This is a genomic window from Pseudomonas sp. NY15364 (genome assembly GCF_048068235.1).
GTDB lineage: Bacteria > Pseudomonadota > Gammaproteobacteria > Pseudomonadales > Pseudomonadaceae > Aquipseudomonas > Aquipseudomonas mendocina_D.
Genome location: NZ_JBLUPX010000004.1, coordinates 1 through 115,343, shown reverse-complemented (window position 1 = coordinate 115,343; position 115,343 = coordinate 1). Strand labels below are relative to the sequence as shown.

At 62.3% G+C, this 115,343-nt stretch carries 90 protein-coding genes, 2 pseudogenes and 1 riboswitch (1 of these 93 running past the window's edge); of the genes and pseudogenes, 38 read left to right on the top strand and 54 right to left on the bottom strand.

What is annotated here, in order from left to right:
• The 8 genes from hflK to ACNFCJ_RS05235 all read right to left on the bottom strand — a co-directional run.
• Nucleotides 1-679, bottom strand: the 5' portion of a protein-coding gene (gene hflK, locus ACNFCJ_RS05270) for an FtsH protease activity modulator HflK (RefSeq protein WP_106732514.1). The gene continues 491 nt to the left of window position 1, outside the view; 679 of the gene's 1,170 nt are visible here — the first part of the coding sequence; the start codon lies at nt 677-679; its stop codon lies beyond the left edge, outside the window.
• A 97-nt stretch (nt 680-776) separates the two neighbouring features.
• Entirely contained in the window at nt 777-2,078 is a 1,302-nt protein-coding gene (gene hflX, locus ACNFCJ_RS05265; RefSeq protein ID WP_416770197.1) for a ribosome rescue GTPase HflX, read from the bottom strand.
• Between the two features lie 12 nt (nt 2,079-2,090).
• Nucleotides 2,091-2,351, bottom strand: coding sequence for an RNA chaperone Hfq (hfq, locus tag ACNFCJ_RS05260; RefSeq protein ID WP_147810276.1), 261 nt, complete (start codon nt 2,349-2,351; stop codon nt 2,091-2,093).
• A 100-nt stretch (nt 2,352-2,451) separates the two neighbouring features.
• Nucleotides 2,452-3,423, bottom strand: a complete 972-nt coding sequence (gene miaA / locus ACNFCJ_RS05255; RefSeq protein WP_416770348.1) for a tRNA (adenosine(37)-N6)-dimethylallyltransferase MiaA — start codon at nt 3,421-3,423, stop codon at nt 2,452-2,454.
• 53 nt (nt 3,424-3,476) lie between these two features.
• Complete coding sequence (mutL, locus tag ACNFCJ_RS05250) at nt 3,477-5,357, bottom strand: DNA mismatch repair endonuclease MutL (protein WP_416770195.1); 1,881 nt, start codon at nt 5,355-5,357, stop codon at nt 3,477-3,479.
• Nucleotides 5,357-6,772, bottom strand: a complete 1,416-nt coding sequence (locus tag ACNFCJ_RS05245; protein ID WP_416770193.1) for an N-acetylmuramoyl-L-alanine amidase — start codon at nt 6,770-6,772, stop codon at nt 5,357-5,359. The genes mutL and ACNFCJ_RS05245 overlap by 1 nt, the downstream gene beginning before the upstream one ends.
• Nucleotides 6,773-6,794: 22 nt before the next feature.
• On the bottom strand, nt 6,795-7,262 hold the full coding sequence (tsaE, locus tag ACNFCJ_RS05240) for a tRNA (adenosine(37)-N6)-threonylcarbamoyltransferase complex ATPase subunit type 1 TsaE (RefSeq protein WP_416770191.1): 468 nt from the start codon (nt 7,260-7,262) through the stop codon (nt 6,795-6,797).
• Entirely contained in the window at nt 7,250-8,746 is a 1,497-nt protein-coding gene (locus ACNFCJ_RS05235; RefSeq protein WP_416770346.1) for an NAD(P)H-hydrate dehydratase, read from the bottom strand. The genes tsaE and ACNFCJ_RS05235 overlap by 13 nt, the downstream gene beginning before the upstream one ends.
• A 61-nt stretch (nt 8,747-8,807) precedes the next feature.
• On the opposite strand from ACNFCJ_RS05235, the gene queG reads away from it, so the two are divergent.
• A complete protein-coding gene (queG, locus tag ACNFCJ_RS05230) occupies nt 8,808-9,872 on the top strand; it encodes a tRNA epoxyqueuosine(34) reductase QueG (RefSeq protein ID WP_296235784.1) in 1,065 nt (354 codons plus the stop codon).
• A gap of 100 nt (nt 9,873-9,972) precedes the next feature.
• On the opposite strand, the gene orn is transcribed toward queG, so the two are convergent.
• Nucleotides 9,973-10,515, bottom strand: coding sequence for an oligoribonuclease (gene orn, locus ACNFCJ_RS05225; RefSeq protein ID WP_099522717.1), 543 nt, complete (start codon nt 10,513-10,515; stop codon nt 9,973-9,975).
• Between the two features lie 29 nt (nt 10,516-10,544).
• The gene (locus ACNFCJ_RS05220) at nt 10,545-11,339 is read right to left on the bottom strand and encodes a class I SAM-dependent methyltransferase (RefSeq protein ID WP_416770190.1); all 795 of its coding nucleotides are present in this window, start codon (nt 11,337-11,339) and stop codon (nt 10,545-10,547) included.
• Nucleotides 11,340-11,426: 87 nt separating this feature from the next.
• Between ACNFCJ_RS05220 and rsgA the strand changes: the two genes are divergently transcribed.
• A complete protein-coding gene (gene rsgA, locus ACNFCJ_RS05215) occupies nt 11,427-12,458 on the top strand; it encodes a small ribosomal subunit biogenesis GTPase RsgA (RefSeq protein ID WP_106732507.1) in 1,032 nt (343 codons plus the stop codon).
• Here the strand turns inward: rsgA and motB are convergent.
• Nucleotides 12,452-13,456 carry a flagellar motor protein MotB gene (motB, locus tag ACNFCJ_RS05210; protein WP_416770189.1) on the bottom strand — a complete coding sequence of 335 codons (1,005 nt, stop codon included), beginning with the start codon at nt 13,454-13,456 and terminating at the stop codon, nt 12,452-12,454. The two genes, rsgA and motB, sit on opposite strands and share 7 nt — an antisense overlap.
• A gap of 3 nt (nt 13,457-13,459) precedes the next feature.
• The gene (motA, locus tag ACNFCJ_RS05205; protein WP_416770187.1) at nt 13,460-14,311 is read right to left on the bottom strand and encodes a flagellar motor stator protein MotA; all 852 of its coding nucleotides are present in this window, start codon (nt 14,309-14,311) and stop codon (nt 13,460-13,462) included.
• Between the two features lie 120 nt (nt 14,312-14,431).
• Between motA and ACNFCJ_RS05200 the strand changes: the two genes are divergently transcribed.
• The 6 genes and pseudogenes from ACNFCJ_RS05200 to ACNFCJ_RS05175 all read left to right on the top strand — a co-directional run.
• Complete coding sequence (locus tag ACNFCJ_RS05200; protein ID WP_416770185.1) at nt 14,432-15,955, top strand: HDOD domain-containing protein; 1,524 nt, start codon at nt 14,432-14,434, stop codon at nt 15,953-15,955.
• Between the two features lie 50 nt (nt 15,956-16,005).
• Nucleotides 16,006-16,821, top strand: coding sequence for a rhodanese-like domain-containing protein (locus ACNFCJ_RS05195; RefSeq protein WP_416770183.1), 816 nt, complete (start codon nt 16,006-16,008; stop codon nt 16,819-16,821).
• Nucleotides 16,822-16,890: 69 nt separating this feature from the next.
• A complete protein-coding gene (asd, locus tag ACNFCJ_RS05190) occupies nt 16,891-17,751 on the top strand; it encodes an archaetidylserine decarboxylase (RefSeq protein WP_143505567.1) in 861 nt (286 codons plus the stop codon).
• Between the two features lie 167 nt (nt 17,752-17,918).
• Nucleotides 17,919-19,721 (top strand): molecular chaperone, encoded by a 1,803-nt coding sequence (locus tag ACNFCJ_RS05185; protein ID WP_416770182.1) that lies wholly within the window; start codon nt 17,919-17,921, stop codon nt 19,719-19,721.
• Between the two features lie 62 nt (nt 19,722-19,783).
• Nucleotides 19,784-21,853, top strand: coding sequence for an EAL domain-containing protein (locus ACNFCJ_RS05180; protein ID WP_416770180.1), 2,070 nt, complete (start codon nt 19,784-19,786; stop codon nt 21,851-21,853).
• Nucleotides 21,854-21,916: 63 nt separating this feature from the next.
• Nucleotides 21,917-22,066 (top strand): annotated as a pseudogene (locus tag ACNFCJ_RS05175) (IS5/IS1182 family transposase); the annotation flags it as partial.
• A gap of 135 nt (nt 22,067-22,201) precedes the next feature.
• On the opposite strand, the gene serB reads toward ACNFCJ_RS05175, so the two are convergent.
• Nucleotides 22,202-23,416 (bottom strand): phosphoserine phosphatase SerB, encoded by a 1,215-nt coding sequence (gene serB, locus ACNFCJ_RS05170; protein WP_013713838.1) that lies wholly within the window; start codon nt 23,414-23,416, stop codon nt 22,202-22,204.
• Between the two features lie 174 nt (nt 23,417-23,590).
• On the opposite strand from serB, the gene ACNFCJ_RS05165 reads away from it, so the two are divergent.
• Complete coding sequence (locus ACNFCJ_RS05165; RefSeq protein WP_416770179.1) at nt 23,591-25,126, top strand: AhpA/YtjB family protein; 1,536 nt, start codon at nt 23,591-23,593, stop codon at nt 25,124-25,126.
• Between the two features lie 13 nt (nt 25,127-25,139).
• On the opposite strand, the gene ACNFCJ_RS05160 is transcribed toward ACNFCJ_RS05165, so the two are convergent.
• The 4 genes from ACNFCJ_RS05160 to ACNFCJ_RS05145 form a co-directional block, all read right to left on the bottom strand.
• Nucleotides 25,140-26,048: a metal ABC transporter ATPase gene (locus ACNFCJ_RS05160; protein WP_416770178.1), complete on the bottom strand. Its 909-nt coding sequence runs from the start codon at nt 26,046-26,048 to the stop codon at nt 25,140-25,142.
• A 333-nt stretch (nt 26,049-26,381) separates the two neighbouring features.
• On the bottom strand, nt 26,382-27,191 hold the full coding sequence (locus ACNFCJ_RS05155; protein ID WP_416770176.1) for an aldo/keto reductase: 810 nt from the start codon (nt 27,189-27,191) through the stop codon (nt 26,382-26,384).
• Nucleotides 27,188-28,363 carry an NAD(P)/FAD-dependent oxidoreductase gene (locus ACNFCJ_RS05150; RefSeq protein WP_416770174.1) on the bottom strand — a complete coding sequence of 392 codons (1,176 nt, stop codon included), beginning with the start codon at nt 28,361-28,363 and terminating at the stop codon, nt 27,188-27,190. Before ACNFCJ_RS05150 ends, ACNFCJ_RS05155 begins: the two co-directional genes overlap by 4 nt.
• Before the next feature lie 63 nt (nt 28,364-28,426).
• A complete protein-coding gene (locus tag ACNFCJ_RS05145) occupies nt 28,427-28,759 on the bottom strand; it encodes a DMT family transporter (protein WP_013713833.1) in 333 nt (110 codons plus the stop codon).
• An 89-nt stretch (nt 28,760-28,848) separates the two neighbouring features.
• On the opposite strand from ACNFCJ_RS05145, the gene ACNFCJ_RS05140 reads away from it, so the two are divergent.
• Together ACNFCJ_RS05140 and waaA are read left to right on the top strand one after the other, a co-directional pair.
• On the top strand, nt 28,849-29,736 hold the full coding sequence (locus ACNFCJ_RS05140; protein ID WP_416770172.1) for a LysR family transcriptional regulator: 888 nt from the start codon (nt 28,849-28,851) through the stop codon (nt 29,734-29,736).
• Between the two features lie 201 nt (nt 29,737-29,937).
• A complete protein-coding gene (gene waaA, locus ACNFCJ_RS05135) occupies nt 29,938-31,203 on the top strand; it encodes a lipid IV(A) 3-deoxy-D-manno-octulosonic acid transferase (RefSeq protein WP_416770170.1) in 1,266 nt (421 codons plus the stop codon).
• A 194-nt stretch (nt 31,204-31,397) separates the two neighbouring features.
• Here waaA and ACNFCJ_RS05130 read toward each other — a convergent pair whose 3' ends face one another.
• Entirely contained in the window at nt 31,398-32,840 is a 1,443-nt protein-coding gene (locus tag ACNFCJ_RS05130) for a TolC family outer membrane protein (protein ID WP_416770168.1), read from the bottom strand.
• Between the two features lie 223 nt (nt 32,841-33,063).
• Nucleotides 33,064-33,170, top strand: a riboswitch (TPP riboswitch).
• A 97-nt stretch (nt 33,171-33,267) separates the two neighbouring features.
• Here ACNFCJ_RS05130 and thiC point away from each other — a divergent pair.
• The 10 genes from thiC to ACNFCJ_RS05080 all read left to right on the top strand — a co-directional run bounded on the left by thiC (nt 33,268) and on the right by ACNFCJ_RS05080 (nt 44,555).
• The gene (thiC, locus tag ACNFCJ_RS05125) at nt 33,268-35,151 is read left to right on the top strand and encodes a phosphomethylpyrimidine synthase ThiC (protein WP_416770167.1); all 1,884 of its coding nucleotides are present in this window, start codon (nt 33,268-33,270) and stop codon (nt 35,149-35,151) included.
• Between the two features lie 105 nt (nt 35,152-35,256).
• On the top strand, nt 35,257-35,856 hold the full coding sequence (locus ACNFCJ_RS05120; protein WP_416770166.1) for an NUDIX domain-containing protein: 600 nt from the start codon (nt 35,257-35,259) through the stop codon (nt 35,854-35,856).
• Nucleotides 35,847-36,299, top strand: a complete 453-nt coding sequence (locus ACNFCJ_RS05115) for a DUF1249 domain-containing protein (RefSeq protein WP_179575419.1) — start codon at nt 35,847-35,849, stop codon at nt 36,297-36,299. Before ACNFCJ_RS05120 ends, ACNFCJ_RS05115 begins: the two co-directional genes overlap by 10 nt.
• A 192-nt stretch (nt 36,300-36,491) precedes the next feature.
• Complete coding sequence (cpdA, locus tag ACNFCJ_RS05110; protein ID WP_416770164.1) at nt 36,492-37,313, top strand: 3',5'-cyclic-AMP phosphodiesterase; 822 nt, start codon at nt 36,492-36,494, stop codon at nt 37,311-37,313.
• Between the two features lie 61 nt (nt 37,314-37,374).
• On the top strand, nt 37,375-37,986 hold the full coding sequence (locus ACNFCJ_RS05105; protein WP_179575417.1) for a YqiA/YcfP family alpha/beta fold hydrolase: 612 nt from the start codon (nt 37,375-37,377) through the stop codon (nt 37,984-37,986).
• Between the two features lie 15 nt (nt 37,987-38,001).
• A complete protein-coding gene (gene parE, locus ACNFCJ_RS05100; protein ID WP_416770163.1) occupies nt 38,002-39,900 on the top strand; it encodes a DNA topoisomerase IV subunit B in 1,899 nt (632 codons plus the stop codon).
• Nucleotides 39,900-40,883, top strand: a complete 984-nt coding sequence (locus tag ACNFCJ_RS05095) for an esterase-like activity of phytase family protein (protein WP_416770162.1) — start codon at nt 39,900-39,902, stop codon at nt 40,881-40,883. Before parE ends, ACNFCJ_RS05095 begins: the two co-directional genes overlap by 1 nt.
• Before the next feature lie 35 nt (nt 40,884-40,918).
• Complete coding sequence (locus ACNFCJ_RS05090) at nt 40,919-41,404, top strand: retropepsin-like aspartic protease family protein (RefSeq protein WP_416770344.1); 486 nt, start codon at nt 40,919-40,921, stop codon at nt 41,402-41,404.
• 7 nt (nt 41,405-41,411) lie between these two features.
• Complete coding sequence (gene parC, locus ACNFCJ_RS05085; protein ID WP_416770161.1) at nt 41,412-43,661, top strand: DNA topoisomerase IV subunit A; 2,250 nt, start codon at nt 41,412-41,414, stop codon at nt 43,659-43,661.
• 171 nt (nt 43,662-43,832) lie between these two features.
• Nucleotides 43,833-44,555, top strand: a complete 723-nt coding sequence (locus tag ACNFCJ_RS05080) for a PqiC family protein (protein WP_416770343.1) — start codon at nt 43,833-43,835, stop codon at nt 44,553-44,555.
• A 178-nt stretch (nt 44,556-44,733) separates the two neighbouring features.
• On the opposite strand, the gene hldE is transcribed toward ACNFCJ_RS05080, so the two are convergent.
• The 4 genes from hldE to msbA all read right to left on the bottom strand — a co-directional run bounded on the left by hldE (nt 44,734) and on the right by msbA (nt 50,338).
• A complete protein-coding gene (hldE, locus tag ACNFCJ_RS05075) occupies nt 44,734-46,155 on the bottom strand; it encodes a bifunctional D-glycero-beta-D-manno-heptose-7-phosphate kinase/D-glycero-beta-D-manno-heptose 1-phosphate adenylyltransferase HldE (protein ID WP_416770160.1) in 1,422 nt (473 codons plus the stop codon).
• A gap of 61 nt (nt 46,156-46,216) precedes the next feature.
• Nucleotides 46,217-47,599 (bottom strand): PIG-L deacetylase family protein, encoded by a 1,383-nt coding sequence (locus ACNFCJ_RS05070; protein WP_416770158.1) that lies wholly within the window; start codon nt 47,597-47,599, stop codon nt 46,217-46,219.
• Nucleotides 47,600-47,603: 4 nt separating this feature from the next.
• Nucleotides 47,604-48,500, bottom strand: coding sequence for a GNAT family N-acetyltransferase (locus ACNFCJ_RS05065; RefSeq protein ID WP_416770157.1), 897 nt, complete (start codon nt 48,498-48,500; stop codon nt 47,604-47,606).
• Entirely contained in the window at nt 48,500-50,338 is a 1,839-nt protein-coding gene (gene msbA, locus ACNFCJ_RS05060) for a lipid A export permease/ATP-binding protein MsbA (protein ID WP_416770156.1), read from the bottom strand. Before msbA ends, ACNFCJ_RS05065 begins: the two co-directional genes overlap by 1 nt.
• Before the next feature lie 109 nt (nt 50,339-50,447).
• Here msbA and ACNFCJ_RS05055 point away from each other — a divergent pair, with 109 nt between their 5' ends.
• Nucleotides 50,448-51,062: a toluene tolerance protein gene (locus tag ACNFCJ_RS05055; protein ID WP_416770154.1), complete on the top strand. Its 615-nt coding sequence runs from the start codon at nt 50,448-50,450 to the stop codon at nt 51,060-51,062.
• A gap of 10 nt (nt 51,063-51,072) precedes the next feature.
• On the opposite strand, the gene ACNFCJ_RS05050 is transcribed toward ACNFCJ_RS05055, so the two are convergent.
• From ACNFCJ_RS05050 to glnE, 17 genes are all read right to left on the bottom strand, one after another.
• On the bottom strand, nt 51,073-52,224 hold the full coding sequence (locus ACNFCJ_RS05050; RefSeq protein WP_416770153.1) for an O-antigen ligase family protein: 1,152 nt from the start codon (nt 52,222-52,224) through the stop codon (nt 51,073-51,075).
• Nucleotides 52,221-52,982: a glycosyltransferase family 2 protein gene (locus ACNFCJ_RS05045; RefSeq protein ID WP_416770341.1), complete on the bottom strand. Its 762-nt coding sequence runs from the start codon at nt 52,980-52,982 to the stop codon at nt 52,221-52,223. Before ACNFCJ_RS05045 ends, ACNFCJ_RS05050 begins: the two co-directional genes overlap by 4 nt.
• Nucleotides 52,983-53,855 carry a DUF6625 family protein gene (locus ACNFCJ_RS05040; protein WP_416770152.1) on the bottom strand — a complete coding sequence of 291 codons (873 nt, stop codon included), beginning with the start codon at nt 53,853-53,855 and terminating at the stop codon, nt 52,983-52,985.
• Nucleotides 53,856-53,857: 2 nt separating this feature from the next.
• The gene (locus ACNFCJ_RS05035; protein WP_416770150.1) at nt 53,858-54,814 is read right to left on the bottom strand and encodes a glycosyltransferase family protein; all 957 of its coding nucleotides are present in this window, start codon (nt 54,812-54,814) and stop codon (nt 53,858-53,860) included.
• A 7-nt stretch (nt 54,815-54,821) separates the two neighbouring features.
• Nucleotides 54,822-55,544 carry a CatB-related O-acetyltransferase gene (locus ACNFCJ_RS05030; protein ID WP_416770149.1) on the bottom strand — a complete coding sequence of 241 codons (723 nt, stop codon included), beginning with the start codon at nt 55,542-55,544 and terminating at the stop codon, nt 54,822-54,824.
• A 40-nt stretch (nt 55,545-55,584) separates the two neighbouring features.
• On the bottom strand, nt 55,585-56,712 hold the full coding sequence (locus ACNFCJ_RS05025) for a glycosyltransferase (protein WP_416770148.1): 1,128 nt from the start codon (nt 56,710-56,712) through the stop codon (nt 55,585-55,587).
• Complete coding sequence (locus tag ACNFCJ_RS05020) at nt 56,699-58,453, bottom strand: carbamoyltransferase (RefSeq protein WP_416770147.1); 1,755 nt, start codon at nt 58,451-58,453, stop codon at nt 56,699-56,701. Before ACNFCJ_RS05020 ends, ACNFCJ_RS05025 begins: the two co-directional genes overlap by 14 nt.
• A gap of 11 nt (nt 58,454-58,464) precedes the next feature.
• Complete coding sequence (locus ACNFCJ_RS05015; protein WP_416770146.1) at nt 58,465-59,910, bottom strand: lipopolysaccharide kinase InaA family protein; 1,446 nt, start codon at nt 59,908-59,910, stop codon at nt 58,465-58,467.
• Nucleotides 59,910-60,653, bottom strand: a complete 744-nt coding sequence (locus ACNFCJ_RS05010) for a lipopolysaccharide kinase InaA family protein (protein WP_106733781.1) — start codon at nt 60,651-60,653, stop codon at nt 59,910-59,912. The genes ACNFCJ_RS05015 and ACNFCJ_RS05010 overlap by 1 nt, the downstream gene beginning before the upstream one ends.
• Nucleotides 60,650-61,384, bottom strand: coding sequence for a lipopolysaccharide kinase InaA family protein (locus ACNFCJ_RS05005; RefSeq protein WP_416770145.1), 735 nt, complete (start codon nt 61,382-61,384; stop codon nt 60,650-60,652). The genes ACNFCJ_RS05010 and ACNFCJ_RS05005 overlap by 4 nt, the downstream gene beginning before the upstream one ends.
• Complete coding sequence (locus tag ACNFCJ_RS05000) at nt 61,381-62,346, bottom strand: glycosyltransferase family 9 protein (RefSeq protein ID WP_106733779.1); 966 nt, start codon at nt 62,344-62,346, stop codon at nt 61,381-61,383. Before ACNFCJ_RS05000 ends, ACNFCJ_RS05005 begins: the two co-directional genes overlap by 4 nt.
• Nucleotides 62,347-63,153, bottom strand: coding sequence for a lipopolysaccharide core heptose(I) kinase RfaP (gene rfaP, locus ACNFCJ_RS04995; RefSeq protein ID WP_416770144.1), 807 nt, complete (start codon nt 63,151-63,153; stop codon nt 62,347-62,349).
• Nucleotides 63,150-64,274: a glycosyltransferase family 4 protein gene (locus tag ACNFCJ_RS04990; protein WP_416770143.1), complete on the bottom strand. Its 1,125-nt coding sequence runs from the start codon at nt 64,272-64,274 to the stop codon at nt 63,150-63,152. The genes rfaP and ACNFCJ_RS04990 overlap by 4 nt, the downstream gene beginning before the upstream one ends.
• 9 nt (nt 64,275-64,283) lie before the next feature.
• Complete coding sequence (gene waaC / locus ACNFCJ_RS04985; RefSeq protein ID WP_416770142.1) at nt 64,284-65,288, bottom strand: lipopolysaccharide heptosyltransferase I; 1,005 nt, start codon at nt 65,286-65,288, stop codon at nt 64,284-64,286.
• 1 nt (nt 65,289) lies between these two features.
• Complete coding sequence (waaF, locus tag ACNFCJ_RS04980; protein ID WP_416770140.1) at nt 65,290-66,333, bottom strand: lipopolysaccharide heptosyltransferase II; 1,044 nt, start codon at nt 66,331-66,333, stop codon at nt 65,290-65,292.
• Between the two features lie 60 nt (nt 66,334-66,393).
• Nucleotides 66,394-67,317 carry a branched-chain amino acid transaminase gene (locus ACNFCJ_RS04975; protein WP_003459089.1) on the bottom strand — a complete coding sequence of 308 codons (924 nt, stop codon included), beginning with the start codon at nt 67,315-67,317 and terminating at the stop codon, nt 66,394-66,396.
• A gap of 64 nt (nt 67,318-67,381) precedes the next feature.
• Nucleotides 67,382-70,324 (bottom strand): bifunctional [glutamate--ammonia ligase]-adenylyl-L-tyrosine phosphorylase/[glutamate--ammonia-ligase] adenylyltransferase, encoded by a 2,943-nt coding sequence (gene glnE / locus ACNFCJ_RS04970; protein WP_416770138.1) that lies wholly within the window; start codon nt 70,322-70,324, stop codon nt 67,382-67,384.
• Between the two features lie 271 nt (nt 70,325-70,595).
• Between glnE and aceE the strand changes: the two genes are divergently transcribed.
• Entirely contained in the window at nt 70,596-73,241 is a 2,646-nt protein-coding gene (aceE, locus tag ACNFCJ_RS04965; RefSeq protein ID WP_416770136.1) for a pyruvate dehydrogenase (acetyl-transferring), homodimeric type, read from the top strand.
• A gap of 11 nt (nt 73,242-73,252) precedes the next feature.
• On the top strand, nt 73,253-75,226 hold the full coding sequence (aceF, locus tag ACNFCJ_RS04960; RefSeq protein WP_416770134.1) for a dihydrolipoyllysine-residue acetyltransferase: 1,974 nt from the start codon (nt 73,253-73,255) through the stop codon (nt 75,224-75,226).
• Between the two features lie 171 nt (nt 75,227-75,397).
• On the opposite strand, the gene ACNFCJ_RS04955 is transcribed toward aceF, so the two are convergent.
• Nucleotides 75,398-75,904 carry a hypothetical protein gene (locus tag ACNFCJ_RS04955; RefSeq protein WP_416770133.1) on the bottom strand — a complete coding sequence of 169 codons (507 nt, stop codon included), beginning with the start codon at nt 75,902-75,904 and terminating at the stop codon, nt 75,398-75,400.
• Between the two features lie 166 nt (nt 75,905-76,070).
• On the opposite strand from ACNFCJ_RS04955, the gene ACNFCJ_RS04950 reads away from it, so the two are divergent.
• The 4 genes from ACNFCJ_RS04950 (at nt 76,071) to ACNFCJ_RS04935 (ending at nt 81,019) form a co-directional block, all read left to right on the top strand.
• Entirely contained in the window at nt 76,071-78,776 is a 2,706-nt protein-coding gene (locus tag ACNFCJ_RS04950) for a putative bifunctional diguanylate cyclase/phosphodiesterase (protein ID WP_416770131.1), read from the top strand.
• A 50-nt stretch (nt 78,777-78,826) separates the two neighbouring features.
• Nucleotides 78,827-79,480, top strand: a complete 654-nt coding sequence (gene msrA, locus ACNFCJ_RS04945) for a peptide-methionine (S)-S-oxide reductase MsrA (RefSeq protein ID WP_416770130.1) — start codon at nt 78,827-78,829, stop codon at nt 79,478-79,480.
• 17 nt (nt 79,481-79,497) lie between these two features.
• Entirely contained in the window at nt 79,498-79,695 is a 198-nt protein-coding gene (locus ACNFCJ_RS04940; protein ID WP_017678604.1) for a putative motility protein, read from the top strand.
• Between the two features lie 70 nt (nt 79,696-79,765).
• Nucleotides 79,766-81,019, top strand: coding sequence for an HD-GYP domain-containing protein (locus ACNFCJ_RS04935; RefSeq protein ID WP_416770129.1), 1,254 nt, complete (start codon nt 79,766-79,768; stop codon nt 81,017-81,019).
• 70 nt (nt 81,020-81,089) lie between these two features.
• Here ACNFCJ_RS04935 and ACNFCJ_RS04930 read toward each other — a convergent pair whose 3' ends face one another.
• On the bottom strand, nt 81,090-81,944 hold the full coding sequence (locus ACNFCJ_RS04930) for a 23S rRNA (adenine(2030)-N(6))-methyltransferase RlmJ (protein WP_416770128.1): 855 nt from the start codon (nt 81,942-81,944) through the stop codon (nt 81,090-81,092).
• A gap of 122 nt (nt 81,945-82,066) precedes the next feature.
• Between ACNFCJ_RS04930 and ACNFCJ_RS04925 the strand changes: the two genes are divergently transcribed.
• The 7 genes from ACNFCJ_RS04925 (at nt 82,067) to trxC (ending at nt 94,479) form a co-directional block, all read left to right on the top strand.
• A complete protein-coding gene (locus tag ACNFCJ_RS04925; protein WP_416770126.1) occupies nt 82,067-83,119 on the top strand; it encodes an NAD(P)H-dependent flavin oxidoreductase in 1,053 nt (350 codons plus the stop codon).
• 120 nt (nt 83,120-83,239) lie between these two features.
• On the top strand, nt 83,240-85,045 hold the full coding sequence (locus ACNFCJ_RS04920) for an acyl-CoA dehydrogenase (RefSeq protein ID WP_416770125.1): 1,806 nt from the start codon (nt 83,240-83,242) through the stop codon (nt 85,043-85,045).
• Between the two features lie 161 nt (nt 85,046-85,206).
• Nucleotides 85,207-86,952, top strand: a complete 1,746-nt coding sequence (locus ACNFCJ_RS04915; protein WP_074676365.1) for a potassium/proton antiporter — start codon at nt 85,207-85,209, stop codon at nt 86,950-86,952.
• A gap of 129 nt (nt 86,953-87,081) precedes the next feature.
• The gene (gene mscK / locus ACNFCJ_RS04910; protein ID WP_416770122.1) at nt 87,082-90,432 is read left to right on the top strand and encodes a mechanosensitive channel MscK; all 3,351 of its coding nucleotides are present in this window, start codon (nt 87,082-87,084) and stop codon (nt 90,430-90,432) included.
• Nucleotides 90,433-90,450: 18 nt separating this feature from the next.
• The gene (gene selO, locus ACNFCJ_RS04905; RefSeq protein ID WP_416770120.1) at nt 90,451-91,914 is read left to right on the top strand and encodes a protein adenylyltransferase SelO; all 1,464 of its coding nucleotides are present in this window, start codon (nt 90,451-90,453) and stop codon (nt 91,912-91,914) included.
• Nucleotides 91,915-92,195: 281 nt separating this feature from the next.
• A complete protein-coding gene (locus tag ACNFCJ_RS04900) occupies nt 92,196-93,986 on the top strand; it encodes an SLC13 family permease (RefSeq protein ID WP_416770339.1) in 1,791 nt (596 codons plus the stop codon).
• 58 nt (nt 93,987-94,044) lie between these two features.
• Nucleotides 94,045-94,479 carry a thioredoxin TrxC gene (gene trxC / locus ACNFCJ_RS04895; RefSeq protein ID WP_416770118.1) on the top strand — a complete coding sequence of 145 codons (435 nt, stop codon included), beginning with the start codon at nt 94,045-94,047 and terminating at the stop codon, nt 94,477-94,479.
• Here the strand turns inward: trxC and ACNFCJ_RS04890 are convergent.
• Entirely contained in the window at nt 94,394-94,858 is a 465-nt protein-coding gene (locus tag ACNFCJ_RS04890; RefSeq protein ID WP_416770117.1) for a hypothetical protein, read from the bottom strand. The genes trxC and ACNFCJ_RS04890 overlap by 86 nt on opposite strands.
• A 188-nt stretch (nt 94,859-95,046) precedes the next feature.
• Between ACNFCJ_RS04890 and ACNFCJ_RS04885 the strand changes: the two genes are divergently transcribed.
• The gene (locus ACNFCJ_RS04885) at nt 95,047-95,427 is read left to right on the top strand and encodes a DUF2141 domain-containing protein (protein ID WP_416770115.1); all 381 of its coding nucleotides are present in this window, start codon (nt 95,047-95,049) and stop codon (nt 95,425-95,427) included.
• 100 nt (nt 95,428-95,527) lie between these two features.
• On the opposite strand, the gene hemE is transcribed toward ACNFCJ_RS04885, so the two are convergent.
• The 12 genes from hemE to ACNFCJ_RS04825 form a co-directional block, all read right to left on the bottom strand.
• Complete coding sequence (gene hemE, locus ACNFCJ_RS04880) at nt 95,528-96,595, bottom strand: uroporphyrinogen decarboxylase (RefSeq protein ID WP_416770113.1); 1,068 nt, start codon at nt 96,593-96,595, stop codon at nt 95,528-95,530.
• A 112-nt stretch (nt 96,596-96,707) separates the two neighbouring features.
• On the bottom strand, nt 96,708-97,802 hold the full coding sequence (locus ACNFCJ_RS04875; RefSeq protein WP_108233398.1) for a glycerol dehydrogenase: 1,095 nt from the start codon (nt 97,800-97,802) through the stop codon (nt 96,708-96,710).
• Nucleotides 97,803-97,933: 131 nt separating this feature from the next.
• Nucleotides 97,934-99,352 carry an FAD-dependent oxidoreductase gene (locus ACNFCJ_RS04870; RefSeq protein WP_108233399.1) on the bottom strand — a complete coding sequence of 473 codons (1,419 nt, stop codon included), beginning with the start codon at nt 99,350-99,352 and terminating at the stop codon, nt 97,934-97,936.
• A gap of 34 nt (nt 99,353-99,386) precedes the next feature.
• Complete coding sequence (gltB, locus tag ACNFCJ_RS04865) at nt 99,387-103,835, bottom strand: glutamate synthase large subunit (RefSeq protein WP_416770111.1); 4,449 nt, start codon at nt 103,833-103,835, stop codon at nt 99,387-99,389.
• Between the two features lie 415 nt (nt 103,836-104,250).
• Complete coding sequence (locus ACNFCJ_RS04860; RefSeq protein ID WP_416770109.1) at nt 104,251-105,795, bottom strand: AAA family ATPase; 1,545 nt, start codon at nt 105,793-105,795, stop codon at nt 104,251-104,253.
• A gap of 10 nt (nt 105,796-105,805) precedes the next feature.
• Nucleotides 105,806-106,909, bottom strand: coding sequence for a 3-dehydroquinate synthase (aroB, locus tag ACNFCJ_RS04855; RefSeq protein WP_343348701.1), 1,104 nt, complete (start codon nt 106,907-106,909; stop codon nt 105,806-105,808).
• 51 nt (nt 106,910-106,960) lie between these two features.
• Nucleotides 106,961-107,479, bottom strand: coding sequence for a shikimate kinase AroK (gene aroK / locus ACNFCJ_RS04850; RefSeq protein ID WP_343348699.1), 519 nt, complete (start codon nt 107,477-107,479; stop codon nt 106,961-106,963).
• Between the two features lie 5 nt (nt 107,480-107,484).
• Complete coding sequence (pilQ, locus tag ACNFCJ_RS04845) at nt 107,485-109,605, bottom strand: type IV pilus secretin PilQ (RefSeq protein WP_416770108.1); 2,121 nt, start codon at nt 109,603-109,605, stop codon at nt 107,485-107,487.
• Nucleotides 109,606-109,660: 55 nt separating this feature from the next.
• The gene (gene pilP / locus ACNFCJ_RS04840) at nt 109,661-110,185 is read right to left on the bottom strand and encodes a type 4a pilus biogenesis lipoprotein PilP (RefSeq protein WP_416770107.1); all 525 of its coding nucleotides are present in this window, start codon (nt 110,183-110,185) and stop codon (nt 109,661-109,663) included.
• A complete protein-coding gene (gene pilO / locus ACNFCJ_RS04835) occupies nt 110,182-110,805 on the bottom strand; it encodes a type 4a pilus biogenesis protein PilO (protein WP_416770106.1) in 624 nt (207 codons plus the stop codon). The genes pilP and pilO overlap by 4 nt, the downstream gene beginning before the upstream one ends.
• Nucleotides 110,802-111,374 (bottom strand): type 4a pilus biogenesis protein PilN, encoded by a 573-nt coding sequence (gene pilN, locus ACNFCJ_RS04830; RefSeq protein WP_416770105.1) that lies wholly within the window; start codon nt 111,372-111,374, stop codon nt 110,802-110,804. The genes pilO and pilN overlap by 4 nt, the downstream gene beginning before the upstream one ends.
• On the bottom strand, nt 111,374-112,438 hold the full coding sequence (locus ACNFCJ_RS04825) for a pilus assembly protein PilM (protein WP_416770103.1): 1,065 nt from the start codon (nt 112,436-112,438) through the stop codon (nt 111,374-111,376). Before ACNFCJ_RS04825 ends, pilN begins: the two co-directional genes overlap by 1 nt.
• Before the next feature lie 184 nt (nt 112,439-112,622).
• Between ACNFCJ_RS04825 and ACNFCJ_RS04820 the strand changes: the two genes are divergently transcribed.
• A complete protein-coding gene (locus ACNFCJ_RS04820; protein WP_416770338.1) occupies nt 112,623-115,031 on the top strand; it encodes a penicillin-binding protein 1A in 2,409 nt (802 codons plus the stop codon).
• A 149-nt stretch (nt 115,032-115,180) separates the two neighbouring features.
• Nucleotides 115,181-115,343 (top strand): annotated as a pseudogene (locus ACNFCJ_RS04815) (IS5/IS1182 family transposase); the annotation flags it as partial.

Here is a 115,343-nt window from a genome sequence, read left to right as displayed (position 1 = left end):
TCTGGATGTTCACCTGAGTGATGGTGATACCGGTCCGGTAGTTGTCGAGGAAACGCTGCAGGCGCTCACGCACCTCGCTGGCCATCAGTTCACGGCCTTCGGTCAGTACCTGGTCCATCTCGGTGGAACCCACCACATGGCGCACGGCACTGTCGGTGGCGTGCTGCAGGCTGACTTCCGGCTGGTCGACGTTGAGCACGAAGTCCTGCAGGTTGCTCACCCGGTACTGCACGGTCAGCGGTACTTCGATGATGTTCTCGTCTTCGGTCAGCATGGCGCCCTGCTTGCTGTAGGCGCGTTCACGCGTGACGTTTTCCTGGAACTTGCGGTCGATTGGCGGGAAATAGATATTCAGGCCAGGACCAACGGTCTCGTGGTACTTGCCGAAGCGCAGCACCACAGCCTGCTCCTGCTCATCCACCACATAGATCGCGCTGTACAGCCATACCACCGCCAACAGGCCAAGGCCGACGAACAGCAGGCCGAAGCCACCGCCGCCGCCACTGCGACCAGATTCGTCGTCACCACGTTTCTTGCCACCGCCAAACAGCCCATTGAGGCTTTCTTGCAGCTTGCGGAACGCTTCGTCGAGATCCGGCGGCCCCTGCCGGCCACCGCCTTTGCGGCCGCCCCAAGGGTCTTGATTGTTCGAGTTGCCACCCGGCTCATTCCAAGCCATAGCGTTCTCCGTACTGATAAAGCGAAGGCGCGCCCACGGCGCGCCGGCCAATGCTACCCAAAGCCCTATGGTGACAGCAAAGCCACTGTCCCAGGCTTTATTGCAAAGTATGTTGCTCGATGAAGGCCTGAGGCTCCAAACCTTCGCGACTCACCAGGCGATTGAGCTCGACTCGCGGCAAACGTACCGCCAGCAAGCTATGCCCCAACTCGTCATGCTCCTCGCTCTGCACTGCCCCCAACGCGAAGAACTGCGCACGCAGTCGCCCCAAGCGTTGCGGCAATTGCAGCGTAGCGACAAACAAATCTTCGCCCAACAGCTCCGCCACTGCCTGACGCAACAGTTCCAGGCCACGCCCCTCACGGGCCGACAACCAGACGCGCAGCGGCTTGCCATCAGCATCGCGCTGGATCTGCGGCTCGACACCATCCAACAAATCCAGCTTGTTGTATACCTCGAGCATCGGCAATTCGTGTGCGCCGATCTCCTTGAGCACGTTCTGCACCTGCTCGATCTGCGCCATGCGCTCGGGCTCATGGGCATCGATAACGTGCAGCAGCAGATCGGAGTTGCTCGACTCTTCCAACGTAGCACGGAAGGCTTCGACCAGTTTGTGCGGCAGGTGACGAATGAAACCCACGGTATCGGCCAGCACGATCGGCCCCAGGTCGTCGAGTTCGAGACGCCGCAAGGTCGGGTCGAGCGTGGCGAACAACTGATCAGCCGCGTAGACCTCGGAGGTGGTGAGGGCATTGAACAGCGTGGACTTGCCAGCGTTGGTGTAACCCACCAGGGAAACCGAAGGAATGTCCGCACGCCTGCGCCCACGGCGCGCCTGCTCGCGCTGACTGCGCACTTTCTCAAGCTTCTGCTTGATCTGGCGAATGCGCACGCGCAGCAAGCGGCGGTCGGTTTCCAGCTGGGTTTCACCCGGACCACGCAGACCGATACCGCCCTTCTGCCGCTCGAGGTGAGTCCAACCACGCACCAGGCGCGTGCTCATGTGATCGAGCTGAGCCAGCTCGACCTGCAGCTTGCCTTCATGAGTACGCGCGCGCTGAGCGAAGATATCGAGGATCAGGCCGGTACGATCAAGCACACGGCATTCGAAGGCGCGCTCGAGGTTGCGCTCCTGGCTGGGCGTCAAGGTGTGATTGAAGATGACCAGATCGGCCTCGGCGGCCTTGACCTGGTCGCGCAGCTCCTCGACCTTACCGCTGCCGATCAGGAACTTGGCCGTCAGACGACTGCTGGGCACACTGAAGAAAGCGACCATGTCGGCGCCTGCCGACATGGCCAATTCCTGGAACTCCTGGGGGTCTTCGCTCGCCTCGGAGTCTTGGCCTTCCAGATGAACCAGGATGGCCCGCTCACCGCCCTCATGACGCTCGAAGAACAATGCAGCCCCCTATCAGGCGTTACCCGGCTCGCTATCGCCCTGCTCGGCATCGCCAGCGCTTGGCAGGCGTACCGGACGGCTTGGCACGACAGTGGAGATAGCATGTTTGTAGACCATCTGGCTGACAGTGTTCTTCAGCAGGATGACGAACTGGTCGAAGGACTCGATCTGGCCCTGCAGCTTGATGCCGTTGACCAGATAGATGGAAACAGGGACGCGTTCCTTACGCAGGGTATTCAGGTAAGGGTCTTGTAGCGAATGCCCTTTTGACATGTGCCGCACTCCTTTCGAGGATCAATTTCAATAATTTTAGTAGGTAAACAATGGCTTCAGGCCGTCCCACCCCCAAGGATAGACGACCAGCGGCAAGGTCTCATTTCAATATGGAGACGCTTCCCAGGTATTTCAAGACGCGAGACAGATTGTCGCAGGCCAGGCTATCGAGCCAATGCACGTTCTCCCAACCGCGTAACCAGGTGAACTGACGCTTGGCCAATTGCCGAGTGGCGATGATGCCCCGCTCGACCATTTCGTCCCGGGACAGCTCGCCATCGAGGTATTCCCATACCTGGCGATAACCCACCGCCCGTATAGACGGCAATCCCGCGTGCAAGTCACTTCGTCTACGCAGGGCTTGGACCTCTTCCACGAAACCCTGTTCCAACATCACCCGAAATCGTTGAGCGATGCGGTCATGCAAAACCTGACGCTGCGCTGGTGCGATAGCAAGCTGAACAACAGTATAGGGTAATTGCCCGGCGCCTGATGTGCCCATATCGGGATTTCCTGCAGCCTGGCGCAGGCGATGTTCGGTCATGCTCATACCGCTAAGACGATAGACCTCGAGCGCCCGAGTCAGACGCTGCGGATCATTGGGATGGATACGCGCAGCGGACTGCGGATCGACCACTGCCAGCTCCCGATGCAGCACCTCCCAACCTTCGGCCGCCGCACGCGCCTCCAGCTCGGCGCGGATCGCCGGGTCAGCACTGGGCATATCGGCCAGCCCTTCCAACAAGGCCTTGTAGTAGAGCATGGTGCCGCCGACCAACAGGGGGATACGCCCGCGCGCAGCACTCTCAGCCATCGCGGCCAGCGCATCGGTGCGAAATTCCGCCGCCGAATAGCTCTCGGCCGGGTCACGAATATCGATCAATGCATGGGGAAACGCGTCCAGAACGTCGCGCTCCGGCTTGGCCGTGCCGATGTCCATACCGCGGTAGACCAGCGCCGAATCGACGCTAATCAGGTCACACGGCAATACACGCGCCAGCTCCAAGGCCAGATCGGTCTTACCGGCGGCAGTCGGGCCCATCAGGAAGATTGCAGGAGGAAGCGAAGACATCGATATGGCTCGAAACACGAAGAAGGGCGCCCCTGACTCAGGGCTTCATTCAATTACTGGCCGCGCATGAACAGCTTGTCGAGCTGATCCATGCTGAGTTGCGTCCAGGTCGGACGCCCGTGGTTGCACTGGCCGCTGCGCTCGGTCTGCTCCATATCACGCAGCAAGCCATTCATCTCGGGAAGGGTCAGGCGCCGGTTGGCGCGCACCGCGCCATGACAAGCCATGGTCGCCAGGAGTTCGTTGAGATGCGCCTGGATGCGGTCGCTGGTGCCGTACTCCAGTAGGTCGGCCAGCACATCACGCACCAACTGGGTGGCCTCGGCCTGTTTGAGCAGGGCCGGAATCTGGCGAATCGCCACGGTTTCTTCACCGAGACGCTGCAGCTCGAAGCCCAGGCGCTGGAACCATTCACCATGCTCCTCGGCGCAATCGGCTTCGCGCTGACTGAGGGCGATTGACTCAGGCACCAGCAACGGCTGGCCACGCAAACCTTCGCTGGCCATGGCATGTTTCAGGCGTTCGTAGGTGATGCGCTCGTGGGCGGCGTGCATATCCACCACCACCAGGCCCTGAGCGTTTTCGGCAAGGATGTAGACACCTTTGAGCTGCGCCACGGCATAGCCGAGTGGTGGAATGTCACCCTGCTCCTGCGGCATGGGCTGAACCTGGGCAGCCGGCAGTGGCGAAAAATACTCGCGATATGCAGCCTGGGCTTCACCAGCGGATACGCCGGGGTTACCGGCAGGCTGCTGATAACCAGCACCACTGCCGCGCCAGGCCGGCTGCGCAGTGGCCTGCGGGGTTTCAAGTATGCTGGCGGCCAGGCCCATCTCGCCTTGCGGGCCGAACTCCCCGGCGGCCTGGCCGGTCGGGCGCACCATGGGCGATATGGCCGCCGGGGCCGCCACCTGATCCTCCGGGCGCACATCGGCCAGGGCACGATGCAATGTGCCGTAGAGGAAGTCGTGAACCATGCGACTATCGCGGAAACGTACTTCATGCTTGGTCGGGTGAACGTTGACGTCCACCGTCGATGGATCGATTTCCAGAAACAGCACGAAGGTCGGGTGGCGACCATTGAACAGCACGTCGCGATAGGCCTGGCGCACCGCATGCGCAACCAGCTTGTCGCGCACCATGCGTCCATTGACGTAGAAATACTGCAGATCCGCCTGACTACGGGAGAAGGTCGGCAACCCAACCCACCCCCACAAACGCAGACCACTGCGCTCGATCTCGATTGGCAACGCCTGTTCGAGAAAAGCCGGCCCACAGACTGAAGCGACGCGGCGCGCACGACTGATCTCGTCGCCCGCCTCGTGCAGGGCGAACACGGTCTTGCCGTTGTGACGCAGGTGGAAGCCGACATCGAAGCGGGCCAACGCCAGACGCTTGATCACTTCCTGCAGGTGATCGAACTCGGTCTTCTCGGCACGCAGGAACTTGCGGCGCGCCGGGGTATTGAAGAACAGGTCACGCACTTCCACCGAGGTGCCGACTGGATGCGCGGCAGGCTGTATCCGCGGCTCCATGTCACGGCCTTCGGTTTCCACCTGCCAGGCCTGCTCGGCATCTGCGGTACGCGAAGTCAGGGTCAGGCGCGACACCGAACTGATCGACGCTAACGCCTCACCACGAAAGCCCATGCTGAGCACGGCTTCGAGGTCTTCCAACTCACGGATCTTGCTGGTGGCGTGGCGCGCCAAGGCCAGCGGCAGGTCGTCCGGGGCGATGCCACCACCGTCGTCGCGCACCTTGAGCAGCTTTACGCCACCTTGTTCGACTTCGACATCGATACGCCGCGCACCGGAATCCAGGCTGTTTTCCAGCAATTCCTTGGCGACCGACGCCGGGCGCTCGACCACCTCGCCCGCAGCGATCTGGTTGGCCAGGCGCGGGCTGAGCAAATGAATACGGGACATGACACTCACTACTGGGCTGCCAGCGCTGTGGCGGGTATCTGCAATGTCTGGCCGACCTTGATCACGTCACCATTGAGCTTGTTGGCACTACGCAGGGCCGCAAGGCTGATCTGGTAGCGCTGGGCGATCAGCGCCAGGCTCTCGCCGCGCGCCACCACGTGCTCACGCGGGCCAGCGGCGATCTTGCCCTCGTCGCGCAACCAGGCGACGTAGGTGCCGGGTGGTGGGTTTTCGTGGAAGAACTGCCTGACCCCGGACGTGATCGAACGCGCCAGCGCCTGCTGATGGCTGGCGGTGTGCAGCTTTCTCGCCTCATTGGGATTGGAGATGAAGCCAGTTTCCACCAGGATTGAGGGAATATCCGGTGATTTCAGCACCATGAAGCCTGCCTGTTCGACACGGCGCTTGTGCAGCGGGGTGATGCCGCCCATGTTCGACAGCACTTTCTGCCCGACATTGAGGCTGGAGGACAGTGACGCGGTCATCGACAGGTCCAGCAACACACCAGCAAGCATCTTGTCCTTGTCGTCGAGGCTGACGTTGCCGGCGCCACCGATCAGGTCGGACTGGTTCTCGGCGTCGGCCAGCCAGCGCGCGGTCTCGGACGTAGCACCCCGTTCGGACAAGGCATAGACCGAGGCGCCGAACGCCGAGGAGCGCGGCGCCGCGTCAGCATGAATGGAGACGAATAGGTCAGCGCCTTTCTTGCGCGCGATCTCGGTGCGCTTACGCAACGGGATGAAGTAATCTCCCGTGCGGACCAGTTCGCCTCGGAAACCCTTTTCGGCATTGATCTGCCGCTGCAACTCTTTGGAAATGGCCAGCGTCACGTTCTTTTCGTACTGCCCCTTGACCGGCGACAGTGCACCCGGGTCCTCACCACCATGGCCGGCATCGATTGCGACGACGATATCGCGCTTGCCATTGGGCACGGGGGTCAACTTGGGTGGCGGCTGGGTCGGCGTGACCGGCACAGGAGGTTCGCTAGTAGCAATACTGGGCGTTTGCGTAGCGGGTGGCGCACTGCCCTGGTCGAACAAATCAACGACCAGGCGATGACCATATTGCTGATTAGGCGCCAGAGTAAAACTCTTCGGCGACACCGGCGCCGACAAATCGATGACCACGCGCAGGTCGTCAGCGCTGCGCTGAGCCGAGCGCACACCGGTGATCGGGGTGTTGGCCAGCGAAAGCTGCTCGAGATTGGTGGCCAGCTTGGCACCCGTGACGTCGATGACGATGCGATCAGGTGCGGCCAGGGTGAACACACTGTGCTGTACCGGCCCAGACAGATCGAAGACCAGGCGGGTATTGTCCGGGGCACGCCACAGACGCACGCTCCGTATATCGGAGGCAGCCAGGGCCTCGGCAGCCAGGGCCGCCAACAACACTCCCACAGCGGTAACCAGCGCGCCTATGCGCATAACCAACCCCATCGCTTCTTATTCATTGCTCGCTGCTCAGGGCCTTGCACCAGGCCTCCCCTCGAGTCCCATGCCCCTGCAGCAACAGCGAACGGCCGCTCGCTTGGGTGTCAATGGTAATGTCCAGGTCGGGCTTTGGCAAAATGCCTGCGCCACGCTGCGGCCATTCGATCAGGCACAGGGCATCCCCCTCGAAGTAATCACGGATGCCGAGAAACTCTAGCTCTTCAGGATCGACCAGACGGTAAAGATCGAAATGAAAGGCGCGCACGTCGCCAATTTCGTAGGGTTCGACCAGGGTAAAGGTCGGGCTTTTGACCGCACCAGCATGGCCCAGGCCACGCAAAATGCCACGTGAAAGGGTGGTCTTGCCGGCGCCCAGATCACCATGCAGATAGATAATACCCAGGCCACCGCTGATCTCGGCAATCCGCGCACCCAAAGTCAGCATCGCAGCTTCGTCAGCTGCTTCGAGTTTCACTTCACACAAGGACACAACTCCTCCAATAACTGACGAATGGTGCAAGGCAGATCACCAGCAGCCAGCCCGCGCCCCTGCGCAGCCAGCACCTCACCGGCCCGCGCATGCAGCCACACCGCCAGGCAGGCCGCATCATACGCTGCCATGCCTTGCGCCAGCAGTGCGCCGATCAAGCCAGCTAGCACATCTCCCAACCCCGCGCTCGCCATCGCCGGATGGCCGCGATTACATAACGCCAGGCGCCCGCCTGGTTCAGCGATCAAGCTGCCTGCGCCCTTGAGCACCACCACCAGCCCGAAACGTTGCGCTAAAGCTCGCGCCGCAGCCGGCCGATCCGCCTGCACGCTTGCAGTATCGGTGCCCAGCAAGCGCGCCGCCTCGCCCGGGTGCGGCGTGAGCACACCCTGACCAGGCGCGGTGACCTGGCCAGCAGCCAGAAGATTCAACGCATCGGCATCCCAGACCTGAGGGACATCGAGACCGCAGACCGCAGACAACAAACTGCGCGACCAGGCGCCCTGCCCCAATCCAGGCCCTACCACACAGACATCGGCGCGCTCGCTCAGTGCCAACAACTGATTGGCGGAAGCGATTGCAGCGCACATTATTTCAGGCCGCCGCACCAGGGACGCCGCAACGTGCTCGGGACGCGTCGCCAGCGATACCAGGCCGGCACCGGCGCGCAATGCGCTATCAGCACAGAGCAGCGCAGCGCCGCCCATGCCCAGCTCACCCCCGACCACCAGCAGATGACCGAACTGCCCCTTGTGCGCCACAGGCGAGCGGGCGCTCAACCGTGGGAGGTTGGCGGAATCGAGGCGCTGCGCCACGCTGGGCGCCTGGGCCGAAAGTTGAGCGTCGCCCTGCAGATCATCGAACTGCAGCTCGCCGCATAGCTCCGGACCAACTCCCGTCAGCAGGCCGAGCTTGAGGGCGATGAAGGTCACGGTCAGATCGGCACACACCGCCACACCGAGACACGCGCCGCTGTCAGCATTCAAGCCAGAAGGAATATCCACCGCCAGCACCGGCAAGCCACTCTGGTTGAGCATGCGTATCGCCTGGCCATAAGGCTCACGCACCGCCCCAGCCAGGCCCGTGCCAAGCAACGCATCGACCAGGATGCCAGCCAGTGGCGCGCATTCGCTCCACGGCAGGATATCCACGCCTGCACGCCTGGCCTCGGCACAAGCCTGAGCAGCGTCGCCACTCAGCGCAGCGGGATCGCCCACCGCCAGTACACGCACACGCCACCCGGCACGCTGAGCCAGAACGGCAATCAGGTAGCCGTCACCCGCATTATTGCCACGCCCAGCCAGTACGGTGATTTCGTCGGCATCCGGCCAGCGCCTGCGCAAGGCGCGCCAGGCCGCATGTGCCGCGCGTTGCATCAACTCGAAACCGGGCGTGCCGGCGGCGATCAGTTGCGCATCCAGCGCACGCACCTGTTCGGCGCTGTGCAGGCTCAACGGTAAAGAGGCGGGTAGATGCATGGCTCGCTCGCGGCGGATGTCTGGCAGAATTATACCCACGTCCATCGCCTGCGCCCGTCCCATGTCCGATCAAACCCTCGACCTCAACTCTCTGGCCCTGTCCATCAAGGACTGGGGACGTGAGCTGGGCTTTCAGCAGGTCGGCATCACCGATGTCGAGCTGGGAGAGCACGAGGCGCACTTGCAACGCTGGCTCGATGCTGGCTACCAGGGCGAGATGGACTACATGGCCGCCCACGGCAGCAAACGCTCGCACCCGGATGAGCTGGTGCCCGGCACCCTGCGCGTGGTGTCCCTGCGCATGGACTATCTGCCCGGCGATACGCAGATGGCCCAGCGCCTGCAGGAACCGGAGCAGGCCTACGTGTCGCGCTACGCCCTGGGCCGCGACTACCACAAGCTGATCCGCAAGCGCCTGCAACAACTGGCCGAACGCATCCAGCAGCAGATAGGCCCGTTCGGCTACCGCGCCTTCGTCGACAGCGCCCCAGTGCTGGAAAAGGCCATCGCCGAAAAGGCCGGCCTCGGCTGGATAGGCAAGAACACCCTGGTGCTCAATCGCAAGGCCGGCAGCTACTTCTTTCTCGGCGAACTGTTCGTCGACCTGCCACTGCCGGTGGACACACCGCATGGCAGCGAGCATTGCGGACGCTGCAGCGCGTGCATGGATATCTGCCCCACAGCGGCCTTCGCCGGCCCCTACATGCTGGACGCCCGACGCTGCATCTCCTACCTGACCATCGAACTGAAAGGCTCGATCCCGACAGAGTTGCGTGCGCCGATCGGCAACAGGGTGTTCGGCTGCGACGACTGCCAGATCGTTTGCCCCTGGAATCGCTTCGCTCGCCCCACCGAGCAGGGCGACTTCCAGCCGCGCCACGGCCTGGACAACAGCGGCCTGGCCGAGCTGTTCCTGTGGACGGAAGAAGAATTTCTCAGTCGTACCGAAGGTTCACCGCTACGCCGCGCCGGCTACGAGCGCTGGCTACGTAACCTGGCAGTCGGTCTTGGCAATGCACCCTCGACCATCCCAGTGCTGCAGGCGCTCAATGCCCGTCGCGCACACCCGTCGGAACTTGTGCGCGAGCATGTGGAATGGGCGCTGGAGCGGCACAACGCGCTGTAGCCCGGATGAATTTTCCCGGATTTCATCCGCGCTACACGAGTTAACGCCAGCACCGCGACAACCGCTCGGTGCGCGCGGCGCACCCTACGAGCGGGCTCATTTACACCTTGAGGAAATGCTTGCGGTAGTGACGCAGCTCGGCGATGGATTCGCGAATGTCGTCCAGTGCCTGGTGAGTGGCGGTTTTCTGGAAGCTGTCCTTGACCTCTGGCGCCCACATGCCGGCCAGGATCTTCAGCGTCGATACGTCCAGGTAGCGGTAGTGGAAGTAGGCTTCCAGCGCCGGCATGTACTTGTAGAGAAAGCGGCGATCCTGGCCAATGCTGTTGCCGCAGATTGGCGACTTACCCTTCGGCACCCACTGTTCGAGAAAGGCGATGGTCTGCGCCTCGGCAGCGGCGCTGTCGATCTTGCTCTCACGCACGCGCTGGGTCAGGCCACTCTGGCCATGGGTGCGGGTGTTCCATTCGTCCATGCCGGCCAGAGCCTCGTCGCTCTGGTGAACGGCGATCACCGGTCCCTCAGCCAGCACGTTCAGCTCGCTATCGGTGACGATAGTGGCCATCTCGATGATCACATCACGCTCTGGCTCCAGCCCGGTCATTTCCAGGTCGATCCAGATCAGGTTGTTGGGGTTTTGCATGGTTAGGCTCCTTGGCTCAGGCGCCAAGTCTAGCGGATCTCGGCGCCCTTCATGTGCCAGAAAAACAGAGAGGTTTGCCGCCCTTCGCTGACGTCGAGCTCGCGATCAGCTGGCACACCCGGAATCTCGAAGGTATTGCTGATCAGCCAGCTGCCAGCGCGCATCTCGGCTTGCGCCTTGGCCCACAGGCGCGGCATCGGCACGGGCGAGAGAAAGCAGTAGACGGCATCGAACTCGCCAAGCTCGACCTGCCACAAGCTCCGATAACGAATGCTGCAGTTTTCCTGCAGCAAGCAGCGCAGCCAGGCGAAAGCGAAGAGCAGGGGCGCCGTCTCGACACCCACGAACTGTCCGCGCGGAAACTGCCTGGCCAGCTGCAGTACCGTACCTGCCGTACCACACCCCAGGTCGACGAAGCGCAGCGGCGGCTCACGCTCGCTCATGAACTGCTGCAGACGTTGCTGTGTCTTGCGCCCACTCAGGTAGAGCGGCACCTGTTCACGCAAACTGTTCCAGTTGACCAGCAGCAACAGCACGAATCCCAGCAGGAAAAGCCAGGCCGGTAATTCAGCGCGCTGCATCACCAGCAGTGCGGGTAAAAACGCCAGATTGATCCACAACCACCAGCGTGACAGCCCCAAGCGCCAGCCGATCCCGGCGGCCACGACACCTTGTAGCAGCGCCACTGAAAACAACGACATGCGCCAAGGCAGTAACGCCAGCAGATAGACCAGCACCACCACCAGCGCCAGGGACAGGCCCTGCGCTAAAAGAGCGCGCAACAACGGTAGCCGCAGCACCGTTCTTTCCTCGCCTATCGTCATTCCCGACCTCTGTTCCTGACAGCCGAATGGCCGCCGAGCGCTCATGCTAAACTCGCCGCGATCAACACTCCACTACCCGGAAGCTCCATGGCCAAACGCCAACTCAACCGCCGCCAGAACTGGCGGATCGAAAAGATTCAAGGTGAGCGCGCGGCCCGCGCAGCCAAGCGTGAATCGAAGGCAGTGGAAGCACTGGAAGGCGGTGACCTCGGCCCGGAACAGACCGGGCTGGTAATTGCCCACTTTGGCGTGCAGGTGGAAATCGAGGGCTTGCAGGGGGAAATGGCCGGCCAGGTGTTTCGCTGCCACCTGCGCGCCAACCTGCCGGCGCTGGTCACTGGCGACCAGGTGGTCTGGCGTCCGGGCAATCAGGGTGATGGCGTCATCGTCGCGCAATTGCCGCGAAACAGTGAGCTGTGCCGCCCCGACATGCGCGGCCAACTCAAGCCAGTGGCGGCCAACGTCGACCAGATCGTCATCGTTTTCGCACCGCTGCCCGAGCCGCACGCCAACCTGATCGACCGTTATCTGGTGGCCGCCGAGCACGCGGGTATTCGCCCGTTGCTGCTGCTGAACAAGGCCGACCTGATCGACGAGCAGAACCAGGTCGCGCTGGACGCTCTGCTCAAGGTCTATCGTGAGCTTGAGTATCCGCTACTGGAGGTTTCGGCCCATCAGGGCGACGGCATGGAGCAGCTGAAACAGCGCTTGAACGGAAACGTCAGCGTATTCGTGGGCCAATCTGGCGTGGGCAAATCATCGCTGGTCAACAGCCTGTTGCCCGGCGTCGATACGCGTGTCGGCGCGCTATCGGAGCTGACCGGCAAGGGCACGCACACCACCACCACCGCTCGGCTTTTCCACTTTCCCGGTGGCGGCCAATTGATCGACTCCCCGGGTATTCGCGAATTCGGCCTCGGCCATGTCAGCCGTGATGACGTGGAAGCGGGCTTCATCGAATTCCACGACCTGCTCGGGCGCTGCCGCTTTCGTGACTGCAAGCATGATCGCGAACCCGGCTGCGCCCTGCTGCAGGCGCTGGAAGACGGCCGCGTACAGCCACAGCGCATGGCCAGTTACCGACACATCATCGCCAGCCTGCCGGAAGACGATTACTGATTGTTCAGTTGGTCGAGCGGGCTGTTGCCATTCTCGAAGATATTCAACCGCTCACGCAGTTGATCGGCCGGTAACGCGTCGGCGGGTGGCACTGGCGGGCTGCCGGCGGGTCCCGGCTCTTGTGCTGACGGCTCTGCACCCGCGCCCTGCTCGCCCTCGATAGCGCGCTGCGCCTTCTTGGTCAGCACGACGATATCGATGCGCCGATTGACGGGATTAAACGGATCCTCACGATCGAACAACGCCGACGAAGCGTACCCGACGACACGCGCCACCTGCTCGTCCGGGTACCCGCCGGCCACGAGCGTGCGCCTTGCGGCATTGGCACGGTTGGATGACAACTCCCAGTTACCGAAATCACCATGACCGATGAACGGCTTGGCATCGGTATGACCGCTGACGCTGATCTTGTTCGGCACCGCTCGAATGGTGTCGGCCATCGCCAGCAGGATGTCTTCGAAGTAGGGCTGCAGCTCTGCACTGCCAAGGGCGAACATCGGCCTGTTCTCGGCATCCATGATCTGAACGCGCAGGCCATCCTGGGCGATCTCGAACAGGATCTGATCCGTGAAACGCTGCAGCTCGGGGTTTTCCTCGACCTTGTTCTGCAATTCCTGCAACAGCAGCTCCAGGCGCTCCTGCTCCATCTTCTCGGCCAGGGTCTCGATCTGATCGGTGCTGACGCCCGTCTCGTCCGGCTGACTCTCCGGCGTCTCGGAAACATCCGGATTGAGCGTACGCTCCGGTGCCGGCGTCGGTGTCCCGCCCAGGTCGATGGCGTAGGGGCTAGCACTTTCGGTAAAGCCGATGGGGTCTTGGAAGTAACCGGAGATCGCGCGTTTCTGCTCCGGCGTGGCCGATGACATCAGCCACATCACCAGAAAGAACGCCATCATGGCGGTCGCGAAGTCGGCGAAAGCGATCTTCCAGGCGCCACCATGGTGCCCGCCCACAGTCTTCTTGACCCGCTTGACGATGATGGGTTGGTTATTTTCCATGGCTTAGTTGCCGCGCATGGCCTGCTCGAGCTCGCTGAAGCTCGGGCGATGCGCGGGATACAGCACCTTGCGTCCGAACTCGACAGCCAGGGTCGGCGGCATGCCAGAAGCGGAAGCGACCAGCGTCGCTTTGATCGCCTCGTAGAGGTTCAGCTCTTCCTTGGCGTCATGCTCCAGCGCGCCGGAAAGCGGGCCGAAGAAGCCGTAGGAAGCGAGAATGCCGAGGAAGGTACCGACCAGGGCCGTACCCACCTTCTCACCGATCTGGGCGTTGTCCGCCTCGGCCAGAATCGACATGGTGATCACGATGCCCAGTACAGCGGCGACGATACCCATGGCCGGCATGCCGTCGGCGACCTTGGCCACCGCGTGCGCAGGGTGCTCCACTTCATCCTTGAGGCTGGCCAGCTCCATGTCGAACAACCCTTCGAGCTCGTGCGGGGCCATGTTCCCGGAGGACATGATGCGCAGGTAGTCACAGATGAACGCCGTCATGCGCGCGTCCTTGAGGACTCCGGGGTACTTGCTGAAGATCGGGCTGGCGTTGGGGTCCTCGACATCGGCCTCGATGGCCATCATGCCCTCGCGACGACTCTTGTTGAGGATCTCGTACAGCAGCTTGAGCACTTCCAGGTAGTAGGCATGTGTGAAGCGGCTGTCGAACATGCTCAGCGACTTTTTGAACACGGTCATGAACATACTGCCCGGGTTGGCCTGCAGGAATGCCCCCAGCGCCGCGCCGCCAATGATCATAACTTCGAAGGGATGGACCAATGCCATCAGCTTCCCGCCCGAGAGCATGAACCCGCCGAAGACGCAGCCGAATACGACAATGATGCCTATGATTTTTGCCATGAAATAAACGCTTGCAGAGCCTAGTGGATGGGTTATTGAAAACAACCCTTCTAATTATCGGAACTTATACGCCAGACTATAGCCAGTTATGGTCAAAAGCCACTTTCGACTCGAGCCAATATGTCGACGTCAAAGTCCCTGCCACGCACGCTGGACGCCTGGGTGCAACTACTGGGCAAGCTGCCACTGCCAATCGAGCAGCAGCAGCATTTGCGCCTGCGTCACATCCTCGCCGACAGCCGCAAAACCTGGCGCGAAATCGCCGAGGCGATCGAGTTGAGCCCGTCCTTCGCCCTGCAGGTGCTGCGCGAATCAAACCAGTCGAACAACAGCCTCAGCGACCCGGCCGAAAGCGTCGAAACTGCCGTGTCGCGACTGGGCCTGAGCCGCTGCGAAGCACTGCTCAATCAGGCACCGGCGCTGCCCGAGTGCGAAATCCCCCTGGCGTTTCGCCAGATCCTGCTGATCAGTCAGCATGCCAGCCAACAGGCGCGCGGCCTGTTCGGTGCGCGCCTTGCACGCCTGTGGAATGAGTTGCATGGCTGCAGCCTGCTGTTTCTCTCCCCCATCTGGCCGCTGCTGTGCGCCCAGCCTCAACTCTTCGATGCGTGGGAACAGCGCGTACTGCTCAAAGGCGAGCGTCCCGCCGTCGTCGAGAAGGAATTGCTCGGGGTCACCTTGATCCAGCTGTGCGTCAAACTGGCCGAGCGCTGGCGCCTGCCCGAGTGGATCGTTCGCGGCTACCGCTTGCTGGAGCGAGATCGGCGTCAATTGGTCAAGGCACTGCACATCGCCCGTGATAACGAGCATCCCCTGCATCAACAGCAGATGCTCGACGCCGACATCCCCCTGCGCCACTGGCTCACTCACCCGAGCAATTGCGTGCTGCTGGCCAACGGCCTGGCGGTATCAGCGCACCAGGCCTGGGATACCGCGCACTGCCTGCGCTGGCAAAGACTGACCAGGCTGTACCTGCAGATACCCCTCAACGAACTGCAGCAGGAAGTGCACCAGCATGCCGTGAGCAGCGCGCGCTTGATCCACGACCCCGCACTGTGGCACCCGGCGCAGGCACTGATCTGGCCCTGGGACGCTCATCGCCTCAAACCAGCCGTGAGCGTAGCTGCCCCCCAAAAACGCGATGACCTCGCCGCCTGGCGCCAGCACTGCGCACGCCTGCTCTCCGACCCCAGCACCTTTGCCAACGTGCCACAGCTGACTGCCTGCGCCCGAGACGCCTTGCAGGCCTGCGGCCTGAAGCGCGTGCTGCTGCTACTTGCCGATCGTAATCACACTCGCCTGCAGAGCCAGCAACATGCCGGCCTCGACGCAAGCGCAGCGAGCCTCAGCCTCGACCCGGCACAGAGCCAGGTGTTGACGCGCCTGCTCAGCGCGCCCGGGCAACTGCGCCTTACACCGAGCAACATCGCGCAGTTTTCTGCCTTGCTGCCCGGCAGCCTCGAGGCACTTTTCCCCAGCGAACATCTGCTGCTGCGCTCTGTGGCCAACAATGGTCGCGTGGTGATGCTGGTTATAGCGGACCAGGGCGGCCAACCACTCAATGACGTCTGCCTGCAGGCATTCGGCAAGACCGTGCAGTGCATCGAGCGCGCACTGGGCAGCTTTTCCAGGCGCGAGCGCTGAAGCGCTCTGTTTCCGCTACAATCGACCTCTTTTCATTCAAGGAGGCCGTCATGTCCGCCTTCGACAACTTGCCACTGGTGATCGAGCCGGCTGAACTGGCTGAGCGCCTGGATGCCCCCGATCTATTCCTGCTCGACCTGAGCAGTGCTGCGCGTTATGCAGCCGGCCATATCCCCGGCGCACGCTGGGTCGATGCCAAGCGCACGCAACTGGGTGCACCGCCCGCTCCCGGCCTGCTACCCGAGCAAGCCCAACTCGAAGCGCTGTTCGCCGATATTGGCCACCACGCCGATGCCACTTATGTGGTCTACGACGATGAGGGCGGCCCCTGGGCCGGTCGTTTCATCTGGCTGCTCGACGTGATCGGCCATTCGCGCTACCACTTCCTCAACGGCGGTTTGCAGGCCTGGGTTGGCGATGGCCTCGAGCTGAGCCAGGAAGAACCAGCCGTGACCCGCACCGAGGTATCACTGACGCTGAGCGACGCCCCCACCGCCACTCGCGATTATCTGCAATCGCGCCTGGATGCTGCCGACCTGGCCATCTGGGACGTGCGCGGCGCAGACGAATACCGCGGCGAAAAACTGAGTTCAGCGCGTGGCGGGCATATCCCCGGCGCCACCCATTTCGAGTGGACCGCGGGCATGGACCCGCAACGCGGCATGCGCATCCGTACGGACATCGCCGATGTCCTGCAAAACCTGGGCATCACGCCCGACAAGGAAGTGATCACTCACTGCCAGACGCACCGCCGCTCCGGCTTCAGCTATGTGGTGGCCAAGGCGCTCGGCTATCCACGCGTGAAGGCCTATGCAGGCTCCTGGTCCGAGTGGGGCAATCTGCCCGACACCCCCATCGAACGCTGAGCGCGCCGACGATCAGATATCCCCGTCCTGGCCACGCCAGTGCCGGTTCAGAACCTTCAAGGAAACACGATGAAACAACGTCTTTTTATCCTCAGCCAGTACCTGCTGCCTCATCACCTGCTGTCGCGCCTGATCGGCTGCGTTGCCGAATGCCGTATCGGCTGGCTGAAGAATCCGCTGATCTCGTGGTTCGCCAAGCAGTACCAGGTCAACATGAGCGAAGCGCAAGTCGAAGACCTGCGCACTTACGAACACTTCAACGCGTTCTTCACCCGCGCCCTGAAAGACGGCGCGCGCCCGTTGGATGAAACTCCCGGCGCGATTCTCAGCCCGGCCGACGGCGCGATCAGCCAACTCGGCGCCATCGAGCACGGCCGCATCTTCCAGGCCAAGGGCCACAGCTTCAGCGCTGTCGAATTGCTTGGCGGCGACGCAGAACGCGCAGCGCCCTTCATGGGCGGCCAGTTCGCCACTGTTTACCTGTCGCCGAAGGACTACCACCGCGTCCATATGCCGCTGGGCGGCACGTTGAAAGAAATGGTTTACGTGCCGGGCCGCCTGTTCTCGGTCAACCAGACCACTGCGGAAAATGTGCCGGAACTATTTGCCCGTAACGAGCGCGTCGTCTGCCTGTTCGATACCGAGCGCGGTCCGATGGCGGTAGTGCTCGTGGGCGCGATGATCGTCGCCAGCGTCGAGACGGTATGGGCCGGCCTGGTCACCCCACCCAAGCGCGAGCTCAAGAGCACACGCTATGACGCGCAAGCACGCGGGCCAATCGAGCTCGCCAAGGGCGCCGAAATGGGCCGTTTCAAGCTGGGCTCCACGGCCATCGTCCTGTTCGGCCCGAATCAGGTGCAATGGGCGCAAGAGCTGGACGCGGGCAGCGCGGTGCGCATGGGCCAACTGATGGGCACAACTCAGGACTGAGCTGCAGAGACAAAGCACCCGTATCTCGACCGTTCGGTTATAGATCCGTACTCTGGCGAGGTAGACCGTCCACACAGACGGGCTGCCAGCCCAGGCAGATACTGCTAGAGTTCGAAAGACTATTACTAGAGCCGCTTGCTAGTGCGTGGCCGGAGCCTCCGAGTTTGATGGATAAACAGAGTACCCACCTTCAGCTATTGCGCGTTCCCACGCCGAGCAAGCAGAGCCTCAGCTTCTGCGACGGCAGCCCCCGCGATCTCAAACGTTGGATCGCTGGCCTGCCCAAGGCGAACATCGGTGAAACTGCACGCCAGCTGTATCAGAGCCTGGTTGAACTCAATCAATTCCTCACTCCCTCGGAAAACCGTCTGCAGTTGCTGGAGTTGCTACGCCCGGAAGTCAGCTTCGTCTGCCAACACCTGGAACGCCACTTTCTCAACCAGGCCATCGTGCTCGACGAACGCCCGCGCAAGGTGGCCAACCTGTGCCAGGCGTTACAGAACCACCTGGCCGTTGGCTACAAGCTGATCATTTCCCGCGTGATCACCCGTAGCGGCAAGGATCGCGACCAACTGCTCGCCGTCTCCCTGCAGCGTGCCAGCCACAGCCTGTGTAGCCCGCTGATTCGTGCCAGTCAGCTTTACTGCCCGGTGCCCGAAGGGCTCTGGCTGGAGCTGCACCAGCTCTATCAGATTGCCTGCGAGCAGCGCCTGCAGCGCCAGGTCATTCGTGACCCGTTGGCACGCCATACTCCGGGCCTGAGCACCGAGCAGACCTACGTGACCGCACTACTGCTGGGCTGCGCGCGTACCAACCAGATGCGCCAGAACGGCATCGCACGCCTGGCAGAAGCGCTGGAGCCCTGGAGCAAGCTAGTCAAGCTGCAGGCCGGCGATGATCCAGACAGCCTGTTCGTGCTGGCGCCGCAGATCGACGGCCCGCCGCGCTACAAGTCGCTGTATCAGAGCAGCGAGCTGCACAACCTGTTGGGTATCGATACCCAGCCACTGGTCGACGCCATCAAGGAGTACCTCGATCTGCCGGAAGAAGAGCGCAGCAAATCGCGCCTGATGATTCCGGAGGGCATCAGCCTCGACCTGCTGCAGCACGTTGCCGCAGCCTGGGGCGACATCGCTGAACGCACCTTCCAGCGAACACCAGGCCAAGGCAGCCTGACTCTGTGCATCGGCATGACTGCGCTGCATTTCTTCCTCTCCGGCCGCCGCTCGTTCGGCGAAGTGCTCAAGCGTCCCGTGGAGATCGGCGCAGCGGTGTTCAAGCCGGTTACCGGCGAGCCTGACGTCTGGTCGGGCGCCTTCGACGCCCAGCGCACCGCCGCTGACGAAATCCATTTCGAAGAGATTCAGTACACCAAGGTCACCCCAGGTGAACAGACGCAGCCTGAGAGCAACGGCGAAAACTATCCGACCTTCCCTCTGCCCGTCGTCAATCAAAGCCCCGGGGGCTATTGCCTGTCCTGGCCCAAGGACGTTCCCAGCCAGCTACAGGCCGGCGAGATCCTGGGTGTGCAGGACAGCCCCAGCCAGGGCTGGAGCGTCGCCATCGTGCGCTGGATTCGTCAGGTCCGCGGCGGCGGCATGCAGATGGGCATCGAGCTGATCGCACCGTACGCGCGCCCGTGCGGTCTGCAACTGCTGCGCAAAGGCGAGCAGAACAGCCAGTACCTGCGCGCATTGCTGCTGCCGGAAATCAGCGCCATTTCCCGCCCTGCCAGCCTGATCACACCGCGCCTGCCCTTCCAGGAAGGCAGCAAGGTACTGATCAACGACCACGGCGAAGAGCACCGCGCGGTACTGACGCGCAAGCAAGTCAGCACCGGCAGCGTCAGCCAGTTCGAGTATCACCAAGTGGGCGTGGAAGAAGCCTCAGCCGGGACACCGGTCACAGCCTCGCAAAGCCAGAAGCCTGCTGGGGAGGAAGATTTTGACTCGCTCTGGAAGTCGCTGTAGGCTCCGGCGAACTCACCATTTGTCGCTTTTTCGCGCCCGTTCGGCGCGGTAATGACTCCTCTATGGCCATCGATAAAAAAACCATCCGCCTGCTGATTCTCGAAGACTCGCAGAACGAAGCAGAGCGCCTGGTCAGTCTGTTCCGCAACGCAGGGCACGCCACGCGCGCGCATCGCCTGACCTCCAGCGACGACCTTGCTGAAAGCCTGCAACAGACTTGGGACTTGCTGATCTGCGCCCCCAGTAGCGAGCACTTAGAACCCAGCGAGGCGATAACCGCCATTCGCCGCCAGGCCAAGGACATCCCGGTCATCCAACTGGTCGAGGAGAATGACTCCGAGATCATTACCGAAGCCCTGCTGTTCGGCGCACAAGACGCCCTGCCGCAAGGCGAGGATGAACGCCTGGTGCTGGTCGCCAAGCGCGAGCTGGCCAATCTCGAAGAGCGCCGCGCCCGTCGTGCCGCCGAAGTGGCATTACGCGAAGCCGAGAAACGCTGCCAGCTGCTACTGGAAAGCTCGGTCGACGCCATCACCTATGTCCACGACGGCATGCACATCTATGCCAACCGTGCCTATCTCGAGCTGTTCAGCTACGAGGACGGTGATGAGCTCGAAGGCATGCCGATGATCGACTTGATCGCCAGTGCCGATCACGGGGCGTTCAAGGACTTCCTGAAGAACTACCAGAGCGCTGAAGGCCACGCCGAGCTCAACTGCCAGGGCGTGCGCGCCGATGGCAGCAGCTTCGCCGCGCAAATGACCTTTTCCCCCGCCACCTATGATGGCGAGCCGTGCATTCAGGTGGTGATCCGCGCGCAAACGTCCAATGCCGAACTGGAAGAGAAACTGCGTGAGATCAGCAGCCAGGACCTAGTCACTGGCCTATTCAACCGCAACCACTTCCTCGAGCTGATGGACAACGCCGCCGAACGCGCCATCAACAGCGGTCAGCCCTCGACCCTGGCGTATATCCGGGTCGACCGCTACGCCGGCATGCAGGGCGAAATCGGCCTGGCCGGCATCGACATGCTGCTGACCGACCTGGCCGGCCTGCTGCGCGCGCATTTCCCGATGGAGACGCAGCTGGCCCGCTTCGGTGACGACGTGTTCGCCGCCCTACTGCCGGGCCAGACGCCCGAGCAGTGCCAGGCCAGCCTGGCGGCCCTGCTGAAGAAGGTCGAAGGCCACCTGTTCGACGTCAGCGGCCGCACCGTACAGACCACGCTTTCAATCGGCGTGGCGGGGCTCAGTGAGAAAACCGCCAAGGCACAGGAAGTCATCGATCGCGCGCACCGCTGCGCCGACGAGCTCAGCGACGGCAACGCCATCAAGCTGTTCAACCCGGCCGATGAGTTGGCCGCAGCCGCCAACCGCGGCAACCTGCTGGCGATGGTGCAGCAAGCACTGGAGAACAACAGCTTCCGGCTGCTGTTCCAGCCAATCATTAGCCTGCGTGGCGACGCCCACGAACATTACGAAGTGCTGCTGCGCCTGCTCAACCCACAGGGTGAAGAAGTGCCGCCGGCGCAGTTCCTCGCCGCGGCCAAGGACGCGGGCCTGGGCGAGAAGATCGACCGCTGGGTGATCCTCAACTCGATCAAGCTGCTGGCCGACCACCGCTCCAAAGGCCATAACACCCGTCTGTTCGTGCACCTGTCCAGCGCCAGCCTGCAGGATCAAACGCTGCTGCCCTGGCTCAGCGTGGCACTCAAGGCCGCTCGCCTGCCGTCGGACTCGCTGGTGTTCCAGTTCAGCGAGCCCGATGCCATTACCTACCTGAAACAGGCCAAGGTGCTGACCCAGGGCCTGGCGGAGCTGCACTGCAAGGTCGCCCTGAGCCAGTTCGGCTGCGCCCTGAACCCGTTCAACACGCTCAAGCACCTGCAAGTGGACTTCGTCAAAGTCGACGGTTCCTTCTCCCAGGACCTGAGCAATGCAGAGAACCAGGAAGCGCTGAAAACCCTACTCAGCAGCTTGCATGCCCAGGCCAAGCTGACCATCGTGCCCTTCGTCGAAAGTGCCAGCGTACTGGCGACGCTGTGGCAGGCCGGGGTCAACTTCATTCAGGGCTACTACCTGCAAGGCCCGAGTCAGTCGATGGACTACGACTTCTCGGCTGGCGACGAATAAATCCCGCCGACGAAAAAGCCGCCTGCTCCAGACTGTGTGAAAACCTAGCAGTCTGAGAGCAAGCTGAAGCAATGGATTTTGGGTAATGGTCGCTTCCTGCTCCGACAACTGCAGGGCGCTCGGACGTAAATGGCCCTGGCGGTCAACGCCTACAACCTGAAGCGTGCCATCAATGTGATGGGTGCCCGTCGGTTGATCGAACTGTTGGGGTAAATCCCGCTTTCCATTTCCAAGCATCAAAAACACCAACGCCCCGAACCAGTCGGGGCGTTGGATTTTTCTGGCGTCAGTGCGTTTTCACACGCTCTGGCTCAGGCGGCTTTTTCATATCCGACGCAACACTGGGGCTTATTCTTGCCCCTCACGGTCGCGAAAGCCGAGCAGATAAAGAATGCCGTCCAGCCCAAGGGTGGAGATCGCCTGCTTGGCCGATTGCTTGACCAGCGGCTTGGCGCGGAAAGCCACGCCGAGACCGGCCAGGCCGAGCATCGGCAGGTCATTGGCACCATCGCCGACAGCGATGGTCTGCTCCAGCTGCAAACCTTCCTTCTGCGCCAGCTCACGCAACAGATCCGCTTTGCGCTGTGCGTCGACAATGGGCTCGACGGCCACACCGGTGACCTTGCCGTTCTCGATCTGCAGTTCGTTGGCGAACACGTAGTCGATGCCCAGCTTGGCCTGCAGTTGTTTGGCGAAGTAAGTGAAGCCGCCGGAGAGAATCGCAGTCTTGTAGCCCAGGCGTTTGAGTTCGGCGAACAACACCTCGGCACCCTCGGTCAGGCGCAGGGACGCGCCGATCTCCTCCAGCACGTCCTCCGACAGCCCCTGCAGCAAGCCCAGGCGCTCCTTGAAGCTGGCGCGAAAATCCAGCTCGCCGCGCATGGCGCGCTCGGTGATTTCGGCCACCTGCTCACCCACGCCGGCAGCCTTGGCCAACTCGTCGATGACCTCGGCCTCGATCAGCGTCGAGTCCATGTCGAACACGGCGAGGCGACGATTGCGACGGAACACCGAGTCGCGCTGGAAGGCGATGTCGACGTTGAGTTCCTGCGCCACGCTGAGGAATTCGGCGCGCAGGGCAACGGGATCGGCCGGCTCACCACGCACGGAAAACTCGATGCATCCCTTGCCCTGCTCGGCCGGCATGTCCAGCGGCATACGCCCGGAAAGACGGTCGATATGATCGATGTTCAGGCCGTACTTGGCGGTGATCGCACTGACCCGCTGCAACTGCTCGGCGCTGACCTTGCGCGTCAGCAGAGTCACGATATGGCGCGCCTTGCCCTGGCCACCAACCCACTGACGGTAGTCGTCTTCGGAAACCGGAGTGAAACGCACCTGTTGGTCGAGCTCGTAGGCAGTGAACAGCAAGTCCTTGAGCACCGACTGGGAGCGGCCGTTGTCAGGAATTTCGATAAGGATGCCGAACGACAGGGTGTCGTGGATCACCGCCTGACCGATATCGAGGATGTTCACCCCGCCTTGAGCCAGCACCCCGGTGATGGCAGCGGTGAGTCCGGGGCGATCTTCGCCGGTGATATTGATCAGGACGATTTCGCGCAAGACGCACCCTCCAAGGCAAACGATTGAGGCAGGCAAGCGGCGAATTGGCCACCGACCGACGAAAAGGCGCACATTCTACCCAGTTTCCCGTCGATCCGGGCAGCCATGCGCTTTGCCCGCCCCAGACCGCTCGCTATACTGCGCGGCAACTTCAGTCGACAAGAGCCGTGCTCTGTGAACCGGCCTGCGCCCGTCAAACCCGATAATTTCTTCATCCTGATCTTCCACGCGCTGCGTCAGCGGCGGGTGCCTCTGGTGCTGCGTATTGCTAGCCACAGCGTGCTGCTGGTAGCCCTGGCAATGGTCATCTATGCCTGGGTCATGGGCATGCAGTTCAAGCAGGCCATGCAGCAGCAGGCCGATGCACTGGGTCAGGCGTTGATCACCCAGACAGCGGCGTCGTCCACCGAGCTGCTGGTGTCCAACGACATCCTCAGCCTCAACGTACTATTGAACAACCTGGCGAAGAACCCGCTGGTTGCCCATGCGGCCATCTACAGCGTGGATAACCGCATCCTCGCCGAAGCTGGCTCGCGCCCGACGCGCAGCGTTCTGGGCGAAACCGAGGGCCTGTACACCACCCCCATCACGTTCCAGGAGGTGATGGCCGGACAGTTGCGCATTAGCCTGGATATGAGCCAGTTCCAGCAGCCAATGACCATCAGCCTGCAGAGCATGGGCATTCTCAGCCTGATCCTGCTGGCCCTGACCCTGTCGCTGAGCATGCGCCTGGGCCGTTACATTTCCACGCCCTTGCTGCAAATGCGCCTGTGGCTGCGTGACCCGGACGACCCTGCACCGGGGGCGGGGCGCAACGACGAGATCGGTGATCTGGCGCGTCAACTGCAGGCGCGCCTGGTACCGGAAAAACCGGAGCCCGAACAGGAGCTGGATGACGAACAGCTGCTCGATGACAGCGAGGACTATCTGCCCGAAGAAGACGACGACGAGCGCTTCGACGAGCGGGAGGAGATCGAGGCCGAGCATGCCTTCGATGAAACGCACATCAGCGCTGAGGATGGCGATGACGAGCAGCTCAAGCCCTGGCCCGACGCCATAGAGCCGGATGATCCCTTCGCTGACCTGCGTGACGACTCCGAAGCGCCTGCGCCGGTCGCCAAGGCTCCGCGCCCCTCGCAAGCCAGCGCCGTGCTGGCCATTCAGCTCGGTGCTCAGGAGCTGCTTCGCCGCCTGCCGCGTACGCGACTACTGGACCTGCTGGATCGCTATCGGGGTTGCCTGGAACAAGCTGCCGCGCTCTACCAGGGGCAACTGCATACCCTCAAGGACGGCAGCAGCCTGATGCTGTTCCATGAGCGCGAATGCGGCGAAGACTACCTGACCCACGCGATCTGCTGTGGCGAGCTGATGCGCGCCCTGGGCCATGCCCTGCAGATCGAGGTCGCCGACAGCGGCATCACCTTGCAACTACAGCTGGGGCTGACCTTGGGCCGTGATCTGGAAGAACTGGGCCAGGCCGACCTGCTGCTCAGCGACAGCGCCCTGGACGCCCTGGCCTTGTCGCAACACAGCCGCAACCTGCTGCTGGTCGAGCAACGCGTCGCGCAGGATGCCCTGGCCCGCCAGCGCGCCCGCATCCGCCCAATTGCCAGCCCGGAAGGGGCCAGCTGCGTGGAGCGCCTGCTCGATCCTTATCCGGCACTGCTGGAGCGGCAGCTGACGCGCATGCGCGACAGCCGCGCGCAATGACGCCCGGCGTCACTCAAGCACTGGCCAATGCGCGCCGCTGCGGCGTCTTTACACCGTAGCGCTGCAGCCAGTCCTTCCAGCGAATCCGCTCGTCGCGCACCAGCCAGCCATCCTGTTCGGCAAAACTCTCCGACAGCCATACCCCACGGGTGCTGGCGGGCAGCAATTCGCCTTTGCGCAGGGTGAACAGCCCACCGCTGGGCACACCACGCTGCAACGCCAGCAGATAGATGTCCGGCCGCCGACGCTCCAGACGCGCCACCAGGCGACCGTCTTCCAGGCATTCGTCGACGTGAAACAGACTCAACTGACGGGCATCGCGTGGCAGCTCCAGGCTAAGGTCATAGACCAGCTGCAAGGATGCCGTAGGCAGATGCACATAGGCGCGCGGGCGCTCGAGCAAGGTCAGGTTGCCGCACTGCACTGGCCGCGCAGCGCCGGACAGCGGGCTGAGACGAAAGTGACTCGACTCGCGATAGCGCAGCGCACCCTGATAGGGCGTGGGCAGCCAGGTATCGCCGAAGCGCCCGCTCAACCACCCATCGGCGCTTTCCAGCAGACATTCCTCGGCCACCTCCTGAATGGCGGTGAGCAGCGGTAGGTTGAGTTCATGCGCCGGCACATAACCGGAAATCAGCTTGAGCACGGTGTCGCCACGATCCGGGCGGCGCTGGCGCACCAGCAACCAGTAGTCACGGCCGTGCAGGCGCAGGGTCATGCGTACCGATACGCCAAGGTTGGCCAGCTCAATGGAAAAGCGCGAACTGTCCGCCACCTCGACCGGACGGCGGCGTTCGAGCATCTGCTGGAAATTCAGCGGCTGCCCCAGGCTCTGGTATCTCAGACCATCGGGGCTAGCTTCGACGAGCAGTGGCAGGGTCTTGAAGTTACTCGGGTCCTTGCGGATCAGCGTACGCGGCATCTCGACTCCTTGTTCCGGCTGGGCGTGAATCCAGCTCGACGAGCGGCCTTCACGCGAGGATCAGGTTGAAGCGAAAACCGCTCAAGGCTGCCCCAAGCCGACCACTCAGCACAACCCAAGGCTGTAAGAGGACGTGACCGGGGACCTCAGAACCTGTTCACGATCTGCTGCGCTTCGGCGCTACTGCGTTAAAAATAAGCTGGAGCGCCAGCCCGGTCGAAATGCTCATGTACAACAGTACAGTCGCCCGCGACTCCGACCGCTCCTCGCTTGTTTTTGCGGGGCCGCCATCGGTGTTGTATCGTTCTAGCTCGCGAGATCGTGAATGGGTTCTCAGCGGATACCCTGCAAAACCGCCGCGACCTTAGCGACATTGGCCGCCAGGTGCGCGGGCGTGATGGTGCCAACGATGGCGCTGCTGACGCCCGGATGAGCGAAGATCAGTTCGAAGCTGGCACGTATCGGATCGACACCCTCGGCCAGGCAGGCATGCCCACTGGCCAACGCTTTCTTGATCAGAATGCCCTTGGCGTGACTGGCAGCGTAGTCCAACACCGGCTTCTCGCCCTGCTCACTCAGGTTATAAGTGACCATGGCGCAGTCGCCTTGTTCCAGCGCCAGCAACCCGCCCTCGACGGTCTTGCCGGAAATCCCGTAGCCGAGGATCTTGCCCTCGCGCTTGAGCGCTGCCAGCGTCTCGTACACGCCCGTTTCACGCAGTACTGCCAGATCGTTGCCATCGGAGTGCACCAACAGCAGGTCGATACGGTCGGTCTCCAGGCGTTTGAGGCTGCGCTCGACCGACAGGCGGGTATGCGCGGCGGAAAAATCGAAGTGCGACTGGCCCTGCTCGAACTCCTCACCGGTCTTGCTGACGATCACCCACTCATCGCGCTGGCCACGCAGCAGTGGACCGAGGCGTTGCTCGCTGACGCCGTAAGCCGGCGCGGTATCGATCAGGTTGATGCCCAGCTCGCGAGCCTGCCGCAGCAAGGCCAGGGCCTGCGTATCGTCAGGGATGGTGAAACCGTTGGGGTACTTCACGCCCTGATCACGGCCGAGCTTGACGGTGCCCAGGCCCAGCGGCGAAACGCGCAAGCCGGTGGAGCCCAGCGGGCGATGCAGATCGTGCAGGGTGCTCATGGCAACAGTGCCTCCCATAACGGCTGCCCCAGCGCGGGGCGCGGCAGCTCAGGCAACGGCGCATGGCCAGCCGGCTGCACCTTGTCCCGCTGCAGGGCGGCCAGTACGCGGTCGGCGAAATCCGGCGCCAGCGCCAGCTTGGTCGGCCAGCCAACCAACAGGCGCTGCTGTTCGGCGAGGAAAGCGTTGTCCGGGCGCACCAGGCCCGACTGCGCGGGCTCGGCGCGATCAACGCGCAATGTCGCCCAGCGCGTCTGGCTCTGGTCGACCCAGGGCAGCAGCGAGGCCACTTCCTTTTGCGCCGCCTGAATCTGAGCGCCTTCGTCGCGCGCAACGCCGTCAGCCTCGGCCAGATCGCCGCCCAGGTACCAGACCCACTGGCCATCGGCGGCCGGATGGGTGGTGACAGTGACCCGCGGCTTCGGCCCACCGCCGAGACAGTGCGCGTACAGCGGCTTCAGTGCCGGGCCCTTGGCCAACACCATATGCAGCGGGCGCAACTGCTGCGCGGGCTGCTCGATGCCCAGCGTGGCGAGCAACTCGGCATTGCCGCCCCCAGCACTGAGCACCACGCGCTGCGCACGAATCTCGCGACCGTCGACGATCAACCCGCACAACTCACCGTTTTCCTCCAGCGGTTCGATACGCTCAGCGGCAAGCAGGCCATCACCGGCCAGTTCGGCCAGACGTGCGATCAGGCTAGGCACATCGAGCACCAGCTCGGCGAGGCGATAGACCTTGCCCTTGAACTTCGGGTGCTGCAGCGCCGGCGGCAATTGCTCACCCTTGACCTGATCGACCCGACCGCGCACCGCCTTGCTGGCAAAGAAGCTGGTGAGGTTGCCGGCCAGGGTACCGGGCGACCAGAGATAATGGGCGTCGGACAGGATGCGCACACCGGAGAGGTCCAGCTCGCCATTGCCGGCCAGCGCTTCGCGCCAGCGGCGCGGCATATCGGCGATAGCTTCGGAAGCGCCGGTCAGCGCGCCATGCAGGGCATATTTGGCACCGCCATGAATGATGCCCTGCGACTTCAGGCTCTGCCCGCCGCCCAGGCTGCCGCGCTCCACCAGAACGGTGGCGAAGCCCTGCTGACGCAGGCGCGCATTGAGCCAGAGGCCGGCGATACCGCCGCCGACGATCAGGACATCGGTGCTGAGAGACTGGGACATGAACGGGCCTCGGCGAAAAACAGGCGCGCAGTATAACCCGTCAACTTCCTCGCCCGCGGCCGATCAGTGCCCGGTCGATTGCGAGAACAGCTGGATCACCACCACACCACTGACGATCAGTCCCATGCCGAGCACGGCCGGCAGATCGAGCTTTTGCTGGTAGATGAACATCGCCGCGATGCTGACCAGGACGATGCCCAACCCTGCCCAGATGGCGTAGGCGATGCCCACCGGGATGGTGCGCACCACCAGAATCAGCATCCAGAAGGCGATCGCGTAACCGCCGATCACCAGCAACAGCGGCAAGGGTTTGTTGAAGCCGTCGATAGCCTTCATCGAGGTGGTGGCAATCACCTCGGCCGCGATGGCGATAGCGAGATAGAGGTATCCGGGCATGGTGGCGACTCCTGAAAGATGGCCACGATTCTAAGTGTTTCCATGATGGGATAAAGTCATTACCTATCAGCTATCAAGATAGGTTGGTCATGAACTGGAATCTCGATCAGCTGCAACTGTTCGTCCTGACCGCCGAGAGTCGATCCTTCTCCGCAGCAGCGCGGCACACCGGCCGCGCGCAGTCGGCGGTCAGCACCGCCATCGCCCTGCTCGAGAGCGACCTCGGCGTGACCCTTTTCGAACGTAGCAGTGGGCGCCAGCCACGCCTGACCGAAGCAGGCGTCGCGCTGCTGGAGCAGGCCCGCAGCGTATTGCAGCAATGTGAACGACTGGACGGCCGCGCGCTCGGCCTGGCACGCGGCGAGGAGGCGCGCCTACGTCTGGCGCAGGACGAGGCCATGCCTTACCAGCCGGTGCTGGCCAGCCTGGAAGCTTTAGCAGATGCCTTTCCCTTGCTCGAAGTGCAGCTTTCCAGCGGCGCACAGGGCGACGTGGCGCGCAAGCTGCTGCAGCGCCAGGCCGACCTGGGCCTGCTGTTTCATCATGAACAAATGCCGCGAGAGCTGGAGAGCCAGCGCTTGGGCACCATCGAGATGGTCACGGTATGCAGCCCGAACCATCCGCTGGCTGCACTCGACAGCGTGGAGCGGCGTGACCTGGCCGAACATCGCCAGTTGCTGATGACCCCGCAGGACAGCCACTATCCCGGCGGAGAGCAGATCAGTCCGCTGGTATGGCGCGCCGACAGCTTCTATGTGATGGCCGAGCTGGTGATACGCGGCGTTGGCTGGGCCTGGCTGCCGCGCCATGTGGCGCAGTACCCGACCTACCAGGGCCACCTGCAGGAACTGCGCAGCGACTGGGCGCCGCTGCCGCTGGTGGTGGAGCTCGTCACCCGGCGCGACGGCGCGCTCGGCCCGGCGGCCAACTGGCTGGCCGACTGCTTGGCGCGCGAACTGCTGCGCCCGCAGGCATGACTGCCCGCCAGGGCACCTCTAAAAGCGTAGGCGAGGCGGTCAGCACAAGGCAAAAACAAGCGAAAAGCGCAGTTTACGAGTTGTAAATGAGCATTTGACCGGGCTGGCGTTCCAGATTGTTTTTAACGCAGTGATGACAACTCAGGTAGTTTTTAGAGGTGCCCTTCCAGCGCATGGCTGGCAACGCTAAGCTGCGCCCCCATGAACAGACCCCTATACACCCTGCTGCTGCACCTGGCCCTGCCCCTGATTGCCCTGCGCCTGGCCCTGCGCGCGCGCAAGGCGCCGGCTTACGCGCGACGTATCAACGAACGCTTCTCCCTTGGCCTGCCAACGATGCAGCCCGGCGGGATCTGGGTGCACGCGGTATCGGTCGGTGAGAGCATCGCCGCCGCGCCGATGATCCGCGCGCTGCAGTCGCACTATCCCGAGTTGCCGATCACCGTGACCTGCATGACGCCGACCGGCTCCGAGCGCATCCAGGCCATGTTCGGCAACAGCGTGCAGCACTGCTACCTGCCCTACGACCTGCCGTGGGCCGCCGCGCGGTTTCTCGAGCGCGTACAGCCGTGCCTGGCCGTGGTGATGGAAACCGAGCTATGGCCGAACCACATCCACCAATGCGCCAAGCGCGGTATCCCGGTGGTTCTGGCCAATGCGCGCCTGTCAGAGCGCTCTGCACGCGGCTATGCACGTTTCGCCAAGCTCACCGCGCCGATGCTCGCCGAGCTGTCGCTGATCGCCGTGCAGACCCAGGCCGAGGCGCAGCGTTTTCTGACCTTGGGCGCACGCCCCGAGTGCGTGGAAGTGACCGGTTCGATCAAGTTCGACCTGAAGATCGATGCCGAGCTACTGCAACGCGCCGTCGAATTACGCCGCCAGTGGCAGGCCGAGCAGCGCCCGGTTTGGATCGCCGCCAGCACCCATGCGGGCGAAGACGAGATCGTCCTCGCCGCCCATCGCCAGTTACTGACAACGCGGCCGGATGCGCTGTTGATTCTGGTGCCACGCCACCCCGAACGCTTCAATTCGGTCCATGATCTGTGCATCAGTGAAGGACTGAAGACACGCCGCCGCTCCATGGGTGAAGCCGTGCAAGCCAGCGACGAGGTGCTGCTGGGCGACACCATGGGTGAGTTGCTGTTTCTCTATGCGCTGGCGGATATCGCCTTCGTCGGCGGCAGCCTGGTGGCCAATGGCGGGCATAACCTGCTGGAACCGGCAGCGCTGGGCAAACCGGTACTGAGCGGCCCGCACCTGTTCAACTTCCTGGAAATCGCCGCGCAGTTGCGTGACGCCGGCGCCCTGAGCGAGGTGGAAAACGCCGCGCAGTTGGCGGACAGGATTGCAACATTGCTCAATGAACCGAGCGAGATGCAAAGCATGAGTCAGGCCGGCCTGAGTGTGCTCAAGGCCAACCAGGGCGCGCTGGAGCGCTTGCTGAAGGACTTGCAGCGTCTTTTGTAGCCGGATGCAATCCGGGGCAAGCATCACGCCGGCAACATTCCCCGGATTACATCCGGGCTACGACTGATTCAGCCCGGTTCAAACTCGGGTAGCGCACCACCAGCCAGATCGGTGCGCTCGGCGCACGCTACGTGACACATCGCCAAAATGAAAAAGCCCGACTCGCGTCGGGCTTTTGCTTTGCTGCGAACGCCTCAGAAACCCTGATTGTTCTTCAGCCGCTCCTCGGCGGCAGAGGCCAGATCCGGTGGCAGGAAGTCCTTGTCCGGGTTGTAGTCCGGCTTGAGGAAGCTACCAAGCGCCTCCAGATCGGCCGGGCTCAGGGTGCCGGCTGCCTGCTTCAGGCGTAGGTTGTTGAGGATGTAGTCATAACGGGCATCGTTGTAGTTACGCACGGCACTGTAGAGCTGACGCTGGGCGTCGAGCACGTCGACAATATTGCGAGTACCGACCTGGTAGCCGATCTCGGTGGCCTCCAGCGCGCTCTGGTTGGAGATGATCGACTGGCGACGCGCCTGTACGGTTTCCACATCGGTGTTCACCGCGCGGAACAGGTTGCGTGTGTTCTGCACCACCTGGCGGCGCAGGCTCTCGCGCAGTTGCTCGGTCTGACCGAGGCGCTGATAAGCCTCGCGCACCTGCGAGCTGGTCAGGCCACCGCTGTACAGCGGGATGTTCAATTGCAGACCGATGGAACGCTGCGAAACGTCGCCGCTGTAACGCGGAGACAGAGGAGAACCGGAGTTGGTGAAACCCAAGCTGTCGTTATCGCCCTGCTGATAGCTGGCCACCGCATCCAGGGTCGGCGCATGGCCGGCCTTGCGTTGACGCAGATTTTCTTCGGCAGCGTTTACCGCGTACAGGCTGGCTTGCAGATTGAGGTTCTGTGCGGCGGCAGTATCGACCCAGGACTTCGCGTCATTGGGCGTCGGCGCCAGCACCGGCAGGGTGTGGACAATCCCTTCGACAGCCACGTAGTCGCGGTTGGTCAGGGTCACCAGCGCTTCGAAGGCGTCATCCACCGCGCGCTCGGCGAGCAGGCGGTTGGCACGGGCCGTATCGAAGCCGGCCTGAGCTTCGAGCACGTCGGTCTTGTCCGACAGGCCGACATCGAAACGTTCGTTGGCCTGGTCCAGTTGGCGCTTGAAGGCCGCCTCTTCGGCACGGGTCGAGGCCAGGTTGTCTTGGGCGCGCAGCACGGCGAAGTAGGTTTCAGCACTTTGCAGGATCAGGTTCTGCTCGGTGGCGGACAACTCCAGTGCGGCCTGCTCGCTGGTGGCCTCGGCCGCCTGCAGCTGGAACCAGCGGTCAGCGCGAAACAGCGGCTGACTGAGGTTGGCCTGGTACACCAGGCCACTGCGCGAGATCGTCGCACTCGGCGAATCGATTTCAGTGCGCGTGTCGCCGTAATTGGCACCAGCCGACAGGTTGGGCAGCAAGCCAGCGCGCGCCTGCGGCACGACTTCACGGCGAGCCTGATAATCGGCGCGCGCGGCGGCGATATCGGCATTGTTCTGCGCCGCTTCCTGATACACGGTGACCAGGTCGGTTTTGCTCGACAGCGGGGCCTCTGCGGCCTGAACCAGGCCCACCGAAGCGGCGGCCACGGCGATTGCCAGGGAAAGTCTGCGCAACATGATGGTTGTCGATCCTTGAATAGGCGGTAATCGGCAAGGCTACGGGGCGCCGCAGGCGGGGGTCAAGCACGCCATGGGCAGCATCAGTCTAGCTGGCGGCAAGCTATGTTGCTCGTCGGGAACAATCCATCATTCGCCGCGCCAGCAGTCGTTTTCCGACGCACGGGTCGATATTTATTGACCGCCGAGTTGGTTTTCTCCCACCAGCTTGTTTAGACTGCCCGAGTTCTTGTCGGGGTGCCCCAAATGCGGGGCTGAGATTGGCAGCTGCCGGATCCCGTTGAACCTGATCAGGTTAAGGCCTGCGTAGGGAACAAGATGTCCTCGCCAGTAGATCGGCGAGTCCTCTCGGCACCGCCCATGGTGCATCTCACGCCCTTCGTCCGCTCAGGTTCCAACTCCGACATCTATCCCGGAGAGAGCCTTGATGAGCGCACAACAACAAAAGAACCTGAGTGAATCTGCGCAGGTCGATCAACAGTCGGTAAAGCCCTTCCCTCGTTCGCAGAAAGTCTATGTACAGGGCTCGCGCCCGGACATTCGGGTGCCGATGCGTGAGATCAGCCTGGACGTGACGCCGACCGATTTCGGTGGTGAGATCAACGCCCCGGTCACCGTCTACGACACCTCCGGCCCCTACACCGACCCGAACGTGACCATCGACGTGCGCAAGGGCCTCGCCGACGTGCGCAGCGCCTGGATCGAAGACCGCGGTGACACCGAGAAACTGCCGGGCCTGTCCTCCGAATTCGGCCAGCGCCGCCTCAACGATGCCGAGCTGACCAAGATGCGCTTCGCCCACGTGCGCAACCCACGCCGGGCCAAGGCCGGGCATAACGTCAGCCAGATGCATTACGCCAAGAAGGGCATCATCACCCCCGAGATGGAATACGTCGCCATCCGCGAAAACATGAAGCTGGCCGAAGCGCGTGAAGCCGGCCTGCTTAATGAGCAGCATGCCGGCCATAGCTTCGGCGCCAGCATTCCGAAAGAAATCACTCCCGAGTTCGTGCGCAGCGAAGTCGCCCGTGGCCGCGCCATCATCCCGGCCAACATCAACCACGTGGAGCTGGAGCCGATGATCATCGGCCGCAACTTCCTGGTGAAGATCAACGGCAATATCGGCAACTCGGCGCTCGGCTCTTCGATTGAAGAAGAAGTGGCCAAGCTGACCTGGGGCATCCGCTGGGGCTCGGACACCGTGATGGATCTGTCCACCGGCAAGCACATCCACGAAACCCGCGAGTGGATCATCCGCAACTCGCCGGTACCGATCGGCACCGTGCCGATTTACCAGGCGCTGGAGAAGGTCGGCGGTATCGCCGAAGATCTGACCTGGGAGCTGTTCCGCGACACCCTGATCGAGCAGGCCGAACAAGGCGTCGACTATTTCACCATCCACGCCGGCGTGCTGCTGCGCTATGTGCCACTGACCGCCAAGCGCGTCACCGGCATCGTTTCGCGCGGCGGCTCGATCATGGCCAAATGGTGCCTGGCGCACCACAAGGAAAACTTCCTCTACACCCATTTCGAAGACATCTGCGAAATCATGAAGGCCTACGACGTCAGCTTCTCGCTGGGCGATGGCCTGCGTCCGGGCTCGATTGCCGACGCCAACGACGAAGCGCAGTTCGGCGAACTGGAAACCCTCGGCGAGCTGACCAAGATCGCTTGGAAGCACGACGTACAGTGCATGATCGAAGGCCCCGGCCACGTGCCGATGCAACTGATCAAGGAGAACATGGACAAGCAGCTCGAATGCTGCGACGAGGCGCCGTTCTACACCCTCGGCCCGCTGACCACCGACATCGCACCGGGCTACGACCACATCACCAGTGGCATCGGCGCGGCGATGATCGGCTGGTTCGGCTGCGCCATGCTCTGCTACGTCACGCCCAAGGAACACCTGGGCCTGCCGAACAAGGATGACGTGAAGACCGGCATCATCACCTACAAGATCGCCGCGCATGCGGCCGACCTGGCAAAAGGTCACCCGGGCGCACAGATCCGCGACAACGCGCTCTCCAAGGCGCGCTTCGAGTTCCGCTGGGAAGACCAGTTCAACCTCGGCCTCGACCCGGACACCGCGCGCGCCTACCACGACGAAACGCTGCCGAAGGATTCGGCCAAGGTGGCGCACTTCTGCTCCATGTGTGGGCCGAAGTTCTGTTCGATGAAGATCACCCAGGAAGTGCGCGAGTACGCCAAGGAGCAGCGCATCGACGCCGTCGATCTGGATGCCGAGCAAGGCATGCAGGCCAAGGCCGAGGAATTCAAGGCGCAGGGCAGCCAGCTGTATCAGAAGGTGTAGCGGCGTACTTTCCGTCAGCCAGGCTTGATCGGCGAGCACTATGCTCGCTAGTGTGATGCGTAACGGGCCGCAGTTTGGCCCGTTACGACTATCTGGGGAGTTGCCATGGGCAAAGACGACATCGACATCATCGAGCGCGAAAACTGCTTTCGCGGTTTCTATCGCCTCGACCGGATCAAGCTGCGCCATCGCCAGTTCGCCGGCAACATGGGCCCAAAGCTGACTCGCGAGCTGTTCGTGCGTCACGATGCCGTTTGCGTGCTGCCATACGATCCGCAGCGCGATGAAGTGGTGCTGATCGAGCAGTTTCGCGTCGGCGCCATGGACAAGAGCAGCAATCCCTGGCTGCTGGAACTGGTCGCTGGTCTGATCGACAAGGATGAGCAGCCCGAGGAAGTCGCCCGCCGTGAAGCGGTCGAAGAAGCCGATCTGATCCTCGGCCCGCTGTGGCCAATCACCCAGTATTTCCCCTCCCCTGGTGGCTCCGATGAGTTCGTTCATCTGTTTCTGGGTCGTTGCGACAGCAGCGGCGCCGGTGGCGTGCATGGCCTGCCCGAGGAAGGCGAGGACATTCGCGTGCATGTGATGCCGCTGGCTGATGCCCTGGCGGCCGTGCGCGACGGACGCATCAACAACGCGGCCAGCATCATCGCGCTGCAATGGCTGGCGCTGAATCGTGATGAAGTGCGGGGGATGTGGTCGTGAATCTGCTGCGCGAGCGCTATCGGGTCGACCTGATCGAGCTGCAAGCGGCTTGCGAGGCCAACTACGCACGCCTGATGCGTCTGCTCCCAGACATGCGCAAGCACACGCAAAGCCGTCGCGTAGCCCTGAGCCAGGGCGAACACCTGCTCGGCGTGCTGGCGCTGGAAGTGCTGGAAAGCTGCCCCTATACCACCACCCTGCGCGTGCGCCAGGAGCACAGCCTGCCCTGGCTACCGGTGCCACAGTTGGAAGTGCGGGTGTATCACGATGCGCGCATGGCCGAAGTGGTCAGCGCCGAGAGCGCGCGCCGCCTGCACATACGCTACCCCTACCCCAACGCGGCGATGCACCAACCGGATGAAAAGAGTCAGCTCAACCTGTTCCTTGGCGAGTGGCTGAGCCATTGCCTGGCATGCGGGCACGAACCACAGCCGGTGATGTAGCTCCAGTAATCAAGCTTTGCACTGCCCGGCCGATATTACGGGGCTGTTCTGCTTGCATGGTTTTCGTTGCCAAGGGTTAGCGCAAGCAACGTCAAAAACGCTCTCGGCGTTTTTTCTGTGATCTGCGTCCGCTTCCTGGGTTTTCCCTTTGCCGCAGCAACCACCATAATTCACTCGATAATGCCTTAGGAGATGGTCTTGCCGAGCCTGCCCGCCCCATCCACTGAATCCTCGGTCCTGCTGGTGCAGTTGTCCGACAGCCATCTGTTCGCCGAAGCGGACGGCAAGCTGCTGGGCATGGATACGTGCGACAGCCTGCAACGGGTGATCGAACGGGTGCAGCAGGAACAGCCGCAGATAGACCTGATCCTGGCCACGGGCGATCTTTCTCAAGACGGCAGCGTTGCGTCGTATCAACGCTTTCGCCAACTCACCTCGGCCATTGCCGCCCCGGCTCGCTGGCTGGCCGGCAATCACGATGAAACCCCACCGATGCAGGCCGCCTGCAAAGACAGTGAGTTGCTGGAGCCGGTAATCGACCTTGGCGCCTGGCGCATCGTCATGCTCGATTCGTCGATTCCCGGCGCCGTGCCCGGTTTTCTTGCCGACAGCCAACTCGAACTGCTCGAACGCGCCCTCAGCGAAGCACCGCAGCGCCATCACCTGATCTGCCTGCATCACCACCCGGTATCCATCGGCTGCAAGTGGATGGAGCCCATAGGCTTGCGTAACGCCGATGCGTTGTTCGCCATCCTTGACCGTTACCCGCAGGCGCGAGCCGTGCTCTGGGGGCATATCCACCAGGAGTTCGACCAGATACGCGATAACCTGCGCCTGCTCGCCTCGCCCTCGACCTGCGTACAGTTCGCACCGGGCAGCGAGGAGTTTCAGGTGGGCAATGATGCCCCCGGCTATCGCTGGCTGCGTCTGCATGCCGACGGCAAGCTGGACACCGGCGTATCGCGCGTCACCGGCATTGATTTCGAAGTGGACTACAGCGTCAAGGGTTACTGACATACCCCCAATCAGCTTGAAGCTTGCAGCTTGAGGCCTCGGACGAGTAGCCTCCCGCTCCATGACCGCATCCATCCTCTATATACACGGCCTGAACAGCTCGCCAGCCTCGCACAAAGCCAGCCAGCTGAGCCGCGCCATGGTCCATCTGGGCCTGGAAAACCAACTGCGCGTACCGGCCCTGCACCATCATCCACGCCAGGCCATCGCCCAGTTGCAGGCGCTGATCAGCGAACTTGGCACACCCGTGCTGGTGGGCAGCTCTCTGGGCGGCTACTACGCCACTTACCTGGCCGAGCAGCATGGGCTGAAAGCGCTGCTGATCAATCCGGCCGTGCAGCCGCACCTGCGTTTCGACGGCTATCTGGGCCCACAGAAGAATTACTACAGCGACGAGACCTGGGACCTCACCGAGGATCACGTCCACGCCCTGGCCGAACTCGAAGTCCCGGCACCGAGTGACCCGAGCCGTTATCAGGTGTGGCTGCAGACCGGCGACGAGACCCTCGACTACCGCGACGCCGAGCGTTACTACCGCGCCTGCGCCCTGCGCATCCAGGCCGGTGGCGACCACGGTTTCCAGGGTTTTGCCGAACGCCTGCCGACCCTCTTCGCTTTTGCCGGTATTAACGCCACACTCTGGCGTGATACCGACTTTTCCGTATTCAATTGACGAACAAGAGACCCTATGGCCCAGCAGAACGCCTATAACGCAGACGCCATCGAAGTCCTTTCCGGCCTCGACCCGGTGCGCAAGCGCCCGGGCATGTACACCGACACCACGCGCCCCAACCACCTGGCACAGGAAGTGATCGACAACAGCGTCGACGAAGCCCTGGCCGGGCACGCCAAGTCGATCCAGGTGATTCTCCACGAGGACAACTCGCTGGAAGTGCTCGACGACGGCCGTGGCATGCCGGTGGACATCCACCCCGAAGAGGGCGTGCCCGGGGTCGAGCTGATCCTCACCAAGCTGCACGCCGGCGGCAAGTTCAGCAACAAGAACTACCAGTTCTCTGGCGGCCTGCACGGCGTCGGTATCAGCGTGGTCAACGCCCTGTCGACGCGCGTGGTGGTCACCGTCAAGCGTGATGGCAACGAGTACCGGATGAGCTTCGCCGATGGCTTCAAGGCCAGCGACCTGGAAGTCATCGGTACGGTCGGCAAACGCAATACCGGCACCAGCGTGCATTTCTGGCCGGACGCCAAGTATTTCGACTCCTTCAAATTCTCGGTCAGCCGCCTCAAGCATGTGCTCAAGGCCAAGGCCGTGCTGTGCCCGGGCCTGTCGGTGACCTTCGAGGACAAGTCAGCCGGCGAGAAAGTCGAGTGGCATTACGAAGATGGCTTGCGCTCCTACCTGGTCGACGCCGTCAGCGAATTCGAACGCCTGCCCGTCGAGCCCTTCTGCGGCGCCCTGGCTGGCAACAAGGAGGCGGTGGACTGGGCCCTGCTGTGGCTGCCGGAGGGCGGCGACGCGGTGCAGGAAAGCTACGTCAACCTGATTCCCACTGCGCAGGGCGGCACCCACGTCAACGGCCTACGTCAGGGCCTGCTGGATGCCATGCGCGAGTTCTGCGAGTTCCGCAACCTGCTGCCGCGCGGCGTCAAGCTGGCACCGGAAGACGTCTGGGAGCGCATCGCCTTCGTCCTCTCAATGAAGATGCAGGACGCGCAGTTCTCTGGCCAGACCAAGGAACGCCTGTCCTCCCGCGAGGCCGCCGCGTTCGTCTCCGGCGTGGTCAAGGACGCCTTCAGTCTGTGGCTCAACGCCAACCCGGAAACCGGCCTGGCATTGGCCGAACTGGCCATCAGCAACGCCGGCCGCCGCCTCAAGGCGGGCAAGAAGGTCGAACGCAAGAAGATCACCCAGGGCCCGGCACTGCCCGGCAAGCTGGCCGACTGCGCGGGGCAGAACCCGCTGCGCTGCGAGCTGTTCCTGGTCGAGGGTGACTCCGCCGGCGGTAGCGCCAAGCAGGCGCGCGACAAGGAATTCCAGGCCATCATGCCGCTGCGCGGCAAGATCCTGAACACCTGGGAAGTGGACGGCAGCGAAGTGTTGGCCAGCCAGGAAGTGCACGATATCGCCGTCGCCATCGGCATCGATCCGGGTTCGAGCGACCTTAGCCAGTTGCGCTACGGCAAGATCTGCATCCTCGCCGACGCCGACTCCGATGGCCTGCACATCGCCACCCTGCTCTGCGCCCTGTTCGTCCGTCACTTCCGCCCGCTGGTGGATGCCGGCCATGTCTACGTGGCCATGCCGCCGCTGTACCGCATCGACCTGGGCAAGGAGATCTTCTACGCCCTGGACGACGCCGAGCGTGACGGCATCCTCGACCGCCTGGTGGCCGAGAAGCGCCGCGGCAAACCACAGGTCACACGCTTCAAGGGCCTCGGCGAGATGAACCCGCCGCAGCTGCGCGAAACCACCATGGACCCGAACACCCGGCGCCTGGTGCAGCTCACGCTGGATGATTTCGAAGGCACCCGCGAAGTGATGGACATGCTGCTGGCGAAGAAGCGCGCCAGTGATCGCAAGAGCTGGCTGGAAACCAAGGGCAACCTGGCCGAGGTACTGGCCTGATGCGCAACCACCTCCTTGCACTTGGTCTGTTGGCCGGCGTCGCCAATGCCGAGCCAGTGGTGCTGGAAGAGCTGAAGCTGCAGGCGGAATACCCGGTGACGGAAATGCCCAGTGGCAACCTGTCGGGCCTGGCGATGTGCGGCGAGATCTTGTGGGCAGTATCCGACCGCGATGACGACCGCCTCTATCAATTGCACCGCGAAGACGGCCTGCTGCGCGCGGAGGCGGAAACCTTCGTCGCCCCCGAACCGCCCGAGAGTGCCCTGCCCTGGGGCCTGCGCATGCGCAACTGGGCAGCCGGCCTGGTCAGGGGGGGCAAGCTGGATTTCGAAGGCCTGTCATGCGACGCGCAGGGCAATCGCTACCTGGTCAGCGAGACCCGCGCCGCCGTTTTACAGGTGAGCAGCAACGGCAACGCACAGTGGCTCAACTTGCCCAGCGGCCTGGTACGCCAGGCGCGCGCCAGCGGCATGCTGCTGCATTTCAACCAGGGTTTCGAAGGCATCGCCATCGACCCGGCAGGCGAGCGCTTGTGGCTGGCAGCGGAACAGCGTCGTCGCGGCCTGACCGTATTGCATCGGCGCGGCAGCAGTTGGCGCTGCACGGGCGGTTGCGTGCTGACCAGCGAAAGCGGTGATGAACCCTCCCCGCAGGCACTCGGCGGCCATTCGGCCCCTCGCGACTTCTCCGGACTGGCCTATTTCGGTGAAAAAATCTTCACTCTGGAACGCCAGGCTCATCGTATCTGCCGCCGCACCCTGAGCGACGGTATTGCGGATATCTGCTGGTCATTCGCCGCCGAGGCACTGACCGAGCCACGCCGCTACACGCCCAACTATGGCATGGCCGAAGCGCTGTGGATCGACAAGGACGGCGCCTGGATCGGCGTCGACAACGGCAGCCAGACCCGCGCCGATGGTGAAGAACGCCCCGTCGTCTGGCGTTTCGCTGCGCCCAAGGGCGGCTGGAGCCGGCGCCCGTGAGCGAGCAGACGCCCGGCCGCCGTGCCGGACGCGTGATGTGGGTGCTCGCCTGGGGTGCCGGCCTGCTGCTGGCCACGCATTTCTTCGGCAACTGGGAAGATCGCCAGCGCAACCCGAACCAGACGCCGCAGTCGCTACATGGCGATGGTTTCGTCGAAGTCAGCCTGGCCAGCAGCCGTCAGGGGCATTACGTGCTCAACGGCCAGATCGATGGGCAGGACGTGACCTTCCTGCTCGATACCGGCGCCACGCAGGTCGCGATCCCCAGCACGGTGGCCGAGCGGCTCGGCCTGCAACGCGGTGCGCCGGTCATCATCAGCACCGCCAACGGTCGTGCCACGGGACATCGCACCCGCCTGGACAGCCTGCGCCTGGGCGATATCGAACTACGTGACGTCGCCGCACTGATCGCCCCCGGCATGGACGGTGATGAAGTGCTGCTGGGCATGAGCGCCCTGAAACAACTCGAATTCAGTCAGAAGGGCGGCACCCTGGTGCTGCGCCAATCAACCTTGCAATGAGGCCCGCATGAGCGAATCCCTCGATTTGAGCCTGGAAGGCGTTGAACGCCGGTCACTCGCCGACTTCACCGAGCAGGCTTATCTCAACTACTCCATGTACGTGATCATGGACCGCGCCCTGCCGCACATCGGCGACGGCCTGAAACCCGTGCAGCGCCGCATCGTCTACGCCATGAGCGAGCTGGGTCTGGACGCCGATTCCAAGCACAAGAAGTCGGCGCGTACCGTCGGTGACGTGCTCGGCAAGTTCCACCCGCACGGCGACAGCGCCTGCTATGAAGCGATGGTGCTGATGGCTCAGCCGTTCAGCTACCGCTACACCCTGGTCGACGGCCAGGGCAACTGGGGTGCGCCGGACGATCCCAAGTCCTTCGCCGCCATGCGCTACACCGAGGCGCGCCTGTCGCGTTACTCGGAAGTGCTGCTCTCCGAGCTCGGCCAGGGCACGGTCGACTGGGTGCCGAACTTCGACGGCACCATGAACGAGCCGGCGACCCTGCCGGCACGCTTGCCCAACCTGCTGCTCAACGGCACCACCGGCATCGCCGTGGGCATGGCCACCGACGTGCCGCCGCACAACCTGCGCGAGGTGGCCGCGGCCTGCGTGCGTCTACTGGATGAGCCGAGCGCAACGGTCGAGCAGCTCTGCGAGCATATCCAGGGCCCTGACTTCCCCACCGAAGCCGAAGTCATCACACCCAAGGCCGACCTACTGAAGATTTACGAAACCGGCCGCGGCTCGGTGCGCATGCGCGCCGTGTACAGTGTCGAGGACGGTGACATCGTTGTCACTGCCCTGCCGCATCAGGTGTCCGGGTCCAAGGTGCTGGAACAGATCGCGGCACAGATGCAGGCCAAGAAGCTGCCAATGGTCGCTGACCTACGTGATGAGTCGGACCATGAGAACCCGTGCCGCATCGTCATCATCCCGCGCTCCAACCGCGTCGATGCCGACGAACTGATGCCCCACCTGTTCGCCACCACCGACCTGGAATCCAGCTACCGGGTCAACACCAACGTCATTGGCCTCGATGGCAAGCCACAGGTCAAGGACCTGCGCACCCTGCTCAGCGAGTGGCTGGTGTACCGCGTCGGCACCGTGCGCCGTCGCCTGCAGTTCCGCCTGGACAAGGTGGAAAAGCGCCTGCACCTGTTGGAAGGTTTGTTGATTGCCTTCCTCAACCTCGACGAGGTGATCCGCATCATCCGCACCGAGGATTCGCCCAAGCCGGTGCTGATGGAAACCTTCGGTCTCACCGATGTGCAGGCCGACTACATCCTCGACACTCGCCTGCGCCAACTGGCCCGCCTGGAAGAAATGAAGATCCGTGGCGAGCAGGACGAGCTGGCCAAGGAGCGCGAGAGGCTACTGGCTCTGCTCGGCAGCGAAGCCAAGCTGAAGAAGCTGGTACGCAAGGAGATCATCGAAGACGCCGAGAAGTACGGCGATGACCGTCGCTCGCCGATCGTTGCCCGCGCCGAAGCCAAGGCCCTGTCGGAAACCGAGCTGATGCCGACCGAACCGGTCACCGTGGTGCTTTCGGAAAAAGGCTGGGTGCGCTGCGCCAAGGGTCATGACATCGACGCAACCGGCCTGTCCTACAAGGCCGGCGATGGCTTCAAAGCCGCCGCACCGGGCCGCTCGAACCAGTACGCGGTGTTTATAGACTCGACAGGCAGGAGTTACTCGCTCGCCGCGCACAGCCTGCCGTCGGCGCGCGGCCAGGGTGAACCGCTGACCGGTCGTCTGACACCACCACCGGGGGCAACCTTCGAATGCGTGATGCTGCCGGAGGACAGCGCGCTGTACGTAATCGCTTCCGACGCCGGCTACGGCTTCGTGGTCAAGGGCGAGGATCTGCAGGCCAAGAACAAGGCAGGCAAGGCGCTGCTGACCCTGCCCAACGGCGCCAAAGTTGTCGCCCCCAAGCCCGTCAGCAATCTGGAAGACAGCTGGCTGGCCGCGGTGACCACCGAAGGCCGCCTGCTGCTGTTCAAGGTCACCGATCTGCCGCAACTGGGCAAAGGCAAGGGCAACAAGATCATCGGCATTCCGGGTGAGCGAGTGGCGTCACGCGAGGAGTATTTGACCGATCTGGCCGTGCTGCCCAGCGGCGCCAGTTTGGTATTGCAGGCCGGGAAGCGTACCCTGACACTCAAAGCCGACGACCTCGAGCACTACAAGGGCGAGCGCGGCCGACGTGGCAACAAACTGCCGCGCGGCTTCCAGCGCGTCGACCAGCTTCTGGTGGAATAGCGTCGGCAACACGCCCCGTTCTTCCGGAAAATCCGCGCTACCAGCCGGCAGTCAAGGCTGGAGTCGTAGCGCGGTTTGACGGATGATACGCGCCCCGGGTCATGCGCGAATGACCCCTTGAATGATATGGGTTCGATGTGCAGCTGCCCCAAAAGCGGCTGCCTGGGATTGATGATGACTGTAGTACGCCCTGTGGCCCTGCTTCTGACCACACTGCTCGTATTGAGCGGTTGCAGCCTGCTGCAGCAGAAGCCGGTACCTCTTTACCAACTCGATAGCGGTAGTGCCGTAACGCCGACCAAGGACAACGGTGTAACCGTACTGGTCGGTCCGATCAGCGTGGCAGATTACCTGCGCCAGCAGAATCTGCTGCAACGCCAGGCAGACGGCAGCCTGGTCGCGGCTCAGGATGCGCGCTGGGCCAGCGGCCTGGCCAACGACATCGACCAGCAGATGCTGCGCCAGTTGGCCTGGCGTCTGGACAGCCAGCGCCTGGTGCTGGCCCCGTCGGCCCCGGGCTTCAGCGCCGACGCGCAGGTCATGCTGACCATTACGCGCCTGGACTCCGGGCCAACCCAGCCAGCTGTACTGGAAGCGCAATGGCGCCTGCTCGACCGTCGCGGACAACTGCGCGACAGCCGCCTGATCCGCCTGGAAGAAGCGCACAGTGGCGCCCTGGCCGAACAGGTCAAGGCGCAGAGCATTCTGCTGCACCGCCTGGCGGCGGAGCTGGCGGTGGCCATTGCACCTGTCGCGGCGGCTGAGCCGACTCCGGAAGCACCACGCAAGAGGACACCTGTGGCCAAGGCTAAGCCAAGCGAGCCCGACACACCCGGGCCGAAAATTCCAGTGGCAGAACCGATCAAGATCGACACCGAAGTCTTCCGTTTCTAGGGATATCCTCCATCCATTCAACGTCACTCCCGCCAAAGCGGGAGCCTGAATGGGGGCGTCGGCTGTGGATGCCCATCTGGCATACAGCCGTTTTTAGTGTGCGCCCGAAGGATTCTCTGCTGCCAACTGACAGACATTGCGTACACCAGAGCCAACGGGCAATGCCATACGCAATGCGTTAGTTGCTGCGGATCTTCTCGACGATGGCGGTGGTGGAGCTGTTCTCCACCAGCCCGAGTACGCGCACTTCGCCGCCATAGGCCTGAACGATATCGGCGCCGACGACCTGGTCGACACCGTAATCGCCTCCCTTGACCAGCACATCCGGCTGCACCTGCTTGAGCAGGCGCTCGGGGGTGTCCTCGCCGAAGCTCACCACCCAGTCCACCGCCCCCAGGCCAGCGAGCACCGCCATACGGCGGTCGACCGCGTTGATGGGGCGGCCGGGGCCTTTCAGACGGCTGACCGAAGCGTCGTCGTTGATCGCCACGATCAGACGGTCGCCCTGGGCACGCGCCTGTTCCAGATAGGTCACGTGACCGGCGTGGAGGATGTCGAAGCAGCCGTTGGTGAAGACGATCTTCTCGCCATGGGCGCGTGCATCCTCGATGGCGATCAACAGCTGGTCCAGGCTCAACACGCCGCGCTCGGAGCCTTCCTCGCGCTGTACCGCGCGGCGCAATTCCGGTGCACTGATGGCAGCCGTGCCCAGCTTGCCGACGACGATGCCGGCAGCCAGGTTGGCCAATGCCACGGCATTTGGCAGCTCTTCGCCAGCCGCGATGGAAGCGGCCAGGGTGGAGATCACCGTATCTCCGGCACCGGTGACGTCGAACACTTCGCGGGCCCGGGCCGGCAGGTGCAGCGGCGCATGTTCGGGGCGCAGCAGGGTCATGCCGTGCTCGCCACGGGTGACCAGCAGCGCACCCAGCTCCAGTTCACGCATCAGCCTGGCGCCCTTGCTGACCAGCTCGGCCTCATCGGCACAGCCGCCGACGATCAGCTCGAACTCGTGCAAGTTAGGCGTGATCAGGCTGGCACCATGGTAGATGGAAAAGTCCTTGCCCTTGGGATCGGCCAGCACCGCAATGCCCTTGTTGCGCGCCGCCTGGATCAGTACCTGATGGTTCTGCAGCGCCCCCTTACCATAGTCCGATAGCACCAGCACCTTGACCCCATCGAGCAGTGCATCGACCTCACGCGCCAGCGCGGCGGCGTCGGTTCTGAACGGTTCCTCGAAGTCCATGCGCAGCAACTGCTGGTGGCGGCTCATCACCCGCAGCTTGACGATGGTGGGCTGGTCATCGATACGCTGGAAATGGGTTTCCACCCCCACGCCCTGCAGGCTGTCGCTGAGACTGTCGGCGGCTTCGTCCTCACCCGTGACGCCAACCAGCAGCGCCCGCGCACCGAGTGCCGCGATATTCAGTGCCACGTTGGCAGCACCACCTGGGCGGTCCTCGATCTGGTCGACACGCACCACGGGCACCGGGGCTTCGGGAGAAATCCGCGAGGTGCCGCCATGCCAGTAGCGATCGAGCATCACATCGCCCACCACCAGAACGGTGGCTTGGTCATAGCGGGGCATGGATAGTTTCATGGCAGCTCCAGAAGGGGAGAAAAACGGGAAAAATCATAGCATGGCGAATACGGCGGGCAGCTCAGAGCAGGCGAACCCAGAACAGCTCATGTCGGCGCACGGCCTTACGGAAGAACTCGTCCTCGCCCGTGGCGGGCCAGCGGCGCCCGGCCAACGCCCACTGAATCAGGCGGCGCAGGCGTCTTTTCAGCGGCAGCGGGCCTTGCAGGTCATGCTGCAGGCTAAGCGCAATAGCCTTGTCCAACTGCCGTTCAGCATCCAGCGTCGGGCTCCACAGGCGGTCGGCCGGCAGCGCGTTTATCGCCGGCGGCAAGGCGATGCCATTACCCGCCGGGCCCATGGGCCAACGGTCGTTGTCATGCAGGTGATTGGCGTAGAGCAACAGGGTTTTCGGCTTCCAGCCGCTGCGCTCGCAGGCTTCGAGCACGGCACGGGTGCTGGCGACATGATCGTGATGCGGGTCCAACTCCGGGTGCGGCGTCAGCAACACTTCGGGGCGGTAATGCTCGATCACAGCTACTAGGTCGGCGATCAGGTTATTCCAGGTCGGCTGACCATCGGTGTCGGCCGGTAGCGGCAGCGGATTGTGACGGCGCACAGGGCGCACATCGCTTTCCCCCGACTCGCGCGAGCCAAAGGGTACTTGCGGTTGCTCGGCCATGACGGGCAGTTGCAGGCAATAGTAACCAAGCTGCACGCAACACTGCTGCGGTACGCCCCCCCAGAGCGGCGCGGCCAGGCTGTCCCAGGCACGCAGCCGACCTTTCAGGCGAGCAGCGGCTGCCTTGTTCAGGCCTAGGCGTTGATAGCGCTCAGCCTCGATCTCACCTTGTGTCAGGGTGACGATGGCGGTATCGCCCGAGCGGCTGTACTGACCAAAAGCCGCAAGCTCGGCATCGTCGGCATGTGGCGCGATGATCAGCATGCGCTGCGCGGCGAAGTCAGGGTTGCGCATGGCATGCAAACGCACCTCGCCGTCGATGCGGCAGAAGCGCGGCACTATTCTCAAACCATCCGCCCGCAGCCCGGAGAGATTGAGATAGCGCCGTCCAGACACGCCGCGCTCGAAATCCTGGCGATCATTGCCGAGCAATACTTGGGGATCGAGCCAGCGCCCCAGCCAGGTGGCCTTCAGCCGCAGTTCGAGGAGCTGGGTGTCATAGCCTTCCAAATCGGAGTCGACACGCAGCATGCCCTGCTCAATCCGCACAGGTACGCTCAGGCAATCGTCAGGGAAGTCGTAGCGGTAATCGTCGCGCGGCGAATAGAACAGGTGATCGGCGAACCAGGCCTCGTGCGCCACCCAGCCCAGACCCACTAGCAGAAGCGGCAGCCACCAGGCGACGAACACGCCGACCAACAGCAGGGCCAACAGGGCGACCAGCAAGGCGATACGTTTGTTACGCCGATGGCGTTTGAGCAGCTGTTGCTTGCGTCCGTTCATCGCTTCACACCTGATAGACCGGCACCCGATTACACCAGCGATCCTTATATTCGCGGTCGGCGCGACCGAACGAATAACGCAGCGGTTTGCCCAGCGCCCGCGCCCGCTCCCATTCGCTCTGCGTGTTGACGAAGCTGAGAACGCTGCCGGGGCTGAACTCGCGCTGTTGCGGGTCGACGCCGCCGTTGATGTATTCCAGACTGACCCATTGCGGCGCCTCGACTCGGTAGAGCACCTGGATCGCCACCGGCTCATCGTTCAGATAGATCAAGGAACCGGTCATGAACTCGCGCAACAGAGCGAATACCTCCGCCAGATGATCCTTCCCGGTGGCCTCGAAGCCCCAGCGGAGCTGAAACAGATTGGCATAGATGCGCGCCTGCTCCTGCGCCGTCAGCTCCAGCATCGGCCGGATCACCCCGCCCGCCTCCTCCAGCAAACGCTGTTCACGGCGCTGGTTGTAGCGGAACTTCTTGCTGTACTGCTCCGGCTCGCGGGCCAATGCTAGCCCCTCGGGCTGCTCGCTGATGCCGATTACCTGGGCTGCATTGAGTTCGGACAGATAGCTCACCCGGTGGCGCAGCGAGGTGTGCACATCGGCGGCCAGGGGCAGGATGATCTCGGCATTGCCCAGATCGAACAGGCCGCGCCGGCCCTGTTGTTTGAGCACATCCTTGGACAAGGCCAAGTAGCGCCCCCAGGTCGGTATCGCAGCCTGTAACTGGCCATTCACGAACCAGCCCAGATAGCGCACGGGGATACCTGCCAGATCGGCCAGCCGCGCCACCACCTCGGGATGAGTGGCAACGCTGCCCCCGAAACGCGACCAGGCATCGGCATAGTCGCTTGCGGAAATCGGCGTCCAGCCACGCTCACGCCAGAATTGCAGACGGTTCAGCATCAGACGTTCTGCTCAGCCACGACCGACTCGTCACCTTCCTCGAACTGCTTGGCGTGCAGGCGAGCGTAATAACCGTTCTGTGCCAGCAACTCGGCGTGATTGCCGCGCTCGACAATCTGCCCCTGATCCATCACCAGAATCAGATCGGCCTTCTCGATGGTGGTCAGGCGGTGCGCGATAACCAGGGTGGTACGGCCCTGCATCACCTGATCCAGCGCGGCCTGTATATGCCGCTCGGACTCTGTGTCCAGCGCCGAGGTGGCCTCGTCGAGAATCAACAGCGGCGCATCCTTGAGCAGCGCACGGGCAATGGCCAGGCGCTGACGCTGCCCGCCGGATAGCAGCACGCCGTTCTCGCCGACCAGGGTGTCATAGCCTTGCGGCATCTTCTCGATGAACTCGGCAGCATAGGCATCGGCGGCCGCCTGCTGCACGGCTTCAAGTGGTGCACCGGCCAAGTCGCCATAAGCGATATTGTTGCGCACCGTATCGTTGAACAGGGTGACGTGCTGGGTGACCAGAGCGATATGGCGGCGCAGGTTGCGAAGGGTGTAATCCTCCACATCCACCCCATCGAGCAGGATCTGCCCCTGCTCATGGTGATAGAAACGCGGAATCAGGTTGGCCAGGGTCGACTTGCCGCTGCCGGAACGGCCGACCAGCGCCACCATCTGGCCAGGCTCGGCGACGAAGGAAATGTTCTCCAGCACGGGCTTCTCCGAGCCTGGATAGCTGAAGCTCAGACCACGGACCTCGAGCCGGCCGCTGATGCGCTCACGCTCCTGAGTGCCACGATCAATTTCCGGTGCCTCATCCAGCTGTTCGAAGATGCTCTCGGCACCGGCCACCCCTTTCTGGATCGTTGAACTCACTTCCGAAAGCTGGCGAATCGGTTTGGGCAGCAGGCCGGCCAGGGTGATATAGGCGACCAGGTCGCCTGCGGATGAGTCGCCGCGCAACCAGAGCACCAGAAACATCAGTACCGCCATGGCGCTGTAGATCACCAGTTGCAGCGACGGGGTGTACACGGCACCGGTGCGCACCATCTTCAACTGCTTGTTCTTGTTCTCCTCGCTGGCCTCGAGAAAGCGCTGCTTCTCGTAGTCCTCGCCACCGAAGCTGCGCACCACACGGTAACCCTGGATGCTTTCGGAGGTGACATGGGTGACGTCGCCCATGCTGGTCTGGATCTTCTTGCTCTGCTTGCGGAATTTCTTGCTGGTGCTGGTCACCATCAGGCCGATCACAGGCAGGATCGCCACCATTACCAGCGTCAGTTTCCAGTTCATCCACAGCAAGGTGGCGAACAGGAATATGACCGTCATCCCCTCGCGCACCACGACCTTGATCGCGTCGGTGGCGGCACCGGTGACCATGGTCACGTTGTAGGTGATGCGCGAAATAAGATGACCGGAATTGTGGTTGTCGAAGTAACGGTTGGGCAGCGTCAACAGGTTGTTGAACAGCGCAATGCGCAGGTCCTGCACCAGCCCCATGGAGACCTTAGCCAGATAGTAGTTGCCCAGGAAGGAACCGATGCCCTGCCACAAAGCGATCAGCACGATGAGCAACGGCACGGCCTGCAGGAGCTTCAGGTGCGCCAGCCAGGGGGCATGCTCCAGCAACCAGGGCACACCGGCAAACAAGCTGGCCTCGGGATTGGACAGCCCGTCAACGAAATACTTGAGAATGTAACCCAGCATCGGCTGGGTGGAGGCGAAGATCAGGAAGCCGACGATACTGAGCAGGAAGAAACCAATGTAGGGTTTAACGTACGTCAGCAGCCTGAGATAAATGGCAACACTGGTAGCTGCGCTCTGCTGGGGATTCTCTGTCATATCCACTTTCAACCGTAAAGGGGCGACAATCTTAACACTCCCGATATCATGGCCGCTCCCTTGCAAGATCGGGCATCATATGCGGCCCGCGACAAACAAGGCTCCCAATGTGCTGACCTTCATTCATCTTCCCACCATAAGGCTCAACGAGATCACCGAGGCCGCCAACATCCTGGAACAGGACAGCTTTGGCCCGAAGGTGTATGAGCTAAGTAACGGGAACATGCTCAAGCTGTTCCGCCGCAAGCGGCTTTTTTCGTCTGCCCTGCTACGCCCACAATCCTTGCGCTTCTGCGCGAACGCTGCGAGCCTTCATCAACGCGGCATTCCGACGCTTACACCATTGAAGCTCTACCAGTTGGACGACCCAGCCTGGACTGCAGTGCTTTACCAGCCACTGCAGGGCAAAACCCTCTCGCAAATCGTGAAGAATAATTCGGCAGCATGGCCAGATTTGCTCCCGGAACTGGCGCAGTTCATCAACCATTTGCACGAGACTGGCATCTACTTTCGCTCCCTGCACTTGGGCAATATCGTTCTCACCCCAGATAACACGCTTGGCCTGATCGACATTGCAGACTTGCATGTACGCCGTGGCCCTCTGAGCCCAGGCAGGATTCGCCGCAACCAGGAGCACTTCGACAAGTACCTGCGTAAAGAGAATCTTCCCATCGATAGCACCGATCTCTGGACCCAGTGCAAGCTTCTTCGCAAGGCTTTCTGAACTCGCTACATTAAGTCGCATCACGGCGTTGGTTGGAAATTAATGCCATAGGCATAAGCACCAACAACCATAGCTCATCCGGATTGCCTACCAGCTTACTGCCGTCAAAATTAAGAACGATCAGCGCTACCAGAAGGTACAACCCCCACGGATCACTGCGCAGCCAGGCACGCCTGAGCAGCAGCACCACCAACACCAGAAAAATCAGCAGGGATATCAATCCACTGTAGAGTCCCAAAGCCAAAAAGATGTTGTGCGGATGCTGAATGGGCTGTGAATCAAGAATCGTCGCCTCGCTGACATGCTGCATACCGCAACCAAGCCATAGGCCGCACGCCAACCATTCGCCCGCCAAGATCCGCCATAGCTCGAAGCGCCCCGAATCGGCGCGGGCAAACAGGCTAGTCAATTCCGGTATTTCGCGCGTAGCTAACAGAGCCAACCCACTGAGCAGCAGGATAGCGAGCCCCAACCATAACAGTTGACGCGCACGACGCAGCGTCAGCCATGTGGCGACTAGCATACCGAGCGACAGCAGACCGACCAGTCCGGATCGACTCTGCAGCACATAGGCCATACAGAACACTGCTAGCGCCAAAGCAGTTGAAAGCTCCAGCCAACGCCGCTGCGTCACCCAGGCAGGCAGCGCCAGAGCAAAGCAGCAGGCCAGCCACATGCTGGTATAGATTGGCCCGGTCATCCTCCCCGGCAGCCACAGTACCCGCTCACCCAGCGCATAGCGGCCAATGACCCAGTAAATGATCGCCGAGCCTATTACGTACAGACCCAGCATCCAAAACAGACCGCGCGCGAACGAAGGGGCCCTCAGCAGCTGCGGATCAGCCAGTTGGCTGACCAGCAGTACAAATAAGGCTACATAGAGCACATGCTTGAAGTACTGCCAGTCCGCCGACAGAACACCAATCAGTAAGTACCAGAAACATAATGCTCCCCACAGCCACAGCGCGGGTGACGGATGGATATCCCGCCCCTGGCGCAGCAGCAGCACACCCAAGGCAGGCAGCGCAAGCAGCACGTAATAGACGTTGTTGACCATTTTGCTGGTCGGCAGCAGCAGAAAACTGACGATAAAGATCAGCAAGGCCGGCGTAAAATAACCGAACCGTTCATACCATCCTTTCAGGCGCTGTACGGCTCTCACAGAAGCAATCCGAGCAGAAGCCCTATCACGAAGACCATGATCAGGCGCAAGCGCTCATGCTTCTTGCGCCGCGCCTTCTTGGCGCGCTCCTCGGGCACACTGACATGTTCACCGAAGCCGGTATGCAGCACCGCATCATTTTCAAGAATCAGCGCATGGCGCTGCTCGTCAGCGTAAAGCCGCGAAAGCTCCTTCTCACCGGAATGCTGGGCGTATGGGGCATGCAACTGATAATCGGCCAGACGGCGCAATCCCGGATTGAAGGAAAAGCCCTGCCAGTCTTCCTTGTGCGAGCCGACCCGATAACAGGGGATATCCTTAATGACCCGGCGCTCGCCTAGATAGACATACGGGCTGTGAATCGCCAGGTCGTGAGCGAAGCTACGCAGCCAGACCTGCAGAGCCTGCGGATCGGCCTCCAGCAGCGCTCGCGACTCATCGATGAAGTCCGGCCGGTAGAAAGCCCAGTCGTCCTCGCAGTGGAATATCCAAGGCGTCTTCACATGGGAGTAGGCCAGATCGATGGAGCGCAGCTGCCCTAGCCGTGGCTCGTTGACGAAGAAAGTGGTGTGTTCGCGCCAGTGCTCGGGAATGCAACCCTCAACGGTCTTATCACCCGAATCTTCGGTGATGAATACTTCGCGGATCGGCGTGGTATTGAAGATGTCAAAACTGGCCAACGTTTTAGCCAGCAGGTCAAAACGCCCACAACTGGTCACCACCAGAGTGACGTCACTGTCCTTGGAAAAGATCAAGATTCAAACCTCTCGAAAACCCTGGGCTGTGATGTTCCAGGCATCCTGTGCAGCCAGCGCGGCATCGCCCGAAAGCTCATGTTCGTCATGGGCGGGCCATGCATCGCACTTCCAGCCCATGAAGTGGAAATAGGGGAATTGCCGCGTGCCGTCGCGGTCGTTGCGCAACTGCCCGCGCTGCCAGATCCAACGCTGCGGAAAATCGAAACTGCCGTCGAGCCAAGCCACCCGACCATTCGGCGTGCTGAAGGCCTCGACGAACTCACTGCTGCGCCGCCAGGGGTTGCAGGCATCAGCCAGTCGGCGCAGCGGCGCTGGCCAACTCTTGTGGCGGATGAACAGCCGGCTAAACGCCCCTTCATCGAAGGCGTTATGTGCGCTGGACGCCAGCTTTGCCTGCCAACCGGGCACCTTCATGAATGCCTCACGCATCCGCGCGTTGTTGCGCAACAGACACAAATGGCCGGAGACACGTCGCTCATGGGTGGAGAGCAGGTCGAAACGTTGCAGCCGTTCGGTGCTGAAATAGCCACGCAGATCGCCGTACACCAGATCGATGTCACTGAACCCCCAGAAATCGAAGCCCTCCAACTCCTCGGCATGCACATGCCCTAACGCCGGCTTCAGGTCGCAAAGCTTGTAGGGGCTGTGCGGACGGAAGTCGATACCCAACCGCGCAGACACCTGGGCGCAATAGTCGGCGAAGCTCATAGCGCGAAAGCGCACATTATCTGGCGCATCGGGCGGCGTGCCGCAATCGGTGAAGAACAGCCACTGCACGTCTGGATTGAAACGACAGCTCTGCAGGAAGAACGGCATCCAGAAGGGCCAGCGGCCGAAATAGGGAATGAGAAACAGCAGGCGCGGCGTGCTCACACTCAGACTCCCAGACGGTTGCGCAGCCGGCAAAACCAGCCGGGCGCTGCGGCGGGCCGCAAGGGAGCCTGCATGGCCTGCACGATCTCGGCGCCTATGCGCGAAAAGCTGTAGCGTGACTCGGCCAGCGCCCGACCGCTGGCTGCGATCCGCGCTGCCCAAGCCGGATCGTCGCGCAGTTGCGCCAGCTTGCCGCGTAGCTCGTCGACCGTCCGGTACAGCACCAGGTTCTCCATATCGATGAAACCCAGCGCGCGGTTCTCCTTCTCGCCCTGGTCGTAGGCCAGCAGCACACAGCCGCAGGCCATGGCTTCGAAATTCTTGATCATGTACTCACCCATACCAACATCGGCGCTGACGAAGAAGCGGATGCGATTGAGGGCATTGAGGTAGTCTTCACCAGACTTGGTGCGGGTCGCCACCAGGTTTTCCACCTGCGCCAACTCGTCCAGCAACGCCTTGCGCCCGCTGTAGGCAACGCTCTTGGTGCTGCCGACGAAGCCTAGTTCGATATCCCGCTCGCGCCCAAGGTCACAAAGCAGAGCCTGGTCGTATCCCTTGGGAACGAACACGGCATCGACGCCCTCTTGGCGCAGCCGCTCGCTGACCACATGCCCAGAACTGATCACCCGAGCCCAGGGCAACTTTTGGTAGTGTGCACTGAACTTGCCGGTGTACTTGCAGGTGATGTAGTTCTGGTAGGCATCATGCTCAAGGATCACCAGGTTCGGTACGCTGCGGATAAAGTCCACCTGGCGGACTTCCTGCTTGAAACGCAGGAAGAACAGAATGCGATCGTAGCGCGCCACATCTACATGGCTGCGAAAATAACGACGCAGGTTGGCCTGATCTTCACGTCCCAGCCAGCGCGTGTCGCACTCGCAGTTGCTCTCAATACCTTCGTAGAGACGATCCAGGATGGCACGCTGCTCGGCTTGGACCAGAAACAGGACTTTCATCTTATTTTTACTCACTCGCCCGGCATGCACCGACCGGAAGTTCGCGACAGCCATGGCGACTGATCTCGACTTGTTTGTAGATAGCCGTTTTATGTTGCGGCGATTCGACGAGCATGCTCAGGAAATGCTCAGGTTCATCAAGCGGCAGTCGCTGTAGCACATCAATTGGCAACTCCCACCAGGCGCAGTCAAGCAACCTGACAATTAACTCTGGCGCATGCCGGAAGCGTACGACACGCGCAGGCGTACCAGCCACAATTGCGTAAGGAGGGACGTCCTCCGTTACCAGAGAACGTGCGGCGATTACAGAGCCAGTTGAGACCTTCACCCCCTCCATAATCAGAGCCTCACGTCCTATCCAGACATCATGACCAATTTCGACTGGCTGGCCGGAAGCGCTGTACTGCAAAGTCGTCCCCGTATATTGAAATGGATGCGAGCTGACCCAACTGAGTGGATGTCCGGCCCTCTCCTGGCCAATCACTACCGCATTGCCTATTGAACAAAAACGTCCGATCAGCGAGACATTCAGCAGTTCAGACTTGCTGCGTACGTAAGTCATGGCGCCAATACTCAGCGCAGTGAAGGCAGTCTGCACCTCGCCAATCGAGGCACCTTCCTCTAAACGCAATACTGCTTCTTTAGGTAATTCATGGATCGCAGCCCCCAGTTTGAAACCGCGCTGACGCAGCCAACGTTTGCAGCGAGCAGCCTTGAACGCCTTGATCACAGTGAATCTTCCTGAAAGTTCATTGGCTCGATAAACGGCATTACCAACCCAGCTTCAGACAGACGAGGATCGGCAACTTCCAGAATGTCTCTTGTGCCGCTACGTCGGTAAAGCGGCGCATATGCGTTAGCACTGGTTCCTGAGAGGTGATAGTGACGCTAAGCAGCAGTCTCTGTGCGAGGACATCGCTATCTCCCAGAGGAAAGAACATGCCCAATTCGCCAACTACTTCTGGTCCTCCACCGCAGTCGCTGCAGATCACCGGCACCCCGGCTGCCATCGCCTCCAACAACACCATGCCAAAGGGCTCGTGGTCGGAAGTTAAAGCAAATACATCGAATGCCTTGAAGTAACGCCGGCCATTTGGCACCTGTCCAATGAGGCGTACCGAATCGCTTATATCCAGCTCCAGCGCCAGTGCCTTGAGATCGGATTCCAGACGGCCACTGCCCATGATCACCAGCAAGCTGCCTGCTGGCAGTTGCGGCAAGGCTTGGGCGAAACCGCGGATCAGGGTGGCCTGGTCCTTATCCGGATGCAGACGACCGACGTTGCCGACTATCCAGGCATCCTGGGGCAAACCCAGATGGTCGCGCGCGACTTCGCGGGATACCTGCTCGGCCTGCACGGCCTCGACGTCGATGCGGTTATAGAGGGTTTCGATGCGTTCGGCCGGCCAATCGGGCAGGCAGGCGCGCATGTCGTCGCGCACGGCGTCGGACACCCCGAGTAGTATCAGGCGCTTGCGGAAGAAATTGGCGAACAGCTGACGCGAACGACGCTTGTAGTCGCCAAAGGCATGATGCACGCCGATCACCGGCAGGTTGCTGCCCAGCAGAGCAACGTAGATCGGCTTGAAACGGTGCGCGATGCACAGGGCGAAGTCGCGCGAGGCGGCAATCCGGCGGAAATCGCGGATGGCACCCAGTTTCAGGCCGCGCACCTGGGCGCTGGAATAGTCGAGGAAGATTACCTCGTCGGAAGCAGAGCCGCGCTCGACCTCCTCCGACGGCTTGCCGGTCAGGTAGACCGTACAGACCTTGTAGGGCGTGCCCTTGAACAGCACGGCGTACTGCCGTGCGCAATCCAGAAAGGGGCCGTCATAGCCGTGGCAGAACTGCAGTACCCAGCGCTGCGTTTGGCCGTCTGCCTGCTCAGACGCCTTCATACCAGTCCTTGCCGTCCTTGACCACAAGAATGTCTTCCATGATCAGGTACTGCAGATCCGAGCCGTAGAACATGTTCAGCGCGTCGGTGGGCGAGCAGATCATCGGCTCGCCACGACGGTTGAGCGAGGTGTTCAGCGAAACACCATTGCCGGTGAGCTTCTCCAACTCCAGCATCAGGTCATACCAGCGCGGGTTGTACTGGCGCTCCAGTACCTGAGCGCGCGAGGTGCCGTCTTCATGCACCACTTCGCTGACGCGCTCTTTCCACTCCTCGTTCACCTCGAAGGTGAAGGTCATGAACGGGCTCGGGTGATCCACCTTGAGCATCTTCGCCGCCACAGTGTCGAGCATAGAAGGGCAGAAGGGTCTCCAGCGCTCGCGGAACTTGATCTGCTCGTTGATGCGGTCGGCCACGCCCGGAATGCTTGGGCAACCGATGATCGAGCGGCCACCCAAGGCGCGCGGACCGAACTCCATGCGCCCCTGGAACCAGGCCACCGGGTTGCCGTCGACCATGATCTTGGCGATGCGCTCAGCCGTGTTGTCGATGCGTTTGAACACCGGCTTGTTCGGGTGTTTTGCACAGGCTGCGATGACCTCTTCGTTGGAGAACGAAGGGCCGAGGTAAACGTGCTCCATCTTCTCCACCGGCACGCCACGCTTATGCGAGACGTAGGCGGCGGCGCCAACAGCGGTGCCGGCATCGCCGGAAGCCGGCTGCACGAACAGCTCCTTGACGTCGTCGCGGGCAATGATCTTCTGGTTGAGCTTGACGTTCAGCGCGCAGCCGCCAGCGAAGGCGATCTTGCCGGTTTCCTTGAGGATGTCGCCCAGGTAGTACTCCATCATCTGCAGTGCCAGCTTCTCGAACAGCGCCTGCATACTGGCCGCGTAATGGATGTAAGGGTCGTCAGCAATGTCGCCTTCACGCTTCGGCCCGAGCCATTCGATCAGCTTGGGCGAGAAGTAGTAGCCCTTGCCGTTTTCCTTGTAGCGACGGAAACCGATGACGTTGGCGTACTCGGTGTTGATGATCAGCTCGCCATTCTCGAACTTGGCCAGACGCGAGAAATCGTACTTGGCGGCGTCGCCGTAGGGCGCCATGCCCATGACCTTGAACTCGCCATCGAGCATCTCGAAGCCCAGGTATTCGGTGATCGCACCGTACAGACCGCCGAGCGAATCCGGATCGTAGAACTCCTTGATCTTGTGGATCTTGCCGTTCTCACCATAGCCGAAGAAGGTAGTGGCGTACTCGCCCTTGCCGTCGATGCCGAGGATCGCGGTCTTCTCCTGGAAGCCAGAGCAGTGGTAGGCGCTGGAGGCGTGCGCCAGGTGGTGCTCGACCGGCTCGATCTTGACCTTCTTCAGGTCGAAGCCCAGCTGTACCAGGCACCACTCGATGCGCTTCTTGTAGCGCTTGTAGCGGCGGTTACCGAACAGGATCGCATCGAGGGCACGATCCGGCGCGTAGGCGTAACGTTTGGCGTACTGCCAGCGGGCCTTCTCGAAGATGCTGATGGGAGCGAAGGGAATGGCTACCACGTCAACATCCGAGGGCTTAATCCCGGCTTGCTCCAGGCAGAACTTGGCCGATTCGTAAGGCATGCGGTTCTTCGCGTGCTTGTCGCGCACGAAGCGCTCCTCTTCCACCGCCGCGATCAGCTTGCCGTCGATGTACAGCGCGGCGGACGGATCGTGACTGAGGGCGCCGGACAGGCCGAGAATGGTCAGTGCCACAGGTAAAGCCTCTAATTCGGGCAGGTGCCAGGCACCTGCGGTAAACGTTGGTCGAGCAACTGGTGCAGAGCGGAATCCGCCGGCCAGTTGCGCAGAAAACGGGCGCGGTCGCGGGCATAGGCCCGGGCGAAACTGCGCGTACTGTGATGCTGCCTCATGGCATCCAGGTCGATCAGCGACCAGGCGCCTTGCGCGTCATCCCAGAACAGATTGTGCCCCTTGAAATCACCGTGGCTGATGCGTTCACGCAGCATCGCTGCGAACAATCGATCCAGCGCCAGCAGCTCGGTTTCCGGGGGCGTTGCCTGCTGGTATGCCTCGAAACGCGCGATTATATCCTGAGCGCCACAATAGTCGGTAATCAGGTAGGCGCGACCGCGCAGCCAACACCAGCGCCGTTCGATCACCGCCAGCGGCGTCGGCGTGGTCAAACCGAGCAGTAGCAGGCGATTGCCTTCGCGCCAGCTATGCCAGGCGCGGCTGGGCCGCCAGAAGCGTTTGAGCCAGTGCAGCCAGTTCTTGACGTTGTAACGCTTGACGACCAGAGGCCGACCGTCCACCTCGACACGTGCCACGGTGGCGGCGCCGCCAGTCTTGTAGATGTGCCCGGCCTCGATGCGAGTGTCCAGATCGGCCAGCAGCGGCTGTAGCGCGGGCTCGGCCTCGCGACGCACCACGCGCAGACAGAAAGCGCCGATACTCGCCGCGAACAGGCTGCAATCGCGTGCGATTTTCTTCAGGTAATCACGAAGACGCCAACGCCGCACCTTGGCTATTTCGGCCTGGAGTATCTCCAGCGGCAACGCATGCTCACCGTTGGCCAGCAGGTAGTGGATCAGCAGCTCTTCGAGAAAGGGATCCAGCTCGGCCGGCAGTTGAGCGAAGAACACGCCGAGGTTTTCCAGCACGCGCGCGCGTGACAGCGGCTGCCCTGGCGTCTCCCAGCGCACGCCGCCGCCGTCGATCAGATACACGCGACCTTCGTGCCGCAGCAGGTTGTCCAGATGCAGGTCGGCCTGCCACAGGCCTTGAGCATGCATCTGCCCAATCGCCCCCAGCGCCTCGGCCAGCACTGCCTGTTGCGCATCGCTCAGCAACGGCTCGCGAGCTGCCTGGCGCCAGGCCTCCCAGAGGCTATGCGCACCGTCCAGATAGTCAAACAGTAGCCAGCCACCCTGCCCGTCAGTAAAACCCTGCACCAACAATTCAGGCGTGACCAGTCCTTGCCGAGCCATCAGTTCGGCACCTTCCAGCTCACGCAGGAAATGCCGCTGCGCCTTGCTGCCTACCAGCAACTTGGCCAGTACCGGACGTCCCTGCCAATGGGCCTGTGCGACATAACGCTGCCCAGGCAACACACGCAGCACACGCTCCAGTAGCAGCGGCTCACCGTTAATCTGCAGCGTCAGCGGCAGCTCGGGGCTGCGCCCAGCCTCGGCCAGTTCACTCAAGCGCATCAGCGCGCCTCCTTGTGACGCTGACGAGCGCCGAGCAGGTGCCACCAGGCGTCAACCTCGGTCACGGCGCCCAGGTAGGCTGTCAGTAATTCGCGGACTTCGGCTTCGCTCCAGACCCTGGCGCGGCGCAGCAGCGGCTCCAGATCCTTGATCCGATCACGCCGCCCCAGCAGCAGCGGCCGGGTCTTCTCCAGGTCGATCAGTTGCGCCTCGACGCCAGCACCCTGCTCACGCAGGAAGATGTGCTTGGGATAAAAACAACCGTGTATCTGCCCGGCCTGATGCAGACGTCGCGCCAGTTCGCCACAGGCGCGCAGGATGCCACCGCGACGCAGCGCATCGAGTTCGTTCCAGCAAGGCAGCCAACTATCCAGATCCTGCCAGCCGTCCAATGCACGGGTCAGTAGAACGGCACGCCGCTCGCCCGGAACTCGACGCTCAGAAAAAAAAGCAGCCTGCAGCGCCGGTATGTTCAGCTCGGCATAACGGCGGATATTGCGAAACTCGCGGGCGAAGGTCGGCTCACCGAAGGGATGCAGCAGGCTACGCGTCAGATGGTTGCTTTGGCGCTTAAGATAGAACGCGCGATCGTCCAGCTCAAGACGATACACACTGCTCCAGCCGCCACGCTCGGTATTGGGCTCGTCCACCGCCTCCAGCTTCAGCGCCCACAGCGCATCGAAACTGGCCAGACCGTGACGTTCGAGCAGCGCCCGATCCTCCATTGCAACGAAGTCGTTCATTCGCGCCCCTCGAAGAACTTCAGAATTTGCAGAATACGCTGCTTGTCGCCGCGACTCAGTCGACTGCGCTGGCGATATTGCAGGTAAAAACGCAGCCGCTGCGTGCGCGACAGATGGTACTTGGCGACCTTGTCGAGACAGGCCAGATCCTTGACGATCCGATAGCGCAGTAACGGCCCCCACCAGAAACTGCCGGTCGGACAATCAATAAAGAACAGCTCGGCTTTCTCGTTGACCAGCAGATTGCGCCACTTCAAATCATTGTGAGTGAAGTGATGGTCGTGCAGCGCACGGGTTCCGTCGGCTAGCTGCTGACTGATACGCGCAACCCACTTTGCATCAGCCAAACGAGGGTCACGTCGATTTGCCATCTCCGCCAAGTCGAGCGTCCCTTCGAGTTCACGAGTCACCAGCGCACCCCGTACGAACGCGCCCCCCCTTCGCTCGAGACCGTGGGCGACGATGGGCGCAGTGGGGATACCCCACTTGGCAAACAACTTGAGGTTCTGCCATTCGGCCTTGACCCTGGGACGCCCCAGATAACGCCGCAAACCCTTGCCGGCGCCCCAGTAGCGCTTGACGTAATAACGTACGCCCAGAAGCTCGACACGAATCACTTCGGACAATGGGTCCTTGGTCAGGCGCTCCCCCTTGAGGGCGAATACGGCCTCGAGCGTACCGAACGCCGCGATCAACTGCGAATCCTGCAGATCGTGTCTCCAGGCCGTCATGCCTGTTTACCTTTCCAACTTGGCAAGGCTTGCACGATCCGGCGCAGCGGAATAAACGGACGCCACACCGTTTTGCCTAACCACTTGAAGCTCAGCATCGGATTGATGACGCTATTGAGTTCGTTAAAGCCTGGGCGCCAGGTGAAATCGCTACGACGGCGGGTAATGGTGAACGTGCGCAACCCCATGAGCGAACCAAGGTGGCCGCCTCCCGAATCATTACTGATGACGACGGAGCAGGTACTCAGAAAATCGACAAGCCCTTTCAGATCATTGAATGCGTGCACGCTGTAGCCTGGGTATGCAGCACTCAACATCTGCTGCTCAGAGGGAATGCCGACGAACTCGACCAGCCACCCCCTGGCGACCAGGCGACGTGCCAAACGGCGAAATCCAGAGCATGAAAAGTTCTTGCTGGCATGCGGCGTCGTGGGAAAGATAGCGATGCGTCGCTCCGCATCTGCGGGTTGGGCAGGCATCGCCTGCAGACCTACAACAGGCTGAGCCAGGTCAAGCTCCAGTATTTCCTCGGCATACAGATCTATCCACTGCACCATGCTCTTGCCAGCCTTGGGATCGCGACAGATGACATTGTGCGCCCCCGCAATCTTGCGCCCTTGCAATAAAACAGGCTGTTGCTCGGGCTTGAACCCACGCGGAAGTTTCTTGCCAGCCAAGTAGGCTACGTTGCTCAGCGGGACATCGACCTGCCAGTCGATAGCGCAGATCACCAGATCGTTGCACGCTGCCAGAGCAACCACATCGGGCTTGCCACCCACGACCTCCAGACCTGGCAAATACTCGCGTATCGAGGCCAGCGAAGCGGAAGCCAGGGAGACCCGTGCACCGGCAGCCAGCAAGCGCCAGGCAAGGCGTATGAACAAAGTGGTGTCTCCGAGCGCCGGGCACGGCACAAGCGCGACCTTCAAACCCGGGGCGATCAGTGTCTTGCTCTCCGACATCTACAGTCGATCTCCATAACGCTGCTTACGCTCATACAGTTTCGCTGCCTTGCGCTCCAGCCAAGTGAGCAAGGTCGCTTCCTCGCTCAGCACCTGGCGCAGCGGGCGCTGGAAGTAGGTGCACAGAAAGCGCAGCTTGTCGCGGCGAGTCAGACCGATATCCAGCGCCGAAAAATACAGCGCAGCCAGATCCTTGTCGCGCCAGCGACGAGGCACGGCCGCACGCACCTGCGCACGGTGCAGGTCGATCACCGACAGGCGCAAATCATTGGCCTGGATCGGCCGGTCGGTATGCAGCAGGAAGTGGCAGATGTAGCAGTCGCGATGATTGACCCCGGCGTGGTGCATGGCGCCGGTCATCTGTGCGACTCGCTCGATCAGCGCCCACTTGAGCGCCGGTTTGGGTGGTTGCTGCGCCCAGTTGAGGCTGAGTTGTTCCAGATCGACGGTAGGCGCCAGCTCTTCGGTGACGATGAACGAGTGCTGGCTCGCCGGGTTACTGCCGCGCTCGCCGTAGGCAACAGCGGTCATGGTCGGCACCCCAGCTTTGGTCAGGCGCTGGATCGCCAGCCACTCCTGCGCAGCACCGAGCACCGGAGCCTTGGCCGTGAGCAGGTTCTTGACGATCTCGCCCCAGCCAATGCCACGGTGGATCTTGACGAAGTAACCACGCCCATCGACTTCGGTGCGCAGGGTGCGGCGGCCTTCCAGCTCGCGGTAGACCTGGCCCTGCAGCGCTTCGACGGCATCGAAAGCATCGCGGCCCGACCACAGGCTCTTGAAGGGCTCGGCAAGAATCAGCTTCACGCGCGTCTCTCCGCGAGGATCACATCAGCTGCCTTCTTCGGCATCGAGTACAGGTCAGCGCTGTCGGCATAGGCCAGGCCGTTACGACCCCAGAATGCACGGCGCTCGGGATCGGCGAGCATGTCGGCCAGGGTGCGATTGAGCTGCTCCTGCTCGAACGGGCTAGGCAAAACGCAGCCGCAGTCGGCATCGGCGATGTAATGGGCGTAGCCGCAGACATCGGTGACCAGTACCGGCAAGCCGGATACAAGAGCCTCCAGCAGCACGGTGCCGGTATTCTCGTTGTAGGCCGGATGGATCAGCAGGTCGGCGCCGAGCAGAAAGCGCGGAATGTCGCTGCGCCCCTTGAGGATCTGCACCTGATCGGACAGCCCCAGCGCCTTTATCTGCAACAGAAAGGGTTTCGGATCGTCCTGGCCGATGGCGATCAGCCGCGTGCGCTTGCGCAGCTCGCGCGGCAGGGACGCCAGCGCCTTGAGGCTGCGATCCAGGCCCTTGGTCTTGAAGCCAGAGCCGATCTGCACCAGCAGCAGATCATCATCACTCAGCTTGAATTCACGGCGGAACTCGGCGCGAATCTCGGCGGCATTGGCCGGTGCGCGGCGATCAAAGGCGATGCCCGGCGGCAGCAGATGGAAGCGCTGCAGCGGCGTCTTGTAGTGCTTGATGAACAGCGGCTGCTGCACTTCGGAGATCATCAGGATCTCGGTCTTCGATTCGGGTGCGAACACCGCTCGTTCGTAGTCGGCGAAGTGCTTGTAGCGGCCCCAGCGGCGATAGATCGGGTTGCGCAGGGTCTGCGCCTTGTCCTCGAAACAGCCGTCAGCGGCGTAGTAGAAATCCAGGCCCGGCATCTTGTTGAAGCCGATCACCCGGTCGACCGGGTCGCGCGCCAGATCGGCCTGCAGCCAGGCCGTGAATTTCTCGTTGCGGCGGTGATTGAACAGCGCACGCACCGGCGCCACGCGCACGTCGAAGCCGCCGGGGTTGTCCCCTTCCCAGATCGGCGTGTAGACGCGAATGGCATGACCGCGCGCCTGGCACTCCAGGGCGATACGCATGAAATCGCGCTGCAGCCCGCCGAACGGGAAGTACTTGTAGAGAACGAAGGCCAGTTGCATAGCCGCTCCTTAAAGGGTGCCGGGAGGCGCCAGCAGCAGCGCCTCCAGTTCCAGGCCGACGCGCTCGGCGCCGAGGCCATCGAAGCAGGGCTTGTCACGGTCACCGCTGCCGGCGTTCGGACCGCCGGCACACAGGTGAATCTGGCTACGACCATAGGCGCCCACCTTGCCAGGCAGGGTCGGGCCGTAGAGGGAAATATTCGGCACATCCAGCGCCGCAGCCAGATGGCCGAGACCGGTGTCGACCGAGACGCAGGCGCTGGCGCCGGCGATCACCTTGGCTACGCCGGCCAGGTTGAGCTTTGGCAGCACGGAGGCATGCGTTAGCCCAGCGACGATGCGCTCGGCACGTGCCTTCTCCGTCTCGTTGCCCCAGGGCAGGCGTACGGCCCAGCCCAGCTCGTCCATGCGCTCGGCCAGCGCACGCCAGTCGGATTCCGGCCAATGCTTGCTGGCCCAGGTGGTGCCATGCAGGAACACCAAGTACGGCTGCGCGGCGGCATCCATCATCGCCGCACGGTTCAGGCCGTAGTCACCAGTGCCGGACGGCAGCGTGTAACCGAGCGCCTTGGCGAACAGCTGGCGCACGCGCTCCAGCGCGTGCTGATCCCTGGGTACCGTATAGCGGCGGTCATAGAAGCGACTGGCCAGCGGCTCACGCGCCGAATCGCGATCCAGACCGGCCACCGGCGCCGAGACGTAACGCGTCAGCCAGGCACTCTTGAGCAGGCCCTGGGCGTCGATCACCAGGTCGTAGCGGGTTTCACGCAGACGCTGCTTGAAGCGCGCCCATTCTCCACTGCGCCAGGTGCGCAGCGGGTGCTTGCGCCAGCGGCGGATGGCCACCGGAATCACCTGGGACACCGCCGGATGCCAGGCGGGAATCTCGGCGAAACCTTCTTCCACTACCCAATCGAAGCGGATGCCGGGAATGGCGCGTGCTGCGTCGGTCAATGCCGGCAGGGTATGCACCACGTCGCCGAGCGACGAGGTCTTGATGATCAAAACCCGCAAATCAGTCGCCCTCGACCAGGGTCAGAGGCTCACCGACCAGTCGATCCAGCGCCTCGATCACTGGGCGTGGCTTGAGCTCACGCAGGCAGTTGTAGTGACCGAAGCGGCAGGTGCGCTCAAAGCAGGGGCTGCACTCCAGACCCAGGCGAACGATCTCGACACGATCAGCCAGCGGCGGGGTGAAACCCGGCGAGGTGGAACCGTAGACCGCCACCAGCGGACGGTTCAGCGCCGCCGCCACATGCATCAGGCCGGAATCGTTGGACACCACGGCAGTGGCGGCCGACATCAGGTCGATGGCCTCGGCCAGGCTGGTTTGTCCGGACAGGTTGCTGACTTCCTCGCGCAGGCCGGGAATCAGCCGCATGCGAATGTCTTCGCCGCCGGCATGATCATTCTTCGAGCCAAACAGCCAGACCTGCCAACCCTCGCGGATCTTGATCTCGGCCACCTTGGCGTAATGTTCGGCCGGCCAACGCTTGGCCTCACCGAACTCCGCACCTGGGCACAGCGCCAGCACTGGGCGGTCCAACTGCAGACCGAACTTGCTCAGGGCCGCTGCACGGCTGGACTCATCGATCTGCAAACGCGGCTGTGGATAAGGTTGCGGCAACGCAGCACCTGGCTCATAGGCCAGCGCCATGAAGCGCTCGATCATCAACGGATAGCGGTCTTTATCCAGCGTGCGGATATCGTTGAGCAGACCATAACGCATCTCGCCCTTCCAGCCGGTGCGCTTGGGGATGCCGGCGAACCAGGGCACCAAGGCGGACTTGAGCGAGTTAGGCAAGAGGATCGCCTGGTCGTACTGACCGACCAGCGACTTGCCTATGCGCCGACGCGTGGCCAGGTCGAGCACGCCGTGGCCCAGCGGCAGGCTCAGCGCGGCGCGCACCTCGGGCATACGCTCGAGGATCGGCCGGCTCCAGTCCGGCGCCAGCACGTCGATCTCGCACTCGGGGTGACGCTGTTTCAGACACTGGAACAGCGTCTGCGCCATCACCATGTCGCCTACCCAGCTAGGCCCAACGATAAGTATCTTCATATTCTTTCCAGAAACGACCGGGGAGGCTTTCGCCTCCCCGTCGAGCCTTCGAGGAATCGCTTATTTGACCAGCGTACGCCATTCGGCGTGGCCACTGGTCTTGCCGGTGACCAGATCGAAGTAAGCTTTCTGCAGCTTCTCGGTAACCGGGCCACGGCGGCCGGCACCAATCTTGCGACCATCGACTTCACGAATCGGCGTGACTTCAGCGGCAGTACCGGTGAAGAAAGCCTCGTCGGCGATGTACACCTCATCGCGGGTGATGCGCTTCTCGACCACCTTGATGCCATGCTCTTCAGCCAGGGTCAGGATGGTGCTGCGGGTGATGCCGTTGAGGCAGGAGGTCACTTCCGGGGTGTACACCACGCCGTCCTTGACCAGGAAGATGTTCTCGCCCGAACCTTCGGCCACGTAGCCTTCCGGATCCAGCAGCATTGCTTCGTCGGCGCCACCGGATATGGCTTCCTGCAGGGCCAGCATCGAGTTGATGTAGTTGCCGTTGGCCTTGGCACGGGTCATGGCGATGTTGACGTGGTGGCGGGTGTAGGAGCTGGTGCGCACCTTGATGCCGGCCTCCAGCGCTTCCTCGCCCATGTACGCGCCCCAATGCCAGGCAGCGACGATCACGTGCACTTTCAGGCCTGCGGCGCGCAGGCCCATGCCTTCGCTACCGAAGAACACCATCGGGCGCAGGTAGGCGCTTTCCAGGCCGTTCTCACGCACGGCGGCGCGCTGGGCTTCGTTGATCTCTTCCTTGGTGAAAGGGATCTGCATGTTAAAGATGTGCGCGGAGTCGAACAGACGGTCGGTGTGCGCCTGCAGACGGAAGATCGCAGTGCCGTCCGGGGTGTTGTAGGCGCGTACGCCTTCGAACACGCCCATGCCGTAGTGCAGGGTGTGGGTCAGCACATGGGTGTTGGCTTCGCGCCACGGCACCAGTTTGCCGTCGTACCAGATCACGCCATCACGGTCGGACATCGACATCTTGCCTGCTCCTCAAATTCGCTTCACGGTTCGAACAATTAGGTGGGGCCGCAGCCCCCGTCATTCAACTCAGCCCCAGTTCACGCCACAGGCGCATCACAGCGCGGCGCTCATCCTGGAACTGATCCCCCGGCACCACTCCAGGCTGCTTCTGCAGCGCCTGGCGATGAGCGGCCGAGCGATAGATCTTGTAGACCTCGCGCAGCAAGGCGGCATCCTCGGCGCCCATCAAACCCACCCGCTCCAGACCTTCCAGAATGCGGATGTTATCGGTGAACTCGAGTAGCTGCGGGTGTTGCCACGACCAGGCCAGAGCCGCGTATTGCACCATAAATTCGATATCGACGATACCACCGGCATCCTGCTTCAGATCGAAGGAGGACGTGGCCTCGAAGGCATTCGGCGCCGTACCGGCTGCGGTATTTTTGTTGCCAAGGTTGTCACGCATCTTCGCGCGCATCTCGCTGACCTCGACACGCAGCGCCTCGATATCGCGCTGGCGACCGAGCACCTCGGCGCGCACGCGAGCGAATTCGCCAGCCAGGCGCGAACACCCCACCAGCACCCGCGCACGCACCAGTGCCTGATGTTCCCAGGTCCAGGCCTCGGTTTCCTGATAGCGCTTAAAGGCGCCCAGCGAGCTGACCAGCAGCCCGGCTGCGCCCGATGGTCGCAGGCGCATGTCGACCTCATACAACGCACCAGAGGTGGTCTGGGTGGTCAGCAGGTGAATGATGCGCTGGCCCAGGCGGGTAAAGAACTGCGCACCGTCGATGGGCTTGGCACCATCGGTTTCGGCCTGCGGGTCACCGTCATGGATGAACACCAGATCCAGGTCCGAGCCATGGCCGAACTCCAGGCCGCCTACCTTGCCGTAACCGACAATGATGAAATCCGGATCGCACGGCGTGCCATCGGCACGATAAGGACGGCCATGGCGCTGCACCGTATGCTGCCAGGCCAGCGCCAGCACCTGATCGAGAATCGCCTCGGCCAGCCAGGTCAGATAGTCCGACACCTTCATCAAGGGCAGCGTGCCGGCGATTTCCGATGCGGCCACGCGCAGGCTGTGAGCCAGCTTGAAGTGACGCAGCGCCTCCATCTGCTGCTCCAGGTCTTCCTCGGGAATACGGATCAGCCGCTCGCGCAGCTCGGCCGCCAGCTCCGGCGCCAGCGGCGGCGAATATAGCCGCCCCTCGTTGAGCAGCTCGTCGAGCAACAGTGGATAGCGGGCAATCTGCTCGGCGATCCACGGGCTACCTGCGCAAAGACTGATCAGCCGCTCCAGCGCCCCCGGGTTTTCGCTCAAAAGCACCAGATAGGCCGAACGCCGTGCGACCTTTTCCACCAGCGGCAGTACCCGCTCCAGCACCAGATCCGGCTTGTCGTGCTCGACGGTCTGCGCCAGCAGGCGCGGAATAAACGCATCCAGACGCTCACGCCCCAGACGCTGCATGGCGCGCACCTGTGGGCCGTTGCGCAAATCGGCGAGCCGCCGACAAGCCGCCACGGCGTCTACGAAGCCGGCCTCCAGCAGTTGCTGCGCAGCCGCCTCTTCGTCCAGCGCACCCTGCCACAGCGGCAGCCACTCGGCGCCGACGCTGGCCTCGCCAGCATCCGATTCGTCTTCATCAGGGTCGGCGATCACCTGCTGGAAATGCCATTCGATGCGGCCACGCCAATGCATCAGCCGCTCATGAAAACTCGCCCAGTCGGCGAAACCCATGATCGCGGCGACTCGCACCTGATCCTGCGGGTCGGCCGGCAGCATCTGCGTCTGCCGATCACCAATGCCCTGCAGGGCGTGCTCGGCATAACGCAGGAACTCGTAGCCTTCCTTCATCTCCGCGACCACCGCTGGCGGCAGATAGCCCTGCCCCTCCAGCGTGGTGAGCACCTTGAGCAGCGGTCGCTGTTGCAGGCTGAGGTCGCGCCCACCGTGGATCAACTGAAACGCCTGGGCGATGAACTCGATCTCGCGAATACCACCGGCACCGAGCTTGATGTTCTCGCTCATGCCCTTGCGCCGCACTTCCTGCTGAATCAGCAGCTTCATCGCGCGCAGCGCCTCGATGGCGGAGAAATCCAGATAGCGGCGATAGACGAAGGGTCGCAGCATCTCCAACAACTCGGCACCCGCAGACTGATCACCGCCAACCACGCGCGCCTTGATCATGGCGTAGCGCTCCCAGTCACGCCCCTGATCCTGGTAGTACTGCTCCAGCGCATTGAAGCTGAACACCAGCGCGCCGCTCGATCCATACGGGCGCAGGCGCATGTCGGTACGGAACACGAAACCGTCGACGGTGATCGCATCCAGCGCCTTGATCAGCCTCTGCCCCAGACGGATGAAGAATTCCTGATTATCCAGCGGGCGCTTCACGCCTTCGGTCTCACCCCCTTCCGGGTAGCCGAAGATCAGATCGATATCAGAGGAAAGATTCAGCTCGTGCGCGCCGAGCTTGCCCATGCCAAGGATGACCATGTGCTGCGGCTGGCCGCTGCGCCGCCCCACAGGCGTACCGAACTGGGCGCAATGGCGCGGGTAGAGCCAGTGATAGGCCAGATCGATGCAAGCATCGGCAAGATCGGACAGGTCGCGACAGGTTTCACCAAGCGCCGCCTGGCGACTGAAGTCGCGCCAGATGATGCGCAGTTGCTGGCGATTGCGAAAGCGTCGCAGACAGCGCCCGAGGGCATCCTCATCGGCGCATTCGTTCAGTTGCACTTCCAGTTGCTGGCGCAACTCGCCCGGCGCCAGGCTGCGTTCCAGCTCACCAGACCCCGCCAGCGTAACGAACATCTGCGGATCACGCTGCGCCTGTTCGGCGACGAAATCGCTCAGAGCCGAAACCTGCCGCCAGGCATCGCGGCGCTCTTGCGGCCAGCCAGCCACATGCCCAGCCAGCGCTTCGTGCTCGATCAAGGCGGTTTGCAGTGACTGCTCGGCACGTTCGGCCAGGGGAATAAGGGAAGAGGGCAACTCGACCAGCAACGGCAGGCTCATGGTCTATCCTTTTGGCGGACTGCCGGACGCACGGTGCAATCGCCCGCAGCCCCGCTCCAGCGGGGCACGCGCGGCCGGCGGTGCCGCAGATTGTAGTTTTACTACGAAAGAATTGTATCCAGAGGGCTGAATCCGTCGTCGAAATGTAGTAAAACTACACGCGGCCGGTCCTACCCCCGGTAAATCCAAGAATTTCAACTCGCCCGCCCAAAAAGCCGGTGAGATCCAACTGGCATCCGATTCTGGAAGCCTTTCCGCCCTGGAGCAAGCCATGCAAGACCTCGATCCGATCGAAACCCAGGAATGGCTGGACGCCCTTGAATCCGTCCTCGACCGTGAGGGTGAAGACCGTGCCCATTACCTGATGACCCGTCTGGGCGAGTTGGCCACCCGCAGCGGTGCGCAACTGCCCTACGCGATCACCACGCCTTACCGCAACAGCATCCCGGTAACCCATGAAGCTCGCATGCCCGGCGACCTGTTCATGGAACGCCGTATCCGCTCGCTGGTGCGCTGGAACGCCCTGGCCATGGTGATGCGCACCAACCTGGACGACCCGGATCTGGGCGGCCACATTTCCAGCTTCGCCTCCTCCGCGACGCTGTACGACATCGGTTTCAACTACTTCTTCCAGGCCCCGACCGAAGAACACGGCGGCGACCTGGTGTTCTATCAGGGCCACGCCAGCCCCGGCGTCTACGCCCGCGCCTTCATGGAAGGTCGCATCAGCGAAGACCAGATGAAGAACTTCCGCCGCGAAGTGGACGGCAAAGGTCTGTCGTCCTACCCGCACCCCTGGCTGATGCCGGACTTCTGGCAGTTCCCCACCGTTTCCATGGGGCTGGGCCCGATCCAGGCGATCTACCAGGCGCGCTTCATGAAGTACCTGGAAGCGCGCGGCTTCATCCCGGCCGGCAAGCAGAAAGTCTGGTGCTTCATGGGCGACGGCGAGTGCGACGAGCCGGAATCCCTCGGTGCCATCTCCCTGGCCGGCCGCGAGAAGCTGGACAACCTGATCTTCGTCATCAACTGCAACCTGCAGCGCCTCGACGGCCCGGTACGCGGTAACGGCAAGATCATCCAGGAACTCGAAGGCGTATTCCGCGGTGCCCAGTGGAACGTCAACAAAGTGGTCTGGGGTCGCTTCTGGGATCCACTGTTCGCCAAGGACAAGGACGGTGCCCTGCAGCGCCGCATGGACGAAGTGGTCGACGGTGAATACCAGAACTACAAGGCCAAAGACGGCGCCTACGTTCGCGAAAACTTCTTCAACACCCCGGAGCTCAAGGAGATGGTCAAGGATCTCTCCGACGACGAGATCTGGAAGCTCAACCGTGGCGGCCACGACCCGTACAAGGTCTACGCGGCCTACCACCAGGCCGTGAACCACAGCGGCCAGCCGACCGTGATCCTGGCCAAGACAATCAAGGGCTACGGTACCGGCGCCGGTGAAGCGAAGAACACCGCGCACAACACCAAGAAGGTCGATGTCGACAGCCTGCGTCAGTTCCGCGACCGCTTCGATATCCCGGTCAAGGACGAGGAGCTGGAAAACCTGCCCTTCGTCAAGCCGGAGCCAGGCAGCCCCGAGTACAAGTACCTGCACGAGCGCCGCAACGCGCTGGGTGGCTTCGTACCGCAGCGTCGCCAGCAGAGCTTCAGCATCCCGACCCCGCCGCTGGATACCCTCAAGGCCATCCTCGACGGCTCGGGCGACCGCGAAATCTCCACCACCATGGCTTTCGTGCGCATCCTCGCGCAGCTGGTCAAGGACAAGGAACTCGGCCAGCGCATCGTCCCGATCATCCCGGACGAAGCCCGTACCTTCGGTATGGAAGGCATGTTCCGTCAGCTCGGCATCTACTCCTCGGTCGGCCAGCTGTACGAGCCGGTCGATAAAGACCAAGTGATGTTCTACAAAGAGGACAAGAAAGGTCAGATCCTCGAGGAAGGCATCAACGAAGCCGGCGCCATGAGCTCCTTCATCGCCGCTGGTACTTCGTACTCCTGCCACAACCAGCCGATGCTGCCGTTCTACATCTTCTACTCGATGTTCGGCTTCCAGCGTATCGGTGACCTGGCCTGGGCCGCTGGCGACAGCCGCACCCGTGGTTTCCTGATCGGCGGTACCGCCGGCCGTACCACCCTCAACGGTGAAGGCCTGCAGCACGAAGACGGTCACAGCCACATGCTGGCAGCGACCATCCCCAACTGCCGCACCTACGACCCGACCTACGGCTACGAGCTCGCCGTGATCATCCGCGAAGGTATTCGTCAGATGACCGAAGAGCAGCAGGACATCTTCTACTACATCACCGTGATGAACGAGTCGTACCAGCAGCCGGCCATGCCGCAAGGCGTGGAAGACGGCATCATCAAGGGCATGTACCTGCTCGAGGAAGACAAGAAGGAAGCCGCGCACCACGTGCAGCTGCTGGGTTCCGGCACCATCCTGCGTGAAGTCGTCGAAGCAGCGAAGATCCTGCGTGACGAGTTCAACATCGGCGCCGATGTGTGGAGCGTCACCAGCTTCAACGAACTGCGTCGCGACGGCCTGGCCGTAGAGCGCAGCAACCGTCTGCACCCGGGCCAGAAGCCCAAGCAGACCTACATCGAGCAGTGCCTGAGCGGCCGCAAGGGCCCGGTCATCGCGTCCACCGACTACATGAAGCTGTTCGCCGAGCAGGTTCGTCAGTGGGTGCCGAGCAAGGAATACAAGGTCCTGGGCACCGACGGCTTCGGCCGCAGCGACAGCCGCAAGCAGCTGCGTCACTTCTTCGAAGTGGATCGCAACTGGGTCGTGCTGGCCGCCCTTGAAGCCCTGGTCGACCGTGGCGAGATCGAAGCCAAGGTGCTGGCTGATGCCATCGCCAAGTTCGGTATCGACGCCGACAAAGCCAACCCCCTGGACTGCTAAGGAGCGTAGCGATGAGTGAATTGATTCGCGTACCCGACCTCGGCGGTGAAGGCGAGGTGATTGAACTGCTGGTAAAGGTCGGCGACCGTATCGAAGCCGACCAGAGCGTACTGACCCTGGAGTCCGACAAGGCCTCCATGGAAGTGCCCTCGCCCAAAGCCGGCGTGATCAAGGAAATCAAGGTCAAGATCGGTGACCGCCTGAAAGAAGGCGACGAACTGCTGGTGCTGGAAGTCGAAGGTGCCGCCGAAGCGGCGCCTGCGCCGAAAGCCGAAGCAGCACCCGCTGCTGCACCACAAGCGGCCGCTCCGGCTGCCGCGCCCGCCGCTGCAACCAGCAGCAGCGTGCAGGACGTGCACGTGCCGGACATCGGCACCGATGGCAAGGTCAAGGTCATCGAAGTCATGGTCAAGGCCGGTGACACCATCGAAGCCGACCAGTCGCTGATCACCCTGGAGTCCGACAAGGCCTCCATGGAAATCCCTTCGCCGGCTGCCGGCGTGGTGGAAGAAGTGCTGGTCAAACTGGATGCCGAAGTCGGCACTGGCGACCTGATCCTCAAGCTGCGTACTGCTGGCAGTGCAACCAGCAGCACTGCGCCGGCTCAAGCCGCAGCACCCGCTGCTGCGCCCGCCGCCGCACCTGCCCCCGCTGCCGCAGCCCCGGCTGCTGCTTCGGTACAGGACGTGCACGTGCCGGACATCGGCACCGATGGCAAGGTCAAGGTCATCGAGGTCATGGTCAAGGCCGGTGACACAATCGAAGCCGACCAGTCGCTGATCACCCTGGAGTCCGACAAGGCCTCCATGGAAATCCCTTCGCCGGCTGCCGGCGTGGTGGAAGAAGTGCTGGTCAAGCTGGACGCCGAAGTTGGCACCGGCGACCTGATTCTCAAACTCAAGGTGGCGGGTGCTGCACCGGCCGCTGCGCCGGCGCAAGCCAGCCAGGAAGTGCACCGCGTACCGGAAGGCGCCGCCCCGGAAGTGGCCGCAGAAGTCCGCGCCATTGCCTCACTGTCGGCTGCAGCTGCCGAAGTCGCCAACGCGCCCAAGCGTGATGGCGCCAAGGTGCATGCCGGCCCCGCCGTGCGTCAGCTGGCCCGTGATTTCGGCGTGGAACTGGCGGATATCGCCGGTACCGGCCCGAAAGGTCGCATCCTCAAGGAAGACGTGCAGGTGTACGTCAAGGCGATGATGCACAAGGCCAAGGCCGCACCGCAGGCGACTGCAGCCGCTGCCACTGGCGGCGCCGGCATCCCGCCGATCCCGACCGTGGACTTCAGCAAGTTCGGTGAAATCGAAGAAGTGCCGATGACCCGCCTGATGCAGGTCGGCGCCGCCAACCTGCATCGCAGCTGGCTCAACGTGCCGCACGTGACTCAGTTCGACTCGGCCGACATCACCGACCTGGAAGCCTTCCGTGTCGCGCAGAAGGCCGTGGCCGAGAAGGCCGGCGTCAAGCTGACCGTGCTGCCGCTGCTGCTCAAAGCCTGCGCCCACCTGCTCAAGGAACTGCCGGACTTCAACAGTTCGCTGGCCCCGAGCGGCAAGGCGATCATCCGCAAGAAGTACGTGCATATCGGCTTCGCCGTCGATACGCCGGACGGTCTGCTGGTGCCGGTGATCAAGAACGTCGATCAGAAGAGCCTGCTGCAGCTTGCGGCTGAGGCCGCCGCCCTGGCGGAAAAAGCGCGCACCAAGAAGCTCTCGGCTGATGACATGCAGGGCGCCTGCTTCACCATCTCCAGCCTCGGCCACATTGGCGGCACCGGCTTCACGCCGATCGTCAACGCGCCGGAAGTGGCGATCCTTGGTGTCAGCAAGGCGACCATGCAGCCGGTGTGGGATGGCAAGGCCTTCCAGCCCAAGCTGATGCTGCCGCTGTCGCTGTCCTACGATCACCGAGTGATCAACGGTGCTGCCGCCGCACGCTTCACTCAGCGTCTGTCGCAGCTGCTGGCCGATATCCGCACCATCCTGCTGTAAATCGTTTCGAGCACGCCACGCTCGTCTCCTCAACCCCGCCCATCCAGGCGGGGTTTTTTTATTCAGTGGCAAGCGTCGAGGTACAGGCTCCAAGCAAAAGCTAATCAGGGGCGCCACGCACAATCCACGGAGGAACGCCGCGCCGGTGCGAGCGTGTGGCTTGTGGCTGCCTTATCCTTTCTGCACGTTGCGAATCAGAAAGCTCAACGCCTTGGCCAACTCACCAGCCCCCTGGTGGTCACGCACGATGCTCAGCAACGGACTGCCATCAGCCGGATTGAACAGCACACAGCGGATACCGCCGGTCGGACACTCGTAGCGGATGAACGGATCGATACCGAACACCGCAACACGCTGATTGCGCACCGAGATGGCGGTGCCCTGCGCGCCACGGCTCTCCTCGCGCAGGATAAGCTCGCCGGCATTGCCGACATTCAAGCGGTACAGCAGATCCTGCCGCTGCGCCTGGCCAACCTGGTAGCCAGCGCGCAGGGCGTAGGTTTCCAGCAATGCGTTGCTGTGCGCGAGCAACGCATTGCGCTCGTTATCGGCCAGATAAAGACGCTTGAGCCCGTCCAGATAAGCCGCCTGCTCGTCGCCCCGCAATATCGCCGTGTCCTCGGCGCTGGCAACCGCGGGTATGGCCGTAAAAAGTGCTCCGCCAAGCACCAAGGCCATGAGTTTTCTTGTCAGTCTCGCTTGCATGATGCACCCTTGCCGAACGCTATAGTGAAGTAGGCCTGAGCCCTAGCCTCCGTCCGTGCCGCTGCGCCTTCTGGCAGCAGCGACCCTGTACTGAGAACGGATGCCTCGCCTGGTCAGCATACTGGAAGCCCACCGCCCAATGAAAAGCCATCCCGATGCCAGCGCACGCTCGGCAGCCGAGGTTGTGACGCAGTTGCCAGTGCCCTCGCGGCTCGGCATGTTGCGTTTCGAGCGCTTGAACGAGCCAAGCTGGGCACTGCTGTTTCTCGACCCGGCCTGCGAACGTCAGTTGGGTATCAGCGCCAGCGATCTCTGCGCGCTGGTGGACGCCCCCTACGCCAGTCTGATGGAGCCAGAGGCGCGCTACCGTCTGCACGACACCATCCAGCAGCAACTGCTGCAAGGTCCGCATTACCTGGTGCGCTACACCCTGCATACACCACAGGGCGCGCTGACCCTGCTGGAGATGGGCGAACCCTTCAAACAGCGCAACCGCCAGTTGCTGCGTGGCTACCTGCTGGTGGCGGACGAGAGCCTCGATCAGTACGCCCCTGCCGAACAGGAACTGCACACGCAGAATCAGCAACTGCGCAGCTCGCTGCAGCAATATCAGCGCACCCAGAATGACCACCTGCAACACCTCGCCCGTTCACGCACCCAGCAGCAACTGATCGTGCGCCTGGCGCGCCAGCGCTACGCCTCCAGCGACCCGCAGCGGGAAGCGGCCGAACTGATCACCCAGGCCGCCTGCGAGGTCTACGGTGTCGCTCGCGCAGGCATCTGGAAGCTGGGCAATCATCACCTGGATTCCGTGTCGCTGTACCGCCGCGACCTCGACCAGCACGAACAACTGCCGCCGCTAAACGCGCGTAACGTCCCGCAGTATCTGCAAGCGCTGCACAGCGGCCGCGCCATCGACGCACACGACGCCCAGCGCGATCCGCGCACCTGCGAACTGGCCGCCAGCTACCTGCAGCCGCAGGGCATCTGCTCGATGCTCGACGCCAGCATACGCATCGAAGGCGAAGTGGTCGGCGTACTCTGCCTGGAGCATATCGGCGGCCCACGCACCTGGCAGGCCGACGAGATCGCCTTCGCCGGCGAGCTGGCCGATCAGTTCGCCCAGGTGCTGATCAATCAGCAGAAACGCAGCGCCACCAACGCCCTGCATCTGTTCCAGCGCGCCGTCGAACAGAGCGCCAGCGCCTTTCTGCTGGTCGACCGCGACGGCCGGGTGGAGTACGTCAACCCCAGCTTCACGGCCATCACCCTGTACAGCAGCGACGAGGTCTGCGGCCATCGCCTCTCCGAACTGCCCGCCCTGGCCAACCTCAGCGACCTGCTGTTCGATGCCCGTTCCAGCCTCGCCGAGCACAGCAGTTGGCAGGGCGAGTTCCGCAGCCGGCGCAAGAACCTGGACCCCTATTGGGGCCATCTGTCGATATCCAAGGTGTATGGCGACGATGGCGAGCTGACCCACTACATCGGCATTTACGAAGACGTCACCGAAGCCAAGCTAGCCCAGCAACGCATCGAGCGCCTGGCCTATACCGACAACCTGACCAACCTGGGCAATCGCCCCTCGTTCATCCGCAGCCTCGAGCAGCGCTTCGCTGACAATACGCAGCAGCCGCTCGTCCTGCTGCTGGTGGATATCGACAACTTCAAGCGGATCAACGACAGCCTCGGCCACCAGACCGGCGACAAGCTGCTTTCGGCCCTGGCCCGACGCCTGCGCAACAGCCTCGGCGCCAAAGGCACCCTGGCACGCTTTGCCAGCAACGAATTCGCCATCCTGCTCGACGGTTGCGATCAGGACGCGGGCCTGCGTGTCGCTCATCAGGTGCTGCAGACCCTGGACAAGCCGCTGTTCGTCGATAACCAGTTGATCAGCATCACCGGCTCGCTCGGCCTGGCCCTGGCTCCGCAACACGGCGACGACCCACAGACGCTGATGAAGCACGCCGGCCTGGCCCTGCACAAGGCCAAGGCCAACGGCAAGCATCAGGTGCAGCTGTTCACCGAAGAGCTCAATGCCGAGGCCAACTACAAGCTGTTCGTCGAGAACAACCTGCGCCGAGCCCTGACCCAGAGTGAGCTGGAGGTGTTCTACCAGCCCAAGCTGTGCCTGAAAAACGGCCAGCTGCTGGGCATGGAGGCGCTGCTGCGCTGGCACCACCCGGAGAAGGGCATGATCCGCCCTGACCAGTTCATCAGCGTCGCCGAGGAAACCGGCCTGATCATTCCCATTGGCAAATGGGTGGTACGCCAGGCCTGTCGCATGAGCAAGCAGATCGCCGCCATCGGCATGGGCGAACTGCAGGTGGCGATCAATCTGTCGCCCAAACAGTTCTCCGACCCAGATCTGGTCGGCTCCATCGCCGCCATCCTGCATGAAGAACAGCTCGACCCGCGCCTGCTGGAGCTGGAGCTGACCGAGAGCCTGCTGCTGGAAGCCACCGAGGACACCCGCCACCAGCTCGGCCGCCTCAAGAGCCTGGGCCTGACCCTGGCCATGGACGACTTCGGCACCGGTTATTCCTCGCTCAGCTACCTGAAGAAATTCCCCATCGACGTGATCAAGATCGATCGCAGCTTCATCAAGGACATTCCCGACAACCAGGACGACATGGAGATCACCTCGGCGGTGATCGCCATGGCCCACAACCTCAAGCTCAAGGTGGTCGCAGAAGGCATCGAGACCGGCGCCCAGCTCGCGTTCCTGCGCCGTCAGCGATGCGACGTCGGCCAAGGCTACCTGTTCGACAAACCGATTCCTGGCCGCGAACTGATCGACAGTCTGCGCCGCTACCCCTGTCGGCCACAGGCCGACCAACGGACGTAATACGCCGCACTGCGCGTAGTCCACTACCCACCCACTTCCAGGAGACCGCCATGGTTCTGCGTTCCCAGATTCTCGTTAACAAGGATGTCCTGCCGACTGCCGAGCAGGCCCTGCCCGGCCGCGCAGAGGCGATGCCCGTGGCAGACACTCACTATGTCAACGGCAACCCGATCAAGGCGCCCTTCCCCGCCGGTCTGCAACAGGCGGTGTTCGGCCTCGGTTGTTTCTGGGGCGCCGAACGACGCTTCTGGCAACAGCCCGGTGTGTTCAGCACGGCGGTCGGCTATGCCGGCGGCCTCACGCCCAACCCTACCTACGAGGAAGTCTGCTCTGGCCTGACCGGACACACCGAAGTGGTACTGGTCGTGTTCGATCCGCAGCAGACCAGCTTCGAAGCGCTGCTCAAGGTGTTCTGGGAAGTGCACAACCCGACCCAGGGCATGCGCCAGGGCAACGACCAGGGCACCCAGTACCGCTCGGCGATCTACTGCCAGGACGAAGCTCAACTGAGCGCCGCCAAAGCCAGCCAGGCACGCTTCCAGGCTGAGCTGGACAAGGCCGGAGTGGGCAGCATCACCACTGAAATCGCCGAGGCGCCGACCTTCTACTACGCCGAGACCTATCACCAGCAATACCTGGCGAAGAATCCGGGCGGCTATTGCGGCCTGGGCGGAACAGGCGTATGTCTACCCCCTGAATCTTGAGCACGGGGTAACGGGTCGTGGAGCTGAGCAGCATTTCCAGCCAGGTATCGAGTCAGGCATCGGCGCAAATCTCCGCGCAGATGTCGCTTCTGCTGCTGCGCAAGACCCTGGAGCTGCAGGCCGCCAACATCACCGGGCTGGTGCAGTCAGCTGCGCCGGTCAGCGCCCCCAGCAACCCGCCCAACCTGGGCAACAGCATCGACGTGATGGCCTGAACAACTAATGTCCTCAGGCCATCAGCCGGTCTAAACTGCGGGCAAATAGCCATCGACCGACGAGCCCGGCATGCCCGCCCCTCTGCCCACCATCACCCCCGATCAGCTTTGCGTCGGCCTCTACGTTCATCTGGACCTGAGCTGGTGGGAGCATGATTTCGCCTTCAGCAACTTCAAGATCAAGGACGAAGCGCAGATTCGCGCCTTGCGCGCGCTCAACCTGAAGCAGCTGCGCTATGACCCAGCGCGTAGCGACTGCCCGCCCCCTTCTCTCGCCGACAGCGTCACCGCCCCTCCTGTCGAAGAACCGCCGGTCGACCCGGAGAGTCAGGCACGCCAGGAGCGCGTGGAGAAACTGCGTCACCTGCGCAGCCGCCTGGCCGAGGTGGATCGCCGCTTCATCGAGGCCAGCCAACGCATCAAGACGCTCAACCAGACCCTGCGCAGCCGCCCGGAAGACGCCATGCGCCAGGCCGGGGCCATCGTCGGCGAGATGGTCGAGACCCTGCTCGGGGCACCCGGCGTGGTGCTGCATGGCATCACTGGCAAGGCGGCCGAGGACAGTTACTTCCATGCCCTCAACGTCACCGTGTTGTCCCTGCTGCTCGGGCGCCAGCTCGGACTCGACAGCGAGGCCTGTCATAGCCTCGGCCTCGGCGCCCTGTTGCACGATATCGGCAAGCTGGAAGTGCCGAGCAAGGTGCTGCTCAAGCCCGAACCCTTGAGCCGCCCGGAGCAGCAACTGCTGCAGATGCACACCGACTTCGGCCTGCGCATGGGGCAGAAACTGATGCTCGATGACGAGGTGCTGCGCATCATCCATGAACATCACGAGCACTGTGATGGCAGCGGCTATCCGCGTGGGCTGCGCGAGGCCGCTATCGGTCGCCTGAGTCGTCTGGTGGCGATCACCAATCATTTCGACGGGCTGTGCAACCCGCTCGACCCGCGCCAGGCCCTGAGCCCACACGAAGCCCTGGCACTGATGTTCAAGCAGCAGCGCGAGCGCTTCGACGAGGTGGCGCTGAAGGCCTTCGTTCGCGTCATGGGCATCTACCCGCCAGGCAGCCTGGTGCAACTGGAAGATGAGCGCTACGCGCTGGTGCTGGGCATGAACCCGACTCAGGCGTTGAAACCAACGCTGATTCTCTACGACGCCGACACGCCCAAGCAGGAAGCCCTGATCGTCGATCTCGCCCAGGAGCCGAAGCTCGCCATCGCCCGCAGCCTGCGCCCCTCGCAGCTACCGCTGGAGGTACTGGAATACCTCAGCCCGCGGCGCAACCTGAGCTACCACATCGAGCCCAACCACAAACCCGCTTGAGCCCCTTGTAGCCCGGATGCAATCCGGGGATCGGGGGCCACGGCTCCCGGACTTCATCCGGGCTGCGCGCTTAGGACTTGCCGCTTGGCGCTTCTTCTATCAACCAATCCAGGCGCCAGCCGCCTTGACTCTGGCCAAGCACATCGGCCAGCCAGGGTAGAAGCTGCCTGAGTTCATCTTCCAGAGCCCATGGCGGGTTACTGATCACCAGGCCCGAGCCGCTCAGACGCGTGGCATCGTCCGGCGCGTGCACGTAAAGCTCGGCGCGCAACAACTTGGGCGCGGCGCTCTTGCCCAGATCGCGGTAGAAGCGCGCCAACTGGCGCTCGTCCTTGATCGGGTACCAGATCGCCACGATGGCCTGACGCATGCGCCCATGCGCTTCGTTCAAGGCCTCGACGCAGCGTTGCAGCTCGTCAGCCTTCTCGAACGGCGGATCGATCAGCAGCAGCACGCGCTTCTCCCGCGTCGGCATCAGCGCGCGCGGCACGTGCCAGCCCTCACCCAGGTGCACAGCGACGCGGCGGTCGCCGCGCATGTTGTCCTTGAGCAGACGGCCATCCTCGGGGTGCTTCTCGTTGAGCTGCAGAGCGTCCTGCTCTCGAGTCAACAGGCGTGCCAGCTCTGGCGAACCGGGGTAATAGCGCAATTCGCCATTCGGGTTCATCGCTCGCACCACCTCCAGGTAGGCTTGCACCGCATCCGGCAGTCGCGTGGCCTGCCACAGACGCGCGATACCCTCCTGATATTCGCCGGTACGGCTGGCCTGGTCGCCCCGCAGGTCGTAGAGGCCAATGCCAGCGTGGCTGTCGAGGTAGGCGAAGGGCGCCTCCTTGCGCGACAGCAGGGCGATCAGGCGGGTCAGCACCAGGTGCTTGAACACATCGGCGTGGTTGCCGGCATGGAAGGCGTGGCGGTAGTTCATGCAGGAGTCCTCGAATCAGGCGCGCAGTTTAACAGGCCGCCGACAACTCGCATCGCGGCTTGCTCCAGTGCACCTTCAAGGCCTAGGCTGCCCGCTCCTCCATGGACAGCGAGAACCCCGCCATGCCCCTGCAAAAGCTGCTCGGCAGCGAACTTCCCCTGATCCAGGCGCCAATGGCCGGTTCGCAGGATCACCGCCTGGCTGCCGCCGTATGTCTGGCCGGCGGCCTCGGCTCGATTCCCTGCGCGATGCTCACAGCGGCCGCCCTGCGCCAGGAGCTGCAAGCGATGCGCGAGCTGACCGAGCGCCCGTTCAATCTGAACTTCTTCAGCCATGTGCCGCCCGAGCCAGACGCGGCCCGCGAGGCTGGCTGGCGCCAAGCGCTGGCGCCCTACTACGACGAGCTGGGCGTCGACCCGGCCAACATTTCCAGCGGGCCTGGGCGCCTGCCGTTCAACGACGAAGCGGCCGCACTGGTGGAGGAGTTTCGCCCTGCGGTGGTCAGCTTCCACTTCGGCCTGCCGCAGCCTGACCTGCTGGAGCGAGTGCGCCGTAGCGGGGCCAAGATCCTCTCCAGCGCCACCACCCTGGACGAAGCGCTGTGGCTACAGGAACGTGGCGTCGATGCGGTGATCGCCCAGGGCCTGGAAGCCGGCGGCCATCGCGGGCACTTTCTCGATTTCGACCTGAGCCGCCAGCTCGGCACCTTCGCCCTGTTACCGCAGCTGGTGGATGCACTGTCGGTGCCGGTGATCGCCGCCGGCGGCATCAGCGATGCCCGTGGCGTGGCCGCTGCCATGGCCCTCGGCGCAGCAGGTGTGCAGGTTGGTAGCGCTTATTTACTGTGCCCGGAAGCCACGACCAGCGTCCTGCACCGCGCGGCGCTGCAGAGCCCGGCGGCGCGCCACACGGCGCTGACCAACCTGTTCAGTGGGCGCCCGGCGCGCGGCATCGTCAATCGCCTGATGCGCGAGCTGGGGCCGCTGAGCACGCAGGCGCCCGCCTTCCCCCTGGCCACTGCGGCCATCGCACCGTTGCGCGCGGCGGCCGAAGCGCAGGGCAGCGGCGACTTTTCACCGCTCTGGGCGGGACAGAATGTCGCCAATTGTAGAGTGATGCCGGCTGCAGAGCTGACCCATGAGCTGGGACGGGGCTTCGAAGCACATCGCGGCTGAAGCCGCTCCTACGATCCCGGGCTGGCAAGGTGGTGTGGTGCTTTATCACCGCCACTGATGATGCTGGGCAGCTGGGCGACTGACTGCCTAGACTCGGTCGATCATCTGGAGGCCCGTTCCATGTCCGAGACCCTGCTCAGCTCCCGCAACCTGGCGTTCGAACTCTATGAGGTGCTCGACGCCGAAGCCCTGACTCAGCGTCCGCGCTTCGCCGATCACAACCGTGAAACCTTCGATGCGGCGATCAGCACCGCGCGCGGCATTTCCGAAGAGCTGTTCGCCCCGCACAACCGCAAGAACGACGAGCACGAACCGCAGTACGTCGATGGCGCCGCGGTGCTGATCCCGGAAGTCGAACCGGCCCTGCGGGCCTTCCACGAAGCCGGCTTTCTCAACGCCACCCGCGATTTCGAGCATGGCGGCATGCAACTGCCCAACCTGCTGTCGCAGGCCTGCTTCGCCCATTTCCAGTCGGCCAACATCGCCACCAGCTCCTATTCGATGCTGACCATGGGCGTGGCCAACCTGATCGAGGCCTTCGGCAATCAAGAGCAAAAAGACCGCTACCTGCAGCCGATCATCGATGGCCGCTTCTTCGGCACCATGGCGCTGACCGAGCCGCACGCCGGCTCTTCGCTCTCGGACATTCGCACCAAGGCCGAACCACACGCCGATGGCAGCTACCGCCTCAAGGGCAACAAGATCTTCATCTCCGGCGGCGACCAGCCGATCTCCGAGAACATCGTGCACATGGTGCTGGCCAAGCTGCCGGACGCACCGCCCGGGGTGAAGGGCATCAGCCTGTTCCTGGTGCCCAAGTTCCACGTCAATGACGACGGCAGCCTGGGCAAGCGCAACGACGTGACCCTGGCCGGCCTGTTCCACAAGATGGGCTGGCGCGGCACCACTTCCACTGCGCTCAATTTCGGCGACAACGGCGAGTGCGTCGGCTACCTGGTGGGCAAGCCGCATGCTGGCCTGTCCTATATGTTCCAGATGATGAACGAGGCGCGCATCGGCGTCGGCATGGGCGCGATCATGCTCGGCTACGCCGGCTACCTCTATTCGCTGGACTATGCGCGCAACCGCCCGCAGGGCCGCCAGCCGGACGGCAAGGACCCGAGCAGCCCGCAGATTTCCATCGTCGAGCACGCCGACGTACGCCGCATGCTGCTGACGCAGAAGGCCTACGTCGAAGGCGCCTTCGACCTCGGTCTGTATGCCGCACGGCTGTTCGACGATACCCACACACTGGAAACCGCCGAAGAGCGCACCCGCGCCCTGGAACTGCTCGACCTGCTCACGCCCATCGTCAAATCCTGGCCGTCGGAGTTCTGCCTCAAGGCCAACGAGATGGCCATCCAGATCCTCGGCGGCCACGGCTACACCCGTGAATACCCGGTGGAGCAGTACTACCGCGACAACCGCCTCAACCCGATTCACGAGGGTACCCACGGCATCCAGTCGCTCGATCTGCTCGGGCGCAAGGTCTCGCAGAACGGCGGCGCCGCGCTCAAGCAACTGCTCAAGCTGATCAACGACTGCTGCCAGCGCGCCAGCGAGCACGAATCGCTCACTGCCCTGCGCCAGCCGTTGGAGCAATTGCTGGCTCGCCTGCAGGCGGTGACCCTGGCGCTGCTGGGCGATCTGATGAGCGGCAAGATCACCCAGGCGCTGGCCAACTCGGCGCTGTACCTGAAGGTGTTCGGTCACATGGTGATCGGCTGGCGCTGGCTGGAGCAGGCGATTCGCGCCGAGCAGGGCCTGGCCCGCACGGACAATGCCGACGAGCAGGCCTTCTACCGCGGCAAGCTGCAAGCCGCGCGCTACTTTCTGACCTGGGAAGTGCCAAGCTGCCATCACGACCTGGCCATTCTCGAAGCCCGCGACGATACCTGCCTGGGCATGCAGGACACCTGGTTCTGAAACTGAGCCAAAGGCCCCGGGCGATCCAGCGCGGGGCGCTTCGGGGCCATTTAGAAAAATGTAATAACCTTTTTGACAGCGGTAGGAAGGCTACGGTTAGAATCCCTGGCACGCGCCATGCATAGCGGCGCCCCACGTTTCCCAGCCAGGAGTACGCGCAGTTGGATGCCAGCGCCATCAATAATCTGTTCTTGATCGGCGCATTGCTGGTAGCGGTCAGTATTCTGGTCAGCGCGTTCGGGACGCGTTTTGGCATACCCATTCTGGTGATCTTCCTCGGCGTCGGCATGTTGGCCGGCACTGATGGCCCCGGCGGCATCGTCTTCGACAACTATCCCCTGGCCTACCTGGTCGGCAACCTGGCGCTGGCGGTGATCCTGCTCGACGGCGGTATGCGCACCCGGGTTTCCAGCTTCCGCGTGGCCCTGTGGCCCTCGCTCTCATTGGCGACGTTGGGGGTGGTGATAACCGCGGGCCTGACCGGCCTGGCCGCCGCCTGGCTGTTCAACCTGACCCTGCTGGAAGGCCTGCTGATCGGCGCCATCGTCGGCTCCACCGATGCTGCTGCGGTGTTCTCCCTGCTCGGCGGACGCGGCCTCAACGAGCGGGTCAGCTCCACGCTGGAAATCGAGTCGGGTAGCAACGACCCGATGGCGGTGTTCCTCACCGTTTCCCTGATCGCCATGCTCGCGAGCGGCCAGACCGGCTTCAGCTGGGATCTGCCGATTCAACTGGTGCAGCAATTCGGCCTGGGTGCCCTGCTGGGCCTGGGCGGGGGCTGGCTGCTGCTCAAGCTGGTCAATCGCATGGAACTGGCCGCGGGTCTCTACTCGCTACTGGTGGTCAGCGGCGGCCTGATCATCTTCGCCATCACCACCGCCGTGGGCGGCAGCGGCATCCTGGCCATCTACCTGTGCGGGCTGTTGCTGGGCAACCGGCCGATCCGCTCGCGCCACGGCATTCTGCACATGCTCGACGGCCTCACCTGGCTGGCGCAAATCGGCATGTTCCTGGTCCTCGGCCTGCTGATCACGCCGCACGAGCTGCTGCCCATCGCCCTGCCGGCCCTGGCCCTGGCGCTGTGGATGATCCTCTTCGCGCGACCGCTGTCGATCTTCCTCGGCCTGCTGCCGTTCCGTGCCTTCCATGACCGCGAGCGAATTTTCATCGCCTGGGTTGGCTTGCGCGGCGCCGTGCCGATCATCCTCGCGGTGTTCCCGCTGATGGCCGGCCTGCCCAATGCGCAGCTGTTCTTCAACGTGGCGTTCTTCATCGTGATCATCTCCCTGCTGCTGCAGGGCACCAGCCTGCCGCTGGCCGCCAAGCTGATGCGCGTCACCGTACCGCCAGAGCCCGTCCCCGTGTCACGCGCCGGCCTGGAAGTGCACCCGACCAGCCAGTGGGAGCTGTTCGTCTATCGACTCGGCGCGGAGAAATGGTGCATCGGCGCGGCCCTGCGTGAGCTGAAAATGCCCGAGGGCACCCGTATCGCCGCGCTGTTCCGTGGCCGTGACCTGCTTCACCCCTCCGGCAGTACCCGCCTGGAAGCAGGGGATCTGCTCTGCGTGATCGGCCACGAGCACGACCTGCCGGCCCTTGGCAAGCTGTTCAGCCAGGCACCCAAGCGGGGTCAGGACCTGCGCTTCTTCGGTGATTTCGTGCTGGAAGGCGACGCCGAACTGAGCGCGGTTGCCTCGCTCTACGGCCTCAAGCTGGATGAGGTGGAGGGCAATCAGCCGCTGGGCCGCTTCATCGCTCACGAAATCGGTGGCGAACCGGTAGTGGGTGACCAAGTGGAATGGCAGGGCCTGACCTGGACGGTCGCGGCCATGGAGGGGAACAAGGTGCGTAAAGTCGGCGTCAGATTCCCAGAAGGCACACGCCCTGGCCCCGGGCTGCACTTCTAGCAAGCAGTTGAAAACTACCTGCCAGGACTCTGCTAGCATCAGCATCACGCGCGGGCCACAAGGGCCCGCGTCTTCGTTGTGCCGCAGGTATTCTCCATCGTTGCCGTTCACTCAGTAGATCAATCGACCATGCATCTGTCGCGCCTTTCCCTAGCAGCCGTTCTGTTTGCCCTGTTCATCGGCATCCCACCCGTGTTCGCCGAAGAACCACCGACGGCAGAGAGCGTGCAGCAGAGCCTGGACAGCCTGGCTGATCGCAAGCTGCCGGAAGCCGAGCAACTGGCGCTCAAGCAGACCCTCGAACAAACGCTGCGCATGCTGCGGGACCGGCAAACCGCCGACCAGCGCCTCAACGACTTGCGCAAACAACTGGACGAGGCGCCACGCCTGATCAGCGAAGCACAGCGTGAACTGGACAAGCTCAAGGCCAGCCCAGAACAGCAGATCGCCGAGCGCCACGCACGAACCTCGCTCGCTCAGCTCGAGCAACTACTGAGCGAGCGCTCCACTCAGCTCAGCGAATGGAACAAGGCAATCATCGAGGCCAACAGCCTGGTGATCACCGCACAGACCCGGCCGGAGCGCGCCCAGGCGGAGATCAGCCAGAACCAGACACGCAGCCAGCTGATCAACGACGGCCTCAAGAGCGGTCGCTTCGATGGCAAGGCGTTGACTCAGGAACGCCGCAATCAACTCACTGCAGAGCTCTCGTTGCTTGCGGCGCAAACCCAGCTACGCCGCCAGGAACTGGCCGGCAACAGCCTGCTGCAGGACCTCGGTAGCGCACAGCGGGCCCTGTTCGAGGAGCGCATCAATCGTGCGGAGCAGGAACGCCAGGCACTGCAAAGCCTGATCAACGAACGCCGCCGCGCAGAATCGGAACAGACCGTCGCCGAGCAATCGCGTGAGGCCGAGCGCGCCAGCTCGGACAAACTGCTGGCCCGGGAAAGTACGCTCAACCTCAAGCTCTCCGATTACCTGCTGCGCGCGACAGATCGCCTCAATGGACTGACCGAGCAGAACCTGCAAACCCGCCAGCAGCTGGACAACCTCAACCAGGCCAACCAGGCGCTCGATGAACAGATTCGGGTGCTGCAAGGCAGCCTGCTGCTGTCGAGAGTGCTCTACCAGCAGAAGCAAGCGCTACCGAAGCTGAAACTCGAAGAGGGCTCACTCGCCAACGAGATCGCCGATATTCGCCTCTACCAGTTCGAGCTGAACAAGCAGCGTGAGGAGATCAGCGACCCCGCCCGCTATGTGGACAATCTGCTCAGCGGCCAACCGAGCGAGGAGGTCACGCCGGCACTGCGCAGCGCGCTGCGCGACCAGCTCAATACCCGGCGTGAACTGCTCGATCGCCTCAACCGCTCGCTGAATGCGCTGCTCAACGAGTCGATCACGCTGCAGCTCAATCAGAAGGAGCTGGAAAACACGGCCAGCAGCCTACGCGCCACCATCGACGAGCAGATGTTCTGGATTCCCAGCAACAAGCCACTCGATCTGGACTGGCTGAAATCGGCACCGCGTCGTCTCGAGCAGCAACTGGCCAACATGCCCTGGGGCCTGGCCATCAGCGAGCTCGGCGCCGGCCTGTTCGAGCGCCCGCTGGTGTTCCTGCCGCTGATTCTGCTTTGCGCCCTGATCCTCTGGCGGCGCCAGTACCTGTTCAGCAAGCTCGGCGCGCTGCATGGCGATATAGGTCATTACAAGCACGACAGCCAGCTGCACACGCCCATGGCGCTGGGGCTCAATATCATCCTGGCGTTGCCGGTAACGCTGTTCCTGGCACTGTGCGGCTACGCCCTGCTGCATGATGCACGCGGGCAGAACCTCTACCTGGGCGCCGCGCTCTACGAGATGGCCGAGGCCTGGCTGGTGTTCTACACCCTGCACCGGATTCTCTCCCCGGATGGCGTGGCCATCCTGCACTTCCACTGGCCACCGGCCAACGTCGCCTTCTTCCGTCAGCACCTGCGTCGCCTGGGGCTGGTGGTGATGGCCCTGGTGGCCGTGGTGAGCATTGCCGAGCACCAGCCGGCGAGCCTGGCCGGCGACGTGATCGGCATCATCGTGGTGCTGAGCTGCTATGCCCTGATGGCCTGGCTGCTGTTCCACCTGCTGTTCAGCGCACCACTGCGCGAGAACACCTCGGGGCTGCGCACCGGCGTCGGCGTGCTGTTCAACCTGCTGCCGCTGGCGCTGATCGGCGCAGTCGCCTTCGGCTATTACTACACCGCACTCAAGCTCACCGACCGGCTGATCGACACCCTGTACCTGCTGATCATCCTGCTGATCGTCGAAGCTACGCTGGTACGTGGCCTGAGTGTGGCGGCACGGCGCCTGGCCTATCAGCGCGCCCTGGCCAAACGCCAGGCGCAGAGCAAGGAAAGCCTAGATGGCGAAGCACCGGTGGAAGAGCCCACTCTGGACATCGAGCAGGTCAACCAGCAGTCCCTGCGCCTGATCCGCCTGGCCCTGCTCGGCGGCTTCCTGGTTTGCCTGTACGCGGTCTGGGCCGATCTGATCGGCGTATTCACCTACCTCGACACGGTCACTCTCTACGAATACAGCAGCGGCTCCGGGGACAGCGCGACATTGGTGCCCATCAGCCTGATGGACGTGATCGGTGCACTGATCATCGTCGCCATCACCGTGGCACTGGCGCGTAACCTGCCCGGCCTGCTCGAAGTGCTGGTGCTGTCGCGCATGCGCCTGGCACAGGGCAGCGCCTACGCCACCACCACCTTGCTGTCCTACGCCCTGGTCGCCATTGGCATCGTCACCACGCTATCGACGCTGGGCGTCAGTTGGGACAAGTTGCAGTGGCTGGTGGCGGCCTTGTCGGTCGGCCTCGGTTTCGGCCTACAGGAAATTTTCGCCAACTTCATTTCAGGTTTGATCATCCTGTTCGAGCGCCCAGTGCGTATCGGTGACGTGGTGACCATCGGCAATCTGTCCGGCACCGTGAGCAAGATCCGTATCCGTGCCACCACCATTACCGACTTCGATCACAAGGAAATCATCGTACCGAACAAGACCTTCATTACCGGCCAACTCATCAACTGGTCGCTGAGCGACACGGTCACCCGCGTCACCCTCAAGGTCGGCGTCGGCTATGGCTCGGATCTCGATCTGGTGCGCAAGCTGCTGCTGCAGGCGGCGCAGGAAAACCCGCGCGTGCTCAAGGAGCCGGGGCCCATCGTCTACTTCCTCAACTTCGGCGAGAGCACGCTGGACCACGAACTGCGCATCCACGTGCGCGACCTCGGCGATCGCAACCCGGCCACCGACGAGATCAATCGTTTCATCGACCGCGAGTTCCCGAAGAACGGCATCAACATCGCCTTCCGCCAGGTCGAGGTGTACGTGAAAAACCTGGAGCATGGCGAGCAGAAGCTGGATCAGAAAGACCTGGCCAGAGTCGCAGCCGCTGGCGCCGCCAGTGTGCAGCAACCACCCAAACCGCCCGCAGTACCTTGAGCAGGTAGGAGCCACCCGGTGAAAAGCCTCGACCAGTTGATCTTCGACAACCGCTTCGCCCGCCTAGGCGATGCCTTCTCCACCGAGGTAATGCCCGAACCTATCGAGCAACCACGCCTGGTGGTGGCGAGCGAGTCGGCCATGGCTTTGCTCGACCTGGCTCCAGACGAAGCACAACGCAGCGAGTTCGCCGAACTGTTTGCCGGGCACAAACTGTGGGAAGAGGCCGAGCCGCGCGCCATGGTCTACTCCGGCCACCAGTTCGGCGGCTACACGCCGCGCCTTGGCGACGGTCGCGGCCTGCTGCTCGGTGAAGTGCTCAACGAAGCTGGCGAGCACTGGGACCTGCACCTGAAAGGCGCCGGCATGACGCCCTACTCGCGCATGGGCGATGGTCGTGCGGTGCTGCGCTCGTCGATCCGCGAATTTCTCGCCAGCGAACATCTGTATGCGCTCGGCATTCCCAGTTCACGCGCACTGTGCGTCACTGGCTCCGACACTCCAGTGTGGCGCGAGAAGAAGGAAAGCGCCGCGATGGTGCTGCGCCTGGCGCAGAGTCACGTGCGCTTCGGCCACTTCGAATACTTCTACTACACCCGCCAGCACGAACAGCTTAAGACCCTCGGCGAACACGTCATGGCCTGCCACTTCCCCGCCTGCCTGGAGCAGGACGAGCCCTGGCTGGCCCTGCTGCGCGAGGTGATCGAACGCACCGCCGCGATGATCGCCCACTGGCAGGCCTACGGCTTCTGCCATGGCGTGATGAACACCGACAACATGTCGATCCTCGGCATCACCTTCGACTACGGCCCCTACGCCTTCCTCGACGACTTCGACGCCAACCACATCTGCAATCACTCCGACGATACCGGCCGCTACAGCTTCAGCAATCAGGTGCCCATCGCCCACTGGAACCTCGCCGCACTGGCTCAGGCCATGACGCCATTCGCCGCGGTCGAACAATTGCGCGAGGCCTTGGAGTTGTTCCTGCCGTTATACCAGGCGCACTACCTCGACCTGATGCGCAAGCGCCTGGGTTTCACCCGCGCCGAGGAAGAGGACGAAGCGCTGATCCAACGTCTGCTGCAACTGATGCAGGCCGGTAAATCCACCGACTACACCTTGTTCTTCCGTCGCCTCGGCGCACAGGCACCCGCCGAAGCGCTCAAGGTCGTGCGCGATGACTTCGTCGACCTCGCGGGCTTCGATGCCTGGGGACGCGATTACCTGGCTCGCTGCGAGCTGGAAGGTGAGCAGCAGAGCGAACGCCGGTCGCGCATGCACGCGGTCAATCCCAAGTACATCCTGCGCAACTACCTCGCCCAGCACGCCATCGAAGCCGCCGAACGCGGCGACTATGGCCCAGTGCGCGAACTGCATTCGGTACTGTCACGACCGTTCGACGAGCAGCCGGGGCTCGAACGCTATGCCGAGCGTCCGCCCGAATGGGGCAAGCATCTGGAGATCAGTTGTTCGTCGTGAGTGATAGTGCTGCCGGCCTGTTGCGCGGCAGCTCACAGACGTTGACCGGCCTTTCGACTGCGCTTATCTGTTAAATCGAAAAGGCATATCAATCTGCCCAAACATTCTTAGACTATCTAAAAGAACCCCTCTATCTTGGCGCCCTGCCAGGCCGCCCAGTGCGCGCCCGATACCTCACACGAGATTCGACGCAAAGATTCTGCCCCTGATTCGTCAGCCAGCGCCGCGAGCCCAAACGCCGCGCCAGCCACCTGAATCACATGCAGGATCTAAGGATGTTCATGTTCTGGGATTCCCTGCCCCTGCTGTTTGTCGGCGCCCTGCTGATCTGGGTGCTGTATGCCTTCGTTCGCGAGAAATGGAGCCCGGACATAGTCGCCGCTATCGCCGTGGCCGCCTTGCTGGTCAGCCAACTGCTGACGCCGGGCGAAGTACTCAGCGTGCTGTCCAACTCCGCCCCCGTGACCATCGCCTGCATGTTCGTGCTCTCCGCCGCGCTGGAGCGCACCGGCTGCATCGACGCCCTCGGCAATTGGCTGGGCAATCTGGTCGGCACCAGCCCGATTCGCGTGCTCACTGGCCTCACCGTCACCGCGCTGGTGGTATCCGCCTGCCTCAACAACACACCAGTGGTGGCTATCCTCACCCCGGTGGCCATCGCTCTGGCGCGCCGCGCCGGCACCCTGCCGTCCAAGTTGTTGATTCCGCTGTCCTACGCCACCATCCTCGGCGGCACACTGACCATGATCGGCACTTCGACCAACATTCTGGTCGACGGCGTCGCACGCAAGGCTGGTATGGCGCCCTTCGGTATCTTCGAAATCACTGGTGTCGGCCTGGTCATGGCGGCCTTTGGCATGTTGTATCTGCTGACCATCGGCCGCCACCTGCTGCCGGAGCGCGAGACCCTGTCACGCCAGTTGCGCCCTGATCTGCCGCGCACGTTCATGACCGAACTGCTGGTGCCGCACAACTCGCCGATGATCGGTAAGACCTTGCACGAAGCCCACCTCAACGGTGGCAGCGGCCTGCAGGTGCTCAAGCTGTTCCGTGAAGAGCAGGAGCTGACCGAACCCAGCGCCGAAACCCTGCTGGCCAGTGGCGACCGCCTGGTGCTGCACGGCCAGGTCAAGGATGTGGTGGAGCTGCGCGAGAGCGGCCACCTGAGCTTCAACCGTGGTGATGCCTTCGAGACCATCAGCAGTCACGACGTGATCCTCGCCGAGGCCATCGTCGGGCGTAACTCGCGCTACAGCCATCGGCCAATGCGCGATCTCGACCTCACCGCGCGTTACGGCATCGCCGTGCTCGCCGTGCACCGCCAGGACGAGAACGTGCAGGGCAACCTGGATGATTTCGAACTGCAATTCGGCGACGTGATGCTGGTCGAAGGCACACCTGCGCAGATCAAACGCTTCGCCGACAACGGCGAACTGATCAGCCTCAACGCCGTGCAGGAACGCGCCTTCCGCCGCGACAAGGCACCCATCGCGATCATCTCGACCCTCGCTGTGATGCTGCTAGCGGCCTTCGGTGTGATGCCTATCGAAGGGCTGGCGATCATCGGCGCAGTGACCGTGTTGGCTACGCGCTGCCTGGACGTGGAGGACGCCTACAAGGCTGTGGACTGGAAGATCCTCAGCCTGATCTTCGGCATGCTGGCCATCAGCATCGCCATGGACAAGGTGGGTCTGGTCAAACTCATGGTGGAGAACGTCATGGGCTGGTTGCCCTGGGCCGGGCCGCTGCTGATGCTGAGCTTCATCTACCTATTCACGTCCATCCTCACCGAGGTGTTGTCGAACAATGCCGTGGCCGTACTGGTGACCCCCATCGCCATTGGCATGGCTCAACATCTGGGCGTCGACCCACGCGCCTTCGTCGTCGCTGTGATGTTCGCCGCCAGCGCCAGCTTCGCCACGCCCATCGGTTACCAGACCAACACCTTCGTCTACAACGCCGGTGGCTACCGCTTCACCGACTTCATGAAGATCGGTATTCCGCTGAACCTGCTGCTGTGGGGCGTCGCTACAGTGGTCATCCCCTGGTTCTTCCCGCTGACCCCGCTCTGACTTGATATCCGCAGGCGCTGGCTCCATTTAATGCACATGCCCCACGGAGCCTCGCCTCATGTCCGATCCGCTGCTGATTCCCTGCCCGCACTGCAACGGGCTCAACCGTATTCCTGCCGAGCGTCTGAACGACGCCCCACGCTGCGGTCGCTGCAAGAGTGAAGTGCTGCCCGCTGCGCCGATCACCCTGACCCAAGCCAACTTCGCCAGTCAGTTGAAGGGCGACCTGCCATTGCTGGTGGACGTCTGGGCCAGTTGGTGCGGTCCCTGCCAGGCCTTCGCGCCAACCTTTCAGCAGGCGGCCGCACAACTGCAAGGGCGCTGCCGCCTGGGCAAACTGGACAGCGAGGCCAACTCGAACCTGGCCGGGCAATTGGGCATCCGTTCGATTCCCAGCCTGATCCTGTTCAAAGGCGGCGTCGAAGTCGCCCGCCAGAGTGGCGCCATGCCGCTGCCGCAACTGCAGGCATGGCTGCGTCAGCAGGGTATCTGAGCGCTTCGGTCACTCGCCGCGGGCGCGCCTTGACCTTCTCCTGCGCCATCAGCCACATGTTGCGGCAACCGATCAGCGTGACCACCGGCGTGTCCTTCAGCAGACGGGCGGCCTCGGGCGAGGCGAGAAAGCTGGTGCAGGGCAACGAGGGCGAGAGGAACCAGACCTGATAGGCCAGAATCACCAGGTCGTAGCGCTTGTCGGCGTCCACAGCCAGCGGCAGCAACGGCTGCGGCTTCATCAGCACGGTTTCCGGGAAGATGCGAAAGAAACCGAGAAAGGGCCAGGGAAAGGGGAAAGGCTGGGCAGGTTGCAGCGTAAGGAAATCCACTTCGATGCCGTCGCACTCGCGCAACGGCGCACAGACCGATTGCGCCAAGCGGTCTAATTGGCCAGTCTGAGAAAAGTGGACGACTAAAACATGACGCATTCGCGGCGCATTCCCTGCAAAATGTGCAAATTATGCCACAGAGAATTCTTCAAACCGTAACCCGCCTGTGCCAACTTTGCCTATTGGTTCCGCTACTCGCTTGCCAAGCGCTCCAAGCGGGCGACCTGCTGATCGAGGTGGAAGGCGTACAGGATCAGGCAAACCTGTACCTGGCGCTGGTGCCAGCAGACCAGCAGGACTGGCAGCCAGGCCTGCGCGAACTGCACAGCGCAGAAACACCGCTGCGCCTGAGCGACCTTCCCCCCGGCCGCTATGCCGTGCAGGTGTTCCAGGACAACAACGGTAACGGCAAGCTGGATTTAAGCCCTCGTGGCATTCCGCTGGAGCCGGTCGGTTTTTCCGGCAATCCGTCGCTATTCGGCGGCAAACCCACACCCGGCGACAGCATGTTCGAGCATGGCACGACGGAAAGCGTGATCAGCGTGCGCCTGATTCATCCGCGCAAGAAAAAGGAACGCGTGGCGCCAAGGGAAGCGCCAGGAAGGCCGCTGAAATAACCGTCACTCCGCTTAGACGGGCATCCAGATAGCACGCTGCACCTGGGCTCCCGCCTTCGCGGGAGTGACAGGGAATAGGTCTTGGCGCCCTAGAGACGCCTTACTGGTGATACTGCGCGGACAGCTCGTGCACGGCTTCGAAGAAGGCGCCCGCGTGAGCCGGGTCAACTTCCGGGGTGATGCCGTGGCCAAGGTTGAACACGTGGCCGCTACCGGCGCCATAGGCGGCCAGGATGCGCGCCACCTCGGCACGAATCGCCGCCGGCTTGGCGTAGAGCACCGCCGGGTCCATGTTGCCTTGCAAGGCAACCTTGGCACCGACACGGGCGCGGGCGCTGCCGATGTCGCATGTCCAGTCCAGACCCAGTGCTTCGGCGCCGGTGTCAGCAAGGGATTCGAGCCACAGGCCACCGCCCTTGGTGAACAGGATCACCGGCACACGACGCCCGTCGTGCTCGCGGATCAGACCATCGACGATCTTCTTCATGTAGGCCAGGGAGAACTCCTGATAGGCCGCTGCCGACAGCGCGCCGCCCCAGGAATCGAAGATCTGTACCGCCTGCGCACCGGCCAGGATCTGCCCGTTGAGATAAGTCGTGACCGACTGCGCCAGCTTATCGAGAAGCGCGTGCAGGGCTTGCGGGTTGTCGTAGAGCATGGCCTTGGTCTTGCGGAAGTCCTTCGACGAGCCGCCTTCGACCATGTAAGTGGCCAGCGTCCACGGGCTGCCGGAGAAGCCGATCAGCGGCACGCGGCCATTGAGCTCACGACGGATGGTGCGCACGGCGTCCATCACGTAGCCCAGATCCTTCTCCGGGTCCGGCACGGGCAGTGCCTCGATATCGGCCAGGCTGCTGACCACCTTATTGAAACGCGGGCCTTCGCCCGTCTCGAAGTACAGGCCCTGGCCCATGGCATCGGGAATGGTCAGGATGTCGGAGAACAGAATCGCCGCGTCCAACTGCGGGTAGCGATCCAGCGGCTGGATGGTGACCTCGCAAGCCAGCTCCGGGTTCTTCATCAGGCTCACGAAATCGCCGGCCTTGGCTCGGGTCGCGCGGTACTCCGGCAGATAACGGCCAGCCTGGCGCATCATCCAGACAGGTGTGACGTCCACAGGTTGCTTGAGCAGGGCGCGGAGGAAGCGGTCGTTCTTCAGAGCGGTCATGGCGGTTCCGAGCAGAAAACAGTGAACAAAAATTGTGCGTATTGTCGCAGAGCAGACAACAAAAGGCACGGCGTAGGACGCCGTGCCGCAGGTTCAGGGGATACAGATGTGGCTAGGCGACCTTACGCCGGCGCCCTTCGGCGTCGGCCGTGCGCATGGCCGCCAGTACACTGCGGGCGTCCACCGGGAACGGCTCGTTGTGGATACTCTCGCCCGGCGCACAGGCCAGCTCCGCGGCGCGCAACAACGCTTCGTCGCTGACATCCTGCAGGCCGATATCGGCCAGGGTCACCGGCAGACCGATGGCGATGCAGAAGTCGTATACCTCGTCGATCAACGCCGGCTCGCTGTCGCGCAGCATCAGCATGCTCAGCACACCGAAGGCGACCTTCTCGCCATGCCAGTAGTGATGGGTTTCAGGCAGCGCGGTGAAGCCGTTGTGAATGGCATGCGCCGCAGCCAGGCCGCCGCTTTCGAAGCCCAGCCCGGAGAGCAGCGTGTTGGCCTCGATGACATGCTCCAGCGCCGGCGTCACCACCTGTTGGCGGCAAGCCTGCAGCGCCAGTGGCCCGTACTGCAGCAGGGTGTCGTAGCAGAACCGCGCCAGCGCATGGGCGGTACGCGGGCCAGGTCGCCCGGTCATGTTGGCGGCGCCGCGAATGCGGCAGTCCTCGGCCTCGAACCAGGTGGCCAGGGCATCGCCCATCCCGGAAACGAGAAAGCGCGCCGGCGCCTGGGCGATCACCTGACTGTCGACCAGCACCAGATCCGGGTTGCGCGGCAGCACCAGGTAGCGTTTGAACTCACCGGACGCGGTATAGATCACCGACAGCGCACTGCACGGCGCATCGCTGGAAGCCAGAGTAGGCACAATCGCCACCGGTACGCCCAGCTCGTAAGCCAGCGCTTTGGCAGTATCCAAGGCCTTGCCGCCACCCATTCCCAGCACAACCTGTGGCTTGCTTTCGCACGCCATGGTCAGCAGCCGGGCGATCTCTTCATCGCAGCATTCTCCGGCAAAGCGCACGCGCTGGCAGTCGATCTGCCCTGCGCAGGCACTGGCCACAACAGCGCCCAGATGGTCGTCGGCGAAGGGATCGAGCAAGGCCAGCGCCGTGCTGCCGAAACGCGCCAGCTCGCTGCCCAACTGTTCGAGCGCATTGCGCCCCTGCACATAGCGGGATGGGAAAATGGCGGTGGTAAGCATGGCAATCTCCTCGATAAAAGCACTGGAGACAGCCTACCGCCGATAACCCTGCGGCCCATTGCCTCAGGTCAGCAAAGGGGCAGATACGACGAGGCCGGCATCAAGCCGGCCTCGTTCGCTACCGCGCGGAATCAGACGTTCAGATAATCCAGGATGCCTTCGGCGGCGTTGCGGCCTTCGAAGATCGCCGTCACCACCAGATCGGAACCGCGCACCATGTCGCCACCAGCGAAGATCTTCGGGTTGCTGGTCTGGTGCTTGAACTGCGACTGCTCGGGCGCCACCACGCGGCCCTGGCTGTCGGTCTGGATCTCGAACTGCTCGAACCAGGGCGCCGGGCTCGGACGGAAGCCGAAAGCGATCAGCACGGCTTCTGCCGGGATGACTTCCTCGGAGCCCGGGATCGGCTCAGGGCTGCGGCGGCCACGGGCATCCGGCTCGCCGAGACGGGTCTCGACCACCTTGATGCCTTCCACCTTGCCGTCGCCGACGATGGCGATGGGCTGGCGGTTGAAGAGGAACTTCACGCCCTCTTCCTTGGCGTTCTTCACTTCCTTGCGCGAGCCCGGCATGTTCTCTTCGTCACGGCGGTAGGCGCAGGTCACGGCTTTGGCGCCCTGACGGATCGAGGTGCGGTTGCAGTCCATCGCGGTGTCACCACCGCCCAGCACCACGACGCGCTTGCCCTTCATGTCGATGAAGTCTTCCGGCGACTTCTCGAAACCGAGGTTGCGATTGACGTTGGCGATGAGGAAATCCAGCGCGTCATAGACGCCCGGAAGGTCTTCGCCCGGGAAGCCACCTTTCATGTAGGTGTAGGTGCCCATGCCCATGAACACGGCATCGTACTCATCCAGCAACTGCTGCATGGTCACGTCCTTGCCGATCTCGGTGTTCAGGCGGAACTCGATGCCCATGCCGGTGAAGACTTCACGGCGGCGGCTGAGCACGGTCTTTTCCAGCTTGAACTCGGGGATGCCAAAGGTCAGCAGGCCACCGATTTCCGGATTCTTGTCGAACACCACCGGGGTCACGCCGTTGCGCACCAGCACGTCAGCGCAGCCCAGGCCGGCCGGGCCAGCGCCGATCACCGCGACACGCTTGCCGGTCGGTTTGACCTTGGACATGTCCGGGCGCCAGCCCATGGCGAAGGCGGTGTCGGTGATGTACTTCTCCACCGAACCGATGGTCACCGCGCCGAAGCCGTCATTAAGGGTGCACGCACCTTCGCAGAGGCGATCCTGCGGGCACACACGGCCGCAGACTTCCGGCAGGGTATTGGTCTGGTGCGAGAGTTCGGCGGCAGCCAGGATGTTGCCTTCCGACACCAGCTTGAGCCAGTTCGGAATGAAGTTGTGCACCGGGCACTTCCACTCGCAATACGGGTTGCCGCAGCCCAAGCAGCGATGCGCCTGGTCTGCAGCCTGCGCCGGCTTGAAGTTGTCGTAGATCTCGACGAATTCCTTCTTGCGCTGACGCAGCAGTTTCTTCTTCGGGTCTTTGCGCCCGACTTCGATGAACTGGAAGTCGTTATTCAGACGTTCAGTCATTGCATTACCTCATCAAACCACTTCAGGCGCATTCTTATTGCGGGTTGGCACGGGTGCTGGACAGCAGCGACTTCAGACTGGCCGCTTTCGGTTTCACCAGCCAGAACTTGCGCAGGTAATCGTCCAGGTTCTCCAGCAGGTTCTGGCCCCACTCGCTACCGGTTTCCTCGACATACTCGGCAAGCACGCTTTCCAGGTGGCTGCGGTAAGCCTCCATCGCTTCGTTGTTGATGCGTTGGATTTCCACCAGCTCGTGGTTGACGCGGTCGTAGAAGCCGTTGTCCATGTCGAGCACGTAGGCGAAGCCGCCGGTCATGCCCGAGCCGAAGTTGTAGCCGGTCTTGCCCAGTACGCAGACGAAACCACCGGTCATGTACTCGCAGCAGTGGTCGCCAGTACCTTCCACCACGGCATGAGCCCCGGAGTTACGCACGGCGAAACGCTCACCCGCAGTGCCGGTAGCGAACAGCTTGCCGCCCGTAGCGCCGTACAGGCAGGTGTTGCCGATGATGGCGCTATCCTCGGTGGCAAACGGACTGCCGGCGGGCGGGGTGATGACGATCTTGCCTGCAGTCATGCCCTTGCCGACGTAGTCGTTGGCGTCGCCTTCCAGGCGCAGGTGCAGACCACCGGCGTTCCACACGCCGAAGCTCTGCCCGGCAGTGCCCTTGAAGCGGAAGGTGATCGGGGCATCAACCATGCCCTGGTTGCCATGCACGCGGGCGATCTCACCGGAAATGCGCGCACCGATGGAGCGGTCGCAGTTGCCGATATTCAGCTCGTACTCACCACCGGTTTTGTTGGCGATGGCGTCCTTGGCCATTTCCACCATCTTCTCGGCCAGCAGGCCTTCGTCGAACGGCGGGTTCTTCGGCACCTGGCAGAACTGCGGCTTGTCGGCCGGGATATGGGCGCTGGCCAGCAGCGGCGACAGATCCAGGTTGCCCTGCTTGGCGGTTTCACCCGGCAACACTTCGAGCAGGTCGGTACGCCCGATCAGCTCTTCCAGGCTGCGCACGCCCAGCTTGGCCAGCCACTCGCGGGTTTCCTCGGCGACGTAGGTGAAGAAGTTCATCACCATCTCGACAGTGCCGATGAAGTGATCCTTGCGCAGCTTGTCGTTCTGCGTGGCCACGCCAGTGGCGCAGTTGTTCAGGTGGCAGATGCGCAGGTATTTGCAGCCCAGGGCGACCATCGGCGCGGTACCGAAGCCGAAGCTCTCGGCGCCGAGGATGGCCGCCTTGATCACGTCCAGACCGGTCTTCAGACCACCGTCGGTCTGTACCCGCACCTTGCCGCGTAGGTCGTTGCCGCGCAGGGTCTGGTGGGTCTCGGCCAGGCCCAGTTCCCACGGCGCACCGGCATAACGGATGGAGGTCAGTGGCGATGCGCCGGTACCGCCGTCGTAACCGGAAATAGTGATCAGGTCGGCGTAGGCCTTGGCCACACCGGCAGCGATGGTGCCGACACCGGCTTCCGCCACCAGCTTGACCGACACCAGCGCCTTCGGGTTGACCTGCTTGAGGTCATAGATCAGCTGCGCCAGGTCTTCGATCGAGTAGATATCGTGGTGCGGCGGCGGCGAGATCAGGGTCACACCGGGCACCGCGTAGCGCAGGCGGGCGATCAGGCCGTTGACCTTACCACCCGGCAACTGGCCGCCCTCACCGGGCTTGGCGCCCTGGGCGACTTTGATCTGCAGCACTTCGGCGTTGACCAGGTATTCCGGGGTCACGCCAAAGCGGCCGGTGGCGACCTGCTTGATCTTCGAGCTCTTGATGGTGCCGTAGCGGGCAGGGTCTTCACCGCCCTCACCGGAGTTGGAGCGACCACCCAGACGGTTCATCGCCTCGGCCAATGCCTCGTGCGCCTCCGGTGACAGCGCGCCGAGGGAGATACCGGCGGCGTCGAAGCGCTTGAAGATCGACTGCAGCGGCTCGACTTCGTCGAGGCTGATCGGCGTGGCGGATTCCTTGACCTTGAGCAGGTCGCGGATCATCGACACCGGACGGGTGTCGACCAGCGTCGAGTATTCCTTGTACTTCTCGTAGTTGCCCTGCTGCACGGCCTCCTGCAGCGTGCGTACCACGTCCGGGTTGTAGGCGTGGTATTCGCCGCCGTAGACGAACTTGAGCAGACCGCCCTGCTGGATCGGCTTGCGATTGTTCCAGGCCTCGAAGGCCAGCAGCTTCTGCTCGCTCTCGATATCGACGAAACGCGCGCCCTGGATGCGGCTGGCCACACCCCGGAAGCACAGTTCGGTGACCTCATCGGCCAGGCCGACCGCCTCGAACAGTTGCGCACCGCGGTAGGACGCGACCGTGGAGATACCCATCTTCGACAGGATCTTCAGCAGGCCCTTGGAGATGCCCTTGCGGTAGTACTTGAAGACTTCGTACAGATCGCCCAGCACTTCGCCGGTGCGGATCAGGTCGCCCAGCACTTCATAAGCCAGGAACGGGTAGACCGCCGAGGCCCCGAAGCCCAGCAGCACGGCGTAGTGGTGCGGATCACGCGCGGTGGCAGTTTCCACCAGGATGTTGCAGTCGCAGCGCAGACCTTTCTCGGTCAGGCGGTGATGCACGGCACCAGTGACCAGCGCAGCATGCGCCGGCAACTTGCCCGGAGCGATGTGACGGTCGGTCAGCACCAGCAGCACCTTGCCGGCACGCACGGCTTCCTCGGCCTGGTCGGCCATGTTGCGCACGGCAGCTTCCAGACCCAGCGACTCGTCGTAGTTCATGTCGATGACATGACGGTCGAAGCCTGGGCGATCCAGGTTCATCAGCGCGCGCCACTTGGCCGGCGAGATCACTGGGCTGCTGAGGATCACTCGGGTAGCGTGCTCCGGCGACTCGCTGAAGATGTTGCGCTCGGCGCCCAGGCAGATTTCCAGGGACATGACGATCGCTTCGCGCAGCGGGTCGATCGGCGGGTTGGTGACCTGCGCGAACTGCTGGCGGAAGTAATCGTAGGGCGAGCGCACGCGCTGGCTGAGCACCGCCATCGGCGTGTCATCGCCCATGGAGCCGACGGCTTCCTGGCCCTGCTCGCCGAGCGGACGCAGCACCTGGTCACGCTCCTCGAAGGTGACCTGGAACATCTTCATGTACTGCTTGAGCTGATCCGGGTCGTAGAAGGCAGAACCATGGTCGCGGTCTTCCAGCGTCGCCTTGATGCGCTGAGCATGCTTGCGCAGCCACAGTTTGTAAGGGTGGCGCGACTTCAGGCGGCTGTCGATGGACTCGGTATCCAGCACCTGGCCGGTCTCGGTGTCGACGGCGAGGATCTGCCCCGGGCCGACACGGCCCTTGGCGATGACGTCCTCGGGCTGGTAATCCCACACGCCGATTTCCGACGCCAGGGTGATGTAGCCGTTCTTGGTGGTGACCCAGCGCGCCGGGCGCAGACCGTTACGGTCGAGCAGGCACACGGCATGGCGACCATCGGTCAGTACCACGCCGGCCGGACCATCCCAGGGCTCCATGTGCATGGAGTTGTATTCGTAGAACGCGCGCAGGTCGGCGTCCATGGTCTCGACGTTCTGCCAGGCCGGCGGAATGATCATGCGCAGGCCACGGAACAGATCGATACCACCGGTGACCATCAGTTCGAGCATGTTATCCATGCTCGAGGAGTCGGAACCGACGCGGTTGACCAGCGGGCCCAGTTCGTCGAGATCGGGAATCTGCTCGTTGGCGAACTTGGTGCGACGAGCCTGCGCCCAGTTGCGGTTGCCGGTGATGGTGTTGATCTCGCCGTTGTGCGCGAGATAACGGAAAGGCTGTGCCAGCGGCCACTTCGGCAGCGTGTTGGTGGAGAAACGCTGGTGGAAGACCGCGATGGCGGTCTGCAGACGCTCGTCACCCAAGTCCGGGTAGAACTGCTGCAGGTCCGCCGGCATCATCAGGCCTTTGTAGATGATGGTCTTGTGCGAGAAGCTGCAGATGTAGTGATCGCTGTCGTCGGCATTGGCCACCGAGGAACGACGACGGGCGCTGAACAGCTTGATGGCGAACTCCTGGTCGCTCAGACCTTCGCCGCCGATGAACACCTGCTCGATCTGCGGCAGGCGCTCCAGTGCCAGCTGGCCGAGAACGCTGGTATCGATCGGCACCTTGCGCCAGCCCACCAGTTGCAGGCCGGCCGCGAGGATTTCGCGGTTCATGTTCTCGCGCGCGGCTTCGGCCTTGGCCGAATCCTGATTGAAGAACACCATGCCCACGGCATATTGCCCGGGCAGTTCGACGCCGAATTGCTCCTGGGCGATCGCACGCAGGAATTGATCAGGCTTCTGGATCAACAGGCCACAGCCATCACCGGTCTTGCCGTCGGCGTTGATACCGCCGCGGTGGGTCATGCAGGTGAGGGCCTCAATAGCGGTCTTGAGCAGGTGATGACTAGGCTCACCTTGCATATGGGCGATCAAGCCGAAGCCGCAGTTATCCTTGAACTCATCAGGACGGAACAAACCTGCTTTCATAGGGGGAACTCTCACCAGGTTGCCTTTGTGTCAGGCAATTTACTTTCTAATTCAATCACTTGGCCCCTGAGCAGCGGACACGGGCCAGCCTTTCGCGGGCAAAAGGGGGAGGGCATTGTACATAGCCACCCTGAGCCTCACAATTTTCATGTCGCTTTCTTGAAAGCTAATGCCGCCAAAACGAAGGATAAGATTGCAACCAAGTGCTATTGACGCACCATTTTCGAGCATTACGTATTTTAAGGTGCACTTGGCGCACCAAAACAGGGCGCGTCATCGTGTCCCTATGCACAGGAATGTCGCCTGAATATAAGGAACCGAATCGTTGCGAATGCCATGCCGAATCGCCCGACATGACACTCGAGAAAGCGCTAAACCTCAAGACAGTCGAGGGAAGCGTGCGCCAGGGAGGCGACTAGCGGCTCATCTCCTGCTGGATACTACCCAGCGTTCGCGGCCAAGGCTTGCCCGCCTGAAGCTTGGCAGGCAGGGACTTCACCGCAGCCTGCGCTGCATCGCGACTGGCGAAACTACCATAGGTCAGCACGTACAACGGCTGGCCCTGGTGGATCTTCTTGAAGTAGCGATATTCACTACCACCTTCACGAACCAGCGCCTGGATATTGGCCTCAGAGCGCGACCCTGCGACCTGCAGAGCGAACCGCGAGGCAGGCTGTTGCGCATACCAGTTGCCACTTGCCGCGCTCGATACTGCAGGCTTGGCAGGGCCTGGGGACGGAGCCGGCGCCGAGACCGGTGGCTTTACCGCAACTGGCTCGGGCGCCTTCGGCGCAGGTGCAGGTGCAGGTGCAGGTGCAGGTGCAGGTGCAGCAGAGATTGGAGCCGCTGGAGTGGTAACTGTCGAAGGAGCAGGCGAAGCTGGCGGCTCGAAATCATCCAACTCCTCACCCGCAGCCTCAGCCAACGGCTGGCGAATGACTGTCTGCGATTCACCAACCAGCGGCAGCGGCAATGGCTGGCTATTCCCGGCAAACTCGATGGCAGGTTTCTGAGCGGGTGCCGGCACTTCGGCAGCACCCTCACCAGCGGCGACTGCCTCGGTAGATTGCAGCGGTACCGACGCACCGGCCGGTGATTCAGCAGGCCGCGAATCACGCCCCTGCATCAACCAAGCAGCGGCCACCCCCAGCACAACAACACCCAGAGCAAGCATGTGCTTCTTCGGCAGCGCAAACGAGAAACCACCACTACGCCCTTCAGAGCGCTGAGCCAACATCTGCTCAACCAAAAGCTCTCGCGCTTCGGTATTGATCAATCCCGGCCAACCACCTGAACGCTGATGGATGTCCTCGATCTGCTCCTCCGTCAGCACCTCGATGTCCTGACCCGCACCTTCGAGGCGCTGAGCGAGGTACTCGCGAGTTTCATCCTCACCATAAGGCTGCAAGTCGATGGCGTGATAGGACTCCTCGCCACCACTCAGCGCCTCAAGACGATCGAGCAATTCATGTTCGGCGAACAGGAATACATGAGGCCGCCCTTCGGAGTTTCCGGCAGCTAGAGCCAGAACGCTCTTCAGCGCAGAGTCGTCCAGTTGATCGGCATCATCGATCAGCAGATACACTTCCTGCCCGGTCAACGCCAGCTGCCCGACCTGCGCCAGAATCGAACGCACGTCAGCATTCGCAACGGAAAGCCCCTGCGCAATCTGACGCAGCAGCGCATCGCTACCAACCACGCTCTGAGCAATGACCACACTCTGCACTGCCTGTTTGTTGGTGCTGGCAACCAACGCCTGGCGCAGCAGGGTCTTGCCACTACCCTGCGGCCCGATCACAGCCAGCAGTAGCTGGCTGTAGCGCGCCAGGTGATGCAACTGCCCCAATACCGGCTTGCGCTGCGCCGGGAAGAACTTGAAGCCAGGCACTCGTGGCGTAAAGGGGTCGTGGCTGAACTGGTAATGCGCCAGGAAAGCTTCGTCAGCATGCAAACTGGTCATGGATCACTCTTCAAGAGTTGGACGACTGAGCCAGCGCGGCGTAATCGCTACGCAGCGTGGCGTCGAGAATTTCACGCGGGTAGTCGGCAGTCACTACAGCCTCACCCAAACGCTTTAGCAACACGAGACGCAGCTGACCATCGAGCACCTTCTTGTCCACTGCCATATGCTCGAGGAATTGCGCAGGCGTCATATCCTGCGGCGGCACCACTGGCAGCCCGGCCGCCTGCAACAGGCGTACGCCACGGTCTCGATCTGCTGCCGATAGCCAGCCCAGGCGATAGGACATTTCCAGCGCCATCACCGTTCCGGCGGCAACGGCCTCGCCGTGCAGCCAAACACCATAGCCCTGCTCGGTCTCAATGGCATGACCGAAGGTGTGCCCCAGATTCAGGGTGGCGCGCACTCCAGACTCACGCTCGTCAGCACCGACGACACGCGCCTTGGCCGCACAGGATTGCTCGATAGCGTAGGTGAGCGCCTGCTGATCGAGCGCACGCAAGGCCGGCATATTCTGCTCCAGCCATGTCAGGAAGGGCTCATCGCAGATCAGGCCATACTTGATGACTTCGGCAAGGCCAGCCGACAACTCGCGAACAGGCAAGGTATCAAGACTGCTCGTGTCGATCACAACGGCTTTGGGCTGGTAGAAGGCACCTACCATGTTTTTACCCAACGGATGATTGATGCCAGTCTTGCCACCCACCGAGGAATCGACCTGAGAAAGCAGGGTCGTCGGGACCTGGATGAAATCGACACCACGCTGATAACAGGCTGCAGCAAAGCCCGCCATATCACCGATCACACCACCCCCAAGCGCCACGACAGTGGTGCGGCGATCATGTCGGGCGCTCAGCAAGCCATCGAAGATCAGCTGCAAGGTTTCCCAGTTCTTGAACGCCTCACCGTCGGGTAACACCACAGAGGTAACGTTATAGCCTTCGAGCACCTGCAGCAGCGCTTGCAGATACAGCGGCGCGACGGTTTCATTGGTCACGATTGCCACCTGCCGACCAGCTATGTGCTGCGTGAGCAGTGCAGGGCGAGACAGCAACCCCTGACCGATATAAATGGGATAGCTGCGTTCAGCGAGATCAACGTGAAGAGTCTGCATGAGGCCCCCAGGAGAAAAAGGCCACTAGGATAGCGCAGTTCGCCCCGCGCTTTAACGGGGCGACAAGGCGTCCAGACGCGAGAGAATTTCCTGAACCACCATACGCGGCGGACGCTCATCCGTCTCGATGATGATATCGGCGACCTCTCGGTATAGAGGATCACGCATGGCCATCAGATCTCTGAGCACCTGAGACGGATTGGCCGTGCGCAGTAGCGGGCGATTGCGATCACGCGAAGTGCGGTCGATCTGCTGTTCCACAGAAGCGTGCAGGTAGACGACTCGCCCCCCCGCATGCAGAGCCTGGCGATTCTCCGGGCGCATGACCGCCCCACCGCCGGTGGCCAACACAAGACCGTCCTGCATCGAGAGCTCGGCGATCACCGCCTGCTCCCGCTCACGAAAGCCCTGCTCACCCTCGACATCGAATATCCAGGGTATGTCGGCACCGGTACGCTGCTCGATCTCCTTGTCGGAGTCCTTGAAAGACAAACGCAGTTCTTTAGCAAGCAAACGCCCGATGGTGCTCTTTCCAGCTCCCATCGGGCCAACGAGGATTACATTCCGCACTTAGGTCATCGGTTCACGGCAATGGCTTGGTTGTTCATGATGCGCGGCGTGATGAAAACCAGCAACTCAGTCTTGTCGTCTTGTACGATATCGCGGCGAAATACTCTACCGATAAACGGCAAGTCGCCAAGGAATGGCACCTTTTCGGTGGCCCTAGTCTGAGTATTCTCAAAAACGCCACCAATCACAATGGTTTCTCCATCATTGACCAGCACCTTGGCATTGACCTCGTTCTTGTTGATAGGCGGAACGCCATTGATGGCCGCCTGGAAATTTGGCGCGTCCTTGGTGACCTTGACCTCCATGATGATGCGATTATCCGGCGTAATCTGCGGGGTAACCTCCAAGGATAGAGCAGCCTCTTTGAACGAAGTACTGGTTGCGCCGCTGGAACTGGCCTCCTGATAAGGAACCTCCTGACCTTTCAGAATCTTTGCGGTCTCCTTGTCAGAAGTCACTACCTTGGGCTGTGAAATCACTTCGCCGTTACCAGTCGCCTCCATAGCAGAAAGCTGCAGATCCAGCACTACACTGCTTCCCAGATAGCCGATCGCAATACCCGAGGTGCTATTTTCAACCCCCATATCAACGAAGGGCAGACGCGCCAGACCGTCTTCGAGTGTTGTTGTACCGACGGTGTCAGTGCCAACAAACCCAGCTCTTTGACCAGTATCCTCATCAAATGCCTGCACACCATCCTTACCACTCGCGTCCCAGCGTCCATTTCGAACACTGCCACCCCAACGAACGCCAATCGCCTTATTGTAATTAACGTTGGCTTCGACAATCCGCGCCTCGATCATCACTTGACGCACGGGAATATCCAGCTGAGTAATGATACGACGCAGCTCATCCAGATGCTCCTGAGTCTGATAGGCGATGATGCTGTTAGTTCGGTCATCTACAGTGATAGAACCGCGATCATCAGAAGCACCGTCAGCACTGGTGACTGACTGGAACAGCTTGGCCATATCGGTCGCCTTGGCATAGTTCACCTGAATCAGCTCGCGACGCAGCGGAGCGAGCTCGGCAATCTGCTTCTGCGACTCCAGTTCCTGGCGCTCACGAGCAGCGATCTCGTCCGCGGGGGCCACCAACAAGACATTACCAATCTGGCGCTTATCCAGGCCTTTAGTCTTCAACACAAGGTCCAGCGCCTGATCCCAAGGCACATTCTGCAGACGCAGGGTGATGTTGCCAGCGACAGTGTCACTCGCCACCAGATTCAGATCGGTAAAATCGGCGATCAACTGCAGGACAGAGCGCACATCGATGTCCTGAAAATTGAGCGATAGTTTCTCACCGGTATAGGCGAATCGCTCAGCATTACGACGCTCGACATCGTCCTGACTAAGCGGTTTTACACTCAGAGTCAGCTTATTCTCCGTCTGATAAGCCAAGTAATCATACAAACCGACTGGCTCAATAACGATACTGGTTTTTTCTGCGCTACCCGTGGCACTGACGAACTGCACCGGCGTCGCGAAATCCTTCACATCCAGGCGCACACGCAGGGATTCAGGCAGCTCAGTTTTGGCAAAGTCCAGACGAATCTTCCCGCCCTGCTCCTGGATATCAGGGCTCACCGATGCATCGGAAAGGGTAATGACGATATTACCCTCACCCTGCTCCCCACGCTGAAAGTCTATATTGCTGATTGCTTTCGGTTGCGGCCCATAGGTTTTCTTGGGCGGAACAGCCGCTACCGAAGCAGGCGCCGACGCTGAGGGTCGCGCTGCGGCTGCAGAGGCATCGCCAACCAGGACATACAGATCGCTACCCTCGACTCGCGTGCTGTATGGCGCCAGATTGGTGAGGTTGACGATCAGACGGGTACGGTCCTTGGCTTCGACGATGGTGACGCTACGCGCATTGCCGACGCCCAGTTCACGATTCTTGGAGCCGAGCTTGTTCGATACCCCCGGCAGGTCCAGAGCAATACGTGCAGGCTGCTCGACGGTATAGCCGCGAGGAGCCGTTACCGGCTCATCGAAGGACAGCTTCAGCTCAACCCGATCACCGGGCAAGCTGGCGACATTCAAATCCTGGAGATTGGCCGCCAATACCGCGGGCGACAGCAGCGCCGCCAACAGGGCGACGCTAAGACGCGAAAGAGAGCTGTTCATTTTCGTATCCCGTGTGGCAGACAGATTATTTATATTCATTTCTCACCCCGCCCCCTCAGGAGCGCTCCTTCAAGGAAAGGCTGCGTGGTCGCTCAAGCCAGCCACCTTCGCCATCTGGAACAATTTCCACAACATCAATCTTGGAGTCATCGATCACGAGAATCTTGCCGTGGTTACGCCCCAGATAGTCGCCAACTTTTACACGATGAACACCACCCGCGCCGTTAACCAGAGCGAATAACTGGCGATCATTCCTCAGCGTGCCAACCATCTCGAATGTTTCAATATTGAAACCCTCGAGGAATTGCTTGACACGACTTTCATCCGGTTTGATCTCCGGCGCCCCCTTCTGCCGAGTGACGACATCAATTTTAACCGGAGGCTGAAAGGGGCTACGCAAGGACGCAGCACGGTAGGTGAAGCTTTCATAGGGTTGAAACGTCGGTAGCGGCTCAATGGCGCCTTTAGGCTTTGCGCGCGCTTCATCCATGTAGGTGCGCAGATCGGAAAAATCACTACCGACACCGCACCCGGCCAAGAGAGCGAAACCCGCCACCAGAACCAAACGAGAGAAACTCATTGTTGAGCCCCCTTATCATTGTAGCGATAGGTCTTGGCCATGATCTGCATGTTCAGGCGGCTGGAGTTGTCAGCACTGGCGGGGGCCAGCTGGAAGTCATGCAATGTGACGATACGCGGCAGACTAGCGACACCGCTTACGAAAGTAGCAAGGTCGTGATAACTACCGGTGACTTTGATCTGAATCGGCAGCTCGATATAGAACTGCTGAGCCACTTCCGGCAACAGCTTGATCTCTTCGAATTCCAAGCCACTGCCCAAGCCGGTACGAGTGATATCCTCCAACAATCCAGGAACCTCGGTGTCGCTTGGCAACTGACGTAAAAGAGCACCAAAGGAAACCTCCATCTCCTGCATCTGTTCTTTGTAAGCCTCCAGGTTCGCCGCCTGAAAAGCCTTGCTGGAGAACTGTTCCTTCAGCGTTACTTCCTCTTGCTGACGCTGCTCCAGCATATTCTGCATATCTTTGAGGTGAAAGTTGTAACCCAACACCAGAACGATAATAAGCAGCAGTAAGCCAGCAATGAATTTAACCGCACCAGGCCACGAACCAATATTGTTCAAATCAAGTTCATTGATATCAATGCTGCGCAGGCTGTCCAGGGAATTCTTAATACTCATTTAGCCGCCTCCGCCTTTTCTTGATCAGGCTGTGTCTGCTGGACAGTCAGCTGAAACACATTCGCCTGATCCAAAGCCCCTGCTGTGACAGCTTTGACTTCGGTCAAGTTGGGCGCGGCCAACCACTCCGAACCATCCAAGTTACGCATCAGATTCGAGACGCGATTATTCGACTCAGCCGCACCAATGATGGCGATGCTCTTACCCGTCATTTTCACACTGGTAAAATACACACCGTCCGGAAGCGTTCTCACCAACTGGTCGAACACACGACCGATGATTGGTCGATTGCCCTGCAGGTCCTGGATGATCTTCATGCGCTCCAACAATTGCTGGCGACGCGTTCTCAGCTCACTGATTTCCTTGATACGCGCATCGAGAACTGCGATCTCCTTCTTTATGAAGTCATTTCGCGCATTCTGGTTACTGATCGTCGAACTGAGAAATTGATCACCCAGAAAGACCAGGCCAGCAGCCACAACGAGGACACCGACCAGGCTTACCAAAAACCGCTGTTTGCGCTCCTCGCGCAGCTGCTCACGCCAGGGAAGTAAGTTAATCCGCGCCATTAGTCGAAACTCCTCATCGCCAGACCACAGGCAATCATCAATGCCGGCGCATCACTGGCCAGCGCACCGGCATTGACCTTACTGCTCAGCGCCATATCGGCAAAGGGATTGGCCACTAACGTCTGCGTACCGATCTTCTGCTGGATCAACCGATCGAGGTCAGGAATGGACGCGGTACCACCAGCCAGAAGGATGTAGTCGACATCATTGAATTGCCCAGCGGCGAAGAAGAACTGCAGCGAGCGCGAAACCTGCTGAACCACAGCTTCTTTGAACGGTTGCAAAACCTCGCTGTCGTAGTCATCTGGAAGACCACCTTGCTTCTTGGCAAGACCAGCTTCCTCGACCGACAGGCCATAGCGGCGCTGGATTTCCTCGGTCAGTTGCTTGCCACCGAAAAGCTGCTCGCGGGTATAGATAGTGCGGCCGTCGTGCAGAACACTGAGCGTGGTCATCGTCGCCCCGATATCCACCACCGCGACGGTCAACTCATCGTGACCGCCACCCAGCTGCGCCTCCAGCAAACCGTAAGCGCGCTCGAGGGCATAGGCCTCGACATCGACCACTTTCGCAGTAAGCCCGGCGAGCGCGAGGGCTGCTTCGCGGACCTCCACGTTTTCCTTGCGGCATGCAGCCAGCAGCACCTCAACCCGCTCAGGATTACGCGGCGCTGGGCCCTGCACTTCGAAATCGATGGCAACCTCTTCCAACGGATAAGGAACGTACTGGTCAGCCTCGATCTTCAGCTGGTTTTCCAGGTCATCCTCGGAAAGGCCGGCTTCCATTTCGATGGTTTTGGTGATGACCGCCGAACCAGCCACAGCAACCGCGGCCGTCTTGACGCCGCTCTTGGCCTTGGCCAACACGCGCGAGAGCGCCTGACCGACCCCCTCCAGCTCGGCGATGTTCTTCTCTACCACTGCGTTAGGTGGAAGCGGCTCGACTGCGTATGCCTCTACCTTGTAGCGGCTTCCCGAGCGACTCAGTTCGAGGAGCTTGACCGAAGTCGAGCTGATATCGATCCCCAGCAGCGTATTCGCTTTCTTAGTGAAGAGCCCTAGCACGACCGTTTTCCTATTGGCATCCGCGACTTACGGACTATTTATGTTTTTCCACATTAAATATCAGTCTTGACAGAAGCGCAAATGGCTCCCCGGGAAAAAAAACGCTTATAATATGATCAGCTTTTCCCTTTTAGCCTCGACTCCTGCTTAACTCTTTCTTTTACTTGGAATTCCGAACATTTTGATACGCCTGCTGAAGTTCATCTGGTGGTCTTGCGTTGCCGTTTTTTGTGGGCTGTTGCTCAGTTTCAGCGGCGCGTTTCTTTATCTTAGCCCGACCCTTCCGTCCGTCGAGTCACTGCGTCAGGTACAGCTGCAGATTCCCCTGCGCGTCTACAGCAGCGATGCCAAGCTGATCGCCGAGTTTGGCGAGATGCGCCGTTCGCCCATCCGCTTCGACGAAACCCCCAAGGAATTCATCAGCGCCCTGCTGGCTGCCGAAGACGATAATTTCGCCAATCATTATGGCGTCGATGTGACCAGCCTGATGCGCGCTGCCACGCAATTATTGAAAAGCGGTCAGATTCAAAGCGGCGGCAGCACCATTACCATGCAGGTGGCGAAGAACTTCTTCCTCACCAGCGAGCGCAGCTTCTCGCGCAAGGCCACCGAAATTCTCCTGGCACTGCAGATCGAGCGCGAGCTGAGCAAGGACGAGATCCTCGAGCTTTACGTCAACAAGATCTACCTCGGCCACCGCGCCTACGGCATCGAAGCTGCCGCACAGGTCTACTACGGCAAGTCGATCCGCGACCTCAACCTGGCACAGATGGCGATGATTGCCGGCCTGCCGAAAGCCCCCTCGCGCTACAACCCACTGGTCAACCCGACTCGCGCCAAAGAGCGCCGCGACTGGATTCTCGGCCGCCTGTATCGCCTGGGCCGCATCGACCAGGCCAGCTACGAGGAAGCGCTTGCCGAAGTGGTCGACGCACGCTATCACGTTCCCGCGCCAGAACTGAGCGCACCTTATATAGCCGAGATGGCGCGTGCCGAAATGGTCGGCCGTTATGGCAGCGAGGCCTATACGGAAGGCTTCAACGTCACCACCACCGTGCCCAGCCAACTGCAGGAGGCGGCCAATAGCGCGCTACGTGACGGGCTGATCGCCTATGATCAGCGCCATGGCTACCGTGGCCCCGAGAGCCGCCTGCCAGGTATGACACGTGAAACCTGGCTCGCCGAACTGGGCAAGTTTCGCAGCATCGGCGGCCTGGAGCCGGCAGTGGTTACTCAGGTCGAGAAAAGCGGCATTCTCGTACTGACCCGCAATGGTGAAGAACAAGCGGTGTCGTGGGACAGCATGAAATGGGCTCGCCCCTACCTCAATACCAACAGCATGGGCCCACGCCCACAGCAACCTGCCAATGTCGTGCAAACTGGTGACATCGTGCGCGTGCAACGCCAGGAGGATGGCAGCCTGCGTTTCACCCAGGTTCCAGCAGCGCAGAGTGCACTGGTTTCCCTCGACCCCTATAGCGGCGCCATTCAGTCGCTAGTCGGCGGATTCTCCTTCGACCAGAGCAACTACAATCGCGCAGTACAGGCCAAGCGCCAGCCAGGCTCGAGCTTCAAGCCCTTCATTTATAGTGCGGCACTGGACAGTGGCTACACCGCTGCGACGCTGGTCAATGATGCGCCGATCATCCTCTCCGACGACTACCTGTCGCAGAAGTGGCGCCCCAAAAACGATAACAACACTTTCCTCGGCCCGATTCGTATGCGCGAAGCGCTGTACAAGTCGCGCAACCTGGTTTCCATCCGCCTGCTGCAGGACATTGGCATCGACCGCAGCCTCCGTTATATCGAGCGCTTCGGCTTCGCCCCGCAGGACCTCCCGCGCAATCTGTCGCTGGCCCTCGGCACTGCCAGCCTGACGCCGATGGAAATCGCCGAGGGCTGGGCCACCTTCGCCAATGGCGGCTACAAGATCGAGCCCTACCTGATCGAACGCATCGATGACCGCAACGGCAAACCGCTGTTCCGCGCCAACCCGGCGCGCGTCCCGGGCAGCGAGCCGACCGAAGATAATGCCAACCTGACAGTCAACGCGGCCGACGATCTGCCCCTGGAAGAACCCAAGGTAGCCGAGCAGATCATCGACGAGCGCACGGCCTACATCATGACCAGCATGCTGCAGGACGTGATCAAGCGCGGCACCGGTCGCCGCGCCCTTGCACTGGGTCGTAACGACCTGGCGGGCAAGACCGGTACCACCAACGAGTCCAAGGACAGCTGGTTCTCCGGCTACAACGCCGACTACGTAACCACTGTCTGGGCCGGTTTCGATCAACCGGAAAGTCTCGGCCGCCACGAGTATGGCGGCACCGTCGCACTGCCCATCTGGATGGGCTACATGGGCGCGGCACTCAAGGACCGACCCAACCATCTGCCCAAGGAACCCAAGGGCCTGCTGACGCTGCGCGTCGACCCGGTCAGTGGCCGCGCTGCCGCACCCGGTACGCCGGACGCCTACTTCGAGCTGTTCAAAAGCGAAGACTCGCCACCACCGATGAGTGAGTTCGAGCCTGGCATGGGCGCTCCTGGCAGCCCGCTGCCGGCTGACGAAATGGCGCCGATCGATCTGTTCTGATCGGCACTTCGCCCACACGAGCAAAAGCTCGTATCCGGGAGAAAGCGACAGACAACAAAAAACCCGCCTAGCAGACTGTGTGAAAACCTAGCAGTCTGAGAGCAAGCTGAAGACAATGCCTCCATCAGTCGATGGGGGCATTGTCGTTTATGGGCTACATCCAGGGCGAAGGTCGTCAGCAAAGCAGCCTGTTTCCTCCCACATTGGAGGAGCTGGTGCCGGAGGATCACCTGGTACGGGTGATCGAGGCCTATGTCGCCCGCCTGGATCTGCAGGCTCTGGGTTTCAGCAAGGCCGAACCACTCAAGACTG

What these genes read in the sequence shown, in the direction of transcription:
- hfq (WP_147810276.1), bottom strand. Translation starts at nt 2,351, where the DNA reads ATGTCAAAAGGGCATTCGCTACAAGACCCTTACCTGAATACCCTGCGT.
- miaA (WP_416770348.1), bottom strand. Translation starts at nt 3,423, where the DNA reads ATGTCTTCGCTTCCTCCTGCAATCTTCCTGATGGGCCCGACTGCCGCC.
- ACNFCJ_RS05245 (WP_416770193.1), bottom strand. Translation starts at nt 6,772, where the DNA reads ATGCGCATAGGCGCGCTGGTTACCGCTGTGGGAGTGTTGTTGGCGGCC.
- ACNFCJ_RS05235 (WP_416770346.1), bottom strand. Translation starts at nt 8,746, where the DNA reads ATGCATCTACCCGCCTCTTTACCGTTGAGCCTGCACAGCGCCGAACAG.
- queG (WP_296235784.1), top strand. Translation starts at nt 8,808, where the DNA reads ATGTCCGATCAAACCCTCGACCTCAACTCTCTGGCCCTGTCCATCAAG.
- orn (WP_099522717.1), bottom strand. Translation starts at nt 10,515, where the DNA reads ATGCAAAACCCCAACAACCTGATCTGGATCGACCTGGAAATGACCGGG.
- ACNFCJ_RS05220 (WP_416770190.1), bottom strand. Translation starts at nt 11,339, where the DNA reads ATGACGATAGGCGAGGAAAGAACGGTGCTGCGGCTACCGTTGTTGCGC.
- rsgA (WP_106732507.1), top strand. Translation starts at nt 11,427, where the DNA reads ATGGCCAAACGCCAACTCAACCGCCGCCAGAACTGGCGGATCGAAAAG.
- motB (WP_416770189.1), bottom strand. Translation starts at nt 13,456, where the DNA reads ATGGAAAATAACCAACCCATCATCGTCAAGCGGGTCAAGAAGACTGTG.
- motA (WP_416770187.1), bottom strand. Translation starts at nt 14,311, where the DNA reads ATGGCAAAAATCATAGGCATCATTGTCGTATTCGGCTGCGTCTTCGGC.
- ACNFCJ_RS05200 (WP_416770185.1), top strand. Translation starts at nt 14,432, where the DNA reads ATGTCGACGTCAAAGTCCCTGCCACGCACGCTGGACGCCTGGGTGCAA.
- ACNFCJ_RS05195 (WP_416770183.1), top strand. Translation starts at nt 16,006, where the DNA reads ATGTCCGCCTTCGACAACTTGCCACTGGTGATCGAGCCGGCTGAACTG.
- asd (WP_143505567.1), top strand. Translation starts at nt 16,891, where the DNA reads ATGAAACAACGTCTTTTTATCCTCAGCCAGTACCTGCTGCCTCATCAC.
- ACNFCJ_RS05185 (WP_416770182.1), top strand. Translation starts at nt 17,919, where the DNA reads ATGGATAAACAGAGTACCCACCTTCAGCTATTGCGCGTTCCCACGCCG.
- ACNFCJ_RS05180 (WP_416770180.1), top strand. Translation starts at nt 19,784, where the DNA reads ATGGCCATCGATAAAAAAACCATCCGCCTGCTGATTCTCGAAGACTCG.
- ACNFCJ_RS05160 (WP_416770178.1), bottom strand. Translation starts at nt 26,048, where the DNA reads ATGCCGCGTACGCTGATCCGCAAGGACCCGAGTAACTTCAAGACCCTG.
- ACNFCJ_RS05155 (WP_416770176.1), bottom strand. Translation starts at nt 27,191, where the DNA reads ATGAGCACCCTGCACGATCTGCATCGCCCGCTGGGCTCCACCGGCTTG.
- ACNFCJ_RS05150 (WP_416770174.1), bottom strand. Translation starts at nt 28,363, where the DNA reads ATGTCCCAGTCTCTCAGCACCGATGTCCTGATCGTCGGCGGCGGTATC.
- ACNFCJ_RS05145 (WP_013713833.1), bottom strand. Translation starts at nt 28,759, where the DNA reads ATGCCCGGATACCTCTATCTCGCTATCGCCATCGCGGCCGAGGTGATT.
- ACNFCJ_RS05140 (WP_416770172.1), top strand. Translation starts at nt 28,849, where the DNA reads ATGAACTGGAATCTCGATCAGCTGCAACTGTTCGTCCTGACCGCCGAG.
- waaA (WP_416770170.1), top strand. Translation starts at nt 29,938, where the DNA reads ATGAACAGACCCCTATACACCCTGCTGCTGCACCTGGCCCTGCCCCTG.
- ACNFCJ_RS05130 (WP_416770168.1), bottom strand. Translation starts at nt 32,840, where the DNA reads ATGTTGCGCAGACTTTCCCTGGCAATCGCCGTGGCCGCCGCTTCGGTG.
- thiC (WP_416770167.1), top strand. Translation starts at nt 33,268, where the DNA reads ATGAGCGCACAACAACAAAAGAACCTGAGTGAATCTGCGCAGGTCGAT.
- ACNFCJ_RS05120 (WP_416770166.1), top strand. Translation starts at nt 35,257, where the DNA reads ATGGGCAAAGACGACATCGACATCATCGAGCGCGAAAACTGCTTTCGC.
- cpdA (WP_416770164.1), top strand. Translation starts at nt 36,492, where the DNA reads ATGGTCTTGCCGAGCCTGCCCGCCCCATCCACTGAATCCTCGGTCCTG.
- ACNFCJ_RS05105 (WP_179575417.1), top strand. Translation starts at nt 37,375, where the DNA reads ATGACCGCATCCATCCTCTATATACACGGCCTGAACAGCTCGCCAGCC.
- parE (WP_416770163.1), top strand. Translation starts at nt 38,002, where the DNA reads ATGGCCCAGCAGAACGCCTATAACGCAGACGCCATCGAAGTCCTTTCC.
- ACNFCJ_RS05095 (WP_416770162.1), top strand. Translation starts at nt 39,900, where the DNA reads ATGCGCAACCACCTCCTTGCACTTGGTCTGTTGGCCGGCGTCGCCAAT.
- ACNFCJ_RS05090 (WP_416770344.1), top strand. Translation starts at nt 40,919, where the DNA reads ATGTGGGTGCTCGCCTGGGGTGCCGGCCTGCTGCTGGCCACGCATTTC.
- parC (WP_416770161.1), top strand. Translation starts at nt 41,412, where the DNA reads ATGAGCGAATCCCTCGATTTGAGCCTGGAAGGCGTTGAACGCCGGTCA.
- ACNFCJ_RS05080 (WP_416770343.1), top strand. Translation starts at nt 43,833, where the DNA reads ATGATGACTGTAGTACGCCCTGTGGCCCTGCTTCTGACCACACTGCTC.
- hldE (WP_416770160.1), bottom strand. Translation starts at nt 46,155, where the DNA reads ATGAAACTATCCATGCCCCGCTATGACCAAGCCACCGTTCTGGTGGTG.
- ACNFCJ_RS05070 (WP_416770158.1), bottom strand. Translation starts at nt 47,599, where the DNA reads ATGAACGGACGCAAGCAACAGCTGCTCAAACGCCATCGGCGTAACAAA.
- ACNFCJ_RS05065 (WP_416770157.1), bottom strand. Translation starts at nt 48,500, where the DNA reads ATGCTGAACCGTCTGCAATTCTGGCGTGAGCGTGGCTGGACGCCGATT.
- msbA (WP_416770156.1), bottom strand. Translation starts at nt 50,338, where the DNA reads ATGACAGAGAATCCCCAGCAGAGCGCAGCTACCAGTGTTGCCATTTAT.
- ACNFCJ_RS05035 (WP_416770150.1), bottom strand. Translation starts at nt 54,814, where the DNA reads ATGAAAGTCCTGTTTCTGGTCCAAGCCGAGCAGCGTGCCATCCTGGAT.
- ACNFCJ_RS05025 (WP_416770148.1), bottom strand. Translation starts at nt 56,712, where the DNA reads ATGAAGGCGTCTGAGCAGGCAGACGGCCAAACGCAGCGCTGGGTACTG.
- ACNFCJ_RS05015 (WP_416770146.1), bottom strand. Translation starts at nt 59,910, where the DNA reads ATGCGCTTGAGTGAACTGGCCGAGGCTGGGCGCAGCCCCGAGCTGCCG.
- ACNFCJ_RS05010 (WP_106733781.1), bottom strand. Translation starts at nt 60,653, where the DNA reads ATGAACGACTTCGTTGCAATGGAGGATCGGGCGCTGCTCGAACGTCAC.
- ACNFCJ_RS05005 (WP_416770145.1), bottom strand. Translation starts at nt 61,384, where the DNA reads ATGACGGCCTGGAGACACGATCTGCAGGATTCGCAGTTGATCGCGGCG.
- ACNFCJ_RS05000 (WP_106733779.1), bottom strand. Translation starts at nt 62,346, where the DNA reads ATGTCGGAGAGCAAGACACTGATCGCCCCGGGTTTGAAGGTCGCGCTT.
- ACNFCJ_RS04990 (WP_416770143.1), bottom strand. Translation starts at nt 64,274, where the DNA reads ATGCAACTGGCCTTCGTTCTCTACAAGTACTTCCCGTTCGGCGGGCTG.
- waaF (WP_416770140.1), bottom strand. Translation starts at nt 66,333, where the DNA reads ATGAAGATACTTATCGTTGGGCCTAGCTGGGTAGGCGACATGGTGATG.
- ACNFCJ_RS04975 (WP_003459089.1), bottom strand. Translation starts at nt 67,317, where the DNA reads ATGTCGATGTCCGACCGTGATGGCGTGATCTGGTACGACGGCAAACTG.
- glnE (WP_416770138.1), bottom strand. Translation starts at nt 70,324, where the DNA reads ATGAGCCTGCCGTTGCTGGTCGAGTTGCCCTCTTCCCTTATTCCCCTG.
- aceE (WP_416770136.1), top strand. Translation starts at nt 70,596, where the DNA reads ATGCAAGACCTCGATCCGATCGAAACCCAGGAATGGCTGGACGCCCTT.
- aceF (WP_416770134.1), top strand. Translation starts at nt 73,253, where the DNA reads ATGAGTGAATTGATTCGCGTACCCGACCTCGGCGGTGAAGGCGAGGTG.
- ACNFCJ_RS04955 (WP_416770133.1), bottom strand. Translation starts at nt 75,904, where the DNA reads ATGGCCTTGGTGCTTGGCGGAGCACTTTTTACGGCCATACCCGCGGTT.
- ACNFCJ_RS04950 (WP_416770131.1), top strand. Translation starts at nt 76,071, where the DNA reads ATGAAAAGCCATCCCGATGCCAGCGCACGCTCGGCAGCCGAGGTTGTG.
- msrA (WP_416770130.1), top strand. Translation starts at nt 78,827, where the DNA reads ATGGTTCTGCGTTCCCAGATTCTCGTTAACAAGGATGTCCTGCCGACT.
- ACNFCJ_RS04935 (WP_416770129.1), top strand. Translation starts at nt 79,766, where the DNA reads ATGCCCGCCCCTCTGCCCACCATCACCCCCGATCAGCTTTGCGTCGGC.
- ACNFCJ_RS04930 (WP_416770128.1), bottom strand. Translation starts at nt 81,944, where the DNA reads ATGAACTACCGCCACGCCTTCCATGCCGGCAACCACGCCGATGTGTTC.
- ACNFCJ_RS04925 (WP_416770126.1), top strand. Translation starts at nt 82,067, where the DNA reads ATGCCCCTGCAAAAGCTGCTCGGCAGCGAACTTCCCCTGATCCAGGCG.
- ACNFCJ_RS04920 (WP_416770125.1), top strand. Translation starts at nt 83,240, where the DNA reads ATGTCCGAGACCCTGCTCAGCTCCCGCAACCTGGCGTTCGAACTCTAT.
- mscK (WP_416770122.1), top strand. Translation starts at nt 87,082, where the DNA reads ATGCATCTGTCGCGCCTTTCCCTAGCAGCCGTTCTGTTTGCCCTGTTC.
- ACNFCJ_RS04900 (WP_416770339.1), top strand. Translation starts at nt 92,196, where the DNA reads ATGTTCTGGGATTCCCTGCCCCTGCTGTTTGTCGGCGCCCTGCTGATC.
- trxC (WP_416770118.1), top strand. Translation starts at nt 94,045, where the DNA reads ATGTCCGATCCGCTGCTGATTCCCTGCCCGCACTGCAACGGGCTCAAC.
- hemE (WP_416770113.1), bottom strand. Translation starts at nt 96,595, where the DNA reads ATGACCGCTCTGAAGAACGACCGCTTCCTCCGCGCCCTGCTCAAGCAA.
- ACNFCJ_RS04875 (WP_108233398.1), bottom strand. Translation starts at nt 97,802, where the DNA reads ATGCTTACCACCGCCATTTTCCCATCCCGCTATGTGCAGGGGCGCAAT.
- ACNFCJ_RS04870 (WP_108233399.1), bottom strand. Translation starts at nt 99,352, where the DNA reads ATGACTGAACGTCTGAATAACGACTTCCAGTTCATCGAAGTCGGGCGC.
- gltB (WP_416770111.1), bottom strand. Translation starts at nt 103,835, where the DNA reads ATGAAAGCAGGTTTGTTCCGTCCTGATGAGTTCAAGGATAACTGCGGC.
- ACNFCJ_RS04860 (WP_416770109.1), bottom strand. Translation starts at nt 105,795, where the DNA reads ATGACCAGTTTGCATGCTGACGAAGCTTTCCTGGCGCATTACCAGTTC.
- aroB (WP_343348701.1), bottom strand. Translation starts at nt 106,909, where the DNA reads ATGCAGACTCTTCACGTTGATCTCGCTGAACGCAGCTATCCCATTTAT.
- pilQ (WP_416770108.1), bottom strand. Translation starts at nt 109,605, where the DNA reads ATGAACAGCTCTCTTTCGCGTCTTAGCGTCGCCCTGTTGGCGGCGCTG.
- pilP (WP_416770107.1), bottom strand. Translation starts at nt 110,185, where the DNA reads ATGAGTTTCTCTCGTTTGGTTCTGGTGGCGGGTTTCGCTCTCTTGGCC.
- pilO (WP_416770106.1), bottom strand. Translation starts at nt 110,805, where the DNA reads ATGAGTATTAAGAATTCCCTGGACAGCCTGCGCAGCATTGATATCAAT.
- pilN (WP_416770105.1), bottom strand. Translation starts at nt 111,374, where the DNA reads ATGGCGCGGATTAACTTACTTCCCTGGCGTGAGCAGCTGCGCGAGGAG.